This window comes from Agarivorans sp. JK6 (assembly GCF_045277145.1).
GTDB lineage: Bacteria > Pseudomonadota > Gammaproteobacteria > Enterobacterales > Celerinatantimonadaceae > Agarivorans > Agarivorans albus.
The window spans coordinates 3,402,400-3,517,742 of the sequence record NZ_CP113525.1 but is presented as its reverse complement, the minus strand read 5'-3'; the positions used below and the strand labels follow the sequence as shown (position 1 = coordinate 3,517,742).

Genomic DNA, 115,343 nt, shown 5'->3' with positions numbered 1-115,343 from the left:
TAGGCCATTAACATGGTTTCTACTTCAACAAAAGCTGCGTTCACGGTTTGTTGGTATTGCAAGGCACTGTCGTTAAATCTTTGCTGCTGTATTTCTACCAAGGCGTCGTTTCGTCCGCCATCAAACAGGTTCCATTGCACCCCTATGCTAGCTAGCCAAGCGGCAGAGTCTGCTTTGAATAAATCATCAAAGTTCTCAGCACTTAAGCCCGGCCCTCCGGTTAAGAAAAAGCGTGGGTAACCCGCCACCATACTGGCTGCTAGTTCTTGATTCACCGCCGCCATTTCGCGCTCCGCAATATTGATGTCGGGGCGCTGGTTAAGTAAATCAGACGGCAAACCTAAGGGGATCATGCCTTCAAAGTCTGGCAAGGCTTCTGGCTCCCCAAGTTGTTCAGCCAAGCTAGACGGGGTTTGCGCAAGTACTAAAGCCATGCGATTTAAATGCACACTTTCGGCACTGTTAAGCTGGGGCAGGGCCGCGCGGCTTAAAGCCAGTGCACTTTCTGCCTTGGCTACATCCATATCTGAACCGTAGCCGCTGGCGCTGAGCGATTTAACCAGTTCAAGGACGGTTTCTTGCTCACTAATATTTCGTTTAGCAATGGCAATACGTTGTTGAGCACCGCGATATTGTAAGTAGTTATTAATGATCTCTGCGCTCACTAAGGTGTGCATGCCTTGATGGAAAATTTCGGCCTGCTCACCCCTAATTTCTGCAGCGTTTACTTGCTTGTCTATTCGGCCAAACAAGTCCATTTCCCAACTTACATTTATGCCAGCAAAAAAGCCGCCGTTTTGCTGCTCAATTAAGTCAAACTCTCCGCCCGATATGGGATTTTCAATACCAAAAGCGGGGCCCGCTAAAGGATCGTTTTTACTGAGTTGGTAGCTGGTGTAACCACCACCTAAGCTCACGGTTGGTACTTTAAATGACGCAACCGCACTACGATAAGCTTGTGCCGCTTGAACGCGGTTAGCCGCCATTTTAATGTTTAAGTTTTGCTGCTGAGCTTGCTGTACCAAATCATTTAAAATGGGGTCGTTAAATTGCTGCCACCAGGCCGCCTCAACCGTTTGTTGGTTTACAAACTGATTAGACTGTTGCTCAGAGTACACGGTGTCTACCGATGCCTCCGGCATTTGGTATTCGGGAGCACTAGCACAAGCGGTTGCCAATACTGAGAACACCATTACCGACAGGGCTTTGCTTGTAGTTAAAGGCTTAGTTTTGTTCATGGTTTAGCTCCGAACTTACGCTTAGATCTTCAGCTTTGTTTTCGGTTTGTGGGTCACGGTAAAAAATCCGATACCACGCCGGCATAATGATTAACGACAAGAAGGTCGCAACCACCAAGCCGCCAATAATAATCGCTGCCATTTGGTCAAATAAACGGTCACTAAGTAGCGGTACCATACCCAGTACGGTGGTTAGTGCGCCCATCGAAATGGCCATGGTGCGGTTAATTGTGGCTTCTACAACGGCCTCGTTAATGCTTTTACCTTGTTTGCGTTCTAGTTCGATTTGATCAATGAGCACAATGCCGTTTTTGATGATCATTCCCGATAGCGCAACTGCGCCAGTTAGGGCCATAAAGCCAAAGGGTTTACCAAAGAAGAACAGCGTCCAAGCGCAACCTATCGCGGCTAGCGGCAAGGTAATTAGGATAATCGCAGGCTGTTTTAAGCCATTAAACAGCGCCACCATTACAATCACCATCATCAACGTCGCTTTTGGAATTTGCTTTAAGGTGTCGTCAATTGCGCGTTTTTCATCGTAGTACTCGCCACCCCATTCAAAGCTGTAACCATAAGGCAATTCAATGGCTTGAATTTGCTCGGCTAACTCTTTGCGCACATCCGAAGGTGTTTGGCCAAATACTTCTGCTTGCGCAGTGATAATTGGTACTCGATTACGGCGCCAAATAATGCTTTGCTCTTCGCGGGTTTCGAATCCGTCGACAACTTGGCTAAGCGGCACAGTGTGTAAACCCAATAGTGAGCGAACAGGAATGTTCTCTAATTGCGCAATATCGGTGTTACTGCTTTGCATTTTAATTGGCAAGGTCTCATCGCCTTGGCGCAGCGCACCCACAACAACACCGTTAGACGCTCGTTGGATAGCCAGTGCTACGTCGCTGCGATTAATACCTGCGCGGCGCATTTTGTCTTGGTTCATAATTGGCACCAGCTGTTTACTGGTTTGTCGCCAATCATCACGTACATACTTGGTATTAGGGTGAGCATTGAAAATGGCTTGAGCTTGCGCTGACAAGTCTTGCAGAACTTGCGGATCGGGGCCTTTAAAGCGCGCTTCAATGGCAAACTTATCCTTGGTGGCTAGCTTTAAGTTTCTAAAGCGAGGTTCAGCATTAGGAAACTGCCTCATTAGCCAGTTATCACCACGTTCAATAAGCGGCGCAATAGATTCAAAATCTTTTGCATTAATCAGAATTTGCCCATAACTGCTGTCAAATGGTTCTGGCTCAACGGTTACCGAGAAGCGCGGAGCACTGGCGCCTATGTAACTTGAAATGCTACTTACTTCCGGTTGCTCTAATAACCAGTCCTCAATCACTTTCATATCACGTGACACCACTTCAGTTTGTCCGCCGTTGGGTAGCCAGTAATCTAGAAATAAGATGGGCCTATCGGAGCCAGGCATAAAGTTAATCGCAATTTTGGGCACAATTAAGGCGGTAACAAGTAAAGCCGGAATGATGCAAGCAATAGCGCTAAAGGGTTTTGCCACTACCCAGGTAAGAACCTTGCGCGCAATTTGGGCAAACTTTGGCTCTGGCTGGTCTACTTGATTCGCTTTAGGTTTAATGAAAGCCCAACACATCAGAGGGGTAAGTGTCATCGCCACTAACCAAGACAACAGTAGTGAGCTACAAAGTATTTGGAATACCGAAATAGAAAACTCTGCAGCATCGGTTTGTGATAACAGCACTGGGGTAGCACCCATAATGGCGATCACGGTAGCAGCGAGCAAGGGCACAGCGGTTTCTTTCACACTGTTAGTAGCGGCTTGATAGCGCTCTATGCCTTGGTTGAGTTTTGCCTTGAACATGTCGGTAATAACAATGGCGTTATCAACCAGCATACCTAGCGCTAAAATAAACGAGCCAACCGATACCCGTTGTAAATCAATGCCGGCAACTAGCATGTAAATAAGGGTAATAAGCAAGGTAATGAGCAAGCTACTGCCAACAATGGCAGCACTGCGCAGCCCCATAAATACCCAAAGCACTGCCACCACAATAAGAATACTTTCAACTAAGTTGCTTACAAAGTTATTGATAGACTTTTGCACTTCGTCTGGCTGAAAGGCAATGATGCCAACCTCGGTGCCAAGTGGGAGTTCGCTAGTAAACTGCTGAATAACCTGTTTTAGGGTGTCGCCCAAGGCCACTACATTAATGCCATCAACTGGGCTTACCGCAACAGTAATCGCAGTACTGCCGTTATAGCGGCTTTCTGATAGAGCTGGAGTTTGATAATCCAAGTAAACATCGGCGATGTCACCTAGGCGAATTAAGCCAGAGCCGAGTTCGGCAATACCAGATTTAAGCAATAGATTCTGAATATCACTTAGGTTTTCAAAGGTGCCGCTTTGGCTAACTCTTATGCGCTCTTCACCAAGTTTAAAGCTGCCCGAATCCAGCACCATGTTTTGGGTGGTTAATTGGCTAAATACTTGAGCAGCCGAGAGCTGATGCTCTGCTAAGCGCTCGCTTGGCAAGTCAATATTAACGATTTGCTGGGGAACACCATGCAGCTCAACTTTTTTAATGCCATCAACGGCTTTTAAACGGCGTTGTAACTCTTTGGCATGGGCTTTTAACTCAGCTGGCGCAGCGTCGTCGCTGTGTACCGCAAACAACATTCCGTATACTTCCGAGAACTCATCTTGCACGATGCTGATTTGGGCACTGGCAGGAAGCTCTAGTTTTACGTCGTTAACTTTGCGGCGTAATAAATCCCATTGCTGAGGAAGCTCCTCTGAGGTGGTGCTCTCTTTTAGGTCAACAAAAATCATTGAACTGCCAGGGCGAGAAAGGCTGCGTAGCTTCCACACCGCGCCCATCTCTTGCAAGCGGGTTTCAATTTTGTCGGTAACTTGCAGCTCTACTTCTTGAGCAGATGCCCCAGGGTACAAGGTAACCACTACCGCACTTTTTACGGTAAACGAAGGGTCTTCTAACTTACCTAAACCAATGTAAGAGCCAATGCCTGCAATAATGCATAACACGGTAAAAAAGCATACAAAGGTACGTTGGCGAATCGCGAATTCTGCGAGGTTCATCTTAACCCTCCTTCGCGTCTAATAAATCACCTACTTGCTGTCCTTCGCTTAGGTAACGGCTACCAGCAACAATGATTTTGTCAGCTTCTTTAAAGTCGCCGCTTACGCATACTTGTTGCTGAGTTTGGTTTACGATTTCACTGGCTACGGCTTCAACCTTGTGATTGTGAACGCGGTAAACTTTGGCCTTTGCTCCCTCAAGAATTAAGGCTGAATGCGGCAAGCAGTAGCGAGCTTGTTCAGATTGCGAGAGCGCTAAGCTTAGTTGAACCGATTTGCCCGGATACACCTCATCGAGATTCTGCTCAAGCTTAAGTTTTACCGTATAGGTTTGCTTGATGAGATCTGGCACGGTGGCAATCTCACTCACCTTGGCGTTTATGCTATCGGTTTTCTCGTGCCAACTAACTTGCGCAGCTTGGCCAATGCTAAAGGCATTAATTTGATTCTCTGGCACTTCTATCACGGCTTCTAAGTGCTCGGGCTGGTGTAAGGTAAACACGCGTAGCGCAGGTACTGCTTGTTCGTGTTCTTCGGCGAAACGCTGAGCAATTACCCCATCAAAAGGTGCGCGTAATTCGGTATAACGCAGTGCATCTTTAGCGCGTTGAATATTCTGGTTCACTACTTCAACGCTGGCATCGGCGCGTTGTTTGCCGCTAAGTGCGCGGTTTAGGTTAACCGGTGCTATGGCGTTGTCTTGGCTGGCTTGCTCAACCCGTTGATATTCGTTGTGGGCGAGGGCTTGGGCCGATTCTGCTTCAAGTAGCTTGGCTTCTAGCTCAAGCAGGCTCACTTGGTAGTCGTGTGGGTCTAAGCGCGCAAGCACTTGCCCCTTGGTCACGCTTTGGCCATTGCTTACCAATATTTCTTGAATGGTGCCCGGAACACGAAAGGCCAGCTTAGAGCTGGTGCTCGATTGCAACACGCCGTTGTAATAGCTGTTATTAGCTTGGGTGGCGGCACTTAGGCTGACTACTTTTACAGGGCGCAGCTTTACATTGCTAATGTCTGCGGTTTGTTCGGTACTGCATGCGCTAAGCAAAGTAGCGCTTAGTGCTAATGCGAGATAGGAGTATTTCATTGCGTGCTCCGGTGGAAGGATTAATTGCACGCATGGTAAACAGTTTTATTAAGGCTATCTGCTAGCTAATCTGTTCTTATGTGTCACAAAAAACGTGACAATTACAAATACTCCGGTACACGAGAAGCAATATAATCCAACAGTAGCCGCGCCGTATGGGTTAAACCGTTACGGCTTGGGTAGACCATCCATGCGTCTTCAGAAGAAGAGACATGGTCTTTCATTAAATGGCATACCGTGCCTTTTTCTATCATCGGATAAGCCAAAATATAGGGCACTAAGGCTATGCCTAAACCCGCCTCTACGGCTTGGGCAATGTGGGCGTAGTTATTACTAATATGGTGATGGCTTACTTCGATTTCTTGATTGGTAAACTGCCAGCGATTCTCTAATTTTTGGCTATAGCTTCGATAAATAATGCAGCTATGTTGCAGTAAATCTTGCGGAGTAACAGGCACTGGGTTTTGTTCTAAATACTCAGGGCTGGCAATAATCACTTTGCTAAAACCACCTAGCTTTCTTGCGATAAAACTAGAGTCGTCTAACGAGCCTACATACATTGCCATATCTAGGCCATGCTCAAATAAGCCTTGGTAGCTTTCGTTAGAATAACGTGCCTCAACATTAATATCGGGATAGCGTTGTTTAAAGTTTTTTAGGATGTCGATCACATAGTGATCACTACCTACATTAACCCCCATTTTAACCAAACCACTCGGGCTAGCGGTGTGGCTATGCAAAGCGCTGTTTGCATCGTTAAGGCGGCGAATAATGTCTTGCATGCTTTCGTAGTATTGCTGGCCTTGAGTGGTAAGGTTTAGCTTACGCGTGGTGCGAACAAACAAACGGGTACTTAGGCTTTGTTCTAATTCGTTGATGCGTCGGCTTACATTAGCGCGAGGTAAATCGAGAGAGTGGGCCGCAGCACTAAAACTGCCCGATTCCACCACTTTTATGAATAAAGAAAGATCTTCTACTCGCATACGATATTGTCACCAAATTAGATACAAACTGAGCGAAGATTAACAGTATTGATGAGCAATTCAAGTTAAGTGCTTAGCGTTACACCCCTAATAACGGCGCAAACTGTATTGGCACTTTCTCACCTGTAAGACGAACTAACAGGTACTCATTTAGCAGCCTCCTTAGGCAAGGTTAAACTTGCGGCCATTATTTGCGGCTATGGAATGCCGCTCTTTTCTAAAGGGCATTTCATTATTAGCAGGTAAAAAAATGAAGAAGACAATATTAGCAATAAGCTTGGCGGCTATCTCATCTGGCGTAATGGCAGCGCAAACTGCCGAGGCAAAAGCCGACGTGAACTATGGCGATCCAACCGCCACCTTTAGCTCTTTAGGTATTTCTCGCAGCAACGAACGTACTCAGCTAAACGGCACCTATGGCTGGGGAGCGGGCAATATGATTTTTGCCGACCTAGGCGCTGCCGATAAAAAAGATCAACAAGGCAAAATCGATTTTGATTATCGCGTTCGTTACTTCAAAGTAAACGATGGTTTGGGTTACTCGGTTGATGTGGTGGGAGATCGAAATACCACTACTGCATTGGTAGGTGGTATGTATAAATTTGATATCACCAAGAACATCTCGCTGTTCCCCATGCTCTATGGTGGCTACATGAAAAGTAAGCTAGATATGCCAATTAAAGACAGTAGCGAAACCTTTAAAGACTCATCACTAGTACAAGGCGGCTTATACGCCATGTATGCCTTCGACGACGGCCATTGGCTTTACGCCAACCCCAAAGCCACTTACGTAAGCCGAGCCAAAGATTTTGTGCCGCAAATTGAAGTGGGTGGTGGATACATGATCAATAGCAATGTATCGGTAGGCTTTAAAATTGACCACACTGCCGAGAGTAAAATCTCGAAAAAAGACACCGTAGGCTGGCTGCAAGCCAGTGTCTACTTCTAGTGACAACTGCAGCGTAAACTCAGTAGGGCTTAGCTTTGCTGAGTTTAGGCCTTACATCTACATTTGGCTCGAGTACTGCGGTAGAAAGAGCGCTTAGCTAAAGGCATAAAAAGCAAGGTGATTGCTTCTTTTCACAACGGCTTGCACTATTACATAATGATATTTTTGTTAATTTTGGAGCTGGGCAACTGATGTAGCTTAGGAAAGGTGGTAGCCTTTGTATTATAAAATGCATGGAAAGAGGAAAAATTCCTTTTTTAAACAAGGGATTTTTCCTGTTAATAAGTTGTTAGGCAGCAAAGTAAGTGATGCAATATTCATAAAATTTAAAGTGTAAATATCGATAAGGGTAATCATGGATAAAGGTTCAATTAGTTTTTTTGAAGTTCAACAGTTCGGTTTTTATTCAACGAAAGAGCATAAAGCTGTTTACGAAGAAGGGACGATGGAATCGTTTATCGGTAGCTTTTGTGATTGGGTAAAAGGAAGAGATTTCAATCAGACAATCCCATGGGATACAAAAGCTCACCCCAAAAGAACACAGATCTATTGCAAGAGCATTTCACAAGATCCTATAACAAAAGACACCTTGCTCGTTTTATGGCGAAGGTTTGGAGATGATAGCGGTAAAGTCAGCGGTATCGCACCTGATGCCAAAGTTGGCTCAGATGCAAACGACTCTATTAAAATAGACCCTAAAGTTAAAGGACAAAGTGCTTTTTTAGGACAACCAATGTATTACTGGTTTATTCCTAGTAGAAATGTTATTGCAACAATCAATTTTTCTCATTCTTCAGCTATGACAAAAGATGTATGTGATTACATAAAAAGGTGTTTAGATTATAGAATTGATCACCCTAGAAAAAAGGTTAATGAAAGTGAAGGTGTAAATCCCAATACAAGTAAAGCCATTATTAGAAAATTCATAACCTATATGAGTCAAGATAGTAAAAGAGCAATGCGCTCAAAAATACATGTTAGTACCAAAGAGCTAAACTCTGATAAAGCTAATGCTGCTAGGCTAGCTCAGCGAATCAGTCACATCGTTGTTAGAGATACAATCTCTACACAAAAAAGTGATGATAAAGACTCATTTTTTAACCTTTGGTCAAAGGTTAAAGGTAAAAAAACATTCAGTAAGCACGTTGAAATTATAGAGGAAGCTACACTTTCAGAGTCTGAAGTGGCGGAGATAATTGAAGTACATAATAAAGAGTATAACCCTTTAGATAAGTGGAATAATGTTGGTTTTAGGGAGGCTGGTAATGACACCACTAGATGGTTCAATAAATATGTTAGTAGAGAACAGATTTTGTTAGAACCTCTTGCAGAAAATCACACATATTATGCTGCAGATATAATACTTAAAGAACTAACAAGGCTAAGAGAGGATTTACTTGTACAAATCCCAAGTGAAGAATCGAAAGACAAGGATAGTGATGTAGGAGAGGAAAATGCCGCTTAAGCCTCAAAATAAAGAGTTGTTGAAAGCACTATTCATTTTTCTTAAAAGTAGAATAACCTTACACTTTGTTTATATAGCAATCAGTCTCATTTTGGGATACCACTTGGTAAATATAGTATCCCTTGGAGATTTAAAGCCCATTATGGGAACACTGCAAAATATCGCTGCAGCTGTTTTCACACTTGCAGGTATTTGGATTGCTTATTCATATCCACAAGCTATTTCAGCGTACACTTCTCCTAGCACAGTTAGTATTATACCAACAGATGAGACCAAGAGAATTGAAAACCTTGTTTTAATAGTATTGACCTCGGCGTTTGTAATATCGTCCTTATTATTTATTAATATATTTCATTTGCTTATTTATAAAGCAACTATTAATCCTGAGGCTCGTAATTTCTTGAAGCTTCTTGGTATTTCATCTGTTTTCTACCTAGCATTTTTACAATTAAAGGCGATATTTATAGTTATGATAACTAATGTATCTTTTGTAAATGAATTGCATGATAAAAAAACAGAAAAAGATGCAAATGACGACCTGTAGAGGTTTGTTAAAAAGCTGCCTAACAAGTCATTTCAGCAGGACAAAAACAGCTGGTTTTTGCTCGTGCCTCGCTAATTTTAACCAGCTATTTTATTGCCTCTGAATGAGGCGTTAGAGCTTAGGAGACTTAATCTATGCTTCTCGAAGTAACACTAGCTATATTTTCTGCGGTTTCGGCTTTGCTTGGTGTCTTAACATTGAGTTCAAGCGATGATGGTAGTGAGTGGTGGAAGAGAACTGCTTCAATTGCAAAGCTTCTCGCGTTGAATAGTTTTATTGTTCTTTCCTTGGGAGTGGTGAAGATATACTTCGATAACATTCAAGATGGTATAAATGAAACGCAGTTATCTAGTTTGGAAAAAAGCCTAGAAAGCTCATTGTCTGAACAGCATGACCTAAAAAGTCAATTGGCCAATGCAGAGGTTAAGCTGAAAAATGCAATAGAAAAAGCAAATAAAAGAGAATTACAGTACCATCAATTGAAAGACCAACAACATAAAGATGGCTGGATTTCAGCCTTTAAAGCAGAAAGAGATATTAATTTTCGTGTACTAAAATTTCTTTCCTCTGAACTAAATAGCGATAATCAACTTAGTTTTCTGCATAGACCCTATTATTTAAAGATCAATTACCTTGGTAACTTGATAAAAACACCACATACGGACAATCAACAACAGTTACAAATGATGACCTTGCTGTATGAGGAGTTAAACGAGATAAATGCAAAAATAAAAGCTGGCAGCAATGCAGTCCAGCTTGGAAATCACGATCAGATGCTGAGTGGAATTTCACGTTTCTTTGGTGTAGAGGATAATGCAAAAAATGCTCTTACCTTATATCAAGAAATTTCAATACAGTTCTAACAAGCACATGTTGCTGGTCTGGTTTTCTGCTGCGCTTCAAACCAGCCGAAAATGCGGGTGTTACTTTTCAGATAGCTCCTTTACTCACTTCCAAAAAAAGCCCTCAACAACGAGGGCTTTTTTGCAACTCTTTCCTAGGTAGCTTTTAGAAAAAGTAGGCCATGTTTACTTGTACAAAGCTGTCTTTGCTAAAGGCGTAGGTTGGGTCGGCGAGGTCATCGGCGTCGATGTACCAAAGGTCTAGCTCGCCTTTCCAGTTTTCGCCAAAGCGGCGGCTGGCTTCTAGGGTGACGACGTTGGTGTTGTAGTCGAGGTCTATCGCGCCACCTAATAAAAACTCGGTACTTTGCGCGTCGTTTAATACTAAGCGAGCGCCTAGGTAGAGATCGTTTTGAAAGGTAGAGGTGGCCTCTTTGCCGTCACTATTCCAGTTGTACTCGGTGAGTAGCCCTAAATCGGCAATGCTGTCGAATAAACCCACTAGGGTATATTCGTAACCGCCCACAGCAGCGGTGTAACTGTTGCTGCTGGTATTGCGATATAAGCCTTCAAACTTCCATAACCAATCGCCAATGGTGGCTTGTAAATCTACGCCTAGTTGGTCCATTTGCTCATAGTAAGGGGTAAGTCTAGTGCCGTCGGCGCTAGCAATTAGCAGTGGGTCGCGATTGGTGCCACGAAAATAGGCGGTGCCTACATCCCAGTCGCCAAAGGTTTGCGCCCAGCGCAGGGCTAGATCAACATGTTTGTCTTTAGCGCCCGATTCATACTGAGCATTATCTTGATCTACCGGTAATGGTGGGCGAAAGCGGCCATCTACGCCGGCAAAGGTTCGCTCTCTAAAGCCCGGCAAAATGAATACATCCCAAATGCCGGAGTCTTGATAGGTATTAAAGTGCAGCATGGGTTGGCCAAGCTTTTCGTCGCCATCGGGCGATTCGATAAAGTCGGTTTGGTTTATCACATCTACCAAGTGTTGGGTTTCGGTTACGCCCCAAAACACTTTGGCTATGCCAATTTCCAGCTCGTATTCGTCGGCTAGGTGTAGCCATTTAAGCTCGCGAATGTCGGCGTGAGTGCGCTCGCTATCCATGGAGTCGGCCCGTGCAAAGGGCGTAAAGGTGATGCTGTCGATGCCATCGTTCCACTCCCAGTACAGCTCGGGCTCGGCACTTATCGAGCCTTGATGCTGCTGGTCTTGGCCCGGAAAAGCACCTTGCTCGAAAAAGCCACGATATTGCACAGCCACATTGCCGCGCAGCTCCATGGCTGCGCTGTTTGTGCTTAATAAGGCTAGGCTTAGCGCTGTTGCCAGCGCAGAGTTAGTCGCTCTCATTAGCGGGCTCGCTTAAGCTTGTTTTTATTGAAGTCTGATTCTTTTACGCCGGTTTTAAACTGATAGTTATTCCAGAACATTTCGGTTTTTTTATCGGTTTGGTGGTTCACCATCAGCATTTTAGAAGGACGCCAATGTTTGTCGGCATACACTTGGTAATCACTCATGGTGAGGGTTTTAAGTAGCTGCCCCTTGCGGTCGTAAAACTCTACTTTGTGTACACGGTAGGCTTCTTTGTCCATCCAGGTGATTTGCTTGGTATAACCTGAGTACTTATCTACCGGTACGTTTTGCACCACATAGCTGTCGAAGCCGGCAATGGTTTCGTCGCGCAAGTAGGTGTAAGTGTATTTTTCAACTTCAAATGAGCTTAGATCTTCAAAGGCAAACTCACTGCCCATGTAAGGGCCCGATTTGTTGCGAGAGCCAATGCGTTTTACCCGTTTTAAGGCGGGTAGGTATAACCATTGCTCGTCTGGCTCTAGGGCGTGAGAAAAGCTTAGAAAGGCAGTGCCTTTTACGTCGGCTGGGTGGTCAAACACACTTAAGGCTTTGTCGCCGTCGCCTTCTACTTCTAAAGACTGAATGCGAATCGAGCGGGTGCTTTTATCGCCTTGCGCGTTGTACAGCACCATTTCTGTATCGGCTTTCGAGTCAACCCAACCTAAATCAAAGGCTTTGCGTTCTTGCGCGATGCGTAAGCCTTTTTCTTCTGCGGTTTCTGCTAATGCTTGTTGGCTAAACAACAGGCTAATACAGATAACTGCGGCACGATTAAGCCACATACTAAGCGGTTTTTTGTTGAAGTGCTGCTGCATTTTCTGCTCCCTTTGCACGGTCAAAACTAATCAAGAGTAATGGTAGTAGTAAGAAATCGATGATTAAGGCTACGGCAATAATAATAGAAGTAAGTAGCCCCATATTGGAGTTAATAGTAAAGGTTGAACCAATTAATACTGAGAAGCCAACCACCAATACCGCGGTGGTAATAGCTAGAGCTTTGCCTACGGTGACAAAGGCGTAGCGCACTGCGTCTTCGGCAGATTTACCTTGCTTTCGGGCATATTGGTACTTGGTAAGGAAGTGCACGGTGTCGTCGACCACAATGCCTAAGGTAACGCTAATAACAATCGACAAACCAAGGTTTATGTTGCCATCAATTAGCGCCCAGATACCAAAGCCAATGCCTGCGGGGACTAAGTTGGGCAGTAAGCTAATAAAGGTGAGCCGCAGTGAACGTAGCGAAATACCAATTAACACCGAAATAAGCACCAGTGCCCAAAACGCGCCTTTTAATGCTTGCGGCATATTACGCTCGCCAATGTGGGCAAACATTAGGTTAGGGCTGGCGGCGATTACTCGATACTCGGGCGCATTTTGTTGCCACCATTCTAAGGAGCGTTGCTCTAGCGCTATCATGCCGATAGAGCCCATGTTTTTGGTGGTAATGGTTAAGCGTGTTGCCGATTTATCTACATTGATTTGGTTATTTAAGTCTAAGCCGTAGGGCAAACTCATTTCGTACATCAATAAATACTGGGCAGAGAGTTCGCGCTCTTCGGGCACTAGGTAATAGCTTGGGTCGTCGCCATGCATGTTTTTGTTTAAACGACGCATAATGTCGGAGATGCTATTTACGTTGTCGATCTCTGGCTGCTGGCGTAACCAAGCGCTAAAGTCGGCCACTTTTTGCATGTAGTGGGGCTGGTTAATACCACTGCTTTCGCCGCTTCTTATTTCATAAGAAATGGTGGTAATCCCGGATATATTTTCCTCCATAAAGTCTGTGGATTGACGAAAGTCCACCTGCTTGCTGAAGTACTCCGTAGCTACGTCGTTAAGTTGGTTGCGTGGGATCATGGCTAAGAAGCCAATAATCATGACTACCGTAACCGGCATTAACCACTTGCGAGAATCAATCACAAAGTTTGCTAAGCGGTCGTAGTTTGAACGGCTGCTAATGCTCGGTGTTTGTTTAATGGGCAGAATGTTTAGCAGAGCAGGCAAAATGGTAAGTGCATACACATAGGCCAACATTACACCCACTGCCACAATGGTACCTAAGGCTTGAAACGGTGGAGAATCTGAGAAGTTTAAGGTTAAGAAACCAATCGCAGTGGTGGCACTAGTAAGGAAGATAGCGCGGTTGTTTATTTTTAAACTAAAGGCGAGGGCTTCTTTTTTAGATTTACCTTGGCGCATTTCATAAAGCATTGAGGCGATAACGTGCACACAATCGGCCACTGCTAAGGTCATTACCATGGTGGGCACATTTACCGTAACGGTATTGAGTGCAAAACCCATCCAACCGGCCATGCCCATGGTGCTGGCAATAGTCACAACAATCACCACTAGGGTCGCTAGCATGCCTAATACCGAGCGCAGTAAAATGGCTAGCATCACTAAAATGAGCAAGAACATTAGCGGCACTAAAGTGGACATGTCTTTCTGGCTTTGTTCGATGAAGCTGTTGTTCATCATGATCATGCCAGAGAGCAAGATTTTGTGTTCTGGGTAGGCTTGCTGATACTTGGCTTGTAGCTCACGTACAAATTGCGAGGTTTTAGGTACCTCGGCCTGCATATCGTCTTCAGAGATGGTGATGGTTGCAGCCACTACTGCTACGCGACCATCTAGGCTAATTAAGCGATTTTCTAGCAGTTGTTCACTCAAGCTAACTTGCTCAATTTTAGATACTTTTTCTGCATCTAGCATATCTAGCTCTAGCAGTAAGTCTTCTACCCAAAGGTCATCTTCTACGGCTTCGGTATGTTGAAAGTTGGTGATGGAGTCGACCCGAGTAGAGTTGGGAATAAGCCAAGAGTCGTCGGTAAGCTCTTTAATGAGTGTAAGAGATTGCGGGTTGAATACATCGCCTTCGTTGGGAGAGATAACAAAGGTGACCGAATCGGTTTTATTAAACACCTTTTGCATGCTTTCGAATTCTTGCAGCTGAGGGTTATCCTCACCAAAGAAAATGCGGTAATCACCTACAAAGGTAAGAAAGCGTCCGCCAGAGCTCATTGCTACAACGGCTAACATTAATAACATGAGTGTTAGCCAAGGTCTGGCGATCACTTGATTAAAAAATTTCTTTTCCATAGCCTTGTCCTTTACCAATTGCACCATTCAATTGGTTTAGAGTGAATTATGACGATTTGTCTAAAATTGACGAATCGTCACTTCCTTTGCCTAAAAAACCGCAGTAATCGGCGGCTTTATTTGAATCTAAATGCGTGCGTTTATTATTCCACTTAACAACAGTAGAACAACTTGGCACTTTTACTCTTAGAACTTACAAATCTTTATTCGCTAATTGCTGGTTTGCGTAAAGCGCTTAATACAGCGTTTCGTTTTGCTCCAGCATGGCCAACTCTTTGGCATACAGCTCTTGGCCTATTCGCTGCCAAGTGGCTAAGTAATCTTGTTGATTAGACAAAGGTTTCCAATTTAACCCGTCACACAACAAATTTACGTTGTATAGCAATGCGTATTGGCTGTCGAAGCCAGCAGAGCAAAACTTGCTGGATTTATTTACCACTGCGCTGCTTAGCGCATTGGTGCCAAAGGCCATCGACCAAGCGGCAAATGTAGCGGCATTGGCATCTACATTTTGGCTGGCTGGTATTTCACCTAAAGCAACGGCCTCTTCAATCAACTTAACCGCAATACCGACAATTTTGTTTTCGTGTTCACTTACACTGGTACTGCGAATACTCGAGGTTTTCTCCATGATGTTAGGTGTTTTCATACTTAACACTACCATCGACAGAGTGGGGTAAAGACGATTAAACAAGCGATAGCCATAGGCCATTGCAATCATCTTCTCTCGAGTGCTACCAGCAAAATCATTAATCCGTTGGTATAGCTCTATTTGTAAACGCATAGAGCGGCAGCACAAGGCACACAATACATCTTCTTTACAGGCAAAGTGGTTATACACGGTGCCTTTTGAATACTGCGAACGTTGGGTGATTTTATCCATCGTAAGGCCAGCAAAGCCGGTTTCAGCCATCAGCTCCAATGCTATATCTAGCAGCAGCTCTTCGCGGTTGGCAATTTCTTGGGCTTTTCTGGTTTTGGTATTCATTTTTTCTCGTTATTGACACTTCGTCACAATGTGACGATTCGTCAAGTTATACGCCTTGATAATTAATTGTTCAAGTTTTATTTATGTTTGATGTTTTGCTTTTGGTGCTTAATTTAGTTTAAGCGCCTGTTTGTTTAGCCAATCACGACTTGCAAAATTGCAATAAAAACCTGAACAGCTGATCAAAGTGTAAGTAAATACTGAGCTTAAGGGCAAGTTGCAACACTAAGTTAGTTGAGCAATAGCTAAAAATGTTGGGCTTTTAGGTGTAAACCTTACTTGTATATTGCTTATACAATCTAGATGAGTGAAAAGTTTTTGCGATGTGTCAATTTAATGTGGTTATTGTCTGTGATTCTGGTGTTTCATCCTATAAGGTTACGCCTTCGCCAATTATATAGCTTCACGAAAGGACCATAAGAAGCATGAAACAACAATCAAACAACAGCATATTACAGTTTATTACCCAGGGCAGTTTAGTACTGCAGATCCTTATCGGTATTATTGCCGGTAGCATTTTAGCCGTTTTAGCACCTAGTGCGGCTACGTCTATTGGCATGTTAGGTAGCCTTTTTGTTGGCGCTTTAAAAGCCGTAGCGCCGGTATTGGTTTTTGTGTTGGTGGCGGCCTCGGTAGCTAGCCATAAACGTGGCCAAAATACTCAGCTTCGTCCGATTATCTATTTATATTTATTTGGTACTTTTGCCGCGTCGTTAACGGCGGTAGCCATGAGCTTTATGTTCCCTACCGAGTTAGTGCTGGTGAGCACAGAAACCTCGGCTAATCCTCCGCAAGGCATTGGCGAGGTATTACACACCTTACTATTTAAAATTGTCGATAACCCAATTAGTGCCATTATGAATGGCAACTACATTGGCATTTTAGCGTGGGCAATTGGTTTAGGTATTGCCATGCATAGCGCATCGGACACCACCAAAACCTTGTTTAATGACGTGGCTGCGGGTGTATCAAGCATTGTGCGCTTTGTTATTCGTTTAGCGCCAATTGGTATTTTTGGCTTGGTGGCAAACACCATTGCGCAAACCGGCTTCTCGGTATTGCTAGGCTACAGCCAGCTATTGTTGGTACTCATTGGCTCTATGTTATTGATTGCCTTAGTGATGAACCCGCTGCTAGTGTTCTACAAAATTCGTCGCAACCCATACCCATTAGTATTTAAGTGTTTACGTGAAAGTGGCGTAACTGCCTTCTTCACTCGTAGCTCTGCTGCGAACATTCCAGTAAACATGGATTTAGCCCAGCGCTTAAAGCTAGATGAAGATACTTACTCGGTGTCTATTCCACTAGGTGCCACCATTAACATGGCCGGTGCTGCAATTACCATTACCGTGTTATCGCTAGCGGCTGTGCATACCTTGGGTATTCAAGTAGATTTTGCTACTGCCTTGTTGCTGAGCGTAGTGGCAGCAGTGTCTGCTTGTGGTGCCTCGGGTGTTGCTGGTGGGTCGTTATTGCTTATTCCATTAGCGTGTAGCTTGTTTGGTGTGTCTAACGATGTGGCCATGCAAGTGGTTGCAGTAGGCTTTATTATCGGGGTATTGCAAGACTCTGCCGAAACCGCGCTAAACAGCTCTACCGATGTATTGTTTACTGCTGCTTGTTGTAAGGCTGCTGAAGAAAAGTAGTTATTCAACAATGAGTATTGATAAGCAGCGCTTAGGCGCTGCTTTTTTATTGGCAATTACCTTAAAATTTGAAAATTATTTAAACAACATCAATATATTGCAGTTCTTTTCTAATAAGCCGCGTGTTGCGCTTTAACTTTAAAATAATTATTACTAGTATGGCTTTTTGATGTTGATGCAAGGGAAGTGCAGTGCTAGTTAGTCGACCATTCTTTTTATTCTTTCTGCTGTTTGCCAATCTCTTTTACTCCACCATTTCATTAGCTGCTAACGATGCGTTGTGGCGGGTAGGTGATAAACCTAAGTGGATTGTAGAAGCAGATTTAAGCAAGTTAAACCAAGCTGATCTTGGCGTAGAATCTGTAGATTATTTGGTGTCGGATACTCAAGTAAGTTTGCTTAGCAAGCAGCCGCATTACTATCGCTATATCCGTTTTCAAGTGAATGACAGTGCTGGCGTTGAAGATAATTCAGATTTAACCATCACCTTTAATCCCGACTTTCAGCGGGTTGAGTTGCACCACATAAACATTATACGAGGCGATAAATCGTTTAACCGTTTGGTTGCTGATGATATTCGAGCAGTGGATATTGAACCCGAGCAACATAGCAAACTGTATTCAGGACAAAAGCAATTACAGCTTTGGTTAAAGGATGTAAGAGCGGGTGACATTGTCGATTATAGCTTTAGTGTAATTGGTGAAAACCCAGTATTTGATGGCCATTTTAGCCATACCTTTGGTTTAGGTTGGGGCGTTCCGGTGGGAATAACTCATGCCAGCATCGTGGCGCACAAAAGCAGAAAACTTAGCAATCAGCTTGCCGATATCGACACAGAGGTAAAGGTAAACACCGAGGGGAACAGGGTTCGCTACTCGGTGCTTATCGAAAACTCGCCGGCCTATTATGAAGATGGCCAAGCCCCAAACTGGGATTCTGCTTACCCAACTTGGCAAATCACTAGCTTTGAAGATTGGTCACAAGTATCTAGTTGGGCTGAGTCTTTATTTAAAACCTCGGCTAAGCATTCAGCTGCCTTCGACGACTGGCTTAGTGAACTTAAAGCTAAACCCACCAAATTAGCCATTGAAGAAGCGATACGCTTCTCCCAACAAGACATTCGTTATTTAGGGGTAGAGATTGGCGAAAATTCACATCGTCCTCATTCTCCGTCAGAGGTGTTAGCGAACCGTTATGGAGACTGTAAAGACAAGTCTTTGCTGTTGGTAAGTGCATTAAACGAATTGGGAGTAGATGCTTACCCAGTATTGGTGTCTAGCTATAAACACAATACCTTGGCTGAGCATTTGCCGGGTTACAACGCCTTTAATCATGCGATTGTGTATTTGAAGTATAAGGGGCAAGACTATTGGGTTGACCCAACTAACGCATATCAATCAAACCTGTTGGAAACCATAGTGCCAGCGGCTTTTGGACAAGCTTTGGTTATTTCGCCAGACAATCAAGGCTTAAGCAGTATTCCTGATTTTGTCGCTGAAGATAACCTTGTTGAAGTTACCCAAGAGTTTATTGCTTCTGATTTTCGCTCGCCAGTGCAACTTACGGTTGTTAATACCTTTACTGGCGCAGAAGCTGACAGAATGCGTTATGAAATTGCAGGCCAGAGCGCTAAACGCATGACCAAATCGTATTTGTCTTATTACCAGCGTTTTTATCCTTCGATTAGCCTAAAGCAAGATTTGCAAATTAGTGATGACAAAATTAGCAATCGTATTGAAATTAAAGAGCACTATTTGGTGAATGAGTTTTGGCATGAAGTTGAAGGCGACGCTGAGTTTGTGTTGGTTTCTGATGCGGTTGAGCATTACTTAAAAGTGCCGCAAAAAATTCAACGTAAACAGCCTTACTCCTTGGGCCGTCCGATAAACATCCAGCAACAAGCAAAACTATATTTGCCCTACGACATCGATTTTAGTTGGGCTAATGAAGAACAAACGCTAGAAGATGAACACTTTAAATTGTATACGCGTTTTGACTACCGCAACAAAGTGATTACCTACCAACAGCAATATCAGAATAAACAAATGGCCGTTGCCGCCAGTGAAGTAAAGCAATATGCCAAGTTAATGAGGAAAGCCAGAAAGGCCTTAGAAATTAATTACAGCGTGACCAGAGTGACCGAAGACCAAGCCTACGATTCGATGAACGAACTAGTGAGCTTCTTGCTTGAAAAGCAAACCAATAACCAGCAGGAGGCATTGTAATGAAAGCTTTTTATATTTTAGCCTTAAGCCTAATGCTGAGTGCTTGTGCAAGTAACGATACCGGCCGTACAGTACCCTCTGTATCTGAAACGAATAACCCGGTAGTTAAAAACCAAGAGCCGGCAGAGCTATACAGTGATAGATATTTTGTTAACTATGCTAATGAGCTGAATCAACACACTGAAAATGCGCTTAGAAGTAGAATTGTTGAAGCTAAAATGGTTGAAAAATTGGAAACTGATTTAGCGTTTACCTTCAATGCCAATCAGCGAGCAAACGTTACTCAACTTCTGTCTAGCTTAACGGATACCTCTATTACAGCCATTTTGGCCCAGCCAGGCGGTAGTTGGAAATATGTAGACAGTGATGTTCATACTAAGCAGCAAGCAACCAGCTATTACCGTTTTACCTTAGATGGCACTTTTGCCTACTACGAAATAAGCTGGTTAGATGGCCACATCGTTGATATTTTCAATTTGTTTACGGGGGTTGGGATCTCAGACAGCTTCGACCTGGTTATCGATATGGAGCAATATCGTAAAACCCACCCCAATAGCGGTATCCAGCGCATGGGCGATTTCTTTGAGGCGGTTCGACAAGCTAGCTATACCGAGATGCTGTTTGCCTACAACGAGATTCCTAAGCCGTTTCAGCAAAAGCCTTTAGTACTGGCAGGCTTAATGAAAGCTTATATCAACCAACCCAGCTTGGTAATGCCACGATCTTTTGTTGTGTATATGGAGAAGCACCAGCCGGTTCATCCTCGTTTCTACGCTTATTACTACGACAACCAGCAATTTGACCTAGCGATTGAAAGCTTAAAGCACTTCCCAGAAACCGTTGTTAAAGACGTAAGAGTGCAAGTAGAGATTGGCAATGCCTTGTACGAAAGTGGCCAAACCGAGAAAGCCGAAGATTACCTAGTGAATGCCTTATTGAAGACACCTTCAGAGCCATTTGGCTATATTTGGTTGCTGGGCCTGTCTATTGATACCAAACAGTATCAGCAAACAGAACTTATTCTAAAAGTGCTCTACGACAGGTTTGATACGCGCTATAGCAAAACAGATTTGCTGACCTTTGATAGAGGTGAGGAGTACTTAAACTCAGCGAGCTATCAACGCTACAAGCAATATCTTAATTAACTTAAAGAGAACAAAAAAGGCGCTAAATTAGCGCCTTTTTTATTACTTAGCTGCCGCCTTTTGTTTGGCTTGTTCATACTCGGCTTTAGCTTTACTGCGCTCCCACAAAGGCCTTAAGAGCGGGCTAAATAACACCAGTGCAGCAATGCTAATAAAGGTGAGAGTTAGGGGGCGCTCCCATAAAAAGCTTAGCTCGCCATCGCCAATTAATAGAGCTCGGCGTAGGTTGTCTTCGAGCATTCCACCAAGAATAAAGCCCAATAACATCGGCGCCATAGGGAAGTTGAGTAAACGTAAGCCCAAGGCTGCCATGCATATCGCCACCATGATCATGATGTCCATGCTATTAAACGAAACCAGATACACCCCAGTAATTGAGAACAGCAAAATCATCGGTACCAAATAAGGGCGAGGAATGCTTAATAACTTGGCGAGGTAGGGGATTAGCGGCAAGTTTAAAATTAGCAAAATCACATTACCAAAATACATAGAGATGATGATCGACCAAAATAGGTCGGGGTGCTCGATGTACATTCTTGGCCCCGGCTGAATACCGTAGGCTATTAAGGCTCCGAGCAATACCGCGGTAGTGCCCGAGCCAGGAATACCCAAGGTAAGCAAGGGTACAAAAGAGCCAGTCGACGCTGCATTGTTGGCCGATTCTGGCGCAGCTAAGCCCTTTAACGAGCCTTCACCAAATTCTTTCTTTGCGTCGCCTTTGGCGAGATTTCGCTCTACGCCGTATGCCAGAAAAGAGGCGATGGTCGCGCCAGCACCGGGAAGCACGCCAACAAAAAAACCTAGAAATGACGAGCGAAGAGTAGGCGCTGCCACGGTTTTAACTTCTTGCTTGGTGAGCTTAAGACTACCCAGCTCCGACATCATTTTTTGTTCGGTAGTGCTGTTATTGGGGTTTTCGGGTTTTAATACCGACATCAAGGTTTCGGCTAGGGCAAAGGTTGCCATGGCTAACAATAAGAAGCTAAAGCCATCGATTAAATCCAGTTGGCCAAAAGTAAAACGCTCTACACCTTCACTTCTGTCGGTGCCTACGGTGGCTAACATCAAGCCCACAATGGTCATCATTACCGCTTTTAATACTTGGCCTTTGCCTGAGAAAGCAGCCACGGCAGAAAGACCAAGCACCATTAAGGCGAAGTAGTCGGCGCTTTGAAAACTCAAAGAGACAGAGGCCAAAGCTGGCGCGGCAATTAACAGCATAATTGCGCCCAAAGTACCGCCAGTAAACGAGGCATAAGCAGCAACGGCTAAAGCTTTACCCGCTTGGCCTTTTTTAGCTAAGGGGTTGCCATCAAAAGCGGTCACTACGGTAGCACTACAGCCTGGCGCATTAATTAATATCGACGAGGATGATGCGCCAAATATAGCGCCGTAATAGACACCCGCCATTAAAATTAAACCTGATGAAGGCTCTAAGCTATAGGTAAGTGGGATCATTAAAGCGATAGCAGTAATTGGTCCAAGGCCGGGTAACATGCCAATGAAGGTACCCACTAAGCAGCCTACAATTACCATCATTAAGTTCATTGGCATAATGGCGGTGCTAAGCCCAGCTAAAATTCCATCTAACATCATCGTGTCCTTATTTTGCTAGCCATTAAACCAGTGCCACAGTTGCCCAGGTTCTAAATAAATATCTAATACTTGGGTTAATAGCGCCCAAAAAGCCACGGTGAACAATATGGCTACTACCAATGCCTTTTTATGGTGGGTTTCACCCATGATGCGAAAGCTCACAACCAGGAAAATAATGGTGGCTAATACAAACCCCATCCAATTGACGAGTAGGCCATAGGCGAACATAGCAACGAGCAATTTGGCGGCGGGGCGCCATACCAAATGTTTTACGCTGGTTCTAAAATCACTACCGCCGGTGAGCATCAAAATGATTGAGCAAGCAACTCCGCACAATGCTAAAAACTGCGGCAGAGTGCGCGGGGTGAACGGTTCATATTCCGCGCCGGGAAATAGCGGAATGTCGTAGCTAAAATAGCCGTAGAACAAAGAGAGCAGCAAAAAAATTAGGCCGCCAATTCGTTGATTGCTAATTTGCATTGTTAGCTCCAAATGTAAAAAAGTCCGGTGCCTAGGCACCGGTGCTTAACTGAGTACTACCGATAAGCAAATAAAGCAGCAAGGGAGTTGCTGGCTAATAGGATTACTTTAGAAAGCCTAGCTCTTTCATTAGGCTGCCTACTGTTTTCTCTTGTTGTTCTAAAAAGCCGAAGAACTGACCATAAGGCACAAAGTTGTTTACCCAGCCATTACGTGAACGCACGGTTTCCCATTCTGGGGTGGTGTACATTTCTTTAAGCATGTCTGAGAACTTCTCAGCTTGCGCTTTGCTGGTGCCCGGTGCCGCAAAAAAACCACGCCAGTTAGCAAACACAGTGTCGTTGCCCATTTCTTTTAAGGTTGGTACTTCGGGGGCGTCTTTAACTCGTTTTTCTGCGGTAATGGCTAAGATACGAATTTGGTCGTTTTTCGCCATTTCTAGCGCTTCGCCTAAGCCAGTTGAAAGCAGTGCGGTTTCTCCAGAAAGCAAACCTGCCATGGCTTTACCGCCGGCATCGTAAGCTACGTAGCGTAATCTTAGTGGGTCTAAGCCTTCGTTTTTAATGGCTGCGGCTGCTACTAGGTGATCTAAGCTACCGCGCGCACTACCACCAGCAACTTTTACTTTATTGGGATTGTCTTTGAAGTCGGCAATTACTTGGTCCCAATGAGTATATTTAGAATCGGCTCTAACAATTAACGCGCCGTAGTCAGCGATTGTGGCAGCAATGGGAGTAAGGTCGCGGAAAGACTGCGGGAATACGCCGGTTAATGAGCGGACCACAATCGGCGTTGAGTTCACCATTAAGGTATGTTCTTGGGTTTTAGCGGTTTCTATTAAGTGAGCAATGGCTTTACCGCCGCCTCCACCACTCATGTTTTGGTAAGACACCTTATCGATAATGCCTGATTTCATTAAGGCTTCACCGGTGCCTCGGGCGGTTCCATCCCAGCCTCCGCCCGCGCCTCCGGGGATTAGAAAGTGCACTTCTTCTGCGTGAACTGTGCCGCTTAGGCCTGCGGCCAATACTGCGGCCCCTATTAATGTTTTGACCAATTTAATCTTGGCTAACATGTTTGCTCTCCTTGTTGCATAGGGCTTTCAGCGTGGCTGAAAGTGGTTGCTGCCATGCTTAAATACCGCTAGCTGGCGAATAAAGTTAAATTAATGTTAATGGAAACCTGGGGTTTTGAAATGTAAGCCAAGTAATGGCTTTAAAGTCCATATTGGTAATTAAGTGCATATTGTTCACGGGAGCTGCTCGCTAAGCTCGTGCTAAGCTAAATTGAAACAAACAGGGAAAAGTTTAGATGTATCAACAAGCTCGCTTACCAAGCTACCGTGCTCGCTTATTGCTAATAATGCTGATTTACAGCCTTATTCAGTTAAGCATTGTGGTAGTGACCAGCTATTGGTATGTAAGTGACTCTGAATACCAAGACAAAGGGGAGCGGGCCTTAGATGTAGCGCGAGTCGTGGCTAAGCTGCCCGATGTAGTGAGTGCGGTAGAGCGCCGAGATAGCGCAAACTTACAGCCTTTAGCAGAAGAATTACGCCGCACCATGGGCGCAAGTTTTATTGTGGTGGGGGATGTTGATGGGATCCGCTTGGCTCACCCTAAAAGCGAACGTATTGGCAAACCCATGGTGGGAGGCGATAACTACGCAGCTCTGGTTCTAGGGCAAGAGTATGTGTCGCAAGCCAAGGGGTCTTTGGGGGTATCGGTACGCGGTAAAGTGCCAGTTAAAGATCAACAAGGGAAGATCATAGGTATTGTCTCGGTTGGATACTTGCTAGAGAAAATCGACGTACAACTGCAACCCTATTTGCACTTTATGGTGCTGTTGGTGATGGCGGTGTTGTCTCTCAATATGCTGATTGGTTGGTGGCTGGCCCAGCGGATTAAGGACACATTGTTGGGTTTTGAACCAGAACAGATGACCCGCTTATATGCCGAACTGCAAGCCACGCTTAATACTATTCGTGAAGGGGTGATAGCGATTAACCGAGAAGGCATTATTACTAATGTGAATGCTAATGCGATTCGCTTATTAGGCAAAGACCTGCAAGGAAAATCGATTAATCCGGTTGGTTTACCGCTGCGAGACTGGCTACCCGATAGTGATATGGCTGAATTACTCGATCAGCCGCAAGCGCAAAGCGATGTGGAGCTACTGCTCAACGGGCATTTAGTGATTGCTAACCGAGTGCCGATGAAAGACCAGCAACAGAACTTTATTGGCATGGTTTCTAGCTTTAGGCGGAAAGATGAGATCACCTTGCTCACTAAGCAGTTATCGCAGATTAAGGCGCATTCAGAAGCCTTGCGGGTACAAAATCATGAGCACTCTAATCAGCTAAATACCATTGCTGGTTTAATTCAGTTAGGCGAAAGTGATAAAGCTTTATCTTTTATTGGCCAAGCAAATGATCAATTCCAAGAACTGATTCGCTTTTTGATTGAAGCAGTGGAAGATTCGGTAATAGCCGGCTGTATTTTGGGTAAGTTTCACCGGGCGAGGGAGCTTGGTTTAACCCTAAATATTGACCCCGATAGCAGCTTGCGCGACTTACCAGCACACTGTGGCTCGGAGCAAATCGTTACCATAGTGGCTAACCTCTTAGATAATGCTTTTGAGGCAACTCGCGCTAGCAATGGCCGCGAGCCCATTAATCTCTCTATGACCGATTTGGGTAACGACATAATTATTGAAGTGGAAGATTTTGCTGGTGGTATTCAAGATAACTTACAAGCCAATATCTACGAGCAGGGAGTGACCACCAAAACCCAAGGCGACCACGGCATTGGCCTTTACCTAGTAAAAGAAACCGTGCAAATTTTGCGTGGAAATGTTGAGTTTAGTAGTGACAATTTGGGCACCCGTTTTACGGTGTATATTCCCAAGCAGTTAAAGCAGGAGTAGCCATTTGATTCAGGTATTAATTGTTGAAGATGATGCGGGGATTGCCGAGATCCATCGCCAGTACTTGCAGCGTGTGAGTGATTTTGAAGTGTCTGGCATTGCTTTGAGCATTGCCGATGCAATGATCCACATTAAGGCTAAACCTCCACAACTTTTGCTGTTAGATGTGTACCTACCCGACGGCACCGGCCTAGAATTGCTAAAACATATTCGCAGCCAAGATCTTGCCATTGATGTTATGTTGCTCACCGCCGCTAAAGAAGCCTCTACCTTGCAAGAAGCGCTGCGTAATGGGGTATTTGACTACATTCTAAAACCGGTGGTATTTCCGCGTTTACAAGAATCCTTGAACAACTATAAGAACTACTTACGCAGACTTGATCAAAACAGCTCTTTTGAGCAGCAAGATGTAGATAAGTTAATGCCAATGAGTGAAGGCGCGGTAGCCGAAAGCAAAAAGCGCTTACCCAAAGGCGTGGACGCGGTAACGCTAGATAAAGTGCGCGCACTGTTTAGTGAACATGCTTCATTAACTGCCGAGTTAGCCGGCAAACAAATTGGCAGTAGCCGCACTACAGCAAGGCGTTATTTGGAGTATTTAGTGAGCTGTAATGAACTCACACCAGAGGTGGCTTATGGTGCAGTAGGGCGGCCAGAGCGGGTCTATCATCGGGTTAACTAAGAATTAAACACTTGAGTTAAAAACCAAAAAGGCTCGCCATTGCGAGCCTTTTAGTTACAGAGCGTTGCTTATTCGTTGCAAAGACTTGCTTAGTTTACAGCGTTGTCTGCTTGGCTGGTCATGCTTGAACCAAAAGAAATACCTTGGTCGTTCACGGCCATATTCATTTGCGCTTTAATTCGGTAGTCTTTTAAGTCCATTAATTCCTGTGGCACTTCTTCTCCGCTTAATTCAATACCACTAATAATTGGCTCAAACATTTGCTGGTAGTCGATGAACATGCTTAAAAGCCCGTTGTTGGCCACTGGCTCTGAAGCTAGTTGCTGACTCACTTCTGCAGCACGCTGGCCGTTAAACAATACAAGGTGGTTACCTTTTAGTGCTAGCTGAGGCTGTATGTTGGTGGTAGGTGGTAGCGGCAATAAATGGCTAACATCAATCGGTGTGCCATCGGCTGGCAAGCTTACACTGGCTAGCTCTGGTGAGAACTGTTTGGCAATGTCGAACAAGGCACCAGGGTTATCGGCAGACACACTAATAATGGCATCTAGGCTTTCTAGTTCTTCTGGGCGGCTAATGTCAGCCAGTTTGTAATCAAACACGGCCATGCCAATGCCCTTAAGGCCGTTAGCCATGCCGGTCATCATGCCAACCATGCCTGGGTTTTGTTGCTGCATAGCCATTTGCACGTTTTGTAGCGGCTCACACTGGTAATCAGGAGTAAGCATTTCTTCCCAAACTGATAGCAATGAAGGCACCAGTTGGTTTACATCAATGCCATAAGCCATGCTAAATACCGCATTTTCGGTGTTAGAAGCATAAGAAGGAATAAAGCCACTCATCGCTTGGTAGGCGCTAAGTAATACGCTGTTGTTGCTCTCTACCACCATGCGCACGCCAAAGCTGCTTTCTTTATCGTTGATGCTTAAGCTATCAAAACCCATTACCGTTTTTGGCCAGTTAGCGGTAATGCTGGCAAACTCTTGCTCACAAACTGGAGTCCGTAAGCTTGTAAGTTCGTTGCTATTATCCATTTGGGCTAACTTAGTAAGGTGTTTTGCCAGTAGGTTTCCATCTTTTGTGGTTATTGCTTTAGCAATCTCTTGGTGGTTAATAAAGCCAATGCCTTCTTCCATGAAACCATGCTTGGTTAGGCTGTCTTGGATTAATGTGGTGGCGTTGATTGGCTGCTCTGCTGGTTTAAGGCCTAATGCGGTTTCTAACAAACTGTTTTCATTAAGCGAGGTATTTAAAGTAATGGTAAGTAGGCCATTATTTACGGCTACGATTAAATCTGCGGTTTCTGAGTCGCTGTCATCGCTCAAACGATAAGCGCGATACTCAACGCCGCTAAGAGTTTGTTTAGTATGGCTAAAACCACTCTTCTGTTCGGCGTTATCTAACCAAGCCCAAATAGCATCGGCTTTGCTTATTTCTACTTTCATCACCGGGATGATGCCTAAGGTATAAAAGTAGCTGTGAATATCGTTGGCTAAACCAAAGGTATCTACAAAGGTTTGCCCGTCTTTTAGTGCTTCGTTGTAGCTTTCGAATAAGGCAATGAAAAACTTACCGCGTGGGTCACTTACATCTGTTTCGGCAAAGGCGTCACTTGGTAAATTGTTGTATGAACCTGCCATTGAATCAACATAGGCTTTGATTGGGAACGGTTTTAGTTGAGCAGAAAATACCGCAGTATCGGCAGGAATATACGCGAGTGCACCCGCTTCGCTATTAAGGTTTGTAGCCTGCTGAGAATACCAGTAGCCACCCGCTCCGGCCCCAATGGCTAACAAACCGCCTGCGATAAGAACATTCTTCATCTAAAACTCCGTGTATATTTGATTAACTACCTTCAGATGAAACGCTTTTAGCTTCAACTTTACAGGTGCAAAGGGGCTATTAAATCATTGATAAAAATGCACTTCAATTAATAAGTGATTAAACAATTAATTAGCGGTTTTGTATTAGCCGTAGGGTTAAGTTGTAGGGTGTTTTGTAGGGCACTTTAAAGGCGATATAACGCTCAACAATGAGCTTTATTTGGGCTGCCAGTTATCCGGTTAAGGTATCGCCTAAGTGTTTTATAAGGGGGAGTAATAATCTTGCCTAGTTTTCCCAATAAGGGGGAGCGCCATAGTATTCTGCGAAGTAATCAAGAAAGGCTCTCACTTTAGGTGCCAATAGCCGAGAGCTGGGATACACCGCCCAAATGGCGGCTGCATCATTCAGGCTATAATCTTGTAGCACTTCGACCAAGCTGCCATTTTCTAGCTGCTTGTAGACTAACCACTCTGCACACATGGCAACACCCAAACCTTGCAAGGCTGCGTCGCGTACTGCTTCTCCGTGGTCTACTCGAACTCTGCTTTTTAGCTTTATGTTTTGCAGGCCATTAGGGGTATTGAAGCTCCAAGTATCAAAACCCATCTGCTTAATACAGCTATGGTGCTTTAAATCTTCGAGGGATGTTGGGTTTCCGTAAGCCGCTAGGTAATCCGGCGAGGCGCAGATAATCCGTTTATCGGTAGCTAGCTTTTTGGCAATAAGGGTTGAATCTTTCAGATCTGCATCTCGGATGGCGACATCAAAGCCACCTTCAATCATATCTATCATGGAGTCGGTCAAACGAATATCGACAGATAGCTCTGAATGCTTATCCAAAAAGCCTTTTAGAGCGGGTATAACATGCATTCGGCCAAAGGAGGCGGGAGCGGTAATTCTTAATGTACCCGTTGCTTGGGCTTTGCCTGTTCCCACCGTTGAGCGGGCCGCATCAACGCTGGCCAATATCTCATCGGCATAGGGTAAAAGTGCTTCGCCTTCCTCGGTGAGTGAAACCTTACGGGTGGTTCGATGAATAAGTCGAGCGCCAATGCTTTCTTCAAGCTTATTGATATGCATACTGGCTACCGGTGCAGACAAACCAAGTTCTTTTCCCGCAAGGCTAATATTATGGGTGGCTGCGACTCTTACAAACAAGCGGAGGTGCTCAATATTCATCGTGTTATTTAGACCTTTTTGTTAGGCAAGTTGTGAACGGTTAAACTGAAGCGCAGTGCACTGTTTTAGCTTAAACCATGCGTAAGCGCCTGCAAGTGTATTGGCAATACAAGCCGCGACAATTGTTTGAACAATGCTTTGTGTTGCTGTGCCAAGCCAAATGGCTGGAACATATAAAACCAATAAACGAACCAAAGATACAAACAAGGCACGGCGAGCTTCCCCTAAGGCATTAAATGCTGAAACCACCAGCATGCAAAGGCCAAGAGGTGCATAGCTAAAAGGAATGATCCACAGAGCGACACCAAACCAGTTTTGCATCATCTTATCAGCACTTATCAGCGGAATAATATAAGGAGAGCTGATCGCTGCGATAAGAGCAATTACTAGATGAAACACCAGTAAAAACTTGGCGGTAACCGTTAACACCTCAACAATTTCGTTTAGCTTACCTTCACCAAGGTAGCGGGCAATAATAGGCGGAATGGCCATAGTTAAAGCTAAAGTAAAAACCAGAAGAAAGCTTTCTAGTCGAGACAATAGGCTCCAGAAGGCGATTTCCTCGGTGCCAATCTGAGCAATTAGCAGCATACAAATAAAAGCACTTAATGAAGGCAGTGACTGATTCAATATGGTTGGCACCGTAGTGCGAATTAACTCTTTGCCATAGTAAAAATAGGGCGAGTTTTGTATGGCTAGCTGATTAGTACTGCTGCTGGGTGAGCTTAAGTTTATAACAGCAAACCACTGTTTGCCGCGCGCTTTATTCAGCATATACAGAGTACAAATGCCGTAACTTAAGGTAGAGGCAAGGGCTGCCCCTACTATGCCCATGTTAAAACCAAAGATAAGCAAAGGGTCTAGTATCAGGTTGATTATACTGGCCAACAGGAACATCTGTCCGGTGGTTTTTGTATCTTCATTTGCTCGATAGACACAAGATACCAAGTATAGCGCGGCCACAGAGATAGCACTTAGCAGCCAAACTGGCCAATAGCGATTAAAGATCGCTGCCAACGCTAGTTGTTTTGCCGAGCTTATATCGGAGGCAACGAAGGTCGCCAATATTGGCTCTTGTAACAGCCACAACACCACGCCCAGTAGAGTGATAAACAAGGTGCCGCCAGCCGCTGCTAATGTGGCAACAGTTTGAGATTTTAGCTTATCGCGGCCGCCACAGGCCTTAGAGATAATAGACGTCGCCGCAACCCCAATACCTACTTGAATTCCAATAAACGCCGCTTGAAAGGGTAAGGTAATGCCATGAACCGCAAGCTGGTTAAGGCCAAGCATGCCGATAAATACCGAATCCACCAGTTGCACCAACATAATCGCAAACAAACCCACGGTGAGTGGCAGCGTGCGCTTGATGATGAGTGTTAAGCTTGGCGATACGGCAAACATCTAGATAACCCTAGTTAATATCAATGACAACCTTGCCAATTGCTTGACCACTGGCTAGGCGATCGTGCGCAGCCGCGGCATCGGCTAAGGCAAATTGTTGGCTATCAAGTACTGGTTTTAGTTCGCCAGCCTCAACAATTTTTGCTAGTGCTTCAAGGATCTTACCGTGTGCAGCTCGACCTTGGTTGTATATCATCGGTAAAAGCATAAACACTACATGCAAAGACAAGCCCTTCATGTGCACCATGGTTAAGTCTTGTTCGTGCATAGACAGCGTGGTAGTAATTTGACCGTTTAGCTTGGCTGCTTCAATTGAGTTATTGATATTGGCACCGCCCACTGAATCAAAAATCACGTCAAATCCAGCACCCTTGGTGTACTTTTCAACATAGTCTGCAACGGCTTCGGTTTTGAAGTCGATTGCTGTAGCGCCAAGCGCTGCGATGAGATCGGTTTGCTCGCCAGCGGCACCAGTTGCAAAAACCTCAGTACCAAAATGTTTAGCAAGTTGTAGTGCAACATGCCCTACGCCGCCGGCACCACCATGAACAAGTACTTTTTGACCTGCTGAAATGCCTGCTCTAACCAAACCTTCGTAGGCGGTAATACCCACTAACGGTAGCGCAGCAGCTTCTCGCATTGAGATGTTGCTTGGCTTGTGAGCCACTAAATTCGCGTCTGCCAGCATGTATTCTGCTAACGAGCCTAGTAGTTCACCAAGACCGCCAGCACAGCCGTATACTTCATCTCCAACCTTAAAGTTGCTTACGCCTTCACCAACCGCTTCAACTGTACCTGCGAAATCCATTCCCAAAACACCTGGGAGCTTAGGGTGAAATGGTAAGGCTTCACCCATGTCACGAATCATCATGTCGATGGTGTTAACACTAGACGCCGCAACCTTTATTAACAGGTGACCTGATTTAAGTTCTGGTTTAGCTATTTCTGCTGTTTCAAATACCTTGCTGTCACCGAATGCGCGAATCACAGTTGCTTTCATGATGATGAACCTCTATCCGTTATTGTTTGTCATTGATTGGGGTTCAGTATAGGCAGCATGTTTAGTTTGATAAGAAGGACAAATACAAAATCAGTTTTAAGTTTTTGTTAATAATTAAGTGTCTCTTGGAAAAGTGAGACCTATCAGGCCCTAATAACATTTTTGAAGCAGGTTTATCAGCGACCTTACTTTAACTACATTATTAATTTTTTATTAACACTGATTCTGCGTTTCACTTTCTTATTCCTGCTCAGACATAGCAGTAGACTTCTCGGCAATAAACGCCCTAGGTTGAGGAGCCTAATATGCATTATGAAGGTAAAATCTATCGTCCTTGGATGGAAGCCAAGAGTGTACTTATTCAAACCACGCTAGGTTGCAGCAATAACCAGTGTACCTTCTGTGCTATGTTCGACGACAAACGTTTTAAAGTGCGTGAGCTTGATGCGATCTTTAAAGACATTGATGAAGCGAGATTGTTACATCGCAAGGTTGAGTCAATATTTCTTATCGACGGCAATGTAATGGCGATGCGCACCGACAAGCTGTTAAAGATCCTAGATAAAATAAAAGTGACCTTTCCTGAGCTAAAGCACTTGGCGCTGTATTCGGGCTTTAACGATTTTCGTCGTAAGAGTATGTCGGAGCTAAAAGAACTGCGTTCGGCGGGGCTAACTACTGCTTATTCTGGATTAGAGTCTGGCGATCCTATTGTGCTGGAGCGGATTAAAAAGGGCATGACACGTGAGCATGCAATTAAAGGTATGGAGATGGCGCGTGAAGCAAATATTCAAGTGCTTGCCTCGTTTATCTTTGGTCTTGGTGGCAAAGAGCGTTCTGTTGAACATGCAAAAAACACCACTAGTTTGCTTAATATTATGCGTCCAGATGCGATTGCGCCAATGGCACTTGCTATTCAACCGGGTAGCGAGTTGGAGCGGGAGCTACACCGGGGAGAGTTTGCTCTGCCCACACCGCTACAGATTTTAGAAGAGGAAAAGTACTTGCTGGAAAACATGGATGATTTTCCGTGTTATTACTGGGGTGACCATGGCAACAACATAGCATCTATGCGCGGTGTTTGGCCGGAGGTTCGTCAATCTTTCTTGCAGAACATTAATCAGCATATCGCGCATAATCCAATGGCGAAGAAAAATGCGATTGAGACCTATGCATGGTAGAAAGTTGCCCTGAGATTTAATCTAAAAACATTCAATATCAAGTTAATAAGCGGCTGCACTAGAGCCGCTTTTTTTATTGGTTTAAATAAAGCTTAAAGTGACTTTTTAATGCTAGTTTGCCAATCACCACCACCTGTTATTTCTCAAGGTTTTTCTTATTAAGCGAGTTTCGGTTTGTAGTGATGAACTGCATTTTTTATGTTCAGGTTAGAAACACTTTTCGACCTTGCTGTAGCCATTCACTAATTAGGTTTCTCTTATGTTTAACCTCTATATTAATCATTAAATTCAATGGCTTATATTGTTAATCTTTTCTTTATTTAGTTTCGTTTTTTCTTTGATTGTTTAAACAATGAGCTAGGAATACTTTGTAGTTAGTTATCCACGGGCTGATAACGAAACAATCATAAAATGGAAGGAACTGAATATGGCTTACCAAGGCTACACAACATTTAGCGCAAAACAAGATGACGCGATTTTATATGTCACTTTTGATTTTGGAACGGTTAACGTACAAGGCCAGGAGATGCTAGCTGACCTAAATGGTTTGGCGCTGCGTTTAGAACGCGACCGCAGTGTAAAAGTGGTGGTATTTCAATCGGCAAATCCAGAAATTTGGGTATGTCATTATGATACGGACTTGCTTAAAGACATGTCGACTGAGGCGGTATCTCGCGAAGACGCAAAACTAATCGACTTACAAGCAGTACTTGAGCGCATTAGTAAACTGCCTCAGGCCACCATTGCTAAACTTGAAGGCTTTGCCCGTGGCGGCGGTCATGAGTTTGCCTTAGCTTGTGATATGCGCTTTGCAGCACGCGGCAAATACAAATTCATGCAAATGGAAGTGGGCATGGGCATCTTGCCATGTGGTGGCGGTGCTTCGCGTATGGCTCGCCAAGTAGGTTTGGGCCGCGCTTTAGAAATTGTATTAAGCGCACGTGATTTTAGTGCCGACGAAGCAGAAGCTTATGGCACCATTAACAAGGCCTTAGAACCTGATGAAATTGGCCCTTATGTTGATGCGCTCGCGCAACGTATATCTAAGTTCCCTGCAGAATCAATTAACGCTTGTAAGCAAATGGTGTACGAGTCAATCGATAAACCGATAGATGAAGCGCTTAAAGCAGAGGCATATTGGCTATACCAAGCGACTAGTAAAACACCTGCTGTTAAGCGTTTCCAAATCGCCGACGAGCAGGGCTTAGAGCACGATATCGAGAACCAGCGTAACTGGGAACAACTGGTTATGAATGTTCAAGATATTAACTAGAACAAGCTAACAAGAAAGCTCCTACGGTGTTAACTCGAAAGAGAAACGAGGAGCTTTCTTATTTCTATAGCTCATCAAGCCAAGCGCTAAAGCGAATAGTTTATTCACCCCAATCAAAACAATAAGAGGTTCACTATGCTAGGTGAAAGCCATTCATTACTGCACGAATTCCCCAAGTCTAAAGCAAGTATTTTAAGCTTAGTTAACAGCGACGAAAATTTTGCTAAAGATGCTCAGCACTACGAAAACTTAGACAATAAAATTAGAGATTTAGAACTCAGTAATTCGCCGATTGACGATCAAGCCATGCACCAGTTGAAGCACTATCGCTCCTTGCTAAAAGACTCGCTTTATCAGCGGATCTTGCAAGTGGAAAAGGAACAGTAAGAGCGAATAGTTCATAGGCTCAAGCCTTAGCGCTTGAGCCTATGAACTGTGGTTAGTCTTTAAAGCGCCGGATATTCTTTGATAGCAAACGCTGGTGTTGTTACACCTTTAATATCATCAAGCTCTATGGCAAAAACGCCGCCACTTAGCGGATAATCGCGCAGCTGTTGTTCACTCATGCCTTCACGAGCGCTCACCACATATAAGGTGCTTAAGTTTGGTCCGCCAAAGGCACACTTGGTGACATTAAGTGCTGGGATGGCAATTTGCCGTTCTAGTTTTCCCTCCGGCGTATAGCGACTTACTTGAGCACCATTATAGTGGGCTACCCAAATGTGTTGCTCTGCGTCGATAGTGATTCCATCGGGGTTACCAAAACTGCGGTCAATCTCCAGCCAAGGCTCTAATGTTGATGCATCACCATCATCAGTTAACTTGCTACGAAGAATGGTAAAGTTTTCGGTATCTACAAAGTATCCGTAGCTTTGTTTATCACAGAAGGTTGGGCCATTGGTGACCCAGTATTGCTCACTTAACGAGCTAAGGCTAAGCGCTGGCGTTAAGCGGTAGAACTTTCCTGAGTCTTGTTTAATTTTGCAATCCATTGAACCTAACCAAAGATCACCATTTGGAGCAACCCAAGCATCATTAAGACGGTTGTCTGGTAACTGAGGTTCTGGGTCTAGTAAAGGATAAACCGTTCCGTCGCGTAACAGTTTAACTCCGTCGGCATAGGTGGCGACAAAGGTGGTGCTTTCTCCGGAAATTTGGGTCGGTAAAACTGCGCTAATCATTGGCTTTTGCGACCAGCTTTGTTGCGCTCCTGAGCTTGGCTGATAGCGGTGTAAAGTTTCTTTAAGAATGTCTACCCAATAGAGCGCTTGCTCTTGCTCTATCCATACAACGCCTTCGCCTAAACGCGCTTCGGCTGGCCAAATACATTCCACAGTATATTGCTTCGACATTCTTGTTCCTTTGCTACACATGCCCACTGAATGGGATTATCTCATCTCATTTAACCCTTATCGATGGTAACACTTCGTAGCTTGGGGATGTTTTGTTTCATCGGGTTTCAGCATCTTTGTGAGTTAAGGACAGGTGGAGTTACGAGGTGCTTGTAGAAGAGGGTGTTATTATTAAGAGCGCTTAAACACTTGACCGAACAGCTATAGCCGGCCAAGTGCTTTAACAGCTTATTTCGCTCGCTTAATGCCAATATCTTGGTAGTTAACTTGGCTAATGGCTAAACCCTGCCAGTTACCAAAGGCTTTAGCTTGGCTTGTTTTTGCTTGATAAAAATAAGGTTGGCGCAAAGCAGCTTGCTCTGCGGGCATGGCAAAGTATAAACGGGCACTTTCGCCATTTAGTTGAGCGCTAGTGAGATAGGCGACGAGTGCATGCTCGAGGGCGTGGTAATCACTTTTCCAAAGATGAATTTTGAGTCCCTGATTGGCAACCGGATAGGTGCCACCATCTTCGGCGATAAAACGCTCAAACCATTGTGGATAGGTATTGGCTAGGTAACGTTTAGCCTTAGGTTCAACTAAAGCTAGGCTCGCCGCCGCCTGATCGAGTTCTGCATATTCCCACCAAATAGCTGGTGCGCCATTGGGTAGTCGACGCCATCCGCCTTCGCCTTGTTCAATAAAGGCGGCTTGCAAGGTGGTCTGAAGGCCTTGCTTACTTTTGCTAACAAGTTGCTGTTGGCCTAAATACTCGGCGGCTAACCAACTCATCCACCAAGATTTAGCCGTGTGCCCAAAATCATTATGGCGGGCAGAGTCTGGTTGGTAATTATCGCCGTGCTTGGTGCCCCAAAAACGAAAATCATCGGGGCGCAAAAACTGCTGCGTGATGGTATTAAGCAGTTTAGAAAGATCCTTATCCCACTGGCTTTTGTGAGGTTCTGGTAGCAATGGCGATATTAGCAACATATAGGCGTTTATTTGGTCGAGTTGCGCCACAAGCTCAACTTCTTCTCCAGTGCCGTTGGTGGATGCCGCATTTACCCAGCGCAAGCGCTGTTGTTGCTCGTCCCAATATTTATCAAATATATAATCTTTAACTTTTAGTAAGTCATTGAGTACCGCTTTATCGCCGGTTAAGTAGTAGTAAAAGGCCATGCCTAATTGAGCGTAGGCAAGGTCTTGAGTGGTACGTTGTTTAGCTGAAAATTTTGATTGTCCGTTTTCGGTCACACTCACTACCGAGCCTTGCTCTTCTAGTAAATGCGTGCGTAAGTAGTCAACGCCAGCTTTGGCGAGTTGCAAGGCCTGCTTATCACCAGTGAGGTGAAAGATCACACCATAAACAAAGGTGTGCCTAGCCTGCATGCGGGTGTAGCTTTCTCCTAAATGGGGCTTCATCCAGCTGGGAGCCGCGTTGAGCTCAGAACAGGGGCTAGCTTGAGTAAAAGCTGAGCCGTCGTTACAACGAAAAGTTGGGAAGTTACCCATCGGCGAGCCATGGGCATCTTGGTGCAGCCAAAAAGGAGCCAGCTCGTTTTCTACGCTATCAAGCCAACGCTGGGCAGAAGGGATTTGCAAATCGCCCGCTTGGGCATTGCCGTTAGCAATTAAACACACACTGAGTAATACTCGTTTCACAGTCTATTTCCTCAAGCTAAAACGCCATCGCTTAAGATTTTATCTGAGCATTGATAGAAAAAATCAGTGTTAGTACACAGTTTTAGGTGACTTATTGATAGATAAGATGGTTGGAAGATAGGCGATAGCATTGCGCTATCACCTATATAGTTTACCCGCGTTGTTTCAACTGCTTAACACTGTTTTGCACACGTCGATAAAACTTGCCTAAGTCTCTATCGGTGGCTCGTCGCTCAGCTACGCTGGCGGCGTTAAACTGTTGTTCACGCATTAGCTTGTGGTAGTTCACTAAGCGCCTTTCATCTAATAAGCCTTGGCTTATGGCTTGCTGCACTTGGCAGCCGGGCTCACTGTTATGTTGGCAATCGGCGAACTTACAATGCTCGGCGAGCTCAGTAATATCGTTGAAGGTGGCATTTACCCCTTCTTCACAATCGCTGAGTTGTAGCTCACGCATACCGGGAGTGTCTAGCAGTAAGCCGCCGTTCTCCATTAGATGCATTGAGCGCGCCGTGGTTGTGTGCCTGCCTTTACTATCGGCTTCTCTAATTGCCCCTGTTTGGCTAGTTTGTTCACCTAACAGCGTATTAATTAGGGTTGATTTGCCCACCCCTGAAGAGCCCATAAAGGCAACCGTTTGGCCCTGCTTACACCAAGGGTTAAGTTTGGCCACCTCGTTGGCATCCAGCGAGTTGACTGCTTCAACCATTAACATGGGATCAAGCTTTTGTACTTGCTGGATAAAGCTGGGTACGTCGTCACAAGTATCGGCTTTAGTTAGCACCACCACTGGGTCTACTTTTGCTTCATTTGCTAAGGCCAAATAACGTTCAATACGGCTTAGATTAAAGTTATTGTTCAATGAACATACGATAAATACCGTGTCTACATTGGCGGCAATTAGCTGCAGTTCAGCACGGGTACCTACTGCCTTACGGCTAAATAAGGTAGCGGGTTCGAGTTGCTTTACAAATTTAGCCTCGGGTGTATTGGCTTGCTCTAACAATAACCAGTCACCTACGGCCATTTTAGGCATATTTGGGTGAATGGTGATGCGTTGTAAGCCAAGTTCACTGGCGACCAAATATTCACTGCGGTGCTGTTCAAATACGCGCGCAGCAGTGTACGAACTTAGTTCGTCTAAATTAAGTTGTTGTTGAAAAAAGGGTTTCCATCCAAGTTGAGATAGAGAAAAAGAAATACCCATTTGAGATTACCCCAAGCACAGTTGTGCTATAAAAAGAATATAGGGGTCGTTGTTACGCCCCGGTAATAACCGGGCTGAGCAGGAGTAACAGAGTTACGCTTGTTCCTGAGCCCGAGAAGGTGTGATTACAATCATTTTGTATCCTCGCTATTGACTAAAAATCGGCTAAATAATAGCAAATGATGTGGGTGAACCCCACAATTACTTGAATAACTATTGAGACAAATCAGGTCTTGGATCTTTAAGGCTTAACAGCCACACTGTTTAAAACGATCTTATGAATAACTGCGTATAGCTTATTAAAGCTTAATTACTAACACGAGCAAGAGAAGTGGAGTAGGGTATGCATTATTTTCGACCCGCACGTGAACGCGGATCTGTTGATTTAGGTTGGCTTAAAAGCCAGCACAGTTTTTCCTTTGCCAATTATTACGACCCCAAACACATGGGGTATTCAGTATTGCGAGTTATTAATCAAGATAGTGTTGCGCCCAGTAAGGGTTTTGACACCCATCAACACAAAGACATGGAAATCATTTCCTACGTAACCCATGGCGCCGTTGAGCATAAAGATAGCATGGGTAATCGTTATCAAGTTCCTGCCGGTGATATTCAAGTGATGAGTGCAGGCACTGGGCTTAGTCATTCCGAGTTTAATTGCTCTGATGTTGATGACTTAGAGTTTTTGCAAATTTGGATAAAACCGCAGCAAACTGGTTTGGCTCCTGCCTACCAGCAAGCACGGATTAGCCAAGGGGAATTACTAACCCCACTTGTCACTCCTGATGGCCGCGATGGTTCGCTAATTATGAATCAAGACGCCGCTCTATATCGTCTTGCACTTAAGCCGAATAGCCAGTTTGAATTAGAAGTGATGAAAGCGTGTGGCTATTTGCATGTGGTAAGCGGTGCAGCAAACTTGCAGCAAGCTTCTGGTAGTGCTTATACGGTTAGGCCCGGCGATGGGGTAGGTGTATCAGGTGAAGAAGCCTTAAGCATAAAAACGGAAAGCTACGCCCTAGAAGCGCTTTGGTTTGATTTGCCCAGTGCCTGAACCGCGTAATTGTCAGATTTTATTATCCATTAAGTAATATCTATTTCTTAGTTAATCCCTTATGTATAGGCGGTGTTAGCGTTAACATATGTTTATCTTGTTCACAAAAAAAACATAAAAACGTACAATTTTTCATCACTCATAATGATAGATTGCATTTTAACTTGGGCTTTTTCCTCTTACTGCTATGGTTGCGCTGCATATAAAAGCAACTACAGCAAACAACAAACAATTACTTGAGCTGTTAGGTGAGGGGTGTTCATAGCCTTAGCCAACACCTGCCACTCAAGGCCAACTATGTAAGAGGATAAATGGAATGATCTCAAATAAACCCCTGCTGGCTTTATTGAGCCTAGCGCTATGGTCGCCATTAAGTTCAGCAGAGTTACTACAAAAATTTGAGCTGGAAAATGGAAGTTTGTTACCCGGTTACTCAAGCGCAATTGATAGTCCGTTTAACGGTGTTGCAGCTTATGCAAACAATGATGGCGTGCAAGCAACAGCGCAAATTAGTAATACACCCGGCCAGTTTCGTTTAGATATTAGCGGCGCAAGTAGCGCCAATAATGCAGCGGGTATTAGTGTTTACCTTGATGATAAAAAAATAGGTGTAACAGAGTTTGTGGGCACTGCTGCATCGCTTGCTAGTATTAGTTTCAAACTAGACTCGATGCCGCTTAATTCGAGCCTTTCGTTTAAATTAGAAACCGATGATGGCAGTAACGATACCTATTTAGATTGGTTTGAGCTGCATCGCGTAGGTGATATAGCAGCCTTGCCTGCGGCGCCAGTATTGCCAAGTGATGGGGCATACAATACCGGCGTATACCGCAATATGTTTGCCGAGCTTGGTTACTCAAAGGCTGAGGTTGAAGCGCGTGTTCAAGCGGTATATGACCAGCTATTTCATAGTACTGACACCGCCAATAAAGCGATATTTATTCCGGTGGGGGATGATATGGCCTACATCTGGGATGTAGGCAACAACGATGTTCGTAGTGAGGGCATGTCTTATGGCTTGATGATGGCGGTGCAAATGAACCGTCAAGACGACTTCAACAAGCTTTGGAAATGGGCGCATACTTACTCACTAAACAAATCGGGTGTTAACAAAGGCTACTTTGCTTGGAAGGTAAGCACCGCCGGTGATGTACAAGATGCCTACCCAGCGCCCGATGGTGAAGAATACTTTGCCACAGCTTTGTTTTTTGCTTCTCACCGTTGGGGTGATGGCACAGGTATTTACAATTACAGCCAGCAAGCTAATCAGATCCTTGATGATATGTACGGTAACGGCGAGATGCGTTACAACAATCAAGGTCAGTTAGAAGAAATCAGTCTGTTTGATCACAATGAAAAACAAATTGTGTTCTCTCCAGCCACACCTTCTGACAGAAACTGGACAGATCCTTCCTACCACCTTCCTGCATTTTACGAGTTGTGGGCGCGTTGGGCGAACAACAACAATCAATTTTGGGCGGACATTGCTACTACCAGCCGCGCATTTTTGAAAACCACCGTTAACCCAGCCAATGGTTTAAGCCCCGATTATGCTTATTTTGATGGCGCTCCGCATGGTGAGTTTCAAGCTTGGAAAACCACCTTCCAATATGATGCTTGGCGCACCGTTGGTAATGCCGCAATGGACTTTGCGTGGTGGCAAAAGGATCCCTGGCAAACTCAATATGTAAATAGCTTGCAAGCCTTCTTTAAGAGCGAAGGGATAGATTCTTACTCAAGCCTGTATGAGCTTAATGGTACGCCTTATCAAAACAATAGCGACCACTCACCTGGTTTAGTGGCCATGAATGCTTTAGCTAGCTTAGCGGCTAATGATCAACAAGCTTGGGAGTTTGTGCAAGCCCTTTGGGATACTCCAGTGCCTAGTGGTCAGTGGCGTTATTACGATGGCACCTTATATATGTTTGGCATGCTGGCATTAAGTGGTAACTATCAGATTTATTGCCCTGCTGGAGAATGTGATGCGGTGGTTCCACCTACCGAGAATCGATCTCCGGTGGCGGTAAATGACAGTGTTACAACTGCACAAGATACGCCGCTAGTGGTTAGTGTTTTACAAAATGACAGTGATCCGGATGGCGATACTATTAGCATTGTGAGTTTCACCCAAGCAAGCAACGGCAGTGTGAGCCAAGTCGGTGATGGTTTAAGTTACTCGCCAAATAGCAATTATTCGGGCAGCGATAGCTTTAGCTATACCATTAGCGATGGGCAACTAGAGGCAAGTGCTACCGTGTCTGTTACGGTAACTGACACTACGGTGAATAATCCCCCTAGCGCCTGTTTTACTGTGAGCAGCGACGCGGCAACAGTTGGTCAGTCAATTGATTTTGACGCTAGTTGCGCCAACGATGTAGACGGTGATGTGCTGAGTTATGCTTGGAGCTTTGGTGATAGCAACGGCGCCACAGGGGCTACAGCTAGCCACAGTTACAGTGCTGCTGGTACTTATCAAGCAAGCTTAACGGTAAGCGATGGTAAAGGTGCTAGTGATGTTTATAGTGTAAGCATTGATGTTAGCAACTCAGATAATGGCCCTGGCGGCGCGGTGTGTAGCTACACGGTAGATAATGATTGGAATAGTGGCTTTGTGGCCAGTATTACTATTAGCAACCAAGGCACAACCGCGATAAATGGCTGGCAAGTAAGCTGGGCATACAGTGACGGCTCTTCCGTTACTAGCAGCTGGAATAGCACGCTAACCGGTAGTCAGCCTTATGTGGCTAGCTCGTTATCTTGGAACTCGACCATTCAACCTGGGCAATCGGTGACCTTTGGTTTACAAGGCTCTAAAGGCACAGTAAACACGCCTGCTGAAGTAGTCACACTTGGTGGCTCAAGCTGTAACTAAGCTAATTGATTAAAGCAAAACAATTTAAGAGAGGCATTAGCCTCTCTTTTGGTTTTTAGCGCTTTAATGCAAAAATCCTTATCATAATTTTGTGAATGTTAACGTTAACTTTTTGTTAACCTTGTTCACAGTTCTGTATGAAATTTGTACGTTATTTCTTTTCTCTTTCATGATCACTTTCATTCTGTATTGGATAATTTTTGAGCGCTGCTATGGTTTGTGCTGCATTCGGCCTTCGCTCTAGTTACCAATACTAATATGGGCGTTTCAATCGTTTAAAAACCAAATAATATTCGATGGCTGAACTGCGTTATTACATAGATGAGGATAAAAGGAATGATCTTTAAAAGAACAGTATTAACGCTGTTAAGTATTGGGGTGTTATCTCCAGTATGTTCGGCAGAAGTACTACAAAAATTCGAAATGGAAAATGGCAGTTTACTGCCTGGTTATTCGGGGCTAATTGACAGCCCATTTAATGGTGTAGCAGCTTATGCCAATAATGATGGGCTTGAAACATCGGCTCAAATATCAAATGTACCGGGCGAGTTTCGCCTTGATATTCGAGGTGCAAGTAGTGCCAATAATGCTGCTGGTATTAGCGTTTATCTCGGCGGCCAAAAAATCGGTGCTACAGAATTTTCGGGGACGAGTGCCTCAGTAAATAGTATCAATTTTAAGCTCGAAACTCAGCCAAGTTCGGCTAATCTTCAATTTAGACTTGAAACCGATAACGGAAGTAATGATACCTTTCTCGACTGGTATGAGTTACACCGAGTTGGTGACATTGCACCGCTGCCCGATGCACCTGTTTTACCTAGCGCAGGCGCTTACGACACCGGTGTATATCGCAACATGTTCCAAGAACTTGGTTACTCCAAAGCCGAAGTAGATGCCAAAGTACAAGCGGTTTACGATCAGCTATTCCATAGCAGTGATACGACTAACCAAGCGATTTTTATTCCGGTTGGCAATGACATGGCTTATATCTGGGATGTGGGCAACAACGATGTGCGTAGTGAAGGTATGTCTTACGGCATGATGATGGCGGTACAAATGGGCCGTCAGGATGACTTCAACAAATTGTGGAAGTGGGCGCACACCTATTCGCTCAATAAATCGGGCAACAACAAAGGCTACTTTGCTTGGAAGGTGAGCACTTCAGGCAATATTCAAGATGCTAACCCGGCCCCCGATGGTGAAGAGTATTTTGTAACCGCCTTATTTTTTGCCTCTCACCTTTGGGGGGATGGCAGCGGTATTTTCAACTACAGCGCGCAAGCGAATCAAATCTTAAAAGACATGTATGGTAACGGTGAGACCCGTTACAACAACCAAGGTCAGTTAGAAGAATTTAGTTTGTTCAACCATGCGGAAAAACAAATAGTGTTTTCTCCGGCCACACCAACCGACAGAAACTGGACCGATCCTTCATACCACTTGCCAGCATTTTATGAGTTGTGGGCGCGTTGGGCCGACAATAACAATGCGTTTTGGGCTGATTTGGCAGTGACCAGTCGCGCCTTCTTAAAAACGACGGTTAACCCTGCTAACGGTTTAAGCCCCGATTATGCTTATTTTGATGGTACTCCACATGGTGACTTTCAAAACTGGAAAGATACTTTTCAGTATGATGCTTGGCGCACCGTGGGCAACGCAGCAATGGACTTCGCTTGGTGGCAAGCCGACCCTTGGCAAACTACCTACGTAAATAGTCTGCAGAGATTCTTTAAGAGTGAAGGCATCGATTCTTACGCGAGTTTGTATGAATTAGATGGAACGCCTTATCAAAACAACGCTGATCATTCCCCAGGCTTAGTAGCCATGAATGCTATGGCGAGTTTGGCCTCTAACAACCAACGCTCATGGGAGTTTATTCAAGCTTTTTGGGATACCCCAGTACCGAGCGGCAAATACCGCTACTACGACGGTACCTTGTATATGTTTGGCATGTTGGCACTAAGTGGCAATTATCGAATTATTTGTCCAGCGGGTGAGTGTGATGTAGTTACCCCTCCACCATCCGGAGGAAATAACCCTCCAACCGCCAATAATGACAGCAGCACGACCACCGAGGATACCGCGGTAAGCATTGTGGTACTGCAAAATGATAGTGATGCCGACGGTGATGCTTTATCTATTACCAGCTATACCCAAGCGGGCAACGGTAGCGTTAGCCAAGTTGGTGACTCTTTAAATTATTCTCCTAACAGTGGTTTTGTTGGCAGCGATAGTTTTAGTTACACCATTAGTGATGGACAAGCCAGCGCTAGCGCAACCGTGACTATAACTGTTACAGCTAATGATAATGGAGGCACACCGCCTACAGAGGGAGAATTACTTGAGCAAGTTGAGTTGGAAACTGGAGTGATTACGCCGTCTTATCGCCAACCTATTACGTCACCTTACGCTGGCGTTATTCTTTACGGAAATGGTGAAGCGGTAACTGTTAGCAGTAGTAACTTAGCAGCAGGCGACTATAACTTGGTGATTAATGGCTCATCCAGTAATAACACAGCTGCGGGTATTAGTGTTTATGCCGACAATGTAAAAGTAGGGACAGCTAGCTTTATTGGTACCAGCAGAACCGAGCAAACGATTGGTTTTAGTTTAACTAGTGCAGCAAGCTCACTTAAATTTGTATTAGAAACAGATGTTGGGCAAAACGATACCTTGCTCGATTGGTACCAGCTATATAGCGGCAGCACTGGTGGGGGTAATCCGAGCACACCTAGTGAAGTGCTCGTTCAAGCGGAAGACTATAACCAATATTACGATACCACTAGTGGCAATGCGGGTGGCAGCTACCGTAGTGACGATGTAGATCTACAAATCACTTCCGATGTAGGTGGCGGTTATAACCTTGGTTGGACCGCAGCAGGGGAGTGGCTCGAGTATTCGGTTAATTTGCCTGCAGGCAGCTATAACATCGAGTTTAGAGTAGCTTCTAATCCAGGTGGCGGGCGTTATAGCTTAGAGGCCGATGGTCAAACTGTAGTCTCGGCTAGTGACGTGGCGGCTACCGGTGGTTGGCAAAACTGGGTGAGCCAGAACAAAACCAACATAGCGCTAAGCGGTGGTACCCAAACCCTTCGTTTTAATGTTTTGCAGGGTAACTTTAATTTAAATTGGATTAAAATCTCTCCCGCAAATTAAACGATATTGACTGATATGGCAGCGTCAGCTGCCATATTTCTATACTTATCATTAATGTGAATTGTATCGCCGCAAATCTCACTTTCTATTCGGCAGCTTCCAAGTAATAGACTACTCTTTTAGTGAGTATTTAAGCCAAGTAGCTCTCTACTTCTTGCAGTAAATCATCAGCTTAAATGCCCGTTGAAATTACACATCAGACTTGGATAAAGGAATATGCTGAGCCGAATCACCGCTGCAATTGGAGCGATATTAAGTTTACTGCTAGCTGCTAACGCTTGGTCTCAATCTCAAGTTGAAGAGTTTACTCAACAAGAAAAGCAATGGATTGCTGAGAATACGGTTGTATCAGTAGCCCCCGATGCAAATTTCTACCCCTATGCATTTATAAACCTTCAAGGTGATTTTGATGGAGTGACTCGCTCGTATCTTGATGTTATTGAAGAAATTTCTGGGCTTCGTTTCGATTACAAATTGGGTATGCAATGGAAAGACATGTTGCAGGGCCTAAAAAGCGGCGAGTTCTCGTTAATTCCAATGATGTACTTAGACTCAGCCAAACAAGACTTTGTTAATTACTCGCATCCATTTTTGCTACATACCGAATATGTCTTTACCCAAAGTGACGTTCCTACCATTGCCAGTGTTGATGATTTAGCCGGAAAAGTGGTTGCCATTGTTGAAGGGTTTGAGCAAGTAAATTGGTTAAAAACAAACTTTCCCCAGCTAAAGTTTAAAACCTATCCAGAGTTATCACATACACTACAAGCAGTGGCCGACGGTGAAGCCTACGCAGCTATTGCCGAGCTGAGTTCCGCGCTGTATATCAAAAACAAGTTGCGTTTAAGCAACATTAAAAATAACTCTGTGGTGTTGGGGCGGAAAAACATTCCTATTCATATGGGCTTGGCTAAACACTCTCCTGTATTGCTATCCATCATCGACAAATCAATAAAAAAGATAGACATCGCCACCCGCAATAAAATTCGTGGGCGTTGGTTAACAGACAGTTCGTCTCAGCAGTTGCTGCCGGGAGCATTTGGTTTTGGCCGGCCCCCCTACATGTATGACCAAAGCTCTGAAGTGGGCTTGGAGCTGGAAATTGTTCGCGAAGTCTTATCCTCTATTGGTTATCAGTTAGGAGATATAGAACAAATTCCTACTGTGCGGGCTCATGAAATATTAAGTGAGGATCAAAGCTTAGATTTTTCAGCTGGTTTAGTGGCAAAAGAAGATGGTGAGTTGTTTTATTCCGATAACATTGTGCAGTTTCACAACGTGGCATTAACCCGTAAAACCGACCAGCTAAATATTACTAAGGTCTCTCAGCTTACTGAGTTTAGCGTAACGGCTTTTGAGGGCGCATCTGAGGTGCTAGGTAAGTCGTTAGACGGCGTTGCTAAGGTATCATCGAGCTATCAAGAATATGGTGTTCAAGAGCAATCTTTGGAGCAGTTTTTTTCTGGCAATGCTCAAGTGGTTATTGCAGACCAAAGCTTGCTGGAATGGACGATAAAACATTCGGGATTAACGGCCTTACTGCAGAGTGATTTTGTGGTTCACGACATTTTTGAGCAAGCCGACGTGGGTTACGCCGTTGCTTTTAGAAATGATTATTATCGTGACATCTTTAATCAAGCTTTACAGGAGTTTAAGCAAAGTACTGATTACTCCAAATTGAACGACTTATACGCCAAGTCAGACTTTAGTAATCAAATAAAGCGCGCCAGTTTATTGAGTGATCTGCTTGCGCCATACATTTTTAATGATGACCTTAAAATCATTAAACATATCGCGGGTGTTTTTCAGAAAAACTCGAATATAAAAGCCATTGTTGTTAGCTCAGACTCTCCGCCTAAGGTGATATTTAAAGCTCAAGAAATAGACGGTCAACTCAAAGAGGTTGACGTGCTGCAGATTAGCCACCTGAGTAAGCTGTCTAAAGAGAGCTACTTTGTGCATAACAACAACCCCGATAAAGTGGGTGAGGTTATTCTGTATTTTGAGGCTACAAGCTCCTCGCAAATTGGTAGCCCCAGCATTCCAAATATTAGTCGATTTACTTTATTAAACGAAGAGCAAACAGCCGATCTAAGAGACAGTTACGAGCGCCACCAATTGTCTGGCCAACAAATCAACTTCACCAAAGAAGAATTAGCCTGGATGGCTGATAATCCTGAAGTTGCGGTAGCTGTTGATCCTTCTGCCTTGCCCTATGAAGCCTTTGATGAAGATGGCAACTACATTGGGATAGTGGCTGATTACTTGCGGCTATTAAGTGTGAGCACGGGTTTAACGCTTAAACCCGTGCCTGTCGAGAGTTGGCAAGATTCTCTTAAGTTGATTCAAAATCGCGAGGTAAAGCTGGTATCTGCGGCACTTAATAATAAGTGGTTAGAACTCGATTATCACCCTGCGCTGCCTTTGGTGGAAAGCGAGTTGGCCTACATGGGCTTAGAGCGAGATGGCTTTTTTGGTTCAGCTGAGCAGTTGGCGGGTAAGAAAATAGGCATTATAAAAGGAGCTTCGCAAACTCGCAGCATTGTTAATCGTTATCCCGATATTGACTGGCAATACCCAGAGAACACCGAGCAAGGTTTTATCGCTGTAGCCGATGGTGAATATCACGGTATGGTCGATAGCTTGTTGGTGCTTAACTACCTGATTCAAACGCGTGGTTACAGCCAGATGGCAATCGCGGCTGACTTTGACCGAGAGATTGTATCTACGTTGTTTGTGATTAAGTCAGAGCCTTTGTTACATAGCATCATTAATAAAGCGATTGATGCCGTAACTCAACAGCAAAGTGATGACATTACTTTAAGCTGGGTACCTAACAAACTGGTTGAAAAAGTAGACTACGGTTTGGTTACTCAAATTTCTATGGGTGCCTTGGTATTAATATTTTTAACGCTGTTTTGGAACCGAAAGCTGGCCTCACATATCAAAGCCAGAGAGTTAGCAGAGCAAAAAATTCAACAACGTGAGCAGCTGCTGTTCGATATGCTCAATGCTGCGCCGATTGGGGTGGCCATTGTACAAAATAACAAAACCGTTTTTTCCAATAAAACCTGCCGTGACATGTTTGGCGTGGAAGCAAACGAGCTGGATGATTTTCAAGTTACCAATATTTATTGTGATATTAGCCAGCGCGATGAATGCTATCGAAAATTGGCGCAAGGAGAAGCTGTTGCCAATGTTGAAATGAATTTTAAACGCACCGATGGTAGCCAATTTATCGGCTCGGCTAACTACTTAAATACCCAGTTTAAAGACCAACTTGCGGTATTGTTTTGGTGTTACGACATTAGTGAACTTAAAGATCTGAATAATCAGCTGAGCTTGGCCATTGATGAAGCCGATAATGCCAACAAAGCTAAATCAGACTTCTTGGCTAATATGAGCCATGAGATTCGTACCCCAATGAATGCCATTATTGGCATGACTCACTTGGCGCTAAATGCGGAGCTGGACCGCAAAACTCGCGGTTACCTAAATAAAGTCTCCCATGCTGCGGCTTCTTTGCTTGGGATCATTAACGATATTCTCGACTTCTCGAAAATAGAAGCTGGAAAACTAGACATGGAATGCTTAGATATTAGCATTCAAGATATCTTGCAAAATCAGCTCAACTTAATCGAGTTAAAGGCTCAGGATAAAGGGGTTGAGGTGCTCACAGTGGTCGAGCCTTCGGTGCCGCATAACCTAATGGGCGATCCGCTTCGCTTAGGGCAAATATTCACTAACTTGGCCAGCAATGCGATTAAGTTTACAGAGCAGGGCGAAATAGCTTTCTCAGTTAAGTTATTGGAACAGCAAACCAACCGTGCCAAATTGCAATTTTCGGTGCGCGACACGGGCATTGGTATCTCGCCCGAGCAACAACAAAAACTGTTTCAATCATTCACTCAGGCAGATGCCTCTACCACTCGTCAATACGGCGGAACCGGCTTAGGTTTAACTATTTGTAAGCGATTAGTTGAGCTAATGGAAGGTGAGATTTGGCTAGAGAGCGCCTTGGGTGAAGGCACCGAGTTCTTGTTTACTGCGTGGTTTAAGCTAAACCATGAACGGCCTGCCATGCGTAGTGCGATTAGTCCAACCAGCTTAGAGAATATGTGCATTTTAGTGGTGGATGATAATGAAAGTGCGGCTGAAATTATGGCCTCTATCGTGTCCTCTTTTGGCCCAGAGGTTAGCGTGGTGCATGCTGGCTCAGAAGCGCAGGCCTTAGTGGCTAAACATCCTAACAAATTTGACGTAGCCATTGTTGATTGGAACATGCCCGATATGGACGGCGTGGCCACTTGTGAAGCAATTCGCCAAGAAGCGGGTAGCCATCCGGTTAAATTTATTATGGTGTCGGCGTATGACCATGCCCGTTTTAAAGAGCAAAGTAAAGATGCTGGCGTTAGCGCATATTTAGCTAAACCGATTACGGCTTCGGAAGTATTTAACGCCATAGCTGAAGTAAGTGGGCGCGATGTTGCCTTGTATACGCCGTTGGCCAAACTTAGCGACAAACTCACTTTAGCTAAACAGAAGTTGCAGGGCGCACATGTGCTGTTGGTGGAAGATAACGAGTTAAATCAAGACTTAGCCATAGAGCTACTTAACAGCATAGGGGTAAGTTGCGAGTTAGCAGAAAACGGCAAGTTGGCTATAGAGAAGCTACATCAAAGCGCTTTTGATGGGGTATTGATGGATATCCAAATGCCGGTCATGGATGGCTACACAGCCACCCAAAAGATCCGAGAGTTTGATTTAGAGCTGGTGATTATCGCTATGACCGCTAACGCCATGAGTGGCGATAGAGAGCGAGTGATAAGCGCAGGCATGAATGACTACATCAGCAAACCTATTGATGTAGAGGCTATGATAAACACCATGGCCGAGTGGATTAGCGCTTCTGGTTTGCAACAAACAGCACCTGTTAGTGCGCAAGAAGAGCCTGTGCCTTCGGGGATTACCGAAGGTTTAAATCCCGAGATTATTGATCAGGCTGCTGGTTTAGCAACGTGTAATGGCAACGCCAACTTATACTTCAAACTGCTGAATAAATTTAGTATTAACCAGCGCAGTTTTGCGGAACAGTTTGAGCAAGCTTGCGGTGAGTCAGACTGGGTATTAGCTACCCGTTTAATTCATACTCTAAAAGGCAACGCTGGGAATATTGGAGCGCTTTCATTGCAAGCCGCAGCTGCCGAAGTTGAAGCAGTTGCTGCCAGTATCTTGTCGGCAGAGGGCAGCAATAGTTATAAAAATAGTCACGAACGGATCCAGTCTTTAATGTCAGATGTAAGCACTTTGCTAGAGCTGGTCTTTCAAGAAATAGACTTGTTATTGCCTAAAGGCACTGCTCATGAGATAGCTGAAGACGATAGCCAACAGCAAAACAACCTGCAGCAACTTAAGGCCGAACTGACCACCCTAGAAGCACAGTTGGAAGAGTGCGACGTTGATGCAGTAGAGCGAATCGACGAACTAGCAGAGCTTGCTTTTCCACCCGAGGTGAAAAAGCAATTGTTGGGTATTAACAAGGCCGCAGCTGAGTATGACTTTGAAGCTGCGAGTGAGCAGTTGCAGAGCTTAAAATCACTACTCAGTTGATGCATATCATGAGAACCAGCGTTTCTGCTGCAAGCGCTCGATTATTCACCTAGTCTAGCTAAATCGCATTTGGAAAAGGATAAACCAATGATTAAGCCATTTTGCCTCAGTGTTGTTGCAATGCTTAGTGTGCTAGTGAGTTTGCCAGCGGCAGCATTTCCACAAGCTTCGGTGTCTTCAAATCAGCAATTATTTGCTCAGTCGATTATTTATCATTCACTAAGTGGCCTTTGCGCAGCAAAACCTGGGAACAAAAGCTTAACTGGTGATTTTCAAGCCTGGCGATTGGGTAATCAAGAAGCGATTAAACTAGGGCGAGAAGAAGTTGCTGCTATGGCTCAACAGCAGGATAAACCGATGGATTCGGTGGTGTCTAACCTAGTTCACGTTGCGGAGCAGGAGTGGGGCCAGCTTGATAGCCAACAGCGTCAGCAAAAATGCCAAACTTTGCAGGCTTTTCTTACTCAAGCTGAGGCTACTGTTCACTAAGTTGAGAGTAAGGCCCGTTTAGCCAATCCGCTCTCACGGGCAGTAAGACTTAGATAGAGGCTAGCTGATAGTGCGGGGTAATTTGGCTTTTAGCTATATGCTCGGCAACATCTAAACCACGCAAAAAGCCGTGCTGTGTGACCAGTACAGTTTTAAAACCCATCGCATTGCCACCCAGTATATCGGTATGCAGAGTATCGCCAATCATCGCTATGCGCTGCGGATTTACTTCACCATAGCTTTGTTTTATTCGGCTGAGTGCTTCTTCAAATATCGGCGCATAAGGTTTACCAAAACAGCGAACGTTAGGGTAAAGCTCTTTAGGCAGGGTAAGGGTAAAACTACCTGGTTCTTGTGATACGCCATCTTCTAGGGGCGCAATTAGGTCAGAGTTGCCCACCCACACCCTGCGAGGGTTGTGATTAAGCTCGGTAATTAAACGCTGTTGTAAGCTTTCATTCCAAGCCTGCCCACTTAAAAACAAGAACTCTTCGGCTTGCCAAAACTCTTGATCCTCTGGGTATAAACAAGGGCGTTGAATATCTAAGCGAAACTCAGGGAGGGTGATTACCCCTAAGCGTGAGTTGCTGTGTAAATCCATGTATTGCAACAATACTTCTCGGCTGTTTACGATCTCTTGGTCACTAAAGTCAAAACCAAGTCGAACAAACTTGTCGAACAGTTGCTGCTTGTTTTGAGTGGCGGCATTGGTGACCACCATAACCACTTTACCAGCTTGTCGTAACTTATCGATTTGCTGATTAGCCCCATCTATCGCTGTTCCACCAACGTTTAGTACGCCGTAGGCATCAAATAAAAAAACATCAACATCGTCTACGAGGTCAGTAATGTTGTTAATGGTTTGACACTTCTCTATTGGAACATTTTTAGGCATCCGCTCAGGAATGCTTAAATAGGCGTCAAATGCCTCAGATGGGCTGTAAAACATGGTAAAACCTCAGCAAAAAATAGAGCGCTACTTTGGCAGGTTTTAGCAAAGAATTAAATACTAAACTTAGCTGTTGTATGTTGAGCAAGTAGCATGGTTTGTAAAGCCGATTCGGCACAAGGAGTAAAGCTGTGGATTACCAACAATTTAACCAGTTTTGTGGTGATTTAGCTGCCAGCACTTACATTGTGCAATGGGGCAACGCTCATGTTTGGAAAGTTGGTGGAAAAGTGTTTGCGATTGGCGGATGGGAAAAACTTAATCAGCCGGCGTTTACATTTAAAACCTCAGAACTCAATTTTGAGTTTCTCCGTGAAGAACCGGGTTATCGGCCTGCTCCCTATATGGCCTCGCGTGGTATGAAGTGGATCCAGTTATATCAAAGTGAGCCGGCTTTTGATGAGCAACTTATATACTACCTCACTGAATCTCATCGCATTGTTTCTCTTGGCCTAACCAAAAAACTACAGAAAGAACTGGGTTTAAATCAATGCTGAATTGTTTGATCTTTTACTTGGTTTACAGCCAATAGCCATTACACTTTAGCCTTTGTTTATTATCAAAGATTTGTATGCAGTACTTACTATCTATCACTTTATTGTGGGCTTTCTCTTTTAGTTTAATTGGCGCGTATTTAGCTGGCCAAGTAGATGCGTGGTTTTCGGTGTTAATGAGAGTTGCACTGGCAACACTGGTCTTTCTACCGTTTTTGAAACCTAAACAAGTTAACCGAAGCTTAGCCTTAAAATTAATGTTAGTGGGGGCGATTCAATTAGGTTGCATGTATGGCTTTTATTATCAGTCATTCTTGTTCTTGTCAGTTCCCGAAGTATTGCTATTTACGGTGATGACTCCCATTTACGTCACCTTGGTGAATGATGCTTTTGAGCGACGTTTTAATTGGCAGTTTTTATTAAGTGCTTTTATCGCTACTTTAGGTGCGGTGGCGATCCGTTATGAAGGGATAGACCAAGGTTTTGTGACTGGGTTTTTATTGGTGCAAGGGGCCAACTTATGTTTTGCTACCGGGCAAGTTGCTTACAAACGGATCATGGCTAATGAGCCTAAGCACTTAGCCCAGCAAACCGTGTTTGCTTGGTTTTTTGTAGGTGCTTTGGTAGTGGCTGTGATTGCCTATTTGGCGATGGGTAATTCAGAGCGCTTGCCAACTACAGCAACCCAGTGGGGAGTGTTGGTGTATTTAGGCACAATAGCCTCTGGCTTAGGATATTTTGCTTGGAACAAAGGCGCTACCTTAGTCAATATTGGTGCATTAGCCGTTGCTAATAACTTACTTATCCCGGCGGGCATTGCGGTAAATCTGTTGATTTGGAATCATGATGCCGACATTATGCGCTTAAGCATTGGTGCTGCCATTATATTAGCTGCACTGGCGATTAATGAGCGTTGGGCAAAGCGAAGAATGACTAAGGTCTAAAAGCGGCTGGCATAGCTTTGCTACAATCACTGTTTAATTCAAGCGCTAAATATTGGAAAACTTGATGAAAGATTTGCAACAAAACAACCCCTTGCACGGCTTAAAGCTGGAAGTGCTGCTCGATGAAATTGTTGAGCATTACGGCTGGGAAACCTTAGCGTTTGCCTTGAATATGAATTGCTTTCGCAATAACCCAAATACTAAGTCTTGCCTAAAGTTTCTGCGCAAAACTGACTGGGCACGCGAAAAGGTAGAGAGTTTTTATCTCTATCGTTTTAAGCATTTACCGCGTCCCGATGATGTTCAATATGCGCTGCCGCCGCGTGACCGTTTAGTGCCCTTAGATCAAAAGCCGCGCGCACCAGTAGTGATAGATATTACTGCCAAGCCTCAAGTGCAAAACAAGCCTAAGCCAAAAGCGAGACCTAGCCGTCCGGCTAAAGCTCCTAGCGCAAAACCTAAAGCTGAGAAATCTAATCAGATTGATAGTGCAGACCCATGGGCTAATTCGCCTAAATAAGCTGTTCTCAGGCTAATTAGTTTGCTCTAGTGAGTGGGGCGAGGCAGTAAATTCAGGTACAATTTCGCCTGGTTGATTTTGCTGTAATTAATACTGCGCTCTCTTATAGGTTTTATCGATAAATATGTCTCAAAAGTCTGTTCAAATTGGATTAGTTAACCCTAAAAGCCCTAGCAATGTGGGTTCGGTAATGCGTGCCGCTGGGTGTTTTGGCGCTACTGCCGTGTATTACACCGGCCAACGTTATGCGCGCGCAGCCCGCTTTAATACCGATACTAAAAACCAAAGTTTGAACATACCGCTAACCGGCGTTGATGAGCTTGCTGAGCAAGCTGGCGATCAGATAAAACTAGTGTGTATCGAGCTAGCCGAAGGGGCAACACCCTTGCCGGAGTTTGTTCACCCAGAGCAGGTTTTATATGTGTTTGGTCCTGAAGATGGCTCAATTAGCCAAACGTTAGTCGATAAAGCTGATGAGGTGGTTTATGTTCCCACCAAAGGGTGTTTGAACTTGGCCGCCACGGTGAATGTGGTGCTCTACGATCGCTTAGCAAAATCAGATAAAGCCAGCGGTGGTGAAGCACTTATTCGTAGCAGCCGCGATGTGAACAACCGCTTAAAGGCTAAGTGATTAAGTCAGGCTTGTTAGTCGATAGCTAACAAGCCCCAGTTACTCACTATTTTTTGTCGGCTCGTTGCGCTTGGCGCAGTTGCAGCTTTTGCTCTCGGCGCTGTTGGCTATGTTCTGCCGCTTCCATCCCCACATGTTGCTCACCACGCTGCTTAGCTAAGCGAACTTGTTTTTCACGCTCTCTAAAACGCATTTTTTGCTCATCGCTTAGCTTATCATGACAGTGTGGGCAGCTAACGCCTTGTTCAAATTTGGCGCTTTGCTTATCACTGGGTGAAATGGGCATTCTACAACCGCTGCATAGTTCGTAGTCACCTGGTTGTAATTGGTGATCAACTGTTACGCGCTCATCAAATACAAAGCAGTCACCTTGCCACAAGGAGTTCTCTTCAGGCACTTCTTCTAGGTATTTTAGAATGCCACCCTCTAGGTGATATACCTCTTCAAAACCCTGCTCTTTTAAGTAAGCGGTGGATTTTTCACAGCGAATGCCGCCAGTGCAAAACATTGCTACTTTTTTGTGTTTTTCTGGGTCTAGCTCTTCAGCGACATAGTCTGGAAATTCGCGAAAGGTATCGGTATGAGGGTTAACCGCATGCTTAAAACTACCCAGTTGAATTTCGTAGTCGTTGCGGGTATCAACCACCATCACTTCTGGGTCAGCAATTAAGGCGTTCCAGTCTTCAGGTTTAACGTAAGAGCCAACCACATGGTTCGGGTCTATGCCCTCCACACCCATGGTTACAATCTCTTTTTTGAGCTTAACTCGAGAGCGGTTAAAGGGCTGCTGCTCACTGTACGAGCGTTTGTCGGTAAGTTGGTTTAATCGACTATCGCTTTTAAGCCAGGCCAACACCGCGTTTATGCCAGTGTCTGGACCGGCAATGGTGCCATTTATGCCTTCTTCGGCCAGTAATAATGTGCCTCGCACCTGTTGTTGTTTCATTAACGCTAACAAGGGCTCTTGAAGCTCTTTATAATTATCTAGGCGAACAAATTTATAAAGGGCGCAAATAGTTATTTCTTTCATAGACTTAGCTTCCTGCCTTTTGGGGCGTAATCCCAGAGCATGATTTCAAAAGAAGGCCATTGTAATGAAAATGCTAAAAGATGCAGCAACCTTGTGGTGCTTTGTTGAGCTTTTGTTGTGAGCTTTTTCCAAAAAAACAGCTAAAATTGTGTTCTAGCCCGCTAAATCAAGTCTCTACAGCTACTTGCGTTTTTGCTCAGTGGTATGAGATGTCTATAATGAAGTAATTATCTAACATGGAATAGGTTGAGTAGTATGTCTAGTGTTTTAGCCACAGTGGATCAACGTACCAAACTTGTCGGCGAGAACCGTTTAGAACTGTTGATTTTTAAACTCAACTCTATGCAGTTGTTTGCGATAAATGTATTTAAAGTTAAAGAGGTAGTTAAGTTACCTCGCATGAACAAACTACCGGGTTCTCACTCACACATTAGTGGGGTAGTAACCATTCGTGGTCATTCTATTCCGGTTATCGATTTACGTGCTGCGGTAAAAATGCCGCCGGCCAAAGAAGAAGCGAAAGTCGACTGTAACCTAATCATCACTGAGTATAATCGCAGCGTTCAAGGTTTCATGGTGGGCGAAGTAATGCACATTGTGAATACATCTTGGAAAGATATTTTACCTCCACCAAGCTCGGTAGGGCGCAGTAACTACCTCACCGCAATCACCCGTATCGAGCATGAAGAAGTCAGCCGAATTGTAGAAATTATTGACGTAGAGAAAGTGCTCGCAGAAATCGTTAGTTACAACATCGCAATTTCAGACGAAGCCTTAGACGAAGAAGTCTCACATCTGCTAAATGGAAAACGAGTATTGGTCGTTGACGACTCTTCTACCGCCCGCGGTCAAGTAAAAGCCACTCTAGGCCAGCTCGGCATGGAGATTATAGAAGCTGAGAATGGGCTACAGGCCTTGAACATGCTAAAAGCTTGGGCCGATGAAGGTAAATCAGTTTACGATGAAATCTTACTAATGATTACCGATGCCGAAATGCCAGAGATGGATGGTTATCGCTTAACCGCAGAAGTACGTGGTGATGAGCGCATGAGCGAACTGTTTATAGCCTTAAATACCTCACTTAGTGGCAGCTTTAACGACGCCATGGTGGAAAAGGTGGGCTGTAATCGCTTTATCTCTAAGTTCCAGCCAGACTTGTTAGTCGACGTAGTACAGCAGCGAATGCGCGAATCGTTAAAATAACAGCCAATAAAAAACCAGCCATTAGGCTGGTTTTTTGCTTTTTAGCATTCTTTATTTAAAGAACAGTTGGCTAAATGGATTGAGTAGCGATGCTAAGCCCGAGGTGAAATGCAAAGGTGCATCCAACAAAGTTAAACATAAGCAATCTTGGTTAGCGGCCGTTCGCGGCGTATGTTTGTTTTGCGCATCTTGAATGATGAAGTCACCCGGTACGTAGGTTCCAGCGTCATCAATGAAGGTGCCTGCTAGTACCAAGGTTATTTCTTGCCCCTGGTGAGTATGCTCTGGCAGTGCGCTATCTTGATCCATGTAAATGAAGTTCATTTTACTGTCACTTACCGCATCCACTCGAGCACGTTGGATTTTCCCCGGTAAGCGTCCCCAAGGGCCAATATGTTGCGGGTGAGCTTGTAAGGCTCGGGGAAGTGGAAAGCGCTTATTGCCAAGGGTGATTTCTTGCTGCAAGGCGGGCTGAGGGCTTTCAATCACGCTGTCAGGGCTTTGCTGCATAATCATCGCTAACATTGAATCGAGTTCGCTGTTCATGGCTTCGGGCTGGGCTTGTTCAAGTTGAGTGGCCATCTTTTGCTCAGCAGCCTCTACGCGGCGGCGACATTCTGGGCAGTATTCTAAGTGAGCACTAACCATAATGCTCATGGCTGGGTCTAGTTGACCAGCGGCGTAAAGTTCAAGGCTTTCATCAGCCGGATGAAATTGAATGTTAGTCATCCAATGCCTCCTTCATTTTTTTCAGCGCTAATCTTAGGCGACTTTTTACAGTGCCAAGCGGTAGGTTTAATATTTCAGACACTTGCTGTTGTGATTCACCGTGTAAGTAAACCCGCCTTACGATATCTGCTTGTTCTTCTGGCAACTTAGCAATTAAGTGTTTAAGCTCGTTGGTCACCAACTCTTGGTCTTCGGTCGACACTTTATCAGCGTCTTCTTCTTCACTAAGAATCGGCCATAAGTCATCGCCTTGTACCCAGCTCTGTTGATGCTTGCCTTTTCGCATCAAATCAAACTTTACGTTTCTTGATACCGAAAATATCCAAGTCATCGCATTACCCTTGGACGAATCGTAAAGACCCGCTTTAAGCCAAAGTTTAAGCATGGTTTCTTGAACCATTTCTAGGGCAAGAGATTCATCAACAAATTGCTTCCTGGCCAAATTCAATAAACGTGGTGCTACTTGGCGGAACAATAAGTCATAACTTTTACGACATTGCTCACTGGCAATGTTTGCCAATAACAAAGCGATATCATCGTCGTTATTGGGCTGAGCTACTTGACTAGCCATAGGTGATTTGGGTCCACCGATTTTTGATACTGAACTGTGTATTTCCATATTGCCAAAATCGTTTGCGGATTGATAACAAGTTAACGAGCAAGGTGTGTAAAACGATCACTTTGTCGCAAAATAAATCCTAAATAACGAATACACAAAGAAGCAGAAGGTGATTTAAGCAAGCGCTGTTTGGTGCAAATGGGCAGTGGTAGCAGCTCTAACCAGCGCCAGCAAAGGTTTTTTACTTGCTCGCTTTGCACGCTTTGTTCTAAGTTGGCGGTTTGCAATTCTGGGTACTGTAAGTTGATGTTAGCCAAAGCGCTTTGCAGTGCTGCAGTGTTCTTTTGTATGGAGGTGTTGGGCCAAAGCTCAATTTTGTCGGCGCAAAGGGTAGGCGATACCCAAGTAGAAGAAAACCCCGGTTTGCCCGACGTTACTTTACCCCAGTGCAGAACTTTAAATTCCACTTCAATTTGTGCTTTGCTTAACCAATCAATATGGCTGACTTGGGCAAAACTCACTAAGTCGTTAGCTTGTACCGCACTGTTTCCATCGCTGTCTTGAAAAGCCAGCCAAACACCACCGGCTTTTTCAGCAGCGCGCAAACTGGCGATAAAAACCACGCCTTGCCCCTTCATCCGTGCAAAGCGCTGCGGCATAAAGTGCTCACGAGATATCATTAATGGAAAACAACAACTACTGCTCAAGTAAATATTCCTAGAAATGGATGGTTTGTCTTATATAACGCTAAAAGTTGCCAAAAGGATGAATGATCTTTCTTAATTTATCTGACGTACTATGATTAACGACAATAGAAACAAATGCTTAGATTTGTTTGGTAAAGGAAAATTGAATGAGTATCACGGCATCTGCACCGCATATTGTTAAGCAACTAGAGCAGTTTTACAGTGAGCTAGGTATGGCGCAGGTTGAGCGCCTCTCTGATATTTATGCCGACGATATCGAGTTTATCGACCCTCTGCATCATCTTCATGGCTTACAAGATTTACGAAGCTATTTTGAACATCTATTACAAAATACCAGCCAATGCCATTTCGAATTTCACTCTCGGCTAATTGCAGAAGGTGAGTTTAGCCTTACTTGGCAAATGCAGTTTGCTCATCCCAAGTTAGGCAACGGGCGGATCTTGTCGCTAGATGGCATTAGCCACCTTAAGTTTGACGAAAAAATCTATTACCACCGTGATTACTATGACGTAAGCGCGATGCTGCATGACCATATTCCAGTAATTGGTTGGCTATCCAAAAAGCTTAAAAATGGGCTAGCACAATGAATATTCTAATCACTGGTGCTAGTTCAGGCATTGGCAAGCAGTTGGCGCTTGATTACCAAAAGCTAGGCCATACGGTGTGGGGGCAGGGGCGTAACCAACAGCGTTTGCAGGAGCTAGCCGAACAAGGCATCACGCCGCTGCAAGTAGAACTTGGTGAGTTAGAGCAGGTGCGCAGCAGTTTTGCGGATTTGCCAGCAATGGATCTCATTGTGTTGTGTGCCGGCAATTGTGAATACTTAGACCCTCAGCGTTTCGACGCCAAACTGTTTGAGCGAGTGTGGCAAAGCAATGTGCTTACCATCGCTAATTGCTTAGATGCCCTATGGGGTAACCTAAAGCCCGGCTCTCAACTGGCGTTAGTTGGTAGCCTTGCTCATTTATTGCCCTTTAGCCAAGCTGGCGCTTATGGCAGTAGCAAAGCCGCGGTGCATTATTTAACCCAAGCCCTAGGCACCGATTTGGGTGACAAAAAAGTGAGCGTTCATTGTATTCAACCAGGATTTGTTAAAACCCCACTCACCGACAAAAACAACTTTGCTATGCCCAGTATTATTAGCCCCGAGCAAGCTAGTCAAGCAATCATCAAAGGCCTCAACAAAGGTAAAACTGTGATTAACTTCCCTAGCTTATTCAGCGGCTTTCTGCACATACTCAATTGCTTGCCATATCGCTGGCAGCAAAATATCTGTCGCCGTTTAGCTCACAAGGAAGGAGCATAGATAGAATGAAAATCGCCATTATAGGTGCCGGCATATCCGGCATGACCTGTGCGCACTTATTAAAAGAGCAGCATGAGGTAACGCTATTAGAACAAAATGACTACTTAGGTGGCCACACCGCCACTAACCAAGTCACTATAGAGGGCAAAGAGCATGCAGTAGACACCGGCTTTATTGTGTTTAATGACCGCACCTATCCTCTGTTTAACAAGTTATTAGCCAAGTTGGGCATTCAAGCTCAAGAAACTGAAATGAGCTTTAGTGTGGTAAATCCAGAGCTCAACTTGCAGTATAACGGCCACGATCTAAATACACTGTTTGCCCAACGCAGTAACTTACTCAAACCTAGCTTTTACAAGTTTATCAATGAAATACTGCGGTTTAATAAGCTAGCTAAAGCAGCGGTAGACATCAATACCGCGGTAAGCCTCGGCCAGTTTTTAGAGCAGCATCGCTTCTCGCGCATGTTTCAAGAGAACTACTTATTGCCAATGGGCGCGGCCATTTGGTCCTCTTCGTTAAACGGCATTATGCAGTTTCCGATGCAGTTTTTTGCTCGCTTTTTTGTGAATCACGGTTTGTTAGACGTAGCCAACCGGCCGCAATGGTATGTCATCCCCGGTGGCTCAAAACAATACATTAAGCCGCTGCTAGCGGGCTTAGATGAGCAGATCCGCTTGAATAGCCAAGTGAGTAGCATTCAGCGAGATGACTCAGGCGTTAAGATTACAACCAACGATGGCTGGCAATGGCAGGGTGATGCGGTAATTTTTGCTTGTCATAGTGACCAAGCTTTGTCGGCATTAGGCGCACAAGCCAGTGATGATGAGCGTTCGGTACTAGGCAAACTCAAATATCAAAATAACGAAGTAATTCTGCATACCGACGAGCGCTTGTTACCAAGCATTCATCGTGCGCGAGCTAGTTGGAATTACCTATTACCACCTAGTGGTGATAGAGGCGACCGCCTAGCCAGTGTTACCTACGACATGAACCGTTTGCAGGGCTTAAGCGATGCGCCGCAGTTTTGCGTTACCCTAAATCCCCTAGAGCCGATAGCCGAAGATAAAGTGATTAAGCGCTTTAATTACATGCATCCGGTGTTCTCTATAGATGGCCACCAAGCTCAACAACAACGTGACAATATTTGCGGGCACAACCACAGCTATTTTTGTGGCGCTTATTGGCACAACGGTTTTCACGAAGATGGCGTGCGCTCGGCTGTGGAGGTGTGTCGTAAGTTTGGAGTGGACCTATGAGCATAGAGCACTCGGCTATCGCCTTTGGCGATACCTTTCATCAACGCTTTGTGCCGCGCAAACACGGCTTTAATTATCGGCTGTATTACGCCTGGATTGATTTGGCCGAAGAACAAACCGTGCAGCAAGAGCTGCAAAGTTTTGGGCGTGTTTTACCTTGGTTTCGCTTAAAAGCGGGCGACTACTTAGGCAGCGAACAAGGCACTATCCGTGATAAAGCCTTGCGCGCTCAGCAGCGTTTTCAGCCCGACTATCAAGCCAAGCAAGTGGTCTTGCTTGGTCAACTGCGCTGCTTGGGTTGGTACTTTAGCCCGGTTAACTTTGTGCTCTATGGCGACGGCGATAAGTTTGATTACATGCTGGCCGAAGTCACCAATACTCCTTGGAAAGAAAAACACCAATATTGGCTGGATTTAAACGAGTTAAAAGATCACGATAAAACCTTTCACGTTTCCCCTTTTAATCCCATGGACATGCGATATCACTGGCAAGTAAAGCTAGTGCAACAACAGGTGAATATTGTGATTAATTGCTGGCGCGAGCAGAAAGAATTTAGTGCTGGCATAAATTTAATTAAGCAGCCGTTAAACTCTTCTAGCCTTCGCCGCGTAATAAGTTCATACCCTTTAATGACTCTCAAGGTTGTTACAGGAATTTACTGGCAAGCATTGAAGCTATGGATGAAAAAAGTGCCTTTCTATGGTCATCCAGCCAGTGCTAAAAAATAATTAAAATTGCCCTAAGGAAAAACTATGGCTACTGCAAAATCGCTTTCTTCTGCTTCAGTTTCCAGTGGTTTAGATTGGACCCGCCACCTTGTATTAAAAACCTTTGACGGTTTAAAAGGCGGCGCCATTTTAATGAGTCAAGCTGGTTACGAGTCGGTTCATTTAGGTGAAGCAGACCACCCCGAAACCGTTGAAGTTCATATCCTCGATTCTCAAGTTTTTTCTCGTATTTTAAAAGGCGGAAGCATTGCCGCTGGCGAAACCTACATGGAAGGGTTGTGGCGCTGTTCTAATCTGCACCGCTTACTGCAACTTTTAGCCGACAACCAAGAGCACCTCGATAGCTTAGACAGAAAACTGCACTGGTTTACCGATGCGTGGTTTAAAGTGCAGCACTTCTTTCGTCGTAACAACAAACGCCAAGCGAAAAAGAACATTCTGGCTCACTACGATCTTGGCAACGATTTCTATCAATCGTTTCTTGACCCACAAATGCAGTATTCATCAGCCATTTTTGGCGGCCAAGACATTACCTTAGCCGAGGCGCAAGACAACAAACTCAAGCGCATATGCGAGCAGCTAAAGCTTGAGTCGAGTGACCACCTTTTAGAGATTGGCACCGGTTGGGGTGGGTTGGCAATGTATGCAGCTAGCCACTACGGTTGCAAGGTAACCACGACCACCATTTCTGATAAACAGCACGCCTATGTGGTGGAGAAGGTAGCAGAGCGTAAGCTCAGTCACTTAGTGACTGTGCTAAATAAAGACTACCGCGATTTAGAAGGCCAGTATGACAAACTGGTCTCTATTGAAATGATCGAAGCAGTGGGCGAGAAATTTTTACCGGGTTTTGCCGAGCTATGTGCCAATAGGTTAAAGGCTGGTGGTTTAATGCTTATTCAAGCCATTACCATTGATGACCGCCGCTTTTCGGCCTATCGCAAAAGTGTCGACTTTATTCAGCAGTATGTATTTCCTGGTGGCTTCTTACCTTCGCCATCGCTGCTCAAACAGCTCTTTTCCAAGCAAGGCTTACAATCTCTACAGCGACTAGAGATAGGTATCGACTACGCCGAAACCCTTCAGCACTGGCATCAGCGGGTGCAACAGCAGCATAACAACAATCAACGTTTCGGCTTCGACGAGCAGTTCTACCGTCTATGGCATTTCTACTTTGCTTACTGCGAAGCAGGTTTTAGAAGCCATAACATTGGTACCGAGCAACTTACTTTGGTTAAGGCCTAAGCTCATGCAATGGCCGGTATTGCTGCTATTTAAACTTAACTGGTTAGCGGCCTTCTTTTGGGGGCAGCAAGCGGTGATGTTTATGGCGCTGGGGTTAATCGGCTTAGTGGCTTTGCAAGTTCGCCGTTACCAATGGGTTGTGCTTATTCCCTGTGCAATGCTCAGCGTGGTTGGAGTTATTTTAGATTTCAGCTTGGTAAAAATGGGAGTGCTGAGCTTTAGTTCGCCCGATTTACCGCTGTTTATGATGTTGCTTTGGGCAAGCTTTGCCTTGTTATTGCCAAGCCTCGCCAGTTTCCCCAAACCCTTCATGCCCTTATTTGTGGCGGTAATGGGCCCGGTGTCTTACTACCTAGCCAGTTTAGCGCAGGTATTTGCGATACAGCCCGATGCAGTATTAGGTCTGCTTATATTGTTCCCTTTGTGGGCGGGCTTTGCTTACTTAGCTAATTCGCTGTTGGAGAAACGCTATGTTTAAAGCCATGGCATTAGCCAGTATTTTACTCGCGTTTTCTAGCCAAGCAGAAACACAAATGCAGCTGGTGGGTAACGCCAAACTGCAAGTATTGTTTTGGCCCATTTACACGGTTAGCTTGCACAGCCCTGATGGGCGTTACCAGCAAAATCGTTACCCAATGGAACTCACCATTGATTACCTACGCAAAATTAAACGCGACAAACTGCTAGAAGCAACCGAGGACGAGTGGCAGCGCCTAGGTGTATGCGAGCAAGCACCTTGTGAGCAATGGTTAGCAGAGCTTTCACAACTCTGGCCAGACTTAAAAAAAGGCGACCAACTAAAGTTGGTAGCCGAGTCAGCTAATCAAGGTCAGTTTTACTTAAATGGTAAGCTGCTGGGCTCTTTGGAAGATAAGCTATTTAGCCAACACTTCTTGGGTATTTGGCTATCCGAAGACAGCCGATTCCCTAAACAGCAACGTAAGTTGGTGGGCGCTAACTAGCGCTGTTGGTACACTCGTTAATTACTTGCAGTAAGGTTTCCACAGGCTGCGCGCCAGACAATAAGTAACGATTATTAAAAATAAAAGCCGGCACCGCTCTAATGTTCTGATTTTGCCACTGCTGCTGGCTGTCTCTTACTGCTTCCACATACATTTCATCTACCAACACTCGCTCGGCTAAGTCTCGGCCTAGGCCAATGCTTTCAACCACATCTAACAAGGTATTGCGGTTTGAAGGATCTTTAGCTTGGCTAAAGTAAGCATCAAACAGTGCCAGTTTTAATTCGGTTTGTTTACCATAAGGTTGTGCCCAATGCAGCAGTTGATGGGCTTCAAAAGTATTGTAGATACGAGAGTCAGGGCTGAACTTAAAGCTAAATCCTAGTTCATCACCCAAGCTTTTTAGTTGCTCTCTAACCGCTTCACTTTGCTCAAGGGTGCTACCGTATTTCTCTTGAATATGCTCACGTAAGTTTTGCCCCTCGCTTGGCATGTTCGGATTTAGCTCAAAGGGGTGCCATTCAATATGTGGGCGAATGTCATCGCTTAATTGGCTAAGTGCTTGTTGCAAGCGTAAGTAACCCACAATGCACCAAGGGCATACCACATCCGACACAATATCGATGCGCAAAGAAATACCAGCAGACATAAGCAACCCCTTCATTAAACCAGCTTAGAGTATGCGGAGTTGCCGAGAAATTGGCAACTATCGCGCTAAATTGGGCGCTAAGCTTATTTGCTGCCAGTGCAACATTAATTTGTTGTTTTTGATCTAAATAGATAACTGAGCAGTTGCTATTATGCTGGTAGCAAATGACTAGGAACCTCACTCATGACCACATCATTGTTTGACACAATAAAGCTTGGTACCCACACCCTAAATAATCGCATCGTTATGCCACCTATGACTCGCTCTCGTGCTACTCAGCCGGGCGATGTAGCAAATCAAATGATGGCCAGCTACTACGCACAACGTGCCAGCGCTGGTTTAATCGTATCCGAAGGCACTCAAATCTCGCCAATGGGTAAAGGCTACGCTTGGACACCGGGCATTTATAGCGAACAACAAGTTGCTGGCTGGAAACAAGTCACCGATGCTGTTCACGCCAAAGGCGGCACTATGTTCGCCCAGCTTTGGCACGTAGGGCGAGTGACTCACCCAGACAATATTAACGGTGAACAGCCAATCTCATCTTCTGCCATTAAAGCCGAAAATGTAAAAGTGTTTATTGATAACGGCAGCGACGAACCAGGTTTTGTAGACGTAGTCACCCCGCGTGAAATGACTCAGCAAGACATTGATGAAGTTATTCAGCAGTTCCGCCAAGCTGCGCTTAATGCCATTGCCGCAGGCTTTGATGGCATCGAGCTTCACGCCGCCAACGGTTACTTGATTAACCAGTTTATCGATTCAGAATCGAATCAACGCAGCGACAAATACGGCGGTAGCTTAACCAACCGTCTGCGCTTTTTAGATGAAGTAGTTGCTGCCATGGTAGACGCCATTGGCGCCGAGCGAGTAGGCGTGCGCTTAGCTCCGCTCACAACCTTAAATGGCACCGTAGACGCCAAGCCAGAAGAAACCTACACCGCCGCTGCAGCGCTGCTAAATAAACACAATATCGTGTACTTGCACATTGCCGAAGTAGATTGGGACGACGCGCCAGAAACGCCAAAAGCCTTTAAACAAGCACTGCGCGATGCCTTTAAAGGTGTGCTTATTTACGCTGGTCGTTACAAAGCCGACAGCGCCCAACAAGCTATTGATGAAGGCCTCGCCGATATGATTGGTTTTGGCCGCCCCTTTGTAGCAAACCCCGATTTACCCGCACGCCTAGAGCATGGTTATCCGCTGGCCGAACACGATCCAAACAGCCTGTTTGGCGGCGGCGAAAAAGGCCTAACGGATTACCCAAGTTATAAGGCCTAGTTGCTAGGTTGCATTTTATCTATTGGAGCCAGTGAGTGAATAGACGCGCTCGCTGGCTTATTGGGGTTGAAATAGCTATTACATCCCTTTGGCTTTAGGGGATTTCGCCTATCGGCGACGTCATAAACTTTGCTCAGCTAAAGCTTACGAAGCAAAAAGAAAGGTCGCCCCTCATTATCTTATTTCCTCGTTCCTCAGTACCAAGCGCGCCTGCGCAACTCGCTACGTTCAAAAAATACTCGGCTTAATCGCTTGGCACTTGCGTGACTCGGCGATAATGAAGGAGGAGGTTTGCTCCTTTATACACCCCTGCAATCCGAAGCTTTATTAACTTTTGATTACTGAGCGTTAGTGAGCTAACTCAAGTAAGGGGTAGCTTGTTGAGTTAATGGTTATTTATTGGTGTGTTGTTACTGTATGATTAAACGACGTTTTTCTAGTGCTTGTTTGTGCTTACATTTTATGAGGGGCAACCTTGTAAGGTAGGCCACGCTTGCAAGGTCGCTGCAATTAATTGTTTTAACGCAAGGAAGGTATGGAAGCGTTAAGTAAACCCAGAGTATTAGCATACATAGTTGGTGTATTCATTTTACCAGTTGTCATTTCAGCGAGCTTTAAGTTAGCGAACATCGGATCAATTGGGTCAATTGTATTTTGGTATTCGTTGCTCTCATTTCCGGTACTGGCTTTTCTGTTATTTTTCATATTTGCGGAGCGAGTTGACGGTCGTGTAGCTGTTTTACTGAGCGTTGTAACAGGTCTAGTGTTCTCAACATTGTTGCTGAACTTCTTCATGTGGGTAACTTGGTTGTTTGGGGTCAATGATTATCAGGCTATGTAACTTGGGTTATAACAAGTTGCTTAAAGAAAACGTCGGCGAAAGGCGCTGGCTCGGACGCACGAACTGTGCTCGCCCGTTAGCAAAGCGTTAAATGTTCATAGGAGGTGAACAATGAAGTCATGGTTTATTATTTTGGCTGGTTTGTGGTCAACATGGCACTTCATGGAAATCGAGTCTGAGAACAGGTTTTTCAGTGTGTTTCTTCCAATCCTATTTGGCTTTTTTGTTCTTGCCTTAGTGATAAAACTTGCAGGTGTTTCAAGTAACGGCGGTGGTTATTGTGGCGGTGGCTTTGGTAGTGGAGATTCAGGCGGTGATTCGGGTGGTTGTGGCGGTGGTGACTGAAGCTACACATTTGACAGTCGCACCTAGCGGAGCAATTAAAGCTGCCTCGCCGCTAAATGTAATTGTTTGCTAAAGGCCGGCATTATGTTTGTCTCGAAGGATTGAGTATTTAAGTGTCAATTAAGAATGCGTTAACTATTTCTTTATGCATCTTTTTTAGTATTCCTACCTTAATCGGAATAGGTTCATCAATTGAAGTTGAATATGTCCTAGCAGGCAATTCACATCCATTTCGTTCTCTTGTTGGGGAAGAGTGTAATCTTAGAAAGCCTTGGTATGTATATGGCTGGGCGTCTTTTGGCAACACTAAAGAAATAGGAAGCTATCAACTTCGAGAAATAGATAGCACTTCAAGTCGTTATATTCTTTCTAAAGAAAAACTCGCTACAAATACTAAGATAATGGTAACGGACGTGTATCTATCTGATAGCCTATTTATAAACGAGGTAAGGTTACACCTTGCTGTTGAAAATTATCCTCATACGGTGCACCTAAAAATAGGTAATATTAAAGAGTTTTGTAGATCACACATGGAATTACTGGTGTCAGAGCCAAATTAGTTACTTTAATAATTAGCCATTATTCATCGGGTTTTGTATTCGGTGCTCTTGGTTTACAGAGTATACACAATCGGAGGTTTAGTAATAATGACCAAATTGGTTAACGAAAAATGGACTTTTTCATCTTTGGGTATTTGGAGAAAAATCTTATTGATATTGATTTGGCTTAGTACATCAGTGCTGATTGCCGGGGCATTAATTTGGTTGATTGCCCCAGAAATAATGGGAGAAGAACTTGGATACTCTGTATGGGTGTTGATCGCTATGGTTTCAATTGTCTTTGTTTATTCACTATGGATTCATACTGCTGTTGTTCAGCGAAAGACAGGCCAACTCATAGCTATTGGTATTGTTCAGATCATTCCTCTGGCTAACCCTATTGGTGCACTATTCATTTTCTTAGCTTACTTTACGAGTAAAAGAGAAGTTAGTGGCCAAATGCCACGCTTATAAAAGGTGGCTGCGTTAAATTAAGTGTAAATGCTCAACAATTTAGATGACAAGGATGTTTGGTGAGTAAAAGGTATGTATTAGTTCCTCCCAAAGGAGTGAAGCTTGATCTTGAATCTGTCGAACAAAAATTGGTTATCACTCAAGATATACCTATTAAAAAGATGGGCCCTAGGCTTTGCCACGTAAGTGGGAGAATATATAACACCATCGATCCGGTTGAGTCGGCAGTTGCAGAGGGAGAGTGCTTAAGTCGAATTCATCACCCGTTAACTCCACGCTGGGTAAAGCGAACGTCACAGCTAATATTTGGGCCGTTTATTGTATTAACCGTTGTGCAATTAGTGATTACGCTTTTCACAATGTCTCGGCCTGGTAGTTTTATAGAACTAATTTTCATCTTATTGGTCTTTGTTTTTACCTTTATTGTCTTGTGGGTGTATTGGGTAGTTTTTGTTAGTGGCCCCAAAAATAAAAGGTGTCAGAGTCAATTTAAATCAATTGATTGAAGACGGTATCGAGCTTTTACTGATGTGTTGTGGTCTAACACCAGATAGCCAGTTACCTCGTTTACTTAGTTTTATCTGACCATTGCTCGTGATGAACCAGCTGGTTTAAGTTCTCTCGCTCTAACCAACCAAATTTCTCCAGTTCTGGTTTTTCTTCAAAGCCGGATACATAGCCGATGCACAGATAGCCAATGATTTCTAAACGCTCTGGAATGTTAAGGGCAGAGCGAAGAACCTCGTCGTGAATAATGCTTACCCAGCCTAGGCCAAGGTTTTCGGCGCGGGCGGCCAGCCACATGTTTTGAATAGCACACACGGTGCTGTATAAGTCCATCTCTGGCTTAATGGTGCGGCCTATTACCACCGGGCCATTGCGTTCTCTATCGCAGGTGACACAAATGCCTAAGGGTGCTTCTAAAATGCCTTCAAGTTTAAAGCTTTGGTAGGTCTCGCGTTTATCATCAGCAAACAGTTTGGCAGATTCTTCGCTGGCGGCTTGGTAGCCCCGTTTAATCGCTTGTTTGGTTTGCTGTTTACTTACCAAAATAAAATCCCAAGGCTGACTAAAACCAACGCTGGGCGCGTTATGAGCAGCAGCTAGAATACGTTGAATAACGTCGTCGTTAATTGGGGTGCTTAAGAAGTCTTTACGTACATCGCGGCGGGAGTAGATGACTTTATACAGGGCGTCTCGTTCAGCTTGGTTGATATGCATACTGCGCTTAATATCAAAAATTTGCCCTATTAAGCCTTAAGCGAAGATTGACTGCAACGCCTAGCAGCCAGCTTTTACCTGCTTAAAAACAAACAGCCCCATGGCTATTGCTATGGGGCTGTTTGTATTAGGGTCTGTTGATCTTTGCTGATGGTTTTTGCAGCAATGTCTTAGCCATTTAGGCAAGGCAGTGAGTGTGCAGTTAAGTGGGCTTAATAATCACTCGCTAACGCTGAATAAATGGCTAATAAATGCTGCCCGAAGGGTTCGGATAAGCGAACTTTACTCTTTGTTAAGCACTTATTGCTTAACCCACTAGGCTTCTAAGTGCTCGCCGCGATTAAATCCCGCTTATCTCGAAAAAAATTTCAACGCCAAAGATCAACAGACCCTAATGACTATTGCTTAAAGTCGTCTTGATAGCTTTTAGGTGGTGGTGTCCAGCCGCGTTCGGTAAGCGAGTGACCGTCGCTGCGATCTTTGCTCATGGCTTTGCCTAGCAACTCTTCTAACTGCAAAAACAGTTCGCGGTAGTCGTTGCTAAAGCGGTTGTCTTCGTTACCCGCTAACCAAGTTTGGTAGAGCTTTTCTTTATTGTCTTTTTCTATTTGGTCAAACGCGGCTTTAAGCTGTTCAGACTTAAAGGGATGAAAGCCCAATTCGTTAAGTGCTCGGCCACCCATTTCTAGTGCAGAGTAGTAGGCCTCGGTAATTATGTGATCGGCACCTAAGCTGCGCAGTTCGTAAGCATGGCCGCGGTCAAACGCCCGCACCATTAAACGCACATGCGGGTGCGCGTGCTTTACGTATTTAACAATGTCGCGCACCTTCTCTTTATCATCGATGGTGACCACCATAAGTTTGGCTTCTTCTATGCCTGCTGTATGCAATAGGTCTGGTTGGGTGGCATCGCCAAAGTAGCTTTTAATGTTAATTTTACGCATTAATTCTACTTGGCCCGCTTGGTGATCGAGCACCACTGTTTTAATGCCGTTAGCCACTAAAAAGCGGTTGATGATTTGCCCAAAACGACCAATGCCCGCCACAATTACCGTGCCTTTTTCATCAATTTCATCGGGTTCTTGATGGTTTTCGGAGCGTTCGTAACGTGGCAAAATCACTTTGTCATAGAGTATGAACAGGCTCGGTGTTAAGAACATTGAGAAGGCTACAACTAAGGACAGGATTTGTGATAAGTCATGTGGAATAACATGGTTTTGCACGGTGTAGTTAAGCAGTACAAAGCCAAACTCACCGGCTTGGGCCAAGCTAAGGGCAAACAGCCAACGGTCGCTGTTTTTAATCTTAAAGATAATCGCTAGAACAAATAAAATGGTGGCTTTGATTAGCATAATGGCTAAAGCCATGGCGATAACTTTACCCCAGTGCAATTGCAATACGCCAAAGTCGACACCCGCCCCCACTGTGATAAAGAACAAGCCTAACAGCAGCCCTTTAAAAGGCTCGATGGTGGATTCTAATTCATGCCTAAATTCACTGTTGGCGAGTACCACCCCAGCTAAGAATGCGCCCAAGGCGGGCGATAAACCTACCAAGCCCATTAGTGCGGCGATACCAATAACCAGCATTAAAGTGGCGGCGGTAAATATTTCGCGAAGCCCAGAGCTAGCTACATAACGGAACAGAGGGCGACTAAGGAAATGGCCACCAACCACTAAGGCAACAATGGCCACAACCACCACAATGGCGTAAGCCCAACCAGGCAAATGGGCCACTAGGTTTAGGCTATCGCCGTGTTCTGCGGCGGCTTCACCCAGTTTTTCGGATAAGGCCACTAGCTCTGGCAAAGCTAGCAAAGGGATAAGTGCCAACATGGGGATTACTGCAATATCTTGAAACAGCAATACCGAGAAGGAAGAGCGCCCTCCATCGGTTTTACCTAAACCTTTTTCGTTAAAGGTTTGCAGCACAATGGCGGTAGAGGAGAGCGAGAATATTAAACCAACCGCCAGCGCTATCGACCACTGCAGCCCAAAAGCTAAGCAGGCTAACATCACCACCAAGGTGGTGATACCTACTTGCAAGCCGCCAAGGCCAATGAGTTTATGGCGCATATTCCAGAGCATTCTAGGCTCTAGTTCTAGGCCTACCACAAATAGCATCATCACTACGCCAAACTCGGCGAAGTGTTGAATAGTGGCGGTTTCGGCGCCTACCAATCCAATCACAGGACCAATAATTACCCCAGCAATTAAGTAGCCCAGTACCGAGCCTAAACCTAAACGCTTGGCCAGTGGCACGGCCAGTACGGCGGCAATTAAGTAAACAAAGGCTTGTAAGAAGTAACCGGTCATAGCAACTCCTTAATAAGGTCAATGTTTTGTACATCTAGCTTGGCTAAGCCTGCAGCAAGTTCAAAATCGAGTTGGTTGTTTACTAATGCGTTAAGTAGCTGAGTCCAATCTTCTAAATGTTTTTTATCGCGATTTTCTTCGGCCGCGGTGCGAGAGCTAAATAGGGTGAAAGGTGCAAGGTAGCGCATACCGATGAGTGAGGCAGTTTGCTCTAATGGGTGCAGTAACTCACGAATAGTAAAATGGTTATAACCTTCTTTTCTATAAGCCGCTTCTGCACCGCCTGCGGTTATGGCGCAAAGCAAGGTTTTACCATGCAGCATGGTGCCGTCGTGCCCATAAGCAAAGCCATATTCCAGCACTAAGTCTTGCCATTCTTTTAAAATGGCTGGAGTGGAGTACCAATAGAGCGGAAATTGCATAATTACAATATCGTGCGCTAGCAAGCGTTGTTGTTCTTTGTCTACGTCGATTCGAAAAGTAGGATACTCGCGATATAAATCAATGGCGGTTACACCATCTATTTTACTGGCAAGCTTGAACATAGGCTTATTGATTTCGGAGCGATCTTGCGACGGGTGCGCAAATAGCAGTAATACTTTGTTTTTCTGCTTTGGCATTGGTAATTCCTTTTAGCCTTGCATGACAAGCGACAATAAAAACTAGTTCCAATATAGGTAGTTTTAGCAACAAGGTTCAAGTAAAAGCGAATAAAATTAACTTATTAGCTTTACTCTTTTTAGCCATTATTCTGCAGTTGCTGTATTGGCTTGTGACAAAATGCTAAAGATTTGCTGCTTAAGTTGAACGCGTTGTAGCTTCATTTGCATGAAGTATTGGTCTTCTGCGGGAACTTGCGTGGCTTCTAAGCCGCGTATTTTATGGTCGAGTTGATGGTAGCGCTTAGCTAGCGAATTAAAATCGCTGTCTGCTACTTTAAGTTGATGAATTCTTTCCCGATGTTCCGGAAACTCGAAAATAAGCGCGTGGTTTTCACCTAACATGTTTGCCTCGTTAGCTTGCTGGCCTACCTTTCAGCTTAGTCGAAACTCGCTAAGCTAGGGCAGTTAAGCAAGCCTTAGAGGCTAAAAAATTAGCTGCTAGTCCACCCTTTAAGGCATTAAGCAAGGACAAGAGTCGGCCACTATTAGCGGCAAAGCATTGGGAACAACGTCAAAGCGCGCGTGGTTAAATTTATGCGGTTCGCCGTCGAGGTTGGTGGGAATAAACTGTTCAGATTTTGTTTCTAACCAAGGCGTTTGCCAAGAGACAACATAGTCGGCATTTATTTGTTCGTCATTACCAAAGGCTGATGCTTCTTGCAGCACTTGGCTTAGCGCGGTAGCGGGGAAATCTCGAACTAAACAAATATCCATTAGGCCGTCATTAAGGTAGGCATTTGGCCCTAATACTTGGCCTCCGCCAGCTTGTTTACCATTACATAAGGCGCCAATGATGATACCGCCAGAAAACTGTTTGTCGGGGCTATTTATCTCGCCGATATAAGGTTTAAAGTTTAGCGCTTGCACAATGCCAGAGAGGGTATAAGCGCCACCCCCTAAAAAGTTTTTAAGCTCAACTGGGGTTTCCGCGGTGATTTGGGCACCAAAACCTGCGGTGAGTACGTTCATAAAATAGAACTTTTGCTGGTTTTCTAAATCGGTCGCTTGGATTACATCAACTGCTTTGGCGCTGTTTGATAAAGCAAACTCGAGCGCTGCTAAGGCGGTATCGGGGATTTGGCAGGCAGTGGCAAAGTCATTGGCTGTGCCAAGTGGCAATACGCCAAGGCTTGGACGTTGCTCTGCGGGATATTGCATAAGCGCAGATACTACTTCTTGCACCGAACCGTCACCACCACCTATAACTAGTTTTTTGTCTGGTGAATTCCAACCTTGCTGGTGGGCCTCGGCGACTAAACGTTCAACGTCTCCACCTTCCCAGGTGACTCGTACCTGAATGTCGTGCCCTTGCTTGCGCAGTAGCTGCACGGCTTCGCGTATCTCGGGCAGGTGAGCTTTCTTTCCGTTGAGTATTAGTCGAAGTTCCACAATTAGCCTCTATTTAGTAATCAGCAACTTAGCTGCTTTATTACTATATGCTCGTTTAGCTTTGCTCGCTAGCGACAAGGTGTTAAGCGGGGCTAAAAACTTATGCTAAGCCTTTCATTCGTAGGTATAAACGTTCTACTTTGTCACGTGCCCACTGCGTTTTACGTAAAAACTTAAGGCTAGATTTAATGCTTGGGTCGTGGGTGAAACAGCGAATGGTAATGCGCGCGCCTAATTCTTCCCAACCATAAAATTCAACCAGTTCTTCGAGAATACTTTGGAGAGTTTTGCCGTGCAGGGGATTGTTTACTTGAGTCATGTTGAAGCCTATTGTTTTCTTACCGAGTAATTGTATCAGCTTCAATTAGTCACAGCTAAAGCTATTATTCAAAGCGTACTAAGTACCTGTTCATTCTATCTGGTTCAAATACTCGATAATTGCGATAGAACTTTTGATTGTAGAATAACGACTTATCGAAAAAAATCCTGCCTTATTCTCGAGTATGTTTCTTGCGTTATTTCTGATTACTTACTGAGTGTGATTGGTATTAATGGTTTTGCCGCGGTTTACGCAGACTCGGCTCTAGAGATAGGTTATGGTTATGCGAGAAGAATCAACGGGAAAATGGCTTAAATGGAAGGTCTTTTACGCTTTGTTCGAATACTCACTGCCTTGGGGTTGTTTGCACTAGCCGCAGCGATTGTATTTTTTACCTTAGAACTTCGCCAAGTGCGGATCCAATTGCCGAGCATGTTAGAGCAGGTGGATAGTACTGCTCAGCGGGTTGACCCAATTGTGGCGCAAATCGCAGAGCTACAAACCTTTATTCCGCAAATTATTGAGCAGAGTGAAGGTTACCAAGAATTGATTCCCGAGGTATTAAGCCGAGTTGATGACATCAACGCTCAACTTCCTTTAATCATTGATGAAGTTGCCGCAATTAGCCAAGCCATTGAACCGGTATTAGAACAAACAGAAGCGTGGCGCGAAGAACTACCGGCGATCCTCAAGCGAGTGGATGAAACCAACACCACCGTGCGAGGTACCAATAAAGAGATTGCTAAAGTGGTGCCACAAGTGCCGCTTATTTTGGCAGAGAGCGAGGCCTTAAGGATTGAAATCCCCGAAATGATTGCCAGTGCCGATGACTTAGTGAGCAAAGCCGAAGATGCGGGCAAAGAGGCCAGCAAAGGTTTAGTGACAGGGTTTGTAGGTGGAATATTAACCTCACCGTTTAATCTAATTGGCAGGATTGGCGACAGTACTACAGAGCGTTTAGGCCTTAAGAGCACCGACAGCATTACTGATGAAGATCGAGATGAATACGAACAAGCCATGAAGAAGCTGATGAAGCAGCCAAAACAAGGTGCTAAGGAGCAATGGAGTAATCGCAAGTCTGGCAACAGTGGAGTGATTACCATTAAAGCCTTGGCGATGCAGGGTGGGGTGCAGTGCTATCAGTTTGTTAGCGATTTTGTAATTGCCGAAGGTGAAGATAAAGGCGAGCACCAACTCACAACAGAAGCTTGTGATAATTAAATAGCAAATTTTACTAAAGAAAAGCTCAGTATTGCCGCTATAGGGTTGATGTCCAGGAATAGGAGGTAGAATGGAAATCAGTGGAGCAAGCACTTCGCAATCAATGGAAGTGATTTCAGCCAAGCTGGCGAAAAGTCAGCAAGAGCAAGACGGTAAAGCGGTGCAAGAATTAGTGGCCGCAGCTGACGTACCAGAAGCCGCACCTGCGACTAGAGCTGGACTAGGCGAAAACATAAATATAAAAGTGTAAATAGACTAAGCCGCATTTGCGGCTTATTTTTTATCTGCGTCTTCAACGCTTAAGTTGTCATACATAAAGCCTTTTCTCCCTAGTAGACTACCCTATAAATATCGAACTTCCAAAAACCGTAGACCTCCTCTTTGTTAGGTAGCGGGTAAATTGAAGTGCTGGCATCACTACTACAATCATCACGGTGCTTGACTCAAGTAAAATAGGGCGCTTCATTTTTGGTGAAATCGCCGACTATAAACCGCTGAAGGAGAACAGACCCTTACAAGCGAAAAAGGTTAGGGCCTATCTCAAATGGCAACTTGAATCGCCTAGGAAACGGGTAAATAGGGATTGTTTTTTTGAACATAGATCACTATTGCGAACCGCAGGATTAGATCTTAATCGCATTTATCAACATTCATATATATTTGTATTATTAAATTATATTATCTTTATAGTTCATTAGATTTGAAAACGCTCTCGTATAGGGTTTCAGATAATGTGGAAACGGAGATAGCTGTAATTTCCACGTCAACACACAGCACTGAGTCGATTATATAAAAAACTATATAGTTGATTTATACAACATTAGGTGAATGGATACATGAAACATATCTATCTTAAAAGCTTGTTAGCAACTTCTGTTTTTTTAGCCGTAGGCTGTACATCAACTTCTACTCCTGATTCTGTTGAAAAGTTTACGAATAACAAAGAGACAGGTGAAGCTCTATTAACGCCGGTAGCCATTACTGCAAGTAGCCATGATGGTAACGGCCCTGACCGTTTATTCGACCAAGACATTACAACGCGTTGGTCTGCAGCCGGTGATGGCGAGTGGGCAATGCTAGACTACGGCTCAGTTCAAGAGTTTGATGCTGTTCAAGCTGCCTTTAGTAAAGGTAATCAGCGTCAGTCTAAATTTGATATTCAAATGAGTGTTGACGGTGAAACTTGGACAACGGTTCTAGAAGCTCAAGAGAGCTCTGGTAGAGCCCTTGGTTTAGAGCGTTTTCAGTTCGAGCCTGCGGTAAATGCCCGTTACGTACGATACGTAGGACACGGCAACACCAAAAATGGTTGGAACAGTGTAACGGAACTCGCAGCCGTTAACTGTAGCATTAACGCTTGTCCATCAAGCCACATCATTACTAGTGCAGTAGTTGCAGCTGAAGCTTCAATGATTGCAGAAATGAAAGCGGCAGAGAAAGCACGTAAAGCAGCACGTAAAGACCTTCGTTCAGGTGATTTTGGTGCGCCAGCCGTATACCCTTGTGAAACCACAGTAACATGTTTGCGTTCTGAGCTTCCTCCAACTCCGGCTTTACCAGAAACGCCGCTACCAGGTAACGCACCAAGCGAAAACTTTGACTTGTCTTACTGGTACTTATCGCAGCCTTTCGACCACGACAAAAATGAACGCCCAGATGACGTGTCTGAATGGAACCTTGCAAACGGTTATCAGCACCCTGAGATCTTCTATACAGCAGACGATGGTGGTTTAGTATTCAAGTCTTACGTGAAAGGGGTTCGTACCTCTAAAAACACCAAGTATGCGCGTACCGAGCTTCGTGAAATGCTACGTCGCGGTAATATGTCGCACAAAACTAAAGGTGTGAACAAAAACAACTGGGTATTCTCAAGCGCTCCAGAAGCAGACTTAAAAGCTGCCGGCGGTATTGATGGCGTTCTAGAAGCTACCCTTAAAATTGACCACGCCACCACTACTGGTGCGGCTAACGAAGTAGGTCGCTTTATTATTGGTCAAATCCACGACCAAAACGATGAGCCAATTCGTTTGTACTACCGTAAGCTGCCAAACCAAGCAACTGGTGCTGTTTACTTTGCTCACGAAAGCCAAGACGCTACCAAAGAGGATTTCTATCCGCTAGTAGGTGATTTAACGGCTGAGGTTGGTGAAGATGGTATCGCGCTAGGCGAAGTATTTAGCTACCGTATCGAAGTGGTTGGCAACACCATGACTGTTACCGTTTCTCGAGAAGGCAAAGAAGACGCTGTTCAGGTAGTAGACATGAGCGACAGTGGCTACGATGTTGGTGGTAAGTACATGTACTTTAAAGCTGGTGTTTACAACCAAAACATCTCTGGCGATTTAGATGATTACTCTCAAGCAACCTTCTATAAGCTAAAAGCAACTCACGATAGCTACACAGAGAAATAAGCTTTAGTTATCGCTTTGTATAAAAATACCCCGCTCTAAAGCGGGGTATTTTTTTGGTTTGCTAAACTTTGCGGATTATTTTTGTTGGTAATCTAAACCTAGATAATCGAACACGAAACCCATCAACCACAGTGGACCTATTAGTAGGTACTGAATATCTTCAAAGAAGGAAGGCTTAGCGCCTTCTATTTTGTGGCCGATAAATTGGCCAATCCAAGCGACAACAAAGATTATTAGGCTCACCTGCCATATGGCAATTGGGCTAAATTGAGTAATCAAATCACAAACTAAAAAGCAGCTTACAGTAAATAGCGCCATGGCTAAGCAAAGGGGTTTAGATAAGCGGAAGTAAAAGACGTGAACCGGTATTGCTAGCAAGCTGGCTAGATTGAGCCAACATAGCGCATTGCTGTTGGCTGAATTCGTTCCTGGCAGAGGGACTGACCACAACAAGCCCACAATGCTAAAGTAGATGGCAGGCACCATAAGCCAGTGGATGGCCTTGTTTGTAGGATGTTGATGGCTACGCGCATATTCCTTAAACCATTGCTGGACTGGCTTTGACACAATAAGCTTCCTGCTCACTTGTTAAAAAACTGTTACTGTAGCAGTTGGAGCTCTGACCAGTAGCCTTGGAGCGTTAGTTTGCGAGCTAGATCTCGCAGCATTCACTGTTCATCAACAAATTTGAGCTGCTTGATAAAGCCTTCAATCGCTTTGTCGTCGTGACTAGAGAACTGATACTTGTTATGAAAAAACACGCTTAGCTCAAGCTGGGAGTTGGCAACAACAATGGTATAACCGTCCCAGTCTGAACTGGCACTTAGGCCTTCATACAAATAGTGGTCTTGCTGCTTTTTTCCTAAGCGACAAATCTTTTCATAGACCCGAAGTACTAAGTTGACATCGATTAGTCGTTGCATCTTAAGGCTGCCCTTGTTGGTCAATCAAACTGTTTGCCCACGCCGCAGCTTTGTTCATCACAGCGCTCTTTACCGGTTAACAGCTTCGATATTTTGAAGCGGTTTTTGGCAAAAACTAAATAGGCTTTGTCGGATACTTTGCGCAATAAGGGCGTGCGTAACAGTTGTATCCAAGGTTTCTGATTGACCAAGCCCCACGCTTGCGCGGTAACGTCTAATCCTAGCAGCAAGGTGCCTTCTTCTGTTTCCGCATGCAGTATGTCGCTGGCTTCGCTGCGATCAATATGTGGATATTTGCTGGTGAAATCTGCCTGATTAATATCTTGCAGCTCAATGAGTTGGCGATGGTCAAAAAACTTGAGTTGACGCATTTCCTCTGCGCAAAGTGGGCATTGGGCGTCATAAAAAATTCGTAATTGCATATAGGCTCCAGATTACTGATGACTAAGAACCACAAGGTGGCAAAGTACCACTACTGTGGTGAGTTTAAAACGCATAGATTGGTAGCTTTTACCTAATCGGCTGGGATTAGCACTGTGCCATTCGCAGTAGTAAAGGTAGCTAAAAGCACAGGCTAATATCGCGAGTGCAAAAGTTGGAGAATTAATGACCAAGCTACCACAAGCTAGCAAGGTAAGGGCATTGCTTGTAAATAACTGAGCGGGGCCAAATGCATTTCCCGAGACGGTTTGCGCCCATAAGCTGCCAGACAAAAAACACAAAATGCTGACGCTGTAATACAAAAATAATTGGGTAGGCGATGGGCCAGTATTTGTTGCTCCAAATACTACCGCCAATGCCAAAGCGATAAAAACACTTAAGCCAGCATACCCGAGTAACTTGTAGTTTCGCTGTAAACTATCCAATCTTCCACCTCATCTAACGCTTATTAGTCAAACGCATCAAGGTGGCAAATAGATCGCTAAGCTAGTTGTTACTGGCAGACTTATCTAATGGCAATACGTTGCAGAACAAGTCCTTTTCGTATTGTTTTTCTAGGTGTTCACGCCAGTTTCGTTGGCTTATTGGCACTAGGTAGAATGTTTCTCGATTGGTGTCGGTAACAAAAGCCATACCGTGGGGCATCAGTTCGTAATGAATATCGTGTACAAAGCTTAACGAAAAGCTTTGCCGACCAGTAAGGTGATTGATGTCTTCTCGTGATAAACACACTCCTTTTTTGTCTTCGCCAAAGCGATCTCGTAGCCAGCTTGAAAACTGTTTAGCGCTAATCATTGTCATAGGAAGCGCCTCCTTAGGTTTGGGTGAATTTTGAACAATTAAACATTAAAGTTATAGCAGAACAATGGGCAGGTGAGATGAGTAAGCCTAGGAAGGTGTGCTGATTTTGCTGTAAATAGATATAAGAAACAAAAGCTTAAAAATTTTGAGGGTAAGGCTTAATAACCTTACCCTCAATGACGCTAGAAATTAGCTAGGAAGAATGGAATTAGCAGGGCGTTCACTAAATCGATAAAGAATGCACAGACCAACGGCACAATGATGAAGGCCAGATGAGAGTTACCGTAGCGTTGTGAAACCGCCGACATGTTAGCCATTGCAGTAGGGGTAGAACCTAAAGAAATACCTCCAAAGCCTGAACATATCACCGCTGCATCATAAGATTTGCCCATGGCTGGGAACACCACAAAAATATTCACCAAGATAGCAATCAAAAATTGTGCGGCAAGAATCGCCAAAATTGGACCGGCCAAATCAATTAAGGTCCATAGCTGCATGCTCATTAATGACATGGCTAAAAAGGTGCCTAGTGATATGTCGGCAATTAGAGCAACCGCTGGTTTGCGAGAAGGCCACTGGGTACCGGTTAAGCGCGGAAGCGATTGAGGTACCAAGTTGGTCATAACAATACCGGCAAACAAACAGGTAACAAACAGCGGCAGTTGCAGGCCTGCCTGCGAGATAGCTTCGTTTAACAAGAAGCCAAGAATAATACATACATGAATGGCTAGAATCGCATCTAAGAAATCAAAACCGGTAATGCTGTTGTTCTTGTTTTCTTCAGCTACACCTACATCTAAAGGCTCTTCATTCTTTGGTTTTAAGTTGTGTCGATTTACCAAGAACTGGGCAATTGGACCACCCATTAAACTGGCTAATATTAGGCCAAAAGTCGCACTGGCAATACCAATTTCCATGGCGTTACTAATGCCAAAGTCTTCAGCAATTCGAGGCGCCCAAGCAATAGCGGTGCCGTGACCACCAATAAGCGACACGCTACCGCCCAGCATACCTACGGCAGACTCTAAACCAAATATTTTGGCTACAGTAATACCGGTTAAGTTTTGCAGGATCATGTAACCGATTGTAATACCTAAGAGAATAACCAGTGGCATGCCGCCTTTGAGCAAATCTTTAAGGCTTGAGTTAATACCAATAGTGGTGAAGAAATACACTAGCAAAATGTCGCGGGCGACTAGGGTAAACTCGATTTCAACAGAAGTGAGGGCGTAGATTAAACCAATCATTACCGAGAACAGAATACCGCCGGTAACGGGTTCGGGAATACTAAACTCGCGCAGAAAACCTACCGCTGCATTTATTCGTCTACCGATAAATAGCACCAAAATACCAATGGTGGCGGTAAAAAAGGAGTCAAATAATAGAACTCCATTGTCAAACTCAATACCCATATAACTTCCTATAGCAATTAATTATTTAAGCACACGTACAATATGCCGAGCAGGATCCGTCCTACTTAGGTGTATAAGTGGTGGAAAAGTTGCATTTTTTCGCAAACATTTCGCATTCAGTGTAGAGAGGGATTGTTGTTGAGTAAATCTAAACTGGCTATTTAATTTAGCGTAGAGTGAGCTTTGGCGTGGCTTATAGCAAAAGAAACAAGCTTGCTTGTCTAAACAAATAATTTGCTTTTACCTGACTTTTTTTAATTAAAATTCGTTTATTGTTATCTTTTGTAGTGCATGATGCTGTTTGATTCGCATTTATGCAGTTTGTAATCAACTAAAGATAGACCCGCAACCTTTGCTTGCGCTAGAGTCTTCTCTCAGTTTGAAAAGGTAAAGAGTAATGCGACGCATCATTTTAGTTGTGGTGGCGCTTCTTACTGTTGTTACATGGATGTATTACAGTGACGACGCGGCTCAAACAGAGCAAACATCAAGTAAACCCGTTACCGTAGAAGTGGTAACGGTAGAGCAAGGCAAGCTCCGCGAACAAGTGCATTTATTAGGCAATGTATTCTCTGCTCATTCGGTAAATGTGAAAGCAGAGGTTGATGGTCGCATAGACACGATTGCTGTTAGCTCTAGCCAAGCTGTGCGTGCAGGCCAATTGTTGGTTCAATTAGACGACCGCCATCAACGTGCAGTGTTACAGCGTGAGCAGGCACGGCTTGATGATATTCTTCGTCAGCATCAGAATCTGCTGCAATTATTACCCAAAGGGGCTACCACCCAAGCCGAAGTTGATCGTTACGAATCTCAAGTTGCCATGCAACAAGCCGAGCTCGCGTTAGCTGAAGCAGCGTTGCAAGACAGGGCTATTCGCGCGCCATTTAGTGGCAAACTCGGCCTTGTTGATTTAAGCCCTGGGCAGTTAGTTGACTCCGATACCGTGCTCACCACCTTAGATGATGCCAATACTTTACGCCTTAACGTTCCCGTTGCCGCGCGCCATTTAGGCCGAATTGAGGTTGGGCAGCAGGCTAAGCTACACCAAGCGGGTTTAAGCTCACGTATATTTAATGCCTCAGTGACTAGCATTGACAGCCGAGTGCGCGGTGAAAGCTTAAATGTGTACATTCAATTGTCTATCGACAACCAGCAAGCAGGCATTGCTCCAGGCACTTTGGTTACTGGCGAATTAGATTTAAGCGCTAGCGAGCGGGTATTAATTCCCCTCCAGGCGATTGCTTATAACGGTGACCGCCGTTTTGCTTACCGAGTTAATCAACAAGTTGCAGAAAAAGTTGAGTTGGAGTTAGGCCAGCGCGGCGACAACTTAGTGGAAGTGCTTAGTGGCTTAAGTGCTGGCGAACAGGTCGTGAATAAAGGTCTGGTGAAGTTGCATGATGGCATCGAGGTTGAAGTACTCAACTAATGAAAATATCTGATCTGTCGATGTATCGCCCTGTAGCGGCGATAGTATTAAGTTTGCTACTGATGCTGTTTGGGGTTGTAGGCTACAGCCAACTGGCAGTGCGAGAAATGCCCGACATTGAAAGTCCTGTGGTGTCTATTGGTACGCCTTATCGCGGTAGTGCCTCTTCTATTGTTGAATCACAAATCACCAAGCCGATTGAAGACGAGCTTAGCGGAATTGATGGCATTGACTATATTTGGTCATCGTCGTGGGATGGCTGGTCAGGCATTACCATTACCTTCAAGCAAGGTTCGGATATGTTGGCCGCGGTAAGCGATGTGCGCGATGCGGTAAGCCGAGCGCGTAATCGCTTGCCCGATGATGTTGATGAACCTGTGGTGCGCAAAAACGACAGCGAAGAAGCCCCATTTATGTGGCTTAATCTTACTGCTACTTTGCAAGACAGAGTAGAGCTTAGCGATTTTGCTCAGCGGATCTTAATTGAGCGCCTTAGCTTATTGCCCGGCGTGAGTGCGGTAAATACCTCGGGATTGGTTGAACGGGTGATGTATGTGGAACTGGACCCCACCGCAATGGCTGGGCGAGGCTTAACCACCAACGATGTGATTGATGCCTTAAACCGTGAAAACTTACAATTGCCTGCGGGTTATGTGCGTAACGACAGTTTAAATATTGTGGTGCGTATGGAGCGCATGTACCAGCAGGCAGATGATTTTGCCAAGCTACAAATTGCCAACTTTGACGGTGACCACGTTACTTTGTCAGACATCGCGCATATATACGTTGGCGCTAAAAAAGATACCACTACTTTTAAAAGTAACGGCGTGGACAGCATGGGCTTGGGCATTGTGGCAATGTCTAAGGCTAACCCGCTAGAAGTAGCAGATACGGTAAAAAAAGAGTTGGCGGAATTACAGCGCTTTTTACCCTCTGGTGCAGAACTTACGGTTGATTATGACAGCACTGTATTTATTCGCCAGGCCATTAGCGAAGTGTATTCTACCTTGCTAATTTGTGCGCTGCTGGTGGTGGCGGTGTTGTACCTGTTTTTGGGGCGATTAAGCGCAACCATTATTCCAGCTGTAACCGTTCCGGTATCGCTAGTCGCAGCGTTTTCAGTGGCTTATTTATTTGGCTATAGCATCAATTTAGTGACGCTAATGGCTTTAATTTTGGCCATTGGTTTAGTGGTGGATGACGCGATTGTGGTGGTAGAGAATATTATTCGCCACCGCGCCGCTGGCGAGCCGCCATTAGTTGCCGCATTTCGAGGAGCTAAAGAGCTCAACTTTGCAGTAATTGCTACCACCGTTGTACTGGTGATGGTGTTTTTGCCTTTGGTATTCATGCAAGGAAAAATCGGTGACCTGTTTACCGAATTTGCTGTATTGCTATCAGCAGCGGTGATCTTCTCCTCTTTAATCGCTCTTACCTTAGCGCCAGTAATGGCCGGTAAGTTGTTTGAAAAAAATCCTAACAAAGCCACCTGGATGAGCCGCTCGGTGGGGCGCGCCATGACCGCTCTGCAGCAGGCTTATGCCAAGCTGTTGACGCGTATTATTAACTTTAAGTTTTCTGCACTTGCCGTTGTGGCTTTATGCATGGGTTTATTGGTGTGGGCTTATCAACAGCAACAACCTGCCTTTGCGCCAAAAGAAGACCGAGGTGTGGTTAACGTCTATGTTGGCGGTGTAGAAGCAACGAGCTACCAGCGCATGGTTAAAAGCATGGCTGAGATTGAGCAGCGGCTATTGCCGATGATGAGTGATGATGGGCCAATCGAAACCCTTAACTATTCGGCACCTGCATTTGGCAGTTGGGCAGACCACCAAGGCTTTTTCATTGTTCGCTTAAAAGATTGGAGTGAGCGCAGCCAAGATGCTGCCGAAGTGGTAGAGATGATCCGCGATGCAGCCCATGATGTCGCCGATGTTAAAGTGTATCCTTACCAGCCTAGTTTTGGCGGGCGAATGGGCGAGCCGGTGCAGTTTGTATTGCAAGGTGACGACTACAGCCAGCTCTATCAATACGCCTTAGAGTTAGAGCAACAAGCCAAAGACAGTGGCCTAATGCATGGTGTGCAGCTGGACTACAACCCCACAACGCCAGAGATTTTATTGCATGTTAATCGACTAGCAGCCAGAGAGCTGGGCATTAGCGTTAATGACATTGCCAGTACTTTGGAGGTGCTGCTGGGAGGACGTGCTCAAACCCGTTTTGAAGAGTTTGGTGAAGAGTACGATGTATACTTAAAAGCCGATGAAAACCAATTTCAATCACCCAGTGATTTAAGCAAAGTGTATTTGCGCAGTGATACTGGCGCTTTGGTGTCTTTAGATACCTTGGTAGAGGCGCAAGATGTTGCTTCGGCTCGCGGCTTGTTCCATTACCAGCGTAAAAAGTCGATTAACTTAAAAGCCAACTTAAGTGACAACGTAAGTTTAGGCGAAGCTTTGAGCTTTTTAAATCAAGCCTCTAGCGAGATTTTGCCTAGCGGTTATACGGTTGATTACGCGGGCGAATCTAAAGAGTTTTACGATAACCAACGCGAGATATGGTTGTTATTTGCTTTGGCCTTGCTGGTTTGTTACTTGGTATTAGCGGCTCAATTTGAGAGCTTTATTAGCCCAGCCATTGTAATGCTTACGGTGCCCTTAGGCTTGCTGGGAGGTTTGTTGGGCTTACTGATTACCGGAGAGAGTTTTAACATCTACAGCCAACTTGGCTTGTTGATGTTAATTGGCATGGCAACCAAGAATGGTATTTTGATTGTTGAGTTTGCTAATCAGTTGCGTGACCAAGGTTTAGCGGTTAAAGAAGCCATTATTAAAGCTGCCACCAATCGCCTACGCCCGATTATTATGACTGCCATGACCACCTTGTTGGGCGCTGTACCGATGCTTTTGGCCACTGGTGCCGGTTCCGAAACGCGCTTTGCCATTGGTATAGTGATATTTAGCGGCATGTTGCTGGCCACTTTAGTCACGCTATTTGTGGTACCGTGTTTGTATCATTTACTCGGTGGATTAAGTGGGTCGCCAGAAGCCCGTGCCGATCAGCTTAATCAACAGCTTGAAGCGCCAAGTATACTAACAAGTAATGACAACTAGTGGCAAATAATTTAAACGAGCAAGCAAACTAATGCGAAAGATGGACAAAAAACGCGATAAGGACATCGTAGCGGCTTTAACCGATGTATGTGAGGACGCCAAGCAACGCTGTGAGGGCTTTGCGTGGATTAGTCACAGTGTTAACTTTCAGCGCTTTCCCGACAGCCTGCAGGTGAGCTGCGCCTATGCAAGCCAATCTTTGTTAAGTGAGGCGAATGAAAGTGGAGAACAACAGGAGCTTACTCAGCAAGTGGTGGCTGCGTTAGCGAACAAAGGGATAGTGATTTCAAAACCGCAACGGCAAATTAGGTTTATTAGCGAGTAACGGGCTTACTCGCTAATGGCTGAAATTTATTCAGACTCTGGCCAAACAGTTTGTTGCTCAGATGGGCCTTTTTCTTCGGCAAACTTAACCCGTATTTTATTACCTGCTTGCTTGGTTGAATTTAGCGCGGCAATAGCTGCATTGGCTTCTGTTTCGTCAAGCATGCTGACAAAGCCAAAACCTTTAGATTTGCCTGTCTCATTATCCAATACCAAATCGCAGCTTTCTACAGCGCCATGGCTTTCGAATAAAGCGAGTAAGTCGGCTTCTGTAATGCTGCGAGCGAGGTTACGGACAAGTATTTTCATGGAACACCTATAATTGCGGGTGAATGTGTGCGAGTGAATATGGCAGCGGGAACCTCGCGTGTTGCAATAGCCCAAGCTTGGCGCAAATTCATGGTTTGTTTTATCTCACATATTGTTACGCAATTTTGTGTAAAAAGCTCGCGACATTTGCTTTGCTCTTACGACTAATTTGCTGCATTAGCGCAAAGCTTGGATTTATTAACGAATAGTGTTGCTCTAATTGCTCGAGTAAACACAGCCAAAGTTTGGCTGTCATTTCAGAATCGGCTAAGGCACGGTGAAAAACGCCATCATTGTCGATGTTATTGTAAGCGACTAAGCTGCCTAATTTGTGGTTGGGCGCGTCTTGAAATAGGCGGCGTGACAATAACATCGAGCAAGCAAAGTCGCCGTTAAGCCGTCGGCCTATTTGAGCAAACTCGGCTTCCAAGAAACGCTGATCAAAAGATGCGTTATGCGCCACCATATTGTGCTGGCCAACAAATTGATAAAAGCGCTCCATTACCTCATCGCAAGGCGCCGCCTCTTGTAGCATGCCATTAGTGATACCCGTGTAGTCTTCGATAAAAGAAGAGATGCGAAAGCCTGGGTTCATCAACTCTTGAAAGCGCGCTGTGGCTTGGCCATCTTCTAGTAATACGGCACCAATTTCTATGGCTCTGTCGCCTTGAGTTGGCGATAAACCTGTGGTTTCAAAATCGAGAACAACAACGGTATTAGCAGGGGCTTGAGCGGTCAATGGTGCGAGCTTCTAGTCATTAATTTGAGCCCACAATGGTAACGCCGCTCAGCGAAAAGGCAATGGTTAAGGGGGGCAATCCCAATTATTCTTTGTGGTCTTCGCTATTTTGGAATAGCGGTAGCTCTAGGGTGAATAAAGCGCCGCCTAAATGGCTATCGCTTACGCTGGCTTTGCCGCAGTGGTTGGTGACAATTCGCTCGACAATAGATAAACCTAAGCCATGACCACCGCTCTGGCGGCTACGGCTATCATCTACCCGAGCAAAAGGCAGGAAAATCGATTCGCGGTATTTCTCTGGTACACCACTACCATCGTCATGTACTTCAAAAATTACCGATTTATTAACCACATAAGCACGGATAAGAATGAGCTTTTCAGCATACTTTTGCGCATTAACGATCAAGTTGTTTAAGGCGCGGCGGACTAGCTTTTCATCGGCCATTAAACTCAATCCCACCGGACATTCAATTTGAATCTTTAACTTGGGGCTAAGCTTAGAGAGACGCTCACACATGTTGTAAAGCAGTGGGTAGGGGTTAATTGATTGCGGGTTTATTTCACGCGCTTTGGTTAACTGAGAAAAACTAATTAACTCGTGAGTTAAGTCTTCCAAGCTATCTAAGTCTTCATCCATTTCTTGAATATGCTCATGCATGGTTTTCATGTCGGTAATTGAGCGAGTCATATCTAAGGCAAAACGCAGATTGTTAATCGGGGTTTTTAATTCGTGAGACGCCGCCATGGTCATTGAGTCTTGCTCTTGAATCAGCGACTTAAGCTTAGCGGCCATGCTATTTAAGCTGCGCGCCATGTGATTAATCGGTGAAGGGGCTTTCTCGTTGGCGCTCACGTCGAAGTCTCCGTCACCTAAGGCTTTGGTCACTTTAGCTAGGCGGTAAGTATGGCGAGTAATTGAGAAAGAGAACCACATTACGGTAGCGGCTAAACAGCCACCCATTAGCGCTACCATGTACCAAAATAGCCAGTCACCATAATCCACAAACTCTTCGTCTAAATCTAATTCGAGAACCTGTTGGTCGGGCCATTGGTAATAAAGAACGATGTCGTCGTCATCTAAAAAATTGCTTTTAACCGATATGTATTCACCGTTTCGCATTAGCTTTAAGCGGGCTTCTGCGTCTAGTTCAGTAATTGGAAAAATGCGGATAAAGAAAGGGAATTCTTCTTGGTAGCGAGTGAGTACTTTGTCTACATCTGGGTTCTCTACTTGCAGCAGATCTCGATCTAGCAGGTAATAAATAGGCAGCACAATTTGGCGTATTTGTTCGCGCTCAATGTGCTGCACCTTTTCTTCAATAATCACGCCGTAAATAAAGGTGGCAGCAATAATTGATAACACCGAAGACAGAAACAGCTTTAGAAATAAAGTAATCAAGCGGGGTTAGCTCGCTATGCTGCTTTTACAAATAAATAGCCTTTACCACGCACCGACTTAATGTAGCGATAAGGTGGCGTATTGTCGTTTAGCTTTTTACGTATAGTTGATACTCGCATATCTAGCGAGCGGTCGAGGCCGTCGTAATCAATGCCACGCATTTCTCTAAATAGTACATCGCGCGGCAATACGTGGCCTGCGTTGTCCATAAGAAAGTAGAGTAGGTCAAACTCGGCGTCGGTAAGCTCTAACAGTTGCTCACCTAGCCAAATACGGCGCTGAGTTTTGTCGGCAATCAGCTCTTGGCAGATAATTCGGTTGGGGTGGCGAACCGTTTCGCTATTGCTTAGCTGTAAAGCATCGATGGCACTGGCGCGTTCACTGCGGCGCAGTGCAGAGCGAAGCCTAGCGAGCAAAACATGTGGGCGCAATGGTTTACTTAAGAAGTCATCAACACCCAAATTTAGGGCAGATACTTCGGTTACATCGTCGCCTTGGGCGGTAACCATTAAGATTGGCCCTGAATAGAAGTCACGAACCACTTGGCATACTTGAATGCCGTCCATGCCTGGTAGCATTAAATCAAGCAGTACTGCATCTGGAGAATGTTTGGCAATTAGCTCTGGTGCTTGATCGCCACGCTCTGAAGAAATAACCTCAAAGCCTTCGCTGCGCAAGAACGTAGCCACCAACTGCTGTTGGCGTGAATCATCTTCAATTAATACGATTTTTTTGTGTTCTTGGCTCAACTTGTTTCCCTGCATAGACAACTCCCTCAGCTGGCTCATTTTAGAGAGCCCTTAGGCTGATGCAATTACCACTTACAAAACTACGACAAATATCATTTAAATGTAAACTAATTCTCAATATCTAGTTTGGAATATCGGAAAACTGTGACTATCCCTGACATAAGACTGACTGAGTGAGAATTTGTCGCATTTTACAATGTGCTCAACAAGTGGTTGCTCGGCATGCAAACGCATGCTTGAAAGTCTATTAAAGGGATAGGGAACAGGATGAAAAAATTTCACACTAAGCGTCTATTAACAAGTAGCGTACTAGCTACGTTTGCATCTGTTGGTGCTGCCAATGCTACTGGTTATGTAGACGATGAGGCTGGGTTTGGTTTTGAGTTATTGTTGGGTGGCATGGTGGGCCAACAACAATCTCAGTTTGATACTGATGACGATAACGCTGTGACTCAGGATCTTAATAACTCAGGTAATAAAAGTAGCGGTGTAAGCCCAGCTGTTTTAGCGGAGCTAAACTACACCTTCGCTAACAAGAAAACTCAGATTTTCTTAGGTCAACAAGAAGAAAACATTGTGCGTGGCCAAGACCAAGTTGAACTGGGTATTACCCAAATGGTGGGTGAGTATTCACAGTTAGAACTGGCGTATTTTCCTAAGCTGCCCGGTTTTAGTGAGACCTGGCAAGACCCATATTTAACTGGCAGTGCTAGGCAAAAAACCGATGCTGATAGCAGTGGCTTTAGGGTAGCTTGGCGCTATTTATTTGATACGCCGCTAACCTTGCGTTACGGCTTTGCGGCGGCAGATATAGAAAACGAGCGTAGTGGTCAAGCCTTTGGTTTAGATGCTAACGAACAAAAGTTAATGCAACGTGACGGCAAGTATCACCGAGTCTCTGCCGAGATCTTGGCTTACGATGAAGATGGATTTACCGTGACACCTCAGCTTACTTATACCAAGGCTGATACCGATGGTGATGCAATGGCGTTTGATGCTTATGCCTTTGGCTTAGAAACCACCTACAGCTTTGCCGAGCGCCATTTCACCAGCCTTTACATTAACTATGCTAAGCGTGATTACAAAGGCCGTAATCCAATATTTAACCAAACTCAGGGGGATGACGATTTTGGTATAAACGCCATTTATGGATATGCCCAACCTTTTGATTTTGAGAATACCTCGGTATACCTGATGGCATCTTACGATAAAGGCGATAGCAACATTGAGTTCTATCAAAGCAAATCGCTAGGTTTGTTAATGGGTGTTGCTTACGAGTTTTAACAACTAGCAGGCTAAGGAGTAATCGTAATGTGGATAGCGCAACTTTCTAGGCTTAGTGTGATATTGGTGATGGTTGCTACATTTGGGGCCGGTATTGCAAACGCCGCCCACGAGTCTAGAACCATTATTTATCAAATTGCTGTGGAAGGTGATGTGGTTGGCGTTTACCAACGGAACCGAATCATCGATAACCAATTTCCTAATGGCTTAGTCATTGAAGAAGAGGTGGAGTTAGATTTTAGTTTTCTGTGGTTTAAGGAGTTTTACCAGCGCAGCGGAAAAGTGATGTTGGATAATGGAGCTTTGAAACAGTTCGCTTTTAAGGTTGATGAAAATCAAGAAAGCTATTTAATTTTTGGTAATGATAAATTAGAGCAAGGTATCCATATTAATGCCTTAGAAAACCAAGCTAGCAGCAACTCCACATGGACCAATAAGCTGTTGCAGTTGATTGAGAATGAGCATAACTCTAATGGCATGGCACTATTGCTAAATCGTTTTGAGCAAGCTCCTGATGCTATTTTACAACGCAGTGATTTTGATTCTGATTCTTTGAGTTTTCCTGATTACTTGATGGCATCCATTGATCATCAAAACACCCAGGTATTCAAAGTGCTAGACCTTGATGAGTTTGACATTATTCAGTATCAAGTTAAGTACTTAGGAGAGAAACCATTAAGTGCTGCAAACCGGGTGTATGTTAGCCATGGGTTTGCTTTGAATACCGAAGGAGAGAGCAGTGAGCTGTGGTTAAGCAAAGATAAACTGGGGGCATTTATTGTGCAGCAAAGTGGCGTAGATGATGGAGACCATTACTCGGTGAACATGCAACAATATCTATTCTGAGTTTGCATCAAGTGAACAAATATAAATGAAGCACCCACTTAGCGTGCTTCATTTTTCTATATAGAGTGTGATTGAAAACGTTTTAATCACACTATTTAATCTTAAATTTCCCCCTCTTTGATTTTTAATAACAAAAATCTGTTTTATTTAGATATTATTGTCATTAAAGTCTTTTGACTTATTAATTTTCAATTAGTTAAACATCAGGATTTCTTGGCATGGAAAGTCAGCACTTAAGTGAAAACCGTTTTAAATTTCATGGAAAAACCGACGAGTATTTTGGAATTTGGATCGTTAATGTATTGCTCAGCATTGTTACCTTGGGTATCTATTCAGCTTGGGCAAAAGTGCGCAATAAACAGTATTTTTACGGCAATAGTGAATTAGCGGGTGAGCGATTCGAGTATCTAGCAAAACCCTTACAAATCTTGCTGGGGCGGATAATTGCAGTGACTCTGGTGATTATTTGGGCTGTGTCGCCAATGATAAATGAATTGCTTCAAGTTGTTCTAATGCTGGCGTTTGTGGCAGTGATGCCAGTTTTAGTGGTGAAAAACTTACGTTTTGATTCTCGGGTAACTCGCTACAGAAACGTTCGATTTGATTTTGTAGGCAGCTATGGCGGAGCCTACATGGCGTTAATGGTAATGCCGTTTTTAGCAATGGTTATTTTGGGTTTAGTGGCAACCTTACTGATTGGCATTGGTAATGTCATTTCGCCTGTTTTGTCGGGCATTTTAGGTGTATTGGTTTTTGCTATTGGCGGTACTTATTTTTACGCCTTTATGGCTACCTACATGAGCCGCTATGTATTGAATAACTACCAATGGGGCAGCATGAAGTTTACTGCAGATATTGAGTCTGCGGCCATGTTTAAAATTTTCTTAAAAGCCGCAGCGGTTGGTTTGGGCGGTGTACTGGCTTTATGTCTAGTGGGAGCTTTGCTGGCGTTTGCTCTATTTAACGCAGACTTTAGCCAACTCGGCGCTATGTTTGCTTCATTGGAGCAAGGCGGTGCTGAAGAACTAGCAGCCGGCGGCGCGTTGGTTGGGATCTTCATGTTGATTTATCTCAGCTTCTTTTTGCTGGGCTGGTTTGTAACTGCCTACTTAAAAGCTTGTTTGCGAAACTATCAGTTTGGACAGACAGATATAGAAGGCCAGTTGTTTATGGTGTCATCAGTAAAGCCTTTGGCATTTATGGGCGTAATGCTTAGCAATATGTTGATTATTGTATTCTCATTTGGTTTAGCGACCCCTGTTGCAAAAGTGCGTATGGCGAAGTTTTTGGCACAAGCCACTGCAGTACAGGGTGATATCGAAATCATCGCAACGAACAACCAAGTAAGTGATAGCAAAACAGCCATTGCTGATGAGGTTGCTGATGCCTTTAGTGTAGAAATTGGCGTGATTTAAGCTCCATGATCATTACCGGAAAGGTTTTTGTAGAAAATAGCTCTGCGTCTAGAGCCGCCAAGTTGCATTGCTCTGATGAAGGCTGGCTTGAGCTAAGTGATGAATTTGGCGCTATTCGAGCGCCGGTATCCGAGCTAGATATTGCGATGTCGATTGGCTCGCAAGCGCGCGCCATTGGTTTTAGCAATGGCAGTCGCTTTGTTGCCGATGAACCAAGCCGTTTGAATAGTTGGCTGGATAAACAAGGCCAAGGCTCTTGGCTAAAAACCTTAGAGCATAATGTGTTGATGATTATCTTAGCGTTTGTAGTGAGTGCGGCGGCTATTTACGCGGCTGCCAGCCAAGGGCTTCCTTGGTTAAGTCATTACTTGGCTAGCAAAGTGCCGGTTTCCATTAGCCAAGAGCTAGGCGAAAGGACGTTGCAGCAATTTGAAACTTTAGGGTTTAGTGAAAGTGAAATCAACCCAGAGCAACGCCAAGCAATAGAGCAAAACTTTAATAGCTTGGTAGAACAAATCGATAGCCTACCCATGCAGCCTAAGTTGTACTTCTACCGTATGGGCGAAGACGCAAATGCTTTTGCGTTGGCCGATGGCAGTATTGTGGTGACCGACCAATTAGTAAAGCTGCTAGATAGCCCAGAACAACTCAATGGCATTTTATTACACGAGCTAGCCCATGTGGCTCATAACGATGTAATGGCAAGCTTAGTGCGTTCGGCTTTGATCAGTACAGCAGTGGTGTTAGTTGTTGGCGATAGCAGCTTACTGGTAGATGGCCTAGTAAGCGCCGCGGTACTAGGGGTAAGCCTTGGCTACTCTAGAGAAGCTGAGCAACAAGCCGATTTGTTCGCCTGTCATTGGAGCAAGCAGCTAGATTTACCTCAAGATCAATTACTCGCCGGCTACCAGCATTTATTCGAAGACCACGAGTCACACATTCCTACTTGGATAAGCAGCCACCCTGGAGATGAGGAGCGTTTAAGGCGTCTAATGGAGTGCGTTAATAGCTAAATAATTTCAACCTTAGTGATTACCAAATTTACATGGATTGTAATAGGGCGTTGTACAAAGGCCTATTTGTAGAAAGGAGATTAGATGTGAGTTCTTATAATCCAAAGAAGAACGTATTAGGGATATCCCATATTAATGTGGTTGTTGATGACATTGAAAAAGCTACAGAGTTTTACGCTCGAACTTTAGGCTTCGAGCCAGCGTTTAACGATGATGGGGAAATGTATTATTGCGATGTAAATATGCCTTCGTTTGCTAATAACGCAGGCTTTGTGGGGCAAGAAGTCATTGTTGATGTACGTTTTCTGCATCACAAAGATTCTGGTTTGTATTTAGAGCTAATGCATTATCAAAGTCCGCAAGGAAACCAGGAAATAGAAGTAAAAGCTACAAATGATCTAGGTGGACCGAGGCACATCGCTTTAGAAGTCGCCAATATTGATGAAGCATACAGATTTTTAAAAGCTCAAGCAGATGTTAGCTTGATTAACTCCTCTAAAGATTACGGACCACCTGAAGAGCTTACTCCTTTCCCTATTAAATTTTTCTATTGGATTGATCCTTGGGGCGTGCAATGGGAAATGGAACAAGGTAGACCGATGGGAACTGCTGTAGGTATTTGTGGCTAACATTGAGCATGAGTAATGAGCGTTATTCCGTAATTATAGATACTGATATTGGCTCTGATTGTGATGATACCTGGGCTATTAATTTGGCCTTAAAGTCGCCGGAGATTGACCTACTAGCCCTAACAACCGTCGGTTATAAGCCGATGGTAAGAGCCCGTATCGCTAAGAAGTTATCTTTGTTAGCAAAGCGCCCAGAGGTACCCGTTTTTGCCGGTTTGGCGAAGCCGATTGGCAAAAGTCCCAGATTGTGGAGTCGGTTGTGTGGAGGTTTTCCTAGTTTTTTTGTTGAGAGGCTAAATTTACGTATTCAGCGCGCTAGCCTTCGAAAAGAACTTGGACAAAAGAAGCTACCTACGAACCTATTGCATGTAGGAGATGATTGTGCGGTTGAGAAAATAATACAGCTAGCCAAGCAGCATCAGGCTATTGAGTTTGTCGCTATAGGGCCTTTGAGCAATTTGGCCACAGCCATTCAACGTGCTCCGGAACTAATAGAGAATATCAAGCGGGTTACGATAATGGGAGGGTACCTTGGTCAGCTTCCCACTTATCCGAATATTCTTTGTGGAAGACGTGAGATGAGTGTAAAGCATGATTATAACATTCAAGCTGATCCCGAGGCTGCGGAAATCGTCTTTCTTTCTGGTTTGAATATTAGGCTGGTTACCGCCGATGTAACACTTAAGACGTGGCTGAACCCAAAAGATATTCAGATGTTGAGAGAGATAAAAAGCAATGCAATGAGTGCAGCATTAAAGCAATGTAAATGGTGGTCTTTTCTACAATCTTTGCTCCTTAGGACATGCTGTACTAACAACTTAGGTTTTATGCATGATCCCTTAACCATTTCGGCTTTGATTAATGATAAACTGTGTGAATTTAAGCGGATTAACGTAAGGCTTTATCAGGAACGGGGATTACTAAAATTTGGCTTAGTCCCTGAGAATGGCACTTCAAGTAAAGAAGTTAGTTTTGAGTGTGCCATTTCTGTAGATTGTAAAACCTTTAAGCGGTTTTTTATTTCGCGAATCTCAATGTTGGGAGAGCGTTCAAGCTAACGAGTAATCCGTTTAGCGGCTGCATTTAGGGCCTTATCTACGGCCTGTCTACCGGTGGTGATGTTAGTGAGGCTAGTGGCCATAGCGGCCCAAAACTTACCCATTGCTGCAGCATTTGGCATAGGTTCGCCTTGCGCTGCACTGGCATAAACGGCCTGTACTTTGGGGTCGTTAATTAACTCTTGCTGTAACTGCAAGTTTGCCATGGCACCAATGTCTCCGCTGCTAAACAGTAAGCGTTGATTGTCTACATTCATTAAGTAGTAGTTTAGAAACTCATCTACCAAAGCGGGTTGGTTAGTTGCGCTATTCACCATGGCGCTCCAAATGCCTACAAAGGCTTTGGCGGGCTTACCATTAATTTTAGGCAAAGGCGCAACGCCAAAATCCATACCTACACTTTCCAACTCATCCCAGTACCAAGGTCCATTAATTACCATGGCCACCTTACCCTTAACAAACTGCATATCCATGATTGAATAGTCCGCGTTACGCGGCATTATTTGTTGGTCGAGCATGTCTTTTAGTAGTTTGCCGGCATACATAGCGCTGGGATGGTTAACCCCGGTGTCTTTTACATCGTATTGGCCACCTTGCTTGCCGAATACATAAGCGCCATTTGCTGCAAATAGTGGCCATGTATAGTAGGTATTGTTGTAGTCCCACAAAATGGCTTTGGTTTGTTGCTGCTCTTGAAGCTGCTTATCTAGAGCGAAAATTTCCTCAAAACTAGTTGGAGCTTCCTTAATTAACGCTTTGTTGTAAATCAGGCTTATCGCTTCTACGCCTATCGGGTAGCCATAAATTTTGCCTTCAACTTTCACCGCTTCCCAGGCGTAGTCTACCGCGGAATCTTGTAGTTCTTGGCTGGGTTTTAACTGTTTAATAAGACCAGCATTTGCCCAATCGCCCATTCTGTCGTGGGGCCAAAATACGATGTCTGGTCCCTCACCGTTACGAGCTTGAATTTCAAAGTTTCCAGTGATGTCGACGGGTTGTTTCACCTCAACAATAATGCCGGTATCTGCGCTAAATTGCTGCGCAATAAGTTGCATTTGTTGGTGACTTTTGCCTGTCCATATAGTGAGCTCTGGCTGCTGAGTGTCGGCCTGCGCTAGGCTTGAAAACGCCGCTAAAGCACAGCTTAGCGTTATGCTGGTAATCCCTATTTTCATTATGTTTTTCCCGATAGCTTGCCAACTCAGCATTGAAAAAACATGAGTGATTTGCAAGAAAAAGCAAAGTGGCTATAGAGAAAGCTCACATTCAAGATTAACTTGTTGATAGATTTGCGATCTTAAGCTGCTTATTTAGAAACTGTTAACAATTGTGTCACTTTTCTTTACAAAAGCTGCGTTGTGGATTTTTGTTCAAAAATTAAACATGTTGATTTAACTAACTATGTCGCTCTAGGTACTAAATATGCATCAAGTCATTAGATAAAGTTATCATCAGTTTAAGAATTCACATGAGTGATAAGAGTCTTTCATCTGTTAAGCGGTTCTTTCGTTGGGTTGATTTACATCACGGCGTACTAGGGTTTATCGCTACAGTTGTCACAGTCATTGTTACGGTGGGTGTTGCATACAAATCTATTCAAACGTCGGCAGATCTTTTTTCTGAGGAGCTTAAGGCGCAAAAAGATGCTGCCCAAGTGGCAAACGTAGCAAATTATGTTTCCGCAATTAGCGAAGCGCTGTTGGTGTTTAAAGACTCTGATGAAGAAGCTTTAGATAGATTCGTAGTATCTCGTTCTGAGTTGCTTTTGGAGAGTTTAAGCACATCTACTTTATTAGCTCAGGTCATTCAGTTCATTTCAGATAATGACTTTGCCAAGTTGTTTGATACCACAAGGTATTTTCAAGAGAAGAAGTTTCTGTCTTTAGCAGGCAAGGATCTTTCTTATATCGAGTTAAACGACATCACATTTACAACAACCAGTTTGTATTGCGTGAACCTGACGGGTTCATATTTATCTAGAACGACCTTTAATTTCCCTGATTTTAGCTATGTAAATATGGAAAACTTAAATTTTAACGAAACTAAGCTTAATGGCGCTCGAGTCTATTGGAGCAACTTAAAAGACGTATCCATAGAACTTTCAGGTCAGGAAGAGAATCTGCCACTAATATTTTCTCAAACCAGTTTTATATTTTCTAATTTACAAGGCTTACGTTTAGGTAAGTCTAATTCACAATCTGAATCGCTTGACCCAGACAAATTAAAGAAACAACAGCAGGAAGATCTAGAAGTGTTGGCTAAGATGCTATTCAACTCCAAGTCTCTCTATGGATCTCTTTTAGATAACGATTTAAAGCAGTCAATGATAGACATTGACGCTGAGAAGTATGAAAAGCTAGTGAGCTTGGAGTACTTCCTTAAAGTTGACTCTGTACCCAACGCTAGCCTAGAGGCTAGTCGAAAGACCTATAGCACTGAAGCGCAATTGATTGCGCAACAAGAGGGGTGGAGACAGCGATGGCAAGCTAAGATAGAAAGGTGGTGTAAAAAATGATGAAAATGATCTTTTATCTACTTCCCTTAAGTTTTGCTGTGAGTGCCAATTGCACCTTGCAAGGAGATGTATATCAAGAGGGAGCCCAGCTAGGTAATCTGAAATGTTTAAATGGAAATTTTACTTTAATAAGTCCAGACCCCGAGCCTACGTTAATTACAACGATGGATTTGACTGAACGCAATGGTATTCACGTTGAAACTACAGAACAGCCGCCAACGGATAGTACCGAGGAGAAATAGCCATGAAAATACTTAAAATAGGGCTTGTGCTAGTGACACTATTACTTAGTTTGCCAAGCTTTGCTGATTGCGTACACGGCGGTAATGTGTATCCAGAAGGGGCGACCATAGGTAGCTATAAATGTGTAAATGGCTCGTGGGTGGGCAATTAATTTTACCTGAGTTTACCTACGTTCACAGGAAGTACAGCCGCGACAAGCCGAGCGGGTATGTTTGTCTAAACGCTCACGCTGAGTTTTGCAGTAAGCATTCTTTAAGGCTCGGCGTGCTGAAAACCAGTCATCTGCTTTACTTAAGATGAGGTTGCCGCCAAAACGTTTAACTAACAAGTCTCGGCATTCATCAATAAAACCCTTATCGAAGTCGATTTCGAAGTAGCGCAATGCTTCTTCAATGCAAGTGAAGTTTTCAATTGTCTTGTTGATTTTGGTATTAGTCATTGATCAGTCCTAAGGCTTGGCGAATAGGCTAGCAAAATCATCGAGATCTTTTTTTGATGTGACTTAATTAAGCTTCGATTCAGCGTCTTTAGAAAAAACAGGATGACTTTGAGCTAAACTCAGACTAAGTTGTTAAGCAAATGTTGCATTGGGCCTAAGTGATGAAATCTGCAATTCCGGTAATAATCTGCGTACTTATTTCAGCCTGTTCTAGCCAAGCTACCACGAGTAGCGGCGACAATAAGGCTGAAGATAATCAAAACTATAATCAGGATTTGCTGGCATCTATCAAGCAATCTAATACCAACAAGCAAGGCGCTTTTCTTACCGAAGAGCAAATTGATATGTGGCAGAACTCTGGCTGCGGAGGCGCTCATAAATAGTGTTAACTAAAGAAACTCGTCTTATCCTCACCCCATTTATTTTTCCTATAGTAAATATTTCTTGCCAGTTGATCAGGCTTCAAGTCTTAGTTAACGATTATTGATAGCGGGCACTATAAGTACTTCTTTCATAAACTTTATTTATCAGCTTAGCTAAGGCCTTATTTAGCTAACTCGGTGAGTTTGGTTATTTTGGAGGTGTAGATGCCCTTAAAGCCCGCGATTGACCCAGAACAATGGATTTTATCCAACCCAAATGACCTAATATCTCTTACTAAATGGCAGCGTACTGTTAACTTGCTAGCTAAATTATTTGATGCGCCTGCTGGCTTTTTAGTACAACACACACCAAGTGGTTACCAAATCACTATTGCTAGCGAGCAGAACACGAATCCCTACAGCGCGGGCATGGTGGTAGAGCCGCAGGCCAATATCTTCTGCCGAAAAATTGTTGAAACGCGTAAAAGCTTGTATGTGGCGAATGCGATGATAGATCCTTGCTGGGATAGCAATCCAGAGGTGCATGGCGATGGGTTTCGCTCATATTTAGGCGTACCGGTATTTTGGCCAAATGGAAAAGCTTTTGGCACTTTTTGTGTGATGGATTATCGAGAAACCAATTACGATGATACTTACTTTGAACTTATCGAGCAGTTAAAAGATATTTTGGAAGCCGACTTGTCTTTGCTTGAGTTATACACTCATATGCAAAAATTGGCGGTTACCGATCCTTTAACCGAGTTAAACAACCGCCGCGGATTTTGCTCTTTAGCTCAGCAGCGGATCCGCTTAGCAAAACGCATGGGCTCTCGCTTGGGCGTATTCTACCTCGATGTAGACAAGTTTAAGCAAATTAACGATAACTACGGGCATGCCGTAGGGGATGAAGTATTAATTGATGTGGCTAAAGCGATGCACAAATGTGTACGCAGCTCTGATGTGATTGGTCGCATGGGCGGGGACGAGTTTGTTGCTTTAGTATTAATTGAGCATGATTCTGATTTTGATGCCATTGCCCAGCGTTTTACCGACCAGTTTGCTCAATACTCCGAGCAAGACTTGCCCTTGTACACGGTGGCCATCGGCTATATTGATGTTGATTTAAACATGGAGGTTGAAGGCATCCTGGCCTTGGCAGACCAAGATATGTATCAACATAAAGTCGAGTAATTATTTGATTGTATTTTGACCAGTTAGCGTTGCTGGTGTATCATCGCGCAGCTTTAGAATTACTCACTAATTTTTGCCTGCACTAATGGTATGACTGTTCGCCTCGGATGGCGCGTTTTGGCTATCGGAGATTTACTTGGAACAGTTTATTCAATTTTTGTATCCCTTCAGTTGGATCATTTCTATTTTGTCCTTCAGCCCGCAAATCATTCGCTTAATGCGGATAAAAGGCCCCGCTAAAGATATCTCGTTTTTAAGTTGGATTATGTTCCAATGTAATGCGGTGTTAGCCTGGTCTTATACGGTATTTGTAGTGGGAGATCCTCTGCTGTCGGTCACCACTACCTTAGTACTAACTGCCAACATTACCATGGTTATGGTATTGGTTTATAAGCGCATTAAGTATCGAGAAGTCGCAGTGGAAGAAGCCTTAAGTGCCTGATTTTATTTGCCTCTCTAAAAAAATATCAAAGTAAAAACTGCTTTTAAATGGGAATGACGCTGGTCTTATCAGTCGTCATTCGCGACCTCGCGCAACATTTTGTATGAAACAAGCCTGATTTTTTCCTTTTCATTTCATCACAAAAATCTTTTCCTTGATTAGTTTCATATTTGTCAATAAAGGCCTTGAGAACTGTTTTTTGCTTGCTAGTTTCATTATTGAGTAAAACCTCAAAGTAAGGTTTGCCAAAAATGGTGTGAGGCCTAATGAGAGCGTTCATGAGTTAGCATGGCATGGTTAAGCTCTTCGTTTGCAGCGGTTTACACACCAGTGTGCTTCTTACCTTCACAAAGATGAAGAGGAAGAAAATAGCTAATTTTGCAAATATAGAGAGATACGCAATGATGTTAAGGAAAACACTTCTCGCTACGGCGATGGTAACCAGTGCGGTGTCGGCGCACGCAGCCAATTATGGTGAAGCGCTACAAAAATCCATTTATTTTTACGAAGCTCAACAATCGGGAGTTTTGCCCGAGTGGAACCGTAATGAATGGCGTGGCGACTCGGCACTTGGTGACGGTAGCGACAACAATGTAGATCTAACCGGTGGTTGGTATGATGCAGGCGACCACGTTAAGTTTGGCTTCCCAATGGCGTCTACCGCCACAATGTTGGCTTGGGGGGTAGTGGAATACCCAGAAGCTTATGCGCAAACCAACCAACTAGAACACATTAAAAACAACCTACGTTTTGTGGCCGACTATTTTGTTAAAGCCCATACCGCGCCAAACGAATTATGGGGCCAAGTAGGTAAAGGCAGCGTAGACCATGCCTGGTGGGGTTCTGCCGAAGTAATGCAAATGGAACGTCCATCATACAAAATTGATGCAGCTAATCCTGGTTCTGATTTAGCGGGGGAAACCGCAGCAGCGCTAGCAGCCATTTCCATGGTATTTAAAGACAGTGACCCTAGTTACTCGGCGATGTTGTTGGAGCACGCCAAGCAGCTTTATGCCTTTGCCGATAATTATCGTGGCAAATACTCAGATGCGATTACCGATGCAAAAGCCTTTTATAACTCATGGAGTGGTTATCAAGACGAGTTGGTGTGGGGAGCAATTTGGTTGTATCAAGCCACTAACGATGTTGCTTACTTAGATAAAGCCAAACTCGAATATCCTAATTTAGGCACCGAGGGACAAACGGAGTATCGCGCTTACAAATGGGGCCAAGCGTGGGATGATAAGTCTTATGGCTCTTATGTTTTGTTAGCAAAAATTACTGGCGAGCAAGTTTATCAGGATGATGCAGAGCGCTGGTTAGATTATTGGACCACTGGTTTTAATGGCGAAAAGATCACTTACACGCCGGGTGGCTTAGCCTTTTTGGATGTTTGGGGCGCAGCGCGCTATACCTCTAATACGTCATTTTTAGCGCTGATTTATTCCGACTTTTTAAAAGCCAATAACCTTGCAGCAGGCAAGGCGGAAACCTATTACAACTTCGCGAAAAGCCAATTAGATTACATTTTGGGTGATAACCCGCTAAACATTTCTTACCAAATTGGCTATGGCGATTACCACCCAACCAAACCTCATCACCGCACGGCGCATGGCGCCTGGGCTGATAGCTTATCGAGCCATCCAGAAGAAAACCGTCACTTGTTAGTGGGCGCATTAGTGGGCGGCCCTGGTGATGATGATTCTTACGCCGATGACCGTGGTGACTACTATAAGAACGAAGTTGCAACCGACTATAACGCCGGCTTTACTTCAGCTCTCGCGCGCTTATGGCTAGATCATGGTGGAGCGCCAATTGCTGAAGCCGATTTCCCGGCTAAAGAAGTGCGCGATACCGAGTTATTTGTTGATGCAAAAGTAAACTCAGAAGGGCCGCGCCATATCGAAATTAGCGCCCGAGTTCACAACCACACAGCTTGGCCTTCTCGTGTTACAGATGACCTAAGTATTCGATATTGGGTTGATTTAACTGAAGTGGTTGCTGCGGGTTACACTGTTGACGATGTAACTATCTCAACGGCTTACTCGCAAGGTACTGGTTATAGCGGCTTGCATCCATGGGGGAATGATGGTGACAACATCTACTACGCAGATATTAGCTTTGCTGGCGTAGACATTTACCCAGGTGGTCAATCGCCATCGAAAAAAGAAGTCCAGTTTCGACTAGCCTTGCCAACCAATACCAACGATCCAGATTGGGATAACGCAAACGATCCATCTTGGGATAACTACACTAATGCACATGAACTGGCACCGAAGATCGCCATGTACGATGCGGGTGTTTTGGTGTGGGGCAGTGAGCCAAGTGCCGCTTGTGGTGGTGCTACCGGTATAAACTGTGCGCCAATTGCTCAAAATCAATCGGTAGATACAGCCTTTGATACTCTGGCTTCTGTCACCTTATCTGCTACCGACAGTGACGGTTCTATAGCAAGTTATGCCATTGCTAGCCAGCCAAGTCAGGGTACGGTAACGCTAACGGGTAATGTTGCTAGCTACGCACCTAATGCAGGTTTCTTTGGTAGCGATAGCTTCACTTTTACCGCAACTGATGATCAAGGTGAAGCCTCTCAAACAGCGACGGTAACGGTTGAGGTTGCTGCGCCAATAATCCCAGCGGTAGCTATTAGCTCACCGGATAACGGCACAGAGGTTAGCCCTAGCAGTGACGTTGTGTTGCAGCTTGATGTTGCCAACGCTTACGGCGCTAATGTTTATCTAGATGGCGCATTAGCCGCCAACCGAGTTGGCAGTGGTGCGGTAACTCTTAGCATGCCTGCTACAGAAGGTGCAGTGGCTATTTTGGTCATTGCCACTGATGAACAAGGAAGCGAGTTAAGCGCAGAAGCCAGTTTAAGCTTGGTGGTTAAGCAAGGTGCAGAGCCACCAGTAGGTGATGGCTTAAGCTGTGAAGTAGGTAAAGCTGACACCTGGTCTACCGGCTTTGTGATTAACAGTATCACTGTAACCAATGCAGGCAGCGAAGCGGTAAGTGGCTGGAAAGTGAATCTAGTATTTACCGACCCAGTGAGCCTAGCTAACGGTTGGAATGCCCAGCTTAATGCCTCAAGTGATGGTTTAGGTATTAGCGCTAGTAACGAGGTATACAACGGTCAGCTTGAGCCAAATGCAAGCGCCTCTTTTGGTCTACAAGGTGAGCATTCAGGCACCTTTGTTGCCCCTACCTGTGAAATTTTACCTTAGAACTTAACACCCCAAAGCGGCCTTAATTGGCCGCTTTTCTCATTGGGACATGTTATGGAGAACATAATGAAAACATCTAAAACACTACTCGCTAAATGCGTGGGTTTTGCTGCGGCCTCGTTATGCAGCGCAAGTTTACTGGCGGCTCCGCTGCCTGGCGATGATTGGCTTCATGTAGAAGGCAATCAAATTAAAGATATGCAAGGCAATACGGTTTGGCTTACCGGGGCTAACTGGTTTGGCTTTAATACTACCGAGCGAGTATTGCATGGTTTGTGGTCGGTAAACTTAGAGAGCACCATTCAGGATATTGCTACTCGCGGTGTTAACTTACTGCGGGTGCCTATTTCTACCGAGTTACTTAAAGAATGGAAAAATGGCCAGTTTGTGCCAATTCAAGTGAATGCTTCGGCTAACCCAGATTTAGCGACAGCTACTTCATTGGAAGTGTTTGATGCCTTAATTGCCGCTGCTAAAGCGAGTGGTATGAAGATCTTGCTTGATGTTCACGGTGCCGAAGCCGATAACATGGGGCATATTGCGCCGCTTTGGTACAAAGGCGATATTACTTCAGAAGATTTTTACTCCACTTGGGAGTGGGTAACCGAACGTTATAAAAATGATGACACCATAATCGCCTATGACCTAGAAAATGAACCCCATGGTAACCCTCAGCAAAGTGCCGCTGGTGAGTTTGCCAAATGGGATGACAGTACCGATGAAAACAACTGGAAGCATGCCTGTGAAACAGTATCTAACCGTGTGTTAGATATTAATCCTCATATCTTAGTAATGTGTGAAGGCATTGAAGCGTATCCCGTGGAAGGTAAAAACTGGGAAAGCAAAGGAAAAGACGATTTTCACTTTAATTGGTGGGGCGGTAATTTACGTGGCGTACGCGAATTCCCGATTGATTTAGGCGCACGCCAACAGCAATTTATGTACTCACCACACGACTATGGGCCTTTAGTATTTGAGCAAGAGTGGTTCTATCCAGGGTTTAACAAAGACACCTTGTACCAAGATGTGTGGAAAGATAACTGGATGTTTATTCATGAAGAAGGCATTGCACCGCTACTAATTGGTGAGTGGGGCGGCTTTATGGATGGTGGCCCAAATGAAGCGTGGATGGTAGCAATCCGTGATTTGATTATTGAGCATCAATTACACCACACCTTTTGGTGTATTAATCCTAACTCTGGCGATACCGGAGGCTTGCTAGGCCACGACTGGACTACCTGGGACGAAGATAAATATGCTTTGTTTAAGCCTTCTTTGTGGACTAATGATGCTGGCATATTTATTAGCTTAGATCATGAGGTTGCACTTGGAGGAGAGGGCAGCACCACTGGTATTAGTTTGAATGATTACTACCAAGGGCTAAATCCTTCGGTAAGTATTAATTCTCCGGCTGCAAACAGCATTGTGCTTACAGGCTCGCAGGTCATGCTTGGTTACTCGGTGAACAAAGCGGCTTCGGTTAATATTTATCTTGATGGAAGCTTGGTGAAAAACGCACCTACTGCAGGTAGTGCTAGTATCACCACTCCCTCGGCAGAAGGTGATTTCACCATCATGATTGTTGCTGTAGACAGCAACGGTAACGAGATGGCGGTAAGCGACAGCATTACTTTAAGTGCTCTGAACGAAGTACCGCTGCAGCCAGAAGTGAGCTTAAGTGCACCTACCAACAATACCAGTATTGAAGCCGGCAGCAGTTTTAGTGTGACAGTAAGCTTAAAAGATGCCGCAGGGTTTGAAACTAACCTAGCCGGACAACTGCAATCGTTTAGTGGTACCAGCGGTGAGTTAACTGCGCCTGCAGAAGTAGGGGATTATACCTTAACGGTGACCGCGCAAGACGAGCAGGGGCAAAACCTTAATGCAACAGACAGTATTAGCTTAAAAGTGCTTGAACCGGCAGCGGCAAATTTGAGTTGTGAAGTTGGCGCGGCAGATTCTTGGGCTAGCGGCTTTGTGATTAACAGCATTACGGTTACAAATACCGGCTCAAATACTGTTTCAGCTTGGAACGCAGTGCTTGAGTTCTCGCAAAGTGTAACGCTAGTGGGTGGATGGGGCGGCGTGTTTAATGCTTCTGCCCAAAGCATCGAGGTCACCAATGAAGCATACAATGGTCAATTAGCACCAGGGGCGAGTATCTCCTTTGGTTTGCAAGGTGGTCATTCAGGTAACTTTGCTGCACCGAGCTGTCGTATGCGTTAGTAAGACCTTCAATTTATTGACTAAATTAGCAGTATAGCTGTAAAGCCCTCATTACAATTTGAGGGCTTTTTTACTTTTTGGGAAAAGGCTTTACTTAACACTAGTGTTATATGCTGCTTACTTTGTTTTTTGCTTTGTTGTTTAGATGATAAAACTATCCTTCCTAAACTTTTCACAGTTTCAGCTGCCGAGTATTTTTTAGCACTGGAAATAAAAAACTCTGACCAACTAGGGTAAGCTCTTGCGGGTTTACTGATGAATAACATATTTGTTGGTCATTTCAGAAACCTAAGCTTCAATAGCTGTGCGGTGAACTTGCACAACACCAATGGTTATTGGGCAAAGAGTTTAGTTTTCGGTAAACGGCATTACTTCTTACAGCTACAAAGAATGGTTGAAGAAGGATTACGTTATAAATTTTTGTGAGATAACTAAAGATGTTAAGGAAAACCTTACTAGCAAGCGCGATCATTTCCAGTGCAATGTCTGTTCAAGCAGCAAATTATGGTGAAGCGCTACAAAAATCGATTTATTTTTATGAAGCCCAGCAGTCAGGGGTATTACCCAGTTGGAACCGTACCGAATGGCGTGGTGATTCTGCGCTAAAAGACGGTAGCGATAACAACGTAGATCTTACCGGTGGTTGGTACGATGCAGGTGACCACGTAAAATTTGGTTTTCCTATGGCGGCCACTGCCACCATGCTTGCTTGGGGGGTAGTTGATTACCCACAAGCTTACGAGCAAACCAACCAGCTTAAACATATCAAAAACAATTTACGTTTTGTTGCCGACTATTTTGTTAAGGCTCACACTGCGCCTAATGAGTTTTATGGCCAAGTTGGCAAAGGTAGCGTGGATCACGCTTGGTGGGGCTCGGCCGAAGTGATGCAAATGGAGCGTCCTTCATACAAAATTGATGCAGCTAACCCTGGCTCTGATCTAGCGGGTGAAACGGCAGCAGCGTTAGCGTCTATTTCGATGGTGTTTAAAGATAGCGATCCTAGCTATGCCGCTATGTTGTTAGAGCACGCCAAGCAGCTGTATTCATTTGCCGATAACTACCGTGGTAAATACTCAGATGCAATTACCGATGCAACCGCTTTTTATAACTCTTGGAGTGGCTATCAAGATGAATTGGTGTGGGGTGCCATTTGGTTATACCGCGCAACTGGCGACGACAGTTACCTAAATAAAGCTAAAACAGAATACGGCTCTTTAGGTACTGAACCGCAAACAGATACGCGTTCTTACAAGTGGGGCCAAGCCTGGGATGATAAGTCTTACGGCGCTTATGTATTAATGGCAAGCCTAACTGGAGAAGCACAATATCAGGCAGACGCAGAGCGTTGGTTAGATTATTGGACCGTTGGCTACAATGGTCAAAAAATTCGTTACACGCCAGGTGGCTTAGCGTTTCTAGATACTTGGGGCGCTGCACGTTATACCTCAAATACCTCTTTCTTAGCTTTGGTGTATTCTGATTACCTTAAAGAAAACACCAACAAAACAGCTAAAGCCGATGTGTATTACAACTTTGCTAAAAGCCAGCTGGATTACATTTTAGGTGATAACCCACTTAATATTTCTTACCAAATTGGTTATGGCGATTATCACCCAACCAAGCCGCATCACCGTACTGCGCATGGTACCTGGAATGACAACTCTGGCGACCCAGTTGAAAACCGTCACTTATTAGTTGGTGCATTGGTTGGTGGCCCAGGTTTGGATGATTCCTGGGCCGATGATCGTGGCGACTACGTGAAAAATGAAGTGGCAACCGATTACAATGCTGGCTTTACTTCCGCGCTAGCGCGCCTGTGGCTTGACCATGGCGGTGATCCAATTGCAGAAGCAAATTTCCCAGCTAAAGAAGTTCGCGATACCGAGTTATATGTAGAAGCTAAAATTAACTCACAAGGTACTCGCCATATTGAGTTAGCGACTCGTGTACACAACCATACTGCGTGGCCTTCACGAGTAACCGATCAATTAAGTTATCGCTACTGGGTAGATCTAACTGAAGTGTTTGATGCTGGTTACTCGGTTGATGATGTACGTTTATCAACAGCTTACAGCCAAGGTTCTGGGTATAGCGGTTTACACGCTTGGGGCAATAACGAAGACAACATCTATTACGCTGAGATTAGCTTTGATGGCGTAGATATTTACCCCGGCGGCCAATCAGCCTCTAAGAAAGAAGTGCAGTTCCGCTTATCGCTACCAACCAATACCAACAACCCTGATTGGGACAACAGTAACGACCCATCTTGGGAAAACTTTAGCAATGCATACAAGCTAGCGAATAACATCGCTTTGTATGATAACGGCGAGTTGGTATGGGGTAACGAACCATCGGCTGCTTGTGGCCCAACTACTGGCATCAACTGTGCGCCTATTGCGCAAAGCCAAAGTGTTAGCACTGAGTCTGACACTGCTGTGTCTGTTGAGCTAAGCGGCAGTGATTCTGATGGTGATGTTGTTAGTTACGAGATAGCCTCTCAGCCTGCAAACGGCTCGGTTAGTCTTAGTGGTAAATTTGCGACCTACACACCTAATACGGGTACATTTGGTAGCGATAGTTTCACCTTCGTGGCGATTGATGACCAAGGTGCTAAGTCAGCAGAAGCAAAAGTCACAGTTACAGTTGCAGAACCGATTGTACCTGCAGTAGCGATTAACTCTCCTAGCAATGGCAGTGAAGTTCAACCCGCCAGTGAAGTTCAGCTTCGTCTTGATTTAGCCAATGCTTATGGTGCGAATGTATACGTAGATGGCGCATTAGCAACTAGTCGAGTAGGCAGCGGTAACGTAGCGCTGACAATGCCAGAAACAGAAGGGCAGGTAGTGATTGTGGTTATTGCTACCGACGAGCAAGGTGAAGAATTATCAGCAGAAGCTAGCTTAAACTTAAATGTTAAAGCGGGTGAACAGCCTCCTGTAGGCGGTGGTGATTCTGAGCTTACTTGTACTGTTGGTGAAGCCAATGTTTGGAATACTGGCTTTGTATTAGGCAACCTTAAGGTGACTAATGCTGGCGGCGAAGAGGTAACCGGGTGGAAAGTTCACCTAAGCTTCCCTCAGCCAATTAGTTTGGTTAATGGTTGGAATGCTAAATACCAAGCCTCAAGTGATGGTTTAGGTTTAACTGCTGTGAACGAAGTTTACAACGGTCGTTTAGCGCCTAGCCAAAGCACCTCATTTGGTCTTCAAGGTGGATACAACGGAAGCTTTGAAGCGCCAAGCTGTGAAGTGCTACCTTAGTATTGTTCCCTTTTGAACAAGGCGGCTCAGGCCGCCTTTTTTAATGCCAATTTGGTAGCCGCTTTATGAAACAACTAAATAATCACTATAAAGCACACCGGCTTAAACATGGCATAATAAGCCGATTTTTAACTAGCTTAGGGTTAACAAGTAATGTTTCAACTGCGCGACTACCAGCAAGCCTCGGTAGATGCCGTTCTCGCTCACTTTCGAAAAAGTGACGATTCCGCTGTGTTGGTATTGCCAACTGGTGCCGGGAAAAGCATCGTGATTGCCGAACTTGCGCGTTTAGCGCGTCACCCTATTCTGGTGCTGGCCCATGTCAAAGAGTTAGTCGAACAGAATCATCAAAAGTTTAAAGACTATGGTTTTGAGTCAGGTGTTTATGCCGCAGGTTTAGGCTTAAAACAAAACCAACTTCCAGTTACCTTTGCCAGTGTGCAGTCTTTAAGTCGTAACCTTGAAGCATTTTCCGGCTACTACTCTTTGCTAGTGATTGATGAATGTCACCGGGTAAGTGAAGACGATGACAGCCAGTATCAGCAAATTATTCAGCATTTAAAGCAACAAAACCCCCAACTAAAAGTGCTGGGTTTAACGGCTACTCCCTACCGTTTAGATAGAGGGTGGATCTACCAATATCATTATCACGGCTATGTACGTGGCAGCGACCAAGCTTGGTTTAAAAAATGTATTTACGAGCTGCCGATGCGCCATCTCATTGCTAAAGGATATTTAACTAAGCCGCTGGTGGTGGATGCTCCTGCGGCGCGTTATCAATTTGATGATTTACCACAGCAATACAGCGAGGCACAGCTCGACCAGTTTTTAGCTGCTTGCCCGCGAGTCACTCAAGCCATATGCAAACAGCTGGTTAAATTGGCAGAGCAGCGCAAAGGCGTAATGGTGTTTGCTGCTTCGGTTAACCATGCCAAGGAAATTGCACACTATTTACCAGAAGGGCAAACTGCGGTCATCACCGCTGCTACCGCCAATGCTGAGCGAGACAGCTTAATTGAACAGTTTAAGCGCCAGCAGCTTAAGTTTTTAGTGAATGTATCGGTGCTTACCACGGGTTTTGACGCACCTCATGTGGACTTAATTGCTATTTTGCGGCGCACTGCTTCGGTAAGCTTGTATCAACAAATCGCCGGCCGAGGTTTGCGTTTATTCAAAGACAAAACCGATTGCCTAATTGTTGATTATGCAGGTAATAACTACGATCTCTATCAGCCAGAAATTGGCGAAGTAAAACCCAACCCTAACAGTACATTGGTACAGGTAAGTTGCCCGCAATGCCAATTTGCCAATATGTTTTGGGGCATTATCGATAAAGATGGCGATGTTATAGAGCATTATGGTCGACGTTGCCAAGGGTTAGTGGCAGACCCAGACGAGCCAGCAAAACACACCCAATGTACTTACCGCTATAAATACAAACAATGCTCACAATGTAATGCCGAAAACGATATTGCAGCACGGCAATGTCAAAGCTGTGGCTTTCAATTAATTGACCCAGACAAGCAGCTTAAAGATGCGCTGCAGTTAAAAGATCGTAAAGTGTTAAGGTGCAGCGGCATCTCGGCTAGCTGCGATGGAAATAAACTTAAATTGGTTTATCACGATGAAGATGGCGCAGAGCTCAGCGAATCCTTTAACTTTAATTACGCCAAAGCCAAGCAACAATTTAACACCTTGTTTAGTCGCCGAGTTTCTGAGCAAGCAGCTCTTATTAACGATGCAAAAGAAGCAGAAGCACTAATAACAAAACTTGTAGCCCCCGATTTTGTTATCGCTAAAAAGCAAAAGCACTACTGGGTAATTGAACATCGGATATTTGATTACCAAGGTAATTATCGAAAAGCTAATCATCAATACTAATCTGACTTGGCTAGTTTAACGTTGTATAAACAATATGTTAAAGCATTGTTTATAAATAACTTAATAGCGAGTTTATTTGTTTATTGATACAATTGTCTTTTTGATGAAAGGATTCATTGTGAAACGCTGTTGTTCGATAAAACCATCATTAAGTTTGGTAACTAGTGCTTTACTGTTAGCTGCTTGTGCTTCTACTCCCGTTGATAACTCCCCTAAAGAGCTTACTGCTGTAGTTACAGCAAAGACCGTTCTAAATGGTTTATATGTGCCTGACTCAAAGGGTGAGCAAGTTGTTTATACCCGAGAAAACATGCGCACTATCTATGACAAAATTACACCCGATAGTTTTTACATGAAGTGGGCAGGTATTGATGCTAGTGGCATTTTCCGTATGGACAAAAATCTTCTTTGGCAGCTAAATCATAGCAATAAAACTTATCAGGAATGTAAGTTATCTGGTTGTACTAGTGGATTCTTGGAAATGCTTGAACACTCGGGAGAGGAAGAAGAAACCGAAGAGTATCAAAGTTATGAAGAGCTCGAGTGCAACGTTGAACTAACCAATAACGAATTTGAAGTAATATCTACTGGTAATAAACGCGAGATAGCGGGACAAGCGACAGAAGAGTACAAAGTAAAGTGGTCAACAGAGTTTACTGACGAGAGCGGTAAGAAAGACCTAAACTTGCTGCAGTTTGTGTTTTGGACTACCGATCCTAATGCAGAAATGAAAGAAGCTTGGCGCGTTCATGAGAAAGCGACAAATAACTATTTGGACGCTGTTGGAGAGAATAACCCCTTAGTCAGATTACTTGGGTATGAAGGGTTTAAAACCATTAGCGCATTCACTGGTGATACAGAACAAGCCGACCACCTAGGGTTGAACGCTTTCCAGCAAGAACTGGCAAAAATAAAAGGTTATCCACTCTCGATAAAGTTGGAATGGTTTCAAGATATTAAGGCTTGTTCAGCTAATAAGAAAAAAGAAAAGCGCGATACCAGTATCGATTTTTCTGGGGGCTTAGAAGATGCCGCAACTAACTTATTGGGCAATATTGTTAAGAATGCTGCTGATGACATGGTTGATAAAAAAGTGGATGCATGGATGAAGGATGCGCGTATTCGCTACATTTATGATGTGCAATCGGTAGAGAACAAACTTGCTCATAACAGTAACTTTAATGTGCCAGAAGATTACCAGTTGTTTGACCGAAACTAATTCGATTTAGCATCGTAAGCAATAAAGGTTTGTGCTTGGCATAACCCTTTATTGTTTACTGTTTTACTTGTCTAATAATTCTGGTTTAATCAGTGGCGCTACAAAGCTCTTGTGTTGCTGTATTTCTTCTAAGCTCAAGCCGGTTAATTCATAGGGGAAGACTAACCATTGATCGGTTTGGTGTAGGCAAAAATCCGGTTTTAGCGATGTTTGATTGAACTTAGGTCGCTCCCATAAGGTGGCAATCTTAACTTGGCTAGGCATATTGCGTTTTAGCTTGGATTTTAAACGCTTAATCACAGCTTCTACATTGTGGCCACTGCTAAACACGTCATCCACTATCAACAAGCTATCATCAACGTTTAGGTTTTCCAGTAAGTACTGAATACCATGAACTCTTATCGACTCGGGCTCTTGGAGTATTTGATGATAGTTGGCCTGCCCTTGATAGGAGGTGCGTACCGAGATATGGTCGGTTTTAACTCCTAAGGTTTGCAAACACTCTTGCACGTAAATGCCTACTGCACTGCCTCCGCGCCACAGGCCAACGATAAAAGTAGGGCGAAAACCACTTTCGAAAATATGCACAGCTAAACGAAAGGAATCTTGAATTAAACTATCTTCATCTAAGTAGTGCTTTTGTAGTTGGGCTGTCGGCTGGCTCATTGGCATGAAAAGTGTCCTTGAGTTTACGAGTTCTATAATGATAGTTTTATACTACACCTTTGACCAAAAGGTCAGTTTTAATCGTAGGTAATTATGAGCGACAAACTTTACATCACCGGGCAAGAGCTACTCGAAGATTCATTTCGCTTGGCCGAAAAAGTATTGGCAAGTGGTTTTAAACCTAGCTTTATTATTGCTGTGTGGCGCGGCGGTGCACCGATTGGTATCGCGGTTCAAGAGTTTTTGGCTTATCACGGTATTGCTAGCGATAATATTGCCATTCGCACTTCGTCGTATGCCGCAGCAATAGATAGTCAAGCAAAGCAGGTTAAGGTATTTGGGCTCAACTACCTGGTGAAGCATGTTCAGCATCATGACCGTTTGCTGATTGTTGATGACGTATTTGATACTGGTCGCTCTATTGAAGCGATTATTAATGAGCTGAGCCGCTTAGCGAGGTTAAATACCCCCAGTGATATTCGGGTTGCGGTTCCGTATTTTAAGCCGGAGCGCAATAAAACCGACCGAGTGCCAGATTACTACCTGCATGAAACCAAGCAATGGTTAAAGTATCCGCATTCTCTTGAAGGCTTAAGCCCAAAGGAGATCGCCGAGCGTAGACCGGAGTTGTATCAAATAATTAAAGCGCATTTGCCTAAGTAGCTAACTCATAAGTGCTAGATTTTGAGGGTAAAACATTTGGCTCCCAAGGCCTTATACCGCTTAAAGCTTGCTATAACTTTGGCCTAAAAACAAAATCATAAATCCGCAATAATAAAACTGCTAAATTGCACCATACTTGCTTAATGAGAGACTACTAATTAAGCGGAGCAAGCCATGGCGGTGAAATTTTCTGTAGCGACAGCGAATACTTTAAACCTCAATAGACCCAATTTACCGATGTATAGGGATCGACAAGGTTGGTTGCTAAACGAGTACGACAATAAGGTGCGTTGGTTAGTAAATCAGTTGCAAACTATTGGTGCGGATTTATGGGGTTTTCAAGAATTGTGGCATGCCGATGCTTTATTGGATTTGTTCCAAAATGCTGGGTTAGATTCTCAATATCAGTTACTGGTGCCCGATGGGCATCAAGGTAAAATTGCTTGTGCAGCAGCAGTGCGTAATGAATTGCTGGTGGGGCAAGCCGAGTGGATTAGTCAGTTTCCGGCAAGCTTTAAGTTAGCCAGCCAAGGGGATGATGCGCAAACCGGCGCCTTAGACTTAGATATTAATAGCTTCTCTCGCCCAGTGCTGCATTTTCAGATTAAACCTCATGCCGATGAGGAGAA

The 115,343-nt window shown here is 44.4% G+C and carries 101 protein-coding genes and 1 pseudogene (2 of these 102 only partly in view); 59 read left to right on the top strand and 43 right to left on the bottom strand.

Going from position 1 to position 115,343, the window contains the following annotated elements; genetic code table 11:
- The 4 genes from OV592_RS16260 to OV592_RS16245 all read right to left on the bottom strand — a co-directional run.
- On the bottom strand, positions 1-1,238 hold the 5' portion of the coding sequence (locus OV592_RS16260; RefSeq protein ID WP_406609296.1) for an efflux transporter outer membrane subunit. The gene continues 235 nt to the left of window position 1, outside the view; 1,238 of the gene's 1,473 nt are visible here — the first part of the coding sequence; its start codon is at positions 1,236-1,238; the stop codon falls past the left edge of the window.
- Positions 1,225-4,308, bottom strand: coding sequence for an efflux RND transporter permease subunit (locus OV592_RS16255; protein WP_406609295.1), 3,084 nt, complete (start codon positions 4,306-4,308; stop codon positions 1,225-1,227). The genes OV592_RS16260 and OV592_RS16255 overlap by 14 nt, the downstream gene beginning before the upstream one ends.
- Position 4,309: 1 nt before the next feature.
- On the bottom strand, positions 4,310-5,392 hold the full coding sequence (locus OV592_RS16250; RefSeq protein ID WP_406609294.1) for an efflux RND transporter periplasmic adaptor subunit: 1,083 nt from the start codon (positions 5,390-5,392) through the stop codon (positions 4,310-4,312).
- 101 nt (positions 5,393-5,493) lie between these two features.
- A complete protein-coding gene (locus OV592_RS16245; RefSeq protein WP_152779973.1) occupies positions 5,494-6,375 on the bottom strand; it encodes a LysR family transcriptional regulator in 882 nt (293 codons plus the stop codon).
- A 250-nt stretch (positions 6,376-6,625) separates the two neighbouring features.
- On the opposite strand from OV592_RS16245, the gene OV592_RS16240 reads away from it, so the two are divergent.
- The 4 genes from OV592_RS16240 to OV592_RS16225 all read left to right on the top strand — a co-directional run bounded on the left by OV592_RS16240 (position 6,626) and on the right by OV592_RS16225 (position 10,196).
- The gene (locus OV592_RS16240; RefSeq protein WP_406609293.1) at positions 6,626-7,324 is read left to right on the top strand and encodes a hypothetical protein; all 699 of its coding nucleotides are present in this window, start codon (positions 6,626-6,628) and stop codon (positions 7,322-7,324) included.
- A gap of 355 nt (positions 7,325-7,679) precedes the next feature.
- The gene (locus tag OV592_RS16235) at positions 7,680-8,789 is read left to right on the top strand and encodes a hypothetical protein (protein ID WP_406609292.1); all 1,110 of its coding nucleotides are present in this window, start codon (positions 7,680-7,682) and stop codon (positions 8,787-8,789) included.
- Entirely contained in the window at positions 8,779-9,333 is a 555-nt protein-coding gene (locus OV592_RS16230) for a hypothetical protein (protein WP_406609291.1), read from the top strand. Before OV592_RS16235 ends, OV592_RS16230 begins: the two co-directional genes overlap by 11 nt.
- A 134-nt stretch (positions 9,334-9,467) precedes the next feature.
- Positions 9,468-10,196 (top strand): hypothetical protein, encoded by a 729-nt coding sequence (locus tag OV592_RS16225; protein WP_406609290.1) that lies wholly within the window; start codon positions 9,468-9,470, stop codon positions 10,194-10,196.
- Positions 10,197-10,341: 145 nt separating this feature from the next.
- Here the strand turns inward: OV592_RS16225 and OV592_RS16220 are convergent, their stop codons facing one another.
- The 4 genes from OV592_RS16220 to OV592_RS16205 all read right to left on the bottom strand — a co-directional run bounded on the left by OV592_RS16220 (position 10,342) and on the right by OV592_RS16205 (position 15,622).
- Positions 10,342-11,532: a hypothetical protein gene (locus OV592_RS16220; protein ID WP_406609289.1), complete on the bottom strand. Its 1,191-nt coding sequence runs from the start codon at positions 11,530-11,532 to the stop codon at positions 10,342-10,344.
- Positions 11,532-12,350, bottom strand: a complete 819-nt coding sequence (locus OV592_RS16215) for an outer membrane lipoprotein-sorting protein (protein ID WP_016400901.1) — start codon at positions 12,348-12,350, stop codon at positions 11,532-11,534. Before OV592_RS16215 ends, OV592_RS16220 begins: the two co-directional genes overlap by 1 nt.
- Positions 12,319-14,634 (bottom strand): RND family transporter, encoded by a 2,316-nt coding sequence (locus OV592_RS16210; RefSeq protein WP_406609288.1) that lies wholly within the window; start codon positions 14,632-14,634, stop codon positions 12,319-12,321. Before OV592_RS16210 ends, OV592_RS16215 begins: the two co-directional genes overlap by 32 nt.
- A 235-nt stretch (positions 14,635-14,869) precedes the next feature.
- Positions 14,870-15,622, bottom strand: coding sequence for a TetR/AcrR family transcriptional regulator (locus OV592_RS16205; RefSeq protein WP_016400903.1), 753 nt, complete (start codon positions 15,620-15,622; stop codon positions 14,870-14,872).
- A gap of 425 nt (positions 15,623-16,047) precedes the next feature.
- Between OV592_RS16205 and sstT the strand changes: the two genes are divergently transcribed.
- From sstT to OV592_RS16190, 3 genes are all read left to right on the top strand, one after another.
- Positions 16,048-17,268 carry a serine/threonine transporter SstT gene (sstT, locus tag OV592_RS16200; protein ID WP_016400904.1) on the top strand — a complete coding sequence of 407 codons (1,221 nt, stop codon included), beginning with the start codon at positions 16,048-16,050 and terminating at the stop codon, positions 17,266-17,268.
- A gap of 191 nt (positions 17,269-17,459) precedes the next feature.
- Positions 17,460-19,493 (top strand): DUF3857 domain-containing transglutaminase family protein, encoded by a 2,034-nt coding sequence (locus OV592_RS16195; protein ID WP_406609287.1) that lies wholly within the window; start codon positions 17,460-17,462, stop codon positions 19,491-19,493.
- The gene (locus OV592_RS16190; RefSeq protein WP_406609286.1) at positions 19,493-20,638 is read left to right on the top strand and encodes a tetratricopeptide repeat protein; all 1,146 of its coding nucleotides are present in this window, start codon (positions 19,493-19,495) and stop codon (positions 20,636-20,638) included. Before OV592_RS16195 ends, OV592_RS16190 begins: the two co-directional genes overlap by 1 nt.
- A 42-nt stretch (positions 20,639-20,680) precedes the next feature.
- On the opposite strand, the gene OV592_RS16185 is transcribed toward OV592_RS16190, so the two are convergent.
- The 3 genes from OV592_RS16185 to OV592_RS16175 all read right to left on the bottom strand — a co-directional run bounded on the left by OV592_RS16185 (position 20,681) and on the right by OV592_RS16175 (position 23,789).
- Complete coding sequence (locus tag OV592_RS16185; RefSeq protein ID WP_406611439.1) at positions 20,681-22,231, bottom strand: tripartite tricarboxylate transporter permease; 1,551 nt, start codon at positions 22,229-22,231, stop codon at positions 20,681-20,683.
- An 18-nt stretch (positions 22,232-22,249) separates the two neighbouring features.
- Positions 22,250-22,714 (bottom strand): tripartite tricarboxylate transporter TctB family protein, encoded by a 465-nt coding sequence (locus OV592_RS16180; protein WP_406609285.1) that lies wholly within the window; start codon positions 22,712-22,714, stop codon positions 22,250-22,252.
- A 103-nt stretch (positions 22,715-22,817) separates the two neighbouring features.
- A complete protein-coding gene (locus OV592_RS16175) occupies positions 22,818-23,789 on the bottom strand; it encodes a tripartite tricarboxylate transporter substrate binding protein (RefSeq protein ID WP_221076313.1) in 972 nt (323 codons plus the stop codon).
- 236 nt (positions 23,790-24,025) lie between these two features.
- On the opposite strand from OV592_RS16175, the gene OV592_RS16170 reads away from it, so the two are divergent.
- Together OV592_RS16170 and OV592_RS16165 are read left to right on the top strand one after the other, a co-directional pair.
- Positions 24,026-25,639, top strand: coding sequence for an ATP-binding protein (locus OV592_RS16170; RefSeq protein ID WP_406609284.1), 1,614 nt, complete (start codon positions 24,026-24,028; stop codon positions 25,637-25,639).
- A 4-nt stretch (positions 25,640-25,643) separates the two neighbouring features.
- Positions 25,644-26,321, top strand: a complete 678-nt coding sequence (locus OV592_RS16165; RefSeq protein WP_152779954.1) for a response regulator — start codon at positions 25,644-25,646, stop codon at positions 26,319-26,321.
- 89 nt (positions 26,322-26,410) lie between these two features.
- On the opposite strand, the gene OV592_RS16160 is transcribed toward OV592_RS16165, so the two are convergent.
- The 4 genes from OV592_RS16160 to OV592_RS16145 all read right to left on the bottom strand — a co-directional run bounded on the left by OV592_RS16160 (position 26,411) and on the right by OV592_RS16145 (position 31,728).
- Positions 26,411-28,144, bottom strand: a complete 1,734-nt coding sequence (locus OV592_RS16160; RefSeq protein WP_406609283.1) for a hypothetical protein — start codon at positions 28,142-28,144, stop codon at positions 26,411-26,413.
- Between the two features lie 286 nt (positions 28,145-28,430).
- Positions 28,431-29,324, bottom strand: coding sequence for a LysR family transcriptional regulator (locus OV592_RS16155; protein WP_016400914.1), 894 nt, complete (start codon positions 29,322-29,324; stop codon positions 28,431-28,433).
- 21 nt (positions 29,325-29,345) lie between these two features.
- Positions 29,346-30,728, bottom strand: a complete 1,383-nt coding sequence (locus tag OV592_RS16150) for an MATE family efflux transporter (protein WP_406609282.1) — start codon at positions 30,726-30,728, stop codon at positions 29,346-29,348.
- A gap of 10 nt (positions 30,729-30,738) precedes the next feature.
- Positions 30,739-31,728 carry a zinc-binding dehydrogenase gene (locus tag OV592_RS16145; RefSeq protein ID WP_406609281.1) on the bottom strand — a complete coding sequence of 330 codons (990 nt, stop codon included), beginning with the start codon at positions 31,726-31,728 and terminating at the stop codon, positions 30,739-30,741.
- 305 nt (positions 31,729-32,033) lie between these two features.
- Between OV592_RS16145 and OV592_RS16140 the strand changes: the two genes are divergently transcribed.
- The 3 genes from OV592_RS16140 (at position 32,034) to OV592_RS16130 (ending at position 34,569) form a co-directional block, all read left to right on the top strand.
- Positions 32,034-32,909 carry a radical SAM protein gene (locus OV592_RS16140; protein ID WP_406609280.1) on the top strand — a complete coding sequence of 292 codons (876 nt, stop codon included), beginning with the start codon at positions 32,034-32,036 and terminating at the stop codon, positions 32,907-32,909.
- 427 nt (positions 32,910-33,336) lie between these two features.
- Positions 33,337-34,182, top strand: a complete 846-nt coding sequence (locus OV592_RS16135; protein WP_406609279.1) for an enoyl-CoA hydratase/isomerase family protein — start codon at positions 33,337-33,339, stop codon at positions 34,180-34,182.
- 135 nt (positions 34,183-34,317) lie between these two features.
- The gene (locus tag OV592_RS16130; RefSeq protein WP_406609278.1) at positions 34,318-34,569 is read left to right on the top strand and encodes a YdcH family protein; all 252 of its coding nucleotides are present in this window, start codon (positions 34,318-34,320) and stop codon (positions 34,567-34,569) included.
- Between the two features lie 59 nt (positions 34,570-34,628).
- Here the strand turns inward: OV592_RS16130 and OV592_RS16125 are convergent, their stop codons facing one another.
- From OV592_RS16125 to rsgA, 3 genes are all read right to left on the bottom strand, one after another.
- Positions 34,629-35,534: an SMP-30/gluconolactonase/LRE family protein gene (locus OV592_RS16125; protein ID WP_406609277.1), complete on the bottom strand. Its 906-nt coding sequence runs from the start codon at positions 35,532-35,534 to the stop codon at positions 34,629-34,631.
- A 228-nt stretch (positions 35,535-35,762) separates the two neighbouring features.
- Positions 35,763-37,175, bottom strand: coding sequence for a hypothetical protein (locus OV592_RS16120; RefSeq protein ID WP_406609276.1), 1,413 nt, complete (start codon positions 37,173-37,175; stop codon positions 35,763-35,765).
- Positions 37,176-37,326: 151 nt separating this feature from the next.
- The gene (rsgA, locus tag OV592_RS16115) at positions 37,327-38,382 is read right to left on the bottom strand and encodes a ribosome small subunit-dependent GTPase A (RefSeq protein WP_406609275.1); all 1,056 of its coding nucleotides are present in this window, start codon (positions 38,380-38,382) and stop codon (positions 37,327-37,329) included.
- Between the two features lie 343 nt (positions 38,383-38,725).
- On the opposite strand from rsgA, the gene OV592_RS16110 reads away from it, so the two are divergent.
- From OV592_RS16110 to OV592_RS16090, 5 genes are all read left to right on the top strand, one after another.
- A complete protein-coding gene (locus OV592_RS16110; RefSeq protein ID WP_221076323.1) occupies positions 38,726-39,436 on the top strand; it encodes a pirin family protein in 711 nt (236 codons plus the stop codon).
- A 316-nt stretch (positions 39,437-39,752) separates the two neighbouring features.
- Positions 39,753-42,308, top strand: coding sequence for a glycosyl hydrolase family 8 (locus tag OV592_RS16105; protein WP_406609274.1), 2,556 nt, complete (start codon positions 39,753-39,755; stop codon positions 42,306-42,308).
- Between the two features lie 336 nt (positions 42,309-42,644).
- Complete coding sequence (locus OV592_RS16100) at positions 42,645-45,464, top strand: glycosyl hydrolase family 8 (RefSeq protein WP_406609273.1); 2,820 nt, start codon at positions 42,645-42,647, stop codon at positions 45,462-45,464.
- Between the two features lie 216 nt (positions 45,465-45,680).
- Complete coding sequence (locus OV592_RS16095; RefSeq protein WP_406609272.1) at positions 45,681-51,074, top strand: response regulator; 5,394 nt, start codon at positions 45,681-45,683, stop codon at positions 51,072-51,074.
- 87 nt (positions 51,075-51,161) lie between these two features.
- Positions 51,162-51,563 (top strand): hypothetical protein, encoded by a 402-nt coding sequence (locus tag OV592_RS16090; protein ID WP_406609271.1) that lies wholly within the window; start codon positions 51,162-51,164, stop codon positions 51,561-51,563.
- A gap of 49 nt (positions 51,564-51,612) precedes the next feature.
- Here the strand turns inward: OV592_RS16090 and OV592_RS16085 are convergent, their stop codons facing one another.
- Positions 51,613-52,512 (bottom strand): HAD-IIA family hydrolase, encoded by a 900-nt coding sequence (locus tag OV592_RS16085; protein WP_406609270.1) that lies wholly within the window; start codon positions 52,510-52,512, stop codon positions 51,613-51,615.
- Positions 52,513-52,643: 131 nt separating this feature from the next.
- Here OV592_RS16085 and OV592_RS16080 point away from each other — a divergent pair, with 131 nt between their 5' ends.
- From OV592_RS16080 to OV592_RS16065, 4 genes are all read left to right on the top strand, one after another.
- A complete protein-coding gene (locus OV592_RS16080) occupies positions 52,644-53,009 on the top strand; it encodes an MmcQ/YjbR family DNA-binding protein (protein WP_406609269.1) in 366 nt (121 codons plus the stop codon).
- A gap of 74 nt (positions 53,010-53,083) precedes the next feature.
- Positions 53,084-53,950, top strand: coding sequence for a carboxylate/amino acid/amine transporter (locus tag OV592_RS16075; protein ID WP_406609268.1), 867 nt, complete (start codon positions 53,084-53,086; stop codon positions 53,948-53,950).
- 64 nt (positions 53,951-54,014) lie between these two features.
- Positions 54,015-54,470, top strand: a complete 456-nt coding sequence (locus OV592_RS16070) for a VF530 family DNA-binding protein (RefSeq protein ID WP_406609267.1) — start codon at positions 54,015-54,017, stop codon at positions 54,468-54,470.
- 124 nt (positions 54,471-54,594) lie between these two features.
- Positions 54,595-55,101: an RNA methyltransferase gene (locus OV592_RS16065; RefSeq protein WP_406609266.1), complete on the top strand. Its 507-nt coding sequence runs from the start codon at positions 54,595-54,597 to the stop codon at positions 55,099-55,101.
- Between the two features lie 46 nt (positions 55,102-55,147).
- On the opposite strand, the gene OV592_RS16060 is transcribed toward OV592_RS16065, so the two are convergent.
- Positions 55,148-56,131 carry a rhodanese-related sulfurtransferase gene (locus tag OV592_RS16060; protein WP_406609265.1) on the bottom strand — a complete coding sequence of 328 codons (984 nt, stop codon included), beginning with the start codon at positions 56,129-56,131 and terminating at the stop codon, positions 55,148-55,150.
- A gap of 255 nt (positions 56,132-56,386) precedes the next feature.
- Here OV592_RS16060 and OV592_RS16055 point away from each other — a divergent pair, with 255 nt between their 5' ends.
- Positions 56,387-57,334 carry a chemotaxis protein CheV gene (locus OV592_RS16055; protein ID WP_406609264.1) on the top strand — a complete coding sequence of 316 codons (948 nt, stop codon included), beginning with the start codon at positions 56,387-56,389 and terminating at the stop codon, positions 57,332-57,334.
- A 51-nt stretch (positions 57,335-57,385) separates the two neighbouring features.
- On the opposite strand, the gene OV592_RS16050 is transcribed toward OV592_RS16055, so the two are convergent.
- From OV592_RS16050 to OV592_RS16040, 3 genes are all read right to left on the bottom strand, one after another.
- Positions 57,386-58,063, bottom strand: a complete 678-nt coding sequence (locus tag OV592_RS16050; protein WP_016400941.1) for a ChrR family anti-sigma-E factor — start codon at positions 58,061-58,063, stop codon at positions 57,386-57,388.
- The gene (locus tag OV592_RS16045; protein WP_016400942.1) at positions 58,056-58,634 is read right to left on the bottom strand and encodes a sigma-70 family RNA polymerase sigma factor; all 579 of its coding nucleotides are present in this window, start codon (positions 58,632-58,634) and stop codon (positions 58,056-58,058) included. The genes OV592_RS16050 and OV592_RS16045 overlap by 8 nt, the downstream gene beginning before the upstream one ends.
- Before the next feature lie 80 nt (positions 58,635-58,714).
- Positions 58,715-59,329, bottom strand: a complete 615-nt coding sequence (locus tag OV592_RS16040) for a hypothetical protein (RefSeq protein ID WP_406609263.1) — start codon at positions 59,327-59,329, stop codon at positions 58,715-58,717.
- 146 nt (positions 59,330-59,475) lie between these two features.
- On the opposite strand from OV592_RS16040, the gene OV592_RS16035 reads away from it, so the two are divergent.
- From OV592_RS16035 to OV592_RS16005, 7 genes are read left to right on the top strand one after another with little or no spacing between them, the layout of a single operon-like run.
- Positions 59,476-59,916 (top strand): nuclear transport factor 2 family protein, encoded by a 441-nt coding sequence (locus OV592_RS16035; protein WP_406609262.1) that lies wholly within the window; start codon positions 59,476-59,478, stop codon positions 59,914-59,916.
- The gene (locus tag OV592_RS16030) at positions 59,913-60,635 is read left to right on the top strand and encodes an SDR family NAD(P)-dependent oxidoreductase (RefSeq protein ID WP_406609261.1); all 723 of its coding nucleotides are present in this window, start codon (positions 59,913-59,915) and stop codon (positions 60,633-60,635) included. The genes OV592_RS16035 and OV592_RS16030 overlap by 4 nt, the downstream gene beginning before the upstream one ends.
- A 5-nt stretch (positions 60,636-60,640) precedes the next feature.
- Positions 60,641-61,894 (top strand): NAD(P)/FAD-dependent oxidoreductase, encoded by a 1,254-nt coding sequence (locus OV592_RS16025; protein ID WP_406609260.1) that lies wholly within the window; start codon positions 60,641-60,643, stop codon positions 61,892-61,894.
- Positions 61,891-62,622: a DUF1365 domain-containing protein gene (locus OV592_RS16020; RefSeq protein ID WP_338621969.1), complete on the top strand. Its 732-nt coding sequence runs from the start codon at positions 61,891-61,893 to the stop codon at positions 62,620-62,622. Before OV592_RS16025 ends, OV592_RS16020 begins: the two co-directional genes overlap by 4 nt.
- A 24-nt stretch (positions 62,623-62,646) precedes the next feature.
- On the top strand, positions 62,647-63,867 hold the full coding sequence (locus OV592_RS16015; protein WP_406609259.1) for a class I SAM-dependent methyltransferase: 1,221 nt from the start codon (positions 62,647-62,649) through the stop codon (positions 63,865-63,867).
- 4 nt (positions 63,868-63,871) lie between these two features.
- Positions 63,872-64,345 (top strand): DUF2878 family protein, encoded by a 474-nt coding sequence (locus OV592_RS16010; RefSeq protein WP_406609258.1) that lies wholly within the window; start codon positions 63,872-63,874, stop codon positions 64,343-64,345.
- Positions 64,338-64,829, top strand: a complete 492-nt coding sequence (locus OV592_RS16005; RefSeq protein WP_406609257.1) for a chalcone isomerase family protein — start codon at positions 64,338-64,340, stop codon at positions 64,827-64,829. Before OV592_RS16010 ends, OV592_RS16005 begins: the two co-directional genes overlap by 8 nt.
- Here OV592_RS16005 and OV592_RS16000 read toward each other — a convergent pair.
- Positions 64,822-65,478, bottom strand: coding sequence for a DsbA family oxidoreductase (locus tag OV592_RS16000; RefSeq protein ID WP_406609256.1), 657 nt, complete (start codon positions 65,476-65,478; stop codon positions 64,822-64,824). The two genes, OV592_RS16005 and OV592_RS16000, sit on opposite strands and share 8 nt — an antisense overlap.
- 183 nt (positions 65,479-65,661) lie before the next feature.
- Here OV592_RS16000 and OV592_RS15995 point away from each other — a divergent pair, with 183 nt between their 5' ends.
- From OV592_RS15995 to OV592_RS15975, 5 genes are all read left to right on the top strand, one after another.
- Positions 65,662-66,759, top strand: a complete 1,098-nt coding sequence (locus OV592_RS15995) for an alkene reductase (RefSeq protein WP_406609255.1) — start codon at positions 65,662-65,664, stop codon at positions 66,757-66,759.
- 535 nt (positions 66,760-67,294) lie between these two features.
- Positions 67,295-67,600, top strand: coding sequence for a hypothetical protein (locus OV592_RS15990; RefSeq protein ID WP_406609254.1), 306 nt, complete (start codon positions 67,295-67,297; stop codon positions 67,598-67,600).
- Positions 67,601-67,711: 111 nt separating this feature from the next.
- Entirely contained in the window at positions 67,712-67,945 is a 234-nt protein-coding gene (locus OV592_RS15985; protein ID WP_406609253.1) for a hypothetical protein, read from the top strand.
- A gap of 113 nt (positions 67,946-68,058) precedes the next feature.
- Positions 68,059-68,505: a hypothetical protein gene (locus tag OV592_RS15980; protein WP_406609252.1), complete on the top strand. Its 447-nt coding sequence runs from the start codon at positions 68,059-68,061 to the stop codon at positions 68,503-68,505.
- A gap of 87 nt (positions 68,506-68,592) precedes the next feature.
- On the top strand, positions 68,593-68,958 hold the full coding sequence (locus OV592_RS15975; RefSeq protein ID WP_152779889.1) for a hypothetical protein: 366 nt from the start codon (positions 68,593-68,595) through the stop codon (positions 68,956-68,958).
- 567 nt (positions 68,959-69,525) lie between these two features.
- Here OV592_RS15975 and bluB read toward each other — a convergent pair.
- From bluB to OV592_RS15945, 6 genes and pseudogenes are all read right to left on the bottom strand, one after another.
- Positions 69,526-70,179 (bottom strand): 5,6-dimethylbenzimidazole synthase, encoded by a 654-nt coding sequence (gene bluB / locus OV592_RS15970; RefSeq protein WP_406609251.1) that lies wholly within the window; start codon positions 70,177-70,179, stop codon positions 69,526-69,528.
- 398 nt (positions 70,180-70,577) lie between these two features.
- The gene (locus tag OV592_RS15965) at positions 70,578-72,494 is read right to left on the bottom strand and encodes a monovalent cation:proton antiporter-2 (CPA2) family protein (RefSeq protein ID WP_016400958.1); all 1,917 of its coding nucleotides are present in this window, start codon (positions 72,492-72,494) and stop codon (positions 70,578-70,580) included.
- The gene (locus tag OV592_RS15960) at positions 72,491-73,114 is read right to left on the bottom strand and encodes an NAD(P)H-dependent oxidoreductase (protein WP_406609250.1); all 624 of its coding nucleotides are present in this window, start codon (positions 73,112-73,114) and stop codon (positions 72,491-72,493) included. Before OV592_RS15960 ends, OV592_RS15965 begins: the two co-directional genes overlap by 4 nt.
- Positions 73,115-73,240: 126 nt before the next feature.
- The gene (locus OV592_RS15955) at positions 73,241-73,498 is read right to left on the bottom strand and encodes a YdcH family protein (protein WP_016400960.1); all 258 of its coding nucleotides are present in this window, start codon (positions 73,496-73,498) and stop codon (positions 73,241-73,243) included.
- Between the two features lie 108 nt (positions 73,499-73,606).
- Positions 73,607-74,545, bottom strand: coding sequence for a lipid kinase YegS (gene yegS, locus OV592_RS15950; protein WP_406609249.1), 939 nt, complete (start codon positions 74,543-74,545; stop codon positions 73,607-73,609).
- Between the two features lie 106 nt (positions 74,546-74,651).
- A pseudogene (locus OV592_RS15945) lies at positions 74,652-74,864 on the bottom strand (VF530 family DNA-binding protein); the annotation flags it as partial.
- A gap of 315 nt (positions 74,865-75,179) precedes the next feature.
- Here OV592_RS15945 and OV592_RS15940 point away from each other — a divergent pair.
- The 3 genes from OV592_RS15940 to OV592_RS15930 all read left to right on the top strand — a co-directional run bounded on the left by OV592_RS15940 (position 75,180) and on the right by OV592_RS15930 (position 78,496).
- The gene (locus OV592_RS15940) at positions 75,180-76,085 is read left to right on the top strand and encodes a hypothetical protein (RefSeq protein ID WP_016400964.1); all 906 of its coding nucleotides are present in this window, start codon (positions 75,180-75,182) and stop codon (positions 76,083-76,085) included.
- Between the two features lie 70 nt (positions 76,086-76,155).
- A complete protein-coding gene (locus OV592_RS15935; protein ID WP_016400965.1) occupies positions 76,156-76,335 on the top strand; it encodes a hypothetical protein in 180 nt (59 codons plus the stop codon).
- Positions 76,336-76,921: 586 nt separating this feature from the next.
- Positions 76,922-78,496 carry a polysaccharide lyase family 7 protein gene (locus OV592_RS15930; protein ID WP_406609248.1) on the top strand — a complete coding sequence of 525 codons (1,575 nt, stop codon included), beginning with the start codon at positions 76,922-76,924 and terminating at the stop codon, positions 78,494-78,496.
- A 75-nt stretch (positions 78,497-78,571) separates the two neighbouring features.
- Here OV592_RS15930 and OV592_RS15925 read toward each other — a convergent pair whose 3' ends face one another.
- From OV592_RS15925 to gltS, 6 genes are all read right to left on the bottom strand, one after another.
- Positions 78,572-79,063, bottom strand: a complete 492-nt coding sequence (locus OV592_RS15925; RefSeq protein WP_406609247.1) for a DUF962 domain-containing protein — start codon at positions 79,061-79,063, stop codon at positions 78,572-78,574.
- A gap of 101 nt (positions 79,064-79,164) precedes the next feature.
- A complete protein-coding gene (locus tag OV592_RS15920; RefSeq protein ID WP_016400968.1) occupies positions 79,165-79,419 on the bottom strand; it encodes a DUF3081 family protein in 255 nt (84 codons plus the stop codon).
- Between the two features lie 20 nt (positions 79,420-79,439).
- Positions 79,440-79,841, bottom strand: coding sequence for a thiol-disulfide oxidoreductase DCC family protein (locus OV592_RS15915; RefSeq protein WP_016400969.1), 402 nt, complete (start codon positions 79,839-79,841; stop codon positions 79,440-79,442).
- A gap of 12 nt (positions 79,842-79,853) precedes the next feature.
- Entirely contained in the window at positions 79,854-80,285 is a 432-nt protein-coding gene (locus tag OV592_RS15910; RefSeq protein WP_406609246.1) for a DUF3429 domain-containing protein, read from the bottom strand.
- A gap of 61 nt (positions 80,286-80,346) precedes the next feature.
- On the bottom strand, positions 80,347-80,661 hold the full coding sequence (locus OV592_RS15905) for a hypothetical protein (RefSeq protein ID WP_016400971.1): 315 nt from the start codon (positions 80,659-80,661) through the stop codon (positions 80,347-80,349).
- Between the two features lie 182 nt (positions 80,662-80,843).
- Complete coding sequence (gene gltS / locus OV592_RS15900) at positions 80,844-82,073, bottom strand: sodium/glutamate symporter (protein WP_406609245.1); 1,230 nt, start codon at positions 82,071-82,073, stop codon at positions 80,844-80,846.
- A gap of 397 nt (positions 82,074-82,470) precedes the next feature.
- Here gltS and OV592_RS15895 point away from each other — a divergent pair, with 397 nt between their 5' ends.
- The 3 genes from OV592_RS15895 to OV592_RS15885 are packed head-to-tail and all read left to right on the top strand — an operon-like array spanning position 82,471 to position 86,940.
- Positions 82,471-83,502: an efflux RND transporter periplasmic adaptor subunit gene (locus OV592_RS15895; RefSeq protein ID WP_406609244.1), complete on the top strand. Its 1,032-nt coding sequence runs from the start codon at positions 82,471-82,473 to the stop codon at positions 83,500-83,502.
- A complete protein-coding gene (locus OV592_RS15890; RefSeq protein WP_406609243.1) occupies positions 83,502-86,615 on the top strand; it encodes an efflux RND transporter permease subunit in 3,114 nt (1,037 codons plus the stop codon). The genes OV592_RS15895 and OV592_RS15890 overlap by 1 nt, the downstream gene beginning before the upstream one ends.
- A 31-nt stretch (positions 86,616-86,646) precedes the next feature.
- Positions 86,647-86,940: a hypothetical protein gene (locus tag OV592_RS15885; protein WP_406609242.1), complete on the top strand. Its 294-nt coding sequence runs from the start codon at positions 86,647-86,649 to the stop codon at positions 86,938-86,940.
- A gap of 26 nt (positions 86,941-86,966) precedes the next feature.
- On the opposite strand, the gene OV592_RS15880 is transcribed toward OV592_RS15885, so the two are convergent.
- The 4 genes from OV592_RS15880 to OV592_RS15865 all read right to left on the bottom strand — a co-directional run bounded on the left by OV592_RS15880 (position 86,967) and on the right by OV592_RS15865 (position 90,150).
- A complete protein-coding gene (locus tag OV592_RS15880; RefSeq protein WP_016400976.1) occupies positions 86,967-87,248 on the bottom strand; it encodes an RNA-binding protein in 282 nt (93 codons plus the stop codon).
- A 115-nt stretch (positions 87,249-87,363) separates the two neighbouring features.
- On the bottom strand, positions 87,364-87,987 hold the full coding sequence (locus OV592_RS15875) for a PolC-type DNA polymerase III (protein ID WP_406609241.1): 624 nt from the start codon (positions 87,985-87,987) through the stop codon (positions 87,364-87,366).
- A gap of 85 nt (positions 87,988-88,072) precedes the next feature.
- Entirely contained in the window at positions 88,073-89,386 is a 1,314-nt protein-coding gene (locus OV592_RS15870; RefSeq protein WP_406609240.1) for an ATP-binding protein, read from the bottom strand.
- A 14-nt stretch (positions 89,387-89,400) separates the two neighbouring features.
- Positions 89,401-90,150 (bottom strand): response regulator, encoded by a 750-nt coding sequence (locus OV592_RS15865; RefSeq protein WP_406609239.1) that lies wholly within the window; start codon positions 90,148-90,150, stop codon positions 89,401-89,403.
- Positions 90,151-90,402: 252 nt separating this feature from the next.
- On the opposite strand from OV592_RS15865, the gene OV592_RS15860 reads away from it, so the two are divergent.
- The 6 genes from OV592_RS15860 (at position 90,403) to OV592_RS15835 (ending at position 96,380) form a co-directional block, all read left to right on the top strand.
- Positions 90,403-91,419: a DUF2860 family protein gene (locus OV592_RS15860; RefSeq protein ID WP_406609238.1), complete on the top strand. Its 1,017-nt coding sequence runs from the start codon at positions 90,403-90,405 to the stop codon at positions 91,417-91,419.
- A 27-nt stretch (positions 91,420-91,446) separates the two neighbouring features.
- Positions 91,447-92,265: a hypothetical protein gene (locus OV592_RS15855; protein WP_406609237.1), complete on the top strand. Its 819-nt coding sequence runs from the start codon at positions 91,447-91,449 to the stop codon at positions 92,263-92,265.
- A gap of 218 nt (positions 92,266-92,483) precedes the next feature.
- The gene (locus OV592_RS15850; protein WP_406609236.1) at positions 92,484-93,680 is read left to right on the top strand and encodes a YjgN family protein; all 1,197 of its coding nucleotides are present in this window, start codon (positions 92,484-92,486) and stop codon (positions 93,678-93,680) included.
- A gap of 5 nt (positions 93,681-93,685) precedes the next feature.
- Positions 93,686-94,693, top strand: coding sequence for a M48 family metallopeptidase (locus tag OV592_RS15845; protein ID WP_406609235.1), 1,008 nt, complete (start codon positions 93,686-93,688; stop codon positions 94,691-94,693).
- A gap of 86 nt (positions 94,694-94,779) precedes the next feature.
- Positions 94,780-95,322, top strand: a complete 543-nt coding sequence (locus OV592_RS15840; protein ID WP_406609234.1) for a VOC family protein — start codon at positions 94,780-94,782, stop codon at positions 95,320-95,322.
- 8 nt (positions 95,323-95,330) lie between these two features.
- Positions 95,331-96,380, top strand: coding sequence for a nucleoside hydrolase (locus OV592_RS15835; protein ID WP_406609233.1), 1,050 nt, complete (start codon positions 95,331-95,333; stop codon positions 96,378-96,380).
- Here OV592_RS15835 and malE read toward each other — a convergent pair.
- The gene (malE, locus tag OV592_RS15830; RefSeq protein ID WP_406609232.1) at positions 96,377-97,555 is read right to left on the bottom strand and encodes a maltose/maltodextrin ABC transporter substrate-binding protein MalE; all 1,179 of its coding nucleotides are present in this window, start codon (positions 97,553-97,555) and stop codon (positions 96,377-96,379) included. The genes OV592_RS15835 and malE overlap by 4 nt on opposite strands.
- Positions 97,556-97,848: 293 nt before the next feature.
- Between malE and OV592_RS15825 the strand changes: the two genes are divergently transcribed.
- The 3 genes from OV592_RS15825 to OV592_RS15815 are packed head-to-tail and all read left to right on the top strand — an operon-like array spanning position 97,849 to position 99,289.
- Positions 97,849-98,895, top strand: coding sequence for a pentapeptide repeat-containing protein (locus OV592_RS15825; RefSeq protein ID WP_406609231.1), 1,047 nt, complete (start codon positions 97,849-97,851; stop codon positions 98,893-98,895).
- A complete protein-coding gene (locus OV592_RS15820; RefSeq protein ID WP_406609230.1) occupies positions 98,892-99,137 on the top strand; it encodes a hypothetical protein in 246 nt (81 codons plus the stop codon). The genes OV592_RS15825 and OV592_RS15820 overlap by 4 nt, the downstream gene beginning before the upstream one ends.
- Before the next feature lie 2 nt (positions 99,138-99,139).
- The gene (locus OV592_RS15815) at positions 99,140-99,289 is read left to right on the top strand and encodes a hypothetical protein (RefSeq protein ID WP_016400986.1); all 150 of its coding nucleotides are present in this window, start codon (positions 99,140-99,142) and stop codon (positions 99,287-99,289) included.
- A 12-nt stretch (positions 99,290-99,301) separates the two neighbouring features.
- Here OV592_RS15815 and OV592_RS15810 read toward each other — a convergent pair whose 3' ends face one another.
- Positions 99,302-99,577 (bottom strand): nitrogen fixation protein NifW, encoded by a 276-nt coding sequence (locus OV592_RS15810; RefSeq protein WP_152779847.1) that lies wholly within the window; start codon positions 99,575-99,577, stop codon positions 99,302-99,304.
- Positions 99,578-99,738: 161 nt separating this feature from the next.
- Between OV592_RS15810 and OV592_RS15805 the strand changes: the two genes are divergently transcribed.
- From OV592_RS15805 to OV592_RS15770, 8 genes are all read left to right on the top strand, one after another.
- Positions 99,739-99,960, top strand: a complete 222-nt coding sequence (locus tag OV592_RS15805) for a hypothetical protein (RefSeq protein ID WP_406609229.1) — start codon at positions 99,739-99,741, stop codon at positions 99,958-99,960.
- Positions 99,961-100,164: 204 nt separating this feature from the next.
- Complete coding sequence (locus OV592_RS15800) at positions 100,165-101,130, top strand: sensor domain-containing diguanylate cyclase (protein ID WP_016400989.1); 966 nt, start codon at positions 100,165-100,167, stop codon at positions 101,128-101,130.
- A 136-nt stretch (positions 101,131-101,266) separates the two neighbouring features.
- Positions 101,267-101,572, top strand: a complete 306-nt coding sequence (locus OV592_RS15795; protein WP_406609228.1) for a hypothetical protein — start codon at positions 101,267-101,269, stop codon at positions 101,570-101,572.
- A 401-nt stretch (positions 101,573-101,973) separates the two neighbouring features.
- Complete coding sequence (locus tag OV592_RS15790) at positions 101,974-104,796, top strand: glycoside hydrolase family 9 protein (protein ID WP_406609227.1); 2,823 nt, start codon at positions 101,974-101,976, stop codon at positions 104,794-104,796.
- Between the two features lie 66 nt (positions 104,797-104,862).
- Positions 104,863-107,022, top strand: coding sequence for a cellulase family glycosylhydrolase (locus tag OV592_RS15785; protein WP_406609226.1), 2,160 nt, complete (start codon positions 104,863-104,865; stop codon positions 107,020-107,022).
- Between the two features lie 437 nt (positions 107,023-107,459).
- Positions 107,460-110,285 (top strand): glycoside hydrolase family 9 protein, encoded by a 2,826-nt coding sequence (locus tag OV592_RS15780; RefSeq protein WP_406609225.1) that lies wholly within the window; start codon positions 107,460-107,462, stop codon positions 110,283-110,285.
- A 153-nt stretch (positions 110,286-110,438) separates the two neighbouring features.
- Positions 110,439-112,166 (top strand): DEAD/DEAH box helicase family protein, encoded by a 1,728-nt coding sequence (locus OV592_RS15775; RefSeq protein ID WP_406609224.1) that lies wholly within the window; start codon positions 110,439-110,441, stop codon positions 112,164-112,166.
- A gap of 118 nt (positions 112,167-112,284) precedes the next feature.
- Entirely contained in the window at positions 112,285-113,385 is a 1,101-nt protein-coding gene (locus tag OV592_RS15770; RefSeq protein ID WP_406609223.1) for a hypothetical protein, read from the top strand.
- Between the two features lie 63 nt (positions 113,386-113,448).
- Here OV592_RS15770 and OV592_RS15765 read toward each other — a convergent pair whose 3' ends face one another.
- On the bottom strand, positions 113,449-114,051 hold the full coding sequence (locus OV592_RS15765; RefSeq protein ID WP_406609222.1) for a phosphoribosyltransferase: 603 nt from the start codon (positions 114,049-114,051) through the stop codon (positions 113,449-113,451).
- 93 nt (positions 114,052-114,144) lie between these two features.
- Here OV592_RS15765 and OV592_RS15760 point away from each other — a divergent pair, with 93 nt between their 5' ends.
- Together OV592_RS15760 and OV592_RS15755 are read left to right on the top strand one after the other, a co-directional pair.
- Positions 114,145-114,714 (top strand): phosphoribosyltransferase, encoded by a 570-nt coding sequence (locus OV592_RS15760; RefSeq protein WP_406609221.1) that lies wholly within the window; start codon positions 114,145-114,147, stop codon positions 114,712-114,714.
- Between the two features lie 174 nt (positions 114,715-114,888).
- Positions 114,889-115,343: the 5' end (the start) of an endonuclease/exonuclease/phosphatase family protein gene (locus tag OV592_RS15755; RefSeq protein ID WP_406609220.1), read on the top strand. Its footprint extends 565 nt past the window's final position; only the first 455 of its 1,020 coding nucleotides appear in the window; it begins with the start codon at positions 114,889-114,891; its stop codon lies beyond the right edge, outside the window.

Excerpts from the sequence above, each read along its gene's own strand:
- OV592_RS16255 (WP_406609295.1), bottom strand. The coding sequence starts at position 4,308 with ATGAACCTCGCAGAATTCGCGATTCGCCAACGTACCTTTGTATGCTTT.
- OV592_RS16250 (WP_406609294.1), bottom strand. The coding sequence starts at position 5,392 with ATGAAATACTCCTATCTCGCATTAGCACTAAGCGCTACTTTGCTTAGC.
- OV592_RS16245 (WP_152779973.1), bottom strand. The coding sequence starts at position 6,375 with ATGCGAGTAGAAGATCTTTCTTTATTCATAAAAGTGGTGGAATCGGGC.
- OV592_RS16240 (WP_406609293.1), top strand. The coding sequence starts at position 6,626 with ATGAAGAAGACAATATTAGCAATAAGCTTGGCGGCTATCTCATCTGGC.
- OV592_RS16235 (WP_406609292.1), top strand. The coding sequence starts at position 7,680 with ATGGATAAAGGTTCAATTAGTTTTTTTGAAGTTCAACAGTTCGGTTTT.
- OV592_RS16230 (WP_406609291.1), top strand. The coding sequence starts at position 8,779 with ATGCCGCTTAAGCCTCAAAATAAAGAGTTGTTGAAAGCACTATTCATT.
- OV592_RS16225 (WP_406609290.1), top strand. The coding sequence starts at position 9,468 with ATGCTTCTCGAAGTAACACTAGCTATATTTTCTGCGGTTTCGGCTTTG.
- OV592_RS16220 (WP_406609289.1), bottom strand. The coding sequence starts at position 11,532 with ATGAGAGCGACTAACTCTGCGCTGGCAACAGCGCTAAGCCTAGCCTTA.
- OV592_RS16215 (WP_016400901.1), bottom strand. The coding sequence starts at position 12,350 with ATGCAGCAGCACTTCAACAAAAAACCGCTTAGTATGTGGCTTAATCGT.
- OV592_RS16210 (WP_406609288.1), bottom strand. The coding sequence starts at position 14,634 with ATGGAAAAGAAATTTTTTAATCAAGTGATCGCCAGACCTTGGCTAACA.
- OV592_RS16205 (WP_016400903.1), bottom strand. The coding sequence starts at position 15,622 with ATGAATACCAAAACCAGAAAAGCCCAAGAAATTGCCAACCGCGAAGAG.
- sstT (WP_016400904.1), top strand. The coding sequence starts at position 16,048 with ATGAAACAACAATCAAACAACAGCATATTACAGTTTATTACCCAGGGC.
- OV592_RS16190 (WP_406609286.1), top strand. The coding sequence starts at position 19,493 with ATGAAAGCTTTTTATATTTTAGCCTTAAGCCTAATGCTGAGTGCTTGT.
- OV592_RS16185 (WP_406611439.1), bottom strand. The coding sequence starts at position 22,231 with ATGTTAGATGGAATTTTAGCTGGGCTTAGCACCGCCATTATGCCAATG.
- OV592_RS16180 (WP_406609285.1), bottom strand. The coding sequence starts at position 22,714 with ATGCAAATTAGCAATCAACGAATTGGCGGCCTAATTTTTTTGCTGCTC.
- OV592_RS16175 (WP_221076313.1), bottom strand. The coding sequence starts at position 23,789 with ATGTTAGCCAAGATTAAATTGGTCAAAACATTAATAGGGGCCGCAGTA.
- OV592_RS16170 (WP_406609284.1), top strand. The coding sequence starts at position 24,026 with ATGTATCAACAAGCTCGCTTACCAAGCTACCGTGCTCGCTTATTGCTA.
- OV592_RS16160 (WP_406609283.1), bottom strand. The coding sequence starts at position 28,144 with ATGAAGAATGTTCTTATCGCAGGCGGTTTGTTAGCCATTGGGGCCGGA.
- OV592_RS16155 (WP_016400914.1), bottom strand. The coding sequence starts at position 29,324 with ATGAATATTGAGCACCTCCGCTTGTTTGTAAGAGTCGCAGCCACCCAT.
- OV592_RS16150 (WP_406609282.1), bottom strand. The coding sequence starts at position 30,728 with ATGTTTGCCGTATCGCCAAGCTTAACACTCATCATCAAGCGCACGCTG.
- OV592_RS16145 (WP_406609281.1), bottom strand. The coding sequence starts at position 31,728 with ATGAAAGCAACTGTGATTCGCGCATTCGGTGACAGCAAGGTATTTGAA.
- OV592_RS16140 (WP_406609280.1), top strand. The coding sequence starts at position 32,034 with ATGCATTATGAAGGTAAAATCTATCGTCCTTGGATGGAAGCCAAGAGT.
- OV592_RS16135 (WP_406609279.1), top strand. The coding sequence starts at position 33,337 with ATGGCTTACCAAGGCTACACAACATTTAGCGCAAAACAAGATGACGCG.
- OV592_RS16130 (WP_406609278.1), top strand. The coding sequence starts at position 34,318 with ATGCTAGGTGAAAGCCATTCATTACTGCACGAATTCCCCAAGTCTAAA.
- OV592_RS16125 (WP_406609277.1), bottom strand. The coding sequence starts at position 35,534 with ATGTCGAAGCAATATACTGTGGAATGTATTTGGCCAGCCGAAGCGCGT.
- rsgA (WP_406609275.1), bottom strand. The coding sequence starts at position 38,382 with ATGGGTATTTCTTTTTCTCTATCTCAACTTGGATGGAAACCCTTTTTT.
- OV592_RS16110 (WP_221076323.1), top strand. The coding sequence starts at position 38,726 with ATGCATTATTTTCGACCCGCACGTGAACGCGGATCTGTTGATTTAGGT.
- OV592_RS16105 (WP_406609274.1), top strand. The coding sequence starts at position 39,753 with ATGATCTCAAATAAACCCCTGCTGGCTTTATTGAGCCTAGCGCTATGG.
- OV592_RS16100 (WP_406609273.1), top strand. The coding sequence starts at position 42,645 with ATGATCTTTAAAAGAACAGTATTAACGCTGTTAAGTATTGGGGTGTTA.
- OV592_RS16095 (WP_406609272.1), top strand. The coding sequence starts at position 45,681 with ATGCTGAGCCGAATCACCGCTGCAATTGGAGCGATATTAAGTTTACTG.
- OV592_RS16090 (WP_406609271.1), top strand. The coding sequence starts at position 51,162 with ATGATTAAGCCATTTTGCCTCAGTGTTGTTGCAATGCTTAGTGTGCTA.
- OV592_RS16085 (WP_406609270.1), bottom strand. The coding sequence starts at position 52,512 with ATGTTTTACAGCCCATCTGAGGCATTTGACGCCTATTTAAGCATTCCT.
- OV592_RS16075 (WP_406609268.1), top strand. The coding sequence starts at position 53,084 with ATGCAGTACTTACTATCTATCACTTTATTGTGGGCTTTCTCTTTTAGT.
- OV592_RS16070 (WP_406609267.1), top strand. The coding sequence starts at position 54,015 with ATGAAAGATTTGCAACAAAACAACCCCTTGCACGGCTTAAAGCTGGAA.
- OV592_RS16065 (WP_406609266.1), top strand. The coding sequence starts at position 54,595 with ATGTCTCAAAAGTCTGTTCAAATTGGATTAGTTAACCCTAAAAGCCCT.
- OV592_RS16060 (WP_406609265.1), bottom strand. The coding sequence starts at position 56,131 with ATGAAAGAAATAACTATTTGCGCCCTTTATAAATTTGTTCGCCTAGAT.
- OV592_RS16055 (WP_406609264.1), top strand. The coding sequence starts at position 56,387 with ATGTCTAGTGTTTTAGCCACAGTGGATCAACGTACCAAACTTGTCGGC.
- OV592_RS16050 (WP_016400941.1), bottom strand. The coding sequence starts at position 58,063 with ATGACTAACATTCAATTTCATCCGGCTGATGAAAGCCTTGAACTTTAC.
- OV592_RS16045 (WP_016400942.1), bottom strand. The coding sequence starts at position 58,634 with ATGGCTAGTCAAGTAGCTCAGCCCAATAACGACGATGATATCGCTTTG.
- OV592_RS16035 (WP_406609262.1), top strand. The coding sequence starts at position 59,476 with ATGAGTATCACGGCATCTGCACCGCATATTGTTAAGCAACTAGAGCAG.
- OV592_RS16030 (WP_406609261.1), top strand. The coding sequence starts at position 59,913 with ATGAATATTCTAATCACTGGTGCTAGTTCAGGCATTGGCAAGCAGTTG.
- OV592_RS16025 (WP_406609260.1), top strand. The coding sequence starts at position 60,641 with ATGAAAATCGCCATTATAGGTGCCGGCATATCCGGCATGACCTGTGCG.
- OV592_RS16020 (WP_338621969.1), top strand. The coding sequence starts at position 61,891 with ATGAGCATAGAGCACTCGGCTATCGCCTTTGGCGATACCTTTCATCAA.
- OV592_RS16015 (WP_406609259.1), top strand. The coding sequence starts at position 62,647 with ATGGCTACTGCAAAATCGCTTTCTTCTGCTTCAGTTTCCAGTGGTTTA.
- OV592_RS16010 (WP_406609258.1), top strand. The coding sequence starts at position 63,872 with ATGCAATGGCCGGTATTGCTGCTATTTAAACTTAACTGGTTAGCGGCC.
- OV592_RS16005 (WP_406609257.1), top strand. The coding sequence starts at position 64,338 with ATGTTTAAAGCCATGGCATTAGCCAGTATTTTACTCGCGTTTTCTAGC.
- OV592_RS16000 (WP_406609256.1), bottom strand. The coding sequence starts at position 65,478 with ATGTCTGCTGGTATTTCTTTGCGCATCGATATTGTGTCGGATGTGGTA.
- OV592_RS15995 (WP_406609255.1), top strand. The coding sequence starts at position 65,662 with ATGACCACATCATTGTTTGACACAATAAAGCTTGGTACCCACACCCTA.
- OV592_RS15990 (WP_406609254.1), top strand. The coding sequence starts at position 67,295 with ATGGAAGCGTTAAGTAAACCCAGAGTATTAGCATACATAGTTGGTGTA.
- OV592_RS15985 (WP_406609253.1), top strand. The coding sequence starts at position 67,712 with ATGAAGTCATGGTTTATTATTTTGGCTGGTTTGTGGTCAACATGGCAC.
- OV592_RS15975 (WP_152779889.1), top strand. The coding sequence starts at position 68,593 with ATGACCAAATTGGTTAACGAAAAATGGACTTTTTCATCTTTGGGTATT.
- bluB (WP_406609251.1), bottom strand. The coding sequence starts at position 70,179 with ATGCATATCAACCAAGCTGAACGAGACGCCCTGTATAAAGTCATCTAC.
- OV592_RS15965 (WP_016400958.1), bottom strand. The coding sequence starts at position 72,494 with ATGACCGGTTACTTCTTACAAGCCTTTGTTTACTTAATTGCCGCCGTA.
- OV592_RS15960 (WP_406609250.1), bottom strand. The coding sequence starts at position 73,114 with ATGCCAAAGCAGAAAAACAAAGTATTACTGCTATTTGCGCACCCGTCG.
- OV592_RS15955 (WP_016400960.1), bottom strand. The coding sequence starts at position 73,498 with ATGTTAGGTGAAAACCACGCGCTTATTTTCGAGTTTCCGGAACATCGG.
- OV592_RS15940 (WP_016400964.1), top strand. The coding sequence starts at position 75,180 with ATGGAAGGTCTTTTACGCTTTGTTCGAATACTCACTGCCTTGGGGTTG.
- OV592_RS15935 (WP_016400965.1), top strand. The coding sequence starts at position 76,156 with ATGGAAATCAGTGGAGCAAGCACTTCGCAATCAATGGAAGTGATTTCA.
- OV592_RS15930 (WP_406609248.1), top strand. The coding sequence starts at position 76,922 with ATGAAACATATCTATCTTAAAAGCTTGTTAGCAACTTCTGTTTTTTTA.
- OV592_RS15920 (WP_016400968.1), bottom strand. The coding sequence starts at position 79,419 with ATGCAACGACTAATCGATGTCAACTTAGTACTTCGGGTCTATGAAAAG.
- OV592_RS15915 (WP_016400969.1), bottom strand. The coding sequence starts at position 79,841 with ATGCAATTACGAATTTTTTATGACGCCCAATGCCCACTTTGCGCAGAG.
- OV592_RS15905 (WP_016400971.1), bottom strand. The coding sequence starts at position 80,661 with ATGACAATGATTAGCGCTAAACAGTTTTCAAGCTGGCTACGAGATCGC.
- gltS (WP_406609245.1), bottom strand. The coding sequence starts at position 82,073 with ATGGGTATTGAGTTTGACAATGGAGTTCTATTATTTGACTCCTTTTTT.
- OV592_RS15895 (WP_406609244.1), top strand. The coding sequence starts at position 82,471 with ATGCGACGCATCATTTTAGTTGTGGTGGCGCTTCTTACTGTTGTTACA.
- OV592_RS15890 (WP_406609243.1), top strand. The coding sequence starts at position 83,502 with ATGAAAATATCTGATCTGTCGATGTATCGCCCTGTAGCGGCGATAGTA.
- OV592_RS15885 (WP_406609242.1), top strand. The coding sequence starts at position 86,647 with ATGCGAAAGATGGACAAAAAACGCGATAAGGACATCGTAGCGGCTTTA.
- OV592_RS15880 (WP_016400976.1), bottom strand. The coding sequence starts at position 87,248 with ATGAAAATACTTGTCCGTAACCTCGCTCGCAGCATTACAGAAGCCGAC.
- OV592_RS15865 (WP_406609239.1), bottom strand. The coding sequence starts at position 90,150 with ATGCAGGGAAACAAGTTGAGCCAAGAACACAAAAAAATCGTATTAATT.
- OV592_RS15860 (WP_406609238.1), top strand. The coding sequence starts at position 90,403 with ATGAAAAAATTTCACACTAAGCGTCTATTAACAAGTAGCGTACTAGCT.
- OV592_RS15855 (WP_406609237.1), top strand. The coding sequence starts at position 91,447 with ATGTGGATAGCGCAACTTTCTAGGCTTAGTGTGATATTGGTGATGGTT.
- OV592_RS15850 (WP_406609236.1), top strand. The coding sequence starts at position 92,484 with ATGGAAAGTCAGCACTTAAGTGAAAACCGTTTTAAATTTCATGGAAAA.
- OV592_RS15845 (WP_406609235.1), top strand. The coding sequence starts at position 93,686 with ATGATCATTACCGGAAAGGTTTTTGTAGAAAATAGCTCTGCGTCTAGA.
- OV592_RS15835 (WP_406609233.1), top strand. The coding sequence starts at position 95,331 with ATGAGTAATGAGCGTTATTCCGTAATTATAGATACTGATATTGGCTCT.
- malE (WP_406609232.1), bottom strand. The coding sequence starts at position 97,555 with ATGAAAATAGGGATTACCAGCATAACGCTAAGCTGTGCTTTAGCGGCG.
- OV592_RS15825 (WP_406609231.1), top strand. The coding sequence starts at position 97,849 with ATGAGTGATAAGAGTCTTTCATCTGTTAAGCGGTTCTTTCGTTGGGTT.
- OV592_RS15820 (WP_406609230.1), top strand. The coding sequence starts at position 98,892 with ATGATGAAAATGATCTTTTATCTACTTCCCTTAAGTTTTGCTGTGAGT.
- OV592_RS15815 (WP_016400986.1), top strand. The coding sequence starts at position 99,140 with ATGAAAATACTTAAAATAGGGCTTGTGCTAGTGACACTATTACTTAGT.
- OV592_RS15810 (WP_152779847.1), bottom strand. The coding sequence starts at position 99,577 with ATGACTAATACCAAAATCAACAAGACAATTGAAAACTTCACTTGCATT.
- OV592_RS15805 (WP_406609229.1), top strand. The coding sequence starts at position 99,739 with ATGAAATCTGCAATTCCGGTAATAATCTGCGTACTTATTTCAGCCTGT.
- OV592_RS15800 (WP_016400989.1), top strand. The coding sequence starts at position 100,165 with ATGCCCTTAAAGCCCGCGATTGACCCAGAACAATGGATTTTATCCAAC.
- OV592_RS15790 (WP_406609227.1), top strand. The coding sequence starts at position 101,974 with ATGATGTTAAGGAAAACACTTCTCGCTACGGCGATGGTAACCAGTGCG.
- OV592_RS15785 (WP_406609226.1), top strand. The coding sequence starts at position 104,863 with ATGAAAACATCTAAAACACTACTCGCTAAATGCGTGGGTTTTGCTGCG.
- OV592_RS15780 (WP_406609225.1), top strand. The coding sequence starts at position 107,460 with ATGTTAAGGAAAACCTTACTAGCAAGCGCGATCATTTCCAGTGCAATG.
- OV592_RS15775 (WP_406609224.1), top strand. The coding sequence starts at position 110,439 with ATGTTTCAACTGCGCGACTACCAGCAAGCCTCGGTAGATGCCGTTCTC.
- OV592_RS15765 (WP_406609222.1), bottom strand. The coding sequence starts at position 114,051 with ATGAGCCAGCCGACAGCCCAACTACAAAAGCACTACTTAGATGAAGAT.
- OV592_RS15760 (WP_406609221.1), top strand. The coding sequence starts at position 114,145 with ATGAGCGACAAACTTTACATCACCGGGCAAGAGCTACTCGAAGATTCA.